Origin of the sequence: Skermanella stibiiresistens SB22, from assembly GCF_000576635.1 — a bacterium.
GTDB lineage: Bacteria > Pseudomonadota > Alphaproteobacteria > Azospirillales > Azospirillaceae > Skermanella > Skermanella stibiiresistens.
In genome coordinates, this window is the sequence record NZ_AVFL01000022.1 from 1 (window position 1) to 114516 (window position 114516).

At 66.2% G+C, this 114516-nt stretch carries 108 protein-coding genes (1 of these 108 only partly in view); 51 read left to right on the plus strand and 57 right to left on the minus strand.

Annotated features, from left to right (window positions below; all coding sequences use genetic code 11):
- The 5 genes from N825_RS24455 to N825_RS24475 all read right to left on the minus strand — a co-directional run.
- Positions 1–2337 (minus strand): PAS domain-containing protein (locus N825_RS24455; RefSeq protein ID WP_157619517.1); only part of this gene is annotated, 2337 nt, incomplete at its 3' end.
- Positions 2338–2814: 477 nt separating this feature from the next.
- Positions 2815–4665, minus strand: a complete 1851-nt coding sequence (locus N825_RS24460) for a sensor histidine kinase (RefSeq protein ID WP_051512930.1) — start codon at positions 4663–4665, stop codon at positions 2815–2817.
- Positions 4666–4708: 43 nt separating this feature from the next.
- Positions 4709–5905 carry a class I SAM-dependent rRNA methyltransferase gene (locus N825_RS24465; RefSeq protein ID WP_037457960.1) on the minus strand — a complete coding sequence of 399 codons (1197 nt, stop codon included), beginning with the start codon at positions 5903–5905 and terminating at the stop codon, positions 4709–4711.
- Between the two features lie 94 nt (positions 5906–5999).
- Positions 6000–6920, minus strand: coding sequence for a DMT family transporter (locus tag N825_RS24470; protein WP_051512934.1), 921 nt, complete (start codon positions 6918–6920; stop codon positions 6000–6002).
- Between the two features lie 150 nt (positions 6921–7070).
- Positions 7071–7622: a hypothetical protein gene (locus N825_RS24475; protein ID WP_051512936.1), complete on the minus strand. Its 552-nt coding sequence runs from the start codon at positions 7620–7622 to the stop codon at positions 7071–7073.
- A gap of 243 nt (positions 7623–7865) precedes the next feature.
- Between N825_RS24475 and ccoN the strand changes: the two genes are divergently transcribed.
- The 8 genes from ccoN (at position 7866) to greA (ending at position 16213) form a co-directional block, all read left to right on the plus strand.
- Positions 7866–9368, plus strand: a complete 1503-nt coding sequence (ccoN, locus tag N825_RS24480; RefSeq protein WP_037457962.1) for a cytochrome-c oxidase, cbb3-type subunit I — start codon at positions 7866–7868, stop codon at positions 9366–9368.
- 12 nt (positions 9369–9380) lie between these two features.
- Entirely contained in the window at positions 9381–10130 is a 750-nt protein-coding gene (gene ccoO / locus N825_RS24485) for a cytochrome-c oxidase, cbb3-type subunit II (protein WP_037457965.1), read from the plus strand.
- Between the two features lie 12 nt (positions 10131–10142).
- The gene (locus N825_RS24490) at positions 10143–10304 is read left to right on the plus strand and encodes a cbb3-type cytochrome oxidase subunit 3 (RefSeq protein WP_037457968.1); all 162 of its coding nucleotides are present in this window, start codon (positions 10143–10145) and stop codon (positions 10302–10304) included.
- 3 nt (positions 10305–10307) lie between these two features.
- Entirely contained in the window at positions 10308–11183 is an 876-nt protein-coding gene (gene ccoP, locus N825_RS24495; protein WP_037457971.1) for a cytochrome-c oxidase, cbb3-type subunit III, read from the plus strand.
- A 254-nt stretch (positions 11184–11437) separates the two neighbouring features.
- Complete coding sequence (locus tag N825_RS39110) at positions 11438–11608, plus strand: hypothetical protein (protein WP_157619518.1); 171 nt, start codon at positions 11438–11440, stop codon at positions 11606–11608.
- 100 nt (positions 11609–11708) lie between these two features.
- Positions 11709–12209: a hypothetical protein gene (locus N825_RS24500; protein WP_157619519.1), complete on the plus strand. Its 501-nt coding sequence runs from the start codon at positions 11709–11711 to the stop codon at positions 12207–12209.
- A 214-nt stretch (positions 12210–12423) separates the two neighbouring features.
- Positions 12424–15669, plus strand: coding sequence for a carbamoyl-phosphate synthase large subunit (carB, locus tag N825_RS24505; protein ID WP_037457976.1), 3246 nt, complete (start codon positions 12424–12426; stop codon positions 15667–15669).
- Positions 15670–15739: 70 nt separating this feature from the next.
- Positions 15740–16213: a transcription elongation factor GreA gene (greA, locus tag N825_RS24510; protein ID WP_084165035.1), complete on the plus strand. Its 474-nt coding sequence runs from the start codon at positions 15740–15742 to the stop codon at positions 16211–16213.
- A 127-nt stretch (positions 16214–16340) separates the two neighbouring features.
- On the opposite strand, the gene N825_RS24515 is transcribed toward greA, so the two are convergent.
- Positions 16341–16859, minus strand: coding sequence for an Lrp/AsnC family transcriptional regulator (locus N825_RS24515; RefSeq protein WP_037457982.1), 519 nt, complete (start codon positions 16857–16859; stop codon positions 16341–16343).
- Positions 16860–17014: 155 nt separating this feature from the next.
- Between N825_RS24515 and N825_RS24520 the strand changes: the two genes are divergently transcribed.
- The 3 genes from N825_RS24520 to N825_RS24530 all read left to right on the plus strand — a co-directional run bounded on the left by N825_RS24520 (position 17015) and on the right by N825_RS24530 (position 20252).
- Positions 17015–18007: a mitochondrial fission ELM1 family protein gene (locus tag N825_RS24520; RefSeq protein WP_245613223.1), complete on the plus strand. Its 993-nt coding sequence runs from the start codon at positions 17015–17017 to the stop codon at positions 18005–18007.
- Between the two features lie 122 nt (positions 18008–18129).
- Positions 18130–19143 (plus strand): thioredoxin-disulfide reductase, encoded by a 1014-nt coding sequence (gene trxB / locus N825_RS24525; RefSeq protein WP_037457985.1) that lies wholly within the window; start codon positions 18130–18132, stop codon positions 19141–19143.
- A gap of 218 nt (positions 19144–19361) precedes the next feature.
- Positions 19362–20252: a LysR family transcriptional regulator gene (locus N825_RS24530; RefSeq protein ID WP_037457988.1), complete on the plus strand. Its 891-nt coding sequence runs from the start codon at positions 19362–19364 to the stop codon at positions 20250–20252.
- Positions 20253–20456: 204 nt separating this feature from the next.
- On the opposite strand, the gene N825_RS24535 is transcribed toward N825_RS24530, so the two are convergent.
- Positions 20457–21071, minus strand: a complete 615-nt coding sequence (locus N825_RS24535) for a TetR/AcrR family transcriptional regulator (RefSeq protein ID WP_063833919.1) — start codon at positions 21069–21071, stop codon at positions 20457–20459.
- A 177-nt stretch (positions 21072–21248) separates the two neighbouring features.
- Between N825_RS24535 and N825_RS24540 the strand changes: the two genes are divergently transcribed.
- Positions 21249–21653, plus strand: coding sequence for a RidA family protein (locus tag N825_RS24540; protein ID WP_037457991.1), 405 nt, complete (start codon positions 21249–21251; stop codon positions 21651–21653).
- A gap of 12 nt (positions 21654–21665) precedes the next feature.
- Here N825_RS24540 and N825_RS24545 read toward each other — a convergent pair whose 3' ends face one another.
- On the minus strand, positions 21666–23186 hold the full coding sequence (locus N825_RS24545; protein ID WP_245613224.1) for a pyruvate kinase: 1521 nt from the start codon (positions 23184–23186) through the stop codon (positions 21666–21668).
- Between the two features lie 273 nt (positions 23187–23459).
- Between N825_RS24545 and N825_RS24550 the strand changes: the two genes are divergently transcribed.
- Entirely contained in the window at positions 23460–23684 is a 225-nt protein-coding gene (locus tag N825_RS24550) for a hypothetical protein (protein WP_037457995.1), read from the plus strand.
- A 107-nt stretch (positions 23685–23791) separates the two neighbouring features.
- Here N825_RS24550 and N825_RS24555 read toward each other — a convergent pair whose 3' ends face one another.
- From N825_RS24555 to N825_RS24570, 4 genes are all read right to left on the minus strand, one after another.
- Positions 23792–29137, minus strand: a complete 5346-nt coding sequence (locus N825_RS24555) for a choice-of-anchor I family protein (RefSeq protein ID WP_051512938.1) — start codon at positions 29135–29137, stop codon at positions 23792–23794.
- 856 nt (positions 29138–29993) lie between these two features.
- Positions 29994–31694: a Na/Pi cotransporter family protein gene (locus N825_RS24560; RefSeq protein ID WP_051512939.1), complete on the minus strand. Its 1701-nt coding sequence runs from the start codon at positions 31692–31694 to the stop codon at positions 29994–29996.
- Between the two features lie 43 nt (positions 31695–31737).
- The gene (gene pstS / locus N825_RS24565) at positions 31738–32832 is read right to left on the minus strand and encodes a phosphate ABC transporter substrate-binding protein PstS (protein WP_342666042.1); all 1095 of its coding nucleotides are present in this window, start codon (positions 32830–32832) and stop codon (positions 31738–31740) included.
- Between the two features lie 233 nt (positions 32833–33065).
- Positions 33066–33548 carry a cache domain-containing protein gene (locus N825_RS24570; protein WP_157619520.1) on the minus strand — a complete coding sequence of 161 codons (483 nt, stop codon included), beginning with the start codon at positions 33546–33548 and terminating at the stop codon, positions 33066–33068.
- 461 nt (positions 33549–34009) lie between these two features.
- On the opposite strand from N825_RS24570, the gene N825_RS24575 reads away from it, so the two are divergent.
- The 6 genes from N825_RS24575 to msrP all read left to right on the plus strand — a co-directional run bounded on the left by N825_RS24575 (position 34010) and on the right by msrP (position 39295).
- Positions 34010–36055, plus strand: coding sequence for an elongation factor G (locus N825_RS24575; RefSeq protein WP_037458000.1), 2046 nt, complete (start codon positions 34010–34012; stop codon positions 36053–36055).
- 135 nt (positions 36056–36190) lie between these two features.
- Positions 36191–36397, plus strand: coding sequence for a TOBE domain-containing protein (locus N825_RS24580; RefSeq protein WP_037458003.1), 207 nt, complete (start codon positions 36191–36193; stop codon positions 36395–36397).
- A 243-nt stretch (positions 36398–36640) separates the two neighbouring features.
- Positions 36641–37147: a Dps family protein gene (locus tag N825_RS24585; RefSeq protein ID WP_245613225.1), complete on the plus strand. Its 507-nt coding sequence runs from the start codon at positions 36641–36643 to the stop codon at positions 37145–37147.
- Between the two features lie 89 nt (positions 37148–37236).
- On the plus strand, positions 37237–37518 hold the full coding sequence (locus tag N825_RS24590) for a hypothetical protein (protein ID WP_037458008.1): 282 nt from the start codon (positions 37237–37239) through the stop codon (positions 37516–37518).
- 149 nt (positions 37519–37667) lie between these two features.
- Positions 37668–38138 carry a Dps family protein gene (locus N825_RS24595; RefSeq protein WP_037458010.1) on the plus strand — a complete coding sequence of 157 codons (471 nt, stop codon included), beginning with the start codon at positions 37668–37670 and terminating at the stop codon, positions 38136–38138.
- A 161-nt stretch (positions 38139–38299) separates the two neighbouring features.
- On the plus strand, positions 38300–39295 hold the full coding sequence (gene msrP, locus N825_RS24600; protein WP_037458012.1) for a protein-methionine-sulfoxide reductase catalytic subunit MsrP: 996 nt from the start codon (positions 38300–38302) through the stop codon (positions 39293–39295).
- 7 nt (positions 39296–39302) lie between these two features.
- Here msrP and N825_RS24605 read toward each other — a convergent pair whose 3' ends face one another.
- From N825_RS24605 to N825_RS36880, 3 genes are read right to left on the minus strand one after another with little or no spacing between them, the layout of a single operon-like run.
- On the minus strand, positions 39303–39701 hold the full coding sequence (locus N825_RS24605; protein WP_037458013.1) for a hypothetical protein: 399 nt from the start codon (positions 39699–39701) through the stop codon (positions 39303–39305).
- Complete coding sequence (locus tag N825_RS24610) at positions 39698–40084, minus strand: response regulator (RefSeq protein WP_037458015.1); 387 nt, start codon at positions 40082–40084, stop codon at positions 39698–39700. The genes N825_RS24605 and N825_RS24610 overlap by 4 nt, the downstream gene beginning before the upstream one ends.
- Entirely contained in the window at positions 40081–43689 is a 3609-nt protein-coding gene (locus N825_RS36880) for an ATP-binding protein (RefSeq protein WP_051512941.1), read from the minus strand. The genes N825_RS24610 and N825_RS36880 overlap by 4 nt, the downstream gene beginning before the upstream one ends.
- Before the next feature lie 198 nt (positions 43690–43887).
- Between N825_RS36880 and N825_RS24620 the strand changes: the two genes are divergently transcribed.
- On the plus strand, positions 43888–44667 hold the full coding sequence (locus N825_RS24620) for an SDR family oxidoreductase (protein ID WP_037458016.1): 780 nt from the start codon (positions 43888–43890) through the stop codon (positions 44665–44667).
- 200 nt (positions 44668–44867) lie between these two features.
- Here the strand turns inward: N825_RS24620 and N825_RS24625 are convergent, their stop codons facing one another.
- The 5 genes from N825_RS24625 to N825_RS24645 form a co-directional block, all read right to left on the minus strand.
- On the minus strand, positions 44868–45887 hold the full coding sequence (locus N825_RS24625; protein ID WP_037458017.1) for an aspartate-semialdehyde dehydrogenase: 1020 nt from the start codon (positions 45885–45887) through the stop codon (positions 44868–44870).
- 283 nt (positions 45888–46170) lie between these two features.
- Positions 46171–46707 carry an RNA 2',3'-cyclic phosphodiesterase gene (gene thpR, locus N825_RS24630; RefSeq protein WP_051512943.1) on the minus strand — a complete coding sequence of 179 codons (537 nt, stop codon included), beginning with the start codon at positions 46705–46707 and terminating at the stop codon, positions 46171–46173.
- A 51-nt stretch (positions 46708–46758) separates the two neighbouring features.
- On the minus strand, positions 46759–47802 hold the full coding sequence (locus N825_RS24635) for an NADP(H)-dependent aldo-keto reductase (protein ID WP_037458019.1): 1044 nt from the start codon (positions 47800–47802) through the stop codon (positions 46759–46761).
- A 46-nt stretch (positions 47803–47848) separates the two neighbouring features.
- A complete protein-coding gene (locus N825_RS24640) occupies positions 47849–49000 on the minus strand; it encodes an FIST signal transduction protein (protein WP_157619521.1) in 1152 nt (383 codons plus the stop codon).
- Positions 48997–49713: an arylesterase gene (locus tag N825_RS24645; RefSeq protein WP_063833920.1), complete on the minus strand. Its 717-nt coding sequence runs from the start codon at positions 49711–49713 to the stop codon at positions 48997–48999. The genes N825_RS24640 and N825_RS24645 overlap by 4 nt, the downstream gene beginning before the upstream one ends.
- Before the next feature lie 40 nt (positions 49714–49753).
- On the opposite strand from N825_RS24645, the gene N825_RS24650 reads away from it, so the two are divergent.
- From N825_RS24650 to N825_RS24680, 7 genes are all read left to right on the plus strand, one after another.
- Positions 49754–50521, plus strand: a complete 768-nt coding sequence (locus N825_RS24650) for an ABC transporter ATP-binding protein (protein ID WP_051512947.1) — start codon at positions 49754–49756, stop codon at positions 50519–50521.
- A 33-nt stretch (positions 50522–50554) separates the two neighbouring features.
- The gene (locus N825_RS24655; RefSeq protein ID WP_037458022.1) at positions 50555–53080 is read left to right on the plus strand and encodes an ABC transporter permease; all 2526 of its coding nucleotides are present in this window, start codon (positions 50555–50557) and stop codon (positions 53078–53080) included.
- Positions 53081–53302: 222 nt separating this feature from the next.
- Positions 53303–54034 carry a Bax inhibitor-1/YccA family protein gene (locus N825_RS24660; protein WP_037458024.1) on the plus strand — a complete coding sequence of 244 codons (732 nt, stop codon included), beginning with the start codon at positions 53303–53305 and terminating at the stop codon, positions 54032–54034.
- A gap of 283 nt (positions 54035–54317) precedes the next feature.
- Complete coding sequence (locus N825_RS36885; RefSeq protein WP_051512949.1) at positions 54318–55703, plus strand: PAS domain-containing sensor histidine kinase; 1386 nt, start codon at positions 54318–54320, stop codon at positions 55701–55703.
- Positions 55704–55769: 66 nt separating this feature from the next.
- Positions 55770–56183: a response regulator gene (locus N825_RS24670; protein ID WP_084165038.1), complete on the plus strand. Its 414-nt coding sequence runs from the start codon at positions 55770–55772 to the stop codon at positions 56181–56183.
- A gap of 81 nt (positions 56184–56264) precedes the next feature.
- Positions 56265–56645, plus strand: a complete 381-nt coding sequence (locus N825_RS24675; RefSeq protein ID WP_037458026.1) for a YciI family protein — start codon at positions 56265–56267, stop codon at positions 56643–56645.
- Position 56646: 1 nt separating this feature from the next.
- Positions 56647–57909 (plus strand): RNA polymerase sigma factor, encoded by a 1263-nt coding sequence (locus N825_RS24680; RefSeq protein ID WP_037458028.1) that lies wholly within the window; start codon positions 56647–56649, stop codon positions 57907–57909.
- Positions 57910–58008: 99 nt separating this feature from the next.
- Here N825_RS24680 and N825_RS39115 read toward each other — a convergent pair whose 3' ends face one another.
- The 3 genes from N825_RS39115 to N825_RS24690 form a co-directional block, all read right to left on the minus strand.
- Positions 58009–58152 (minus strand): hypothetical protein, encoded by a 144-nt coding sequence (locus N825_RS39115; RefSeq protein WP_157619522.1) that lies wholly within the window; start codon positions 58150–58152, stop codon positions 58009–58011.
- A complete protein-coding gene (locus tag N825_RS36890) occupies positions 58149–58580 on the minus strand; it encodes a hypothetical protein (protein WP_051512951.1) in 432 nt (143 codons plus the stop codon). The genes N825_RS39115 and N825_RS36890 overlap by 4 nt, the downstream gene beginning before the upstream one ends.
- Positions 58581–58705: 125 nt before the next feature.
- Positions 58706–59713: a hypothetical protein gene (locus N825_RS24690; protein WP_051512954.1), complete on the minus strand. Its 1008-nt coding sequence runs from the start codon at positions 59711–59713 to the stop codon at positions 58706–58708.
- 226 nt (positions 59714–59939) lie between these two features.
- Here N825_RS24690 and pepN point away from each other — a divergent pair, with 226 nt between their 5' ends.
- The 10 genes from pepN to N825_RS24740 all read left to right on the plus strand — a co-directional run bounded on the left by pepN (position 59940) and on the right by N825_RS24740 (position 70153).
- Complete coding sequence (pepN, locus tag N825_RS24695) at positions 59940–62621, plus strand: aminopeptidase N (protein WP_037458029.1); 2682 nt, start codon at positions 59940–59942, stop codon at positions 62619–62621.
- Positions 62622–62656: 35 nt separating this feature from the next.
- Positions 62657–62974, plus strand: a complete 318-nt coding sequence (locus tag N825_RS24700; protein ID WP_037458030.1) for a HigA family addiction module antitoxin — start codon at positions 62657–62659, stop codon at positions 62972–62974.
- A gap of 409 nt (positions 62975–63383) precedes the next feature.
- Positions 63384–63893: an SUF system Fe-S cluster assembly regulator gene (locus N825_RS24705; RefSeq protein WP_051512957.1), complete on the plus strand. Its 510-nt coding sequence runs from the start codon at positions 63384–63386 to the stop codon at positions 63891–63893.
- Positions 63877–65358, plus strand: coding sequence for a Fe-S cluster assembly protein SufB (gene sufB / locus N825_RS24710; RefSeq protein WP_037458032.1), 1482 nt, complete (start codon positions 63877–63879; stop codon positions 65356–65358). The genes N825_RS24705 and sufB overlap by 17 nt, the downstream gene beginning before the upstream one ends.
- A 103-nt stretch (positions 65359–65461) precedes the next feature.
- Positions 65462–66214, plus strand: coding sequence for a Fe-S cluster assembly ATPase SufC (gene sufC / locus N825_RS24715; protein ID WP_037458034.1), 753 nt, complete (start codon positions 65462–65464; stop codon positions 66212–66214).
- Positions 66214–67578, plus strand: coding sequence for a Fe-S cluster assembly protein SufD (sufD, locus tag N825_RS24720; protein WP_051512959.1), 1365 nt, complete (start codon positions 66214–66216; stop codon positions 67576–67578). The genes sufC and sufD overlap by 1 nt, the downstream gene beginning before the upstream one ends.
- Before the next feature lie 31 nt (positions 67579–67609).
- Complete coding sequence (locus N825_RS24725; protein WP_051512960.1) at positions 67610–68878, plus strand: cysteine desulfurase; 1269 nt, start codon at positions 67610–67612, stop codon at positions 68876–68878.
- 19 nt (positions 68879–68897) lie between these two features.
- Entirely contained in the window at positions 68898–69368 is a 471-nt protein-coding gene (sufU, locus tag N825_RS24730) for a Fe-S cluster assembly sulfur transfer protein SufU (RefSeq protein WP_037458158.1), read from the plus strand.
- A 28-nt stretch (positions 69369–69396) separates the two neighbouring features.
- Positions 69397–69765: an SUF system Fe-S cluster assembly protein gene (locus N825_RS24735; RefSeq protein ID WP_051512961.1), complete on the plus strand. Its 369-nt coding sequence runs from the start codon at positions 69397–69399 to the stop codon at positions 69763–69765.
- 49 nt (positions 69766–69814) lie between these two features.
- Positions 69815–70153, plus strand: coding sequence for a HesB/IscA family protein (locus N825_RS24740; protein ID WP_037458036.1), 339 nt, complete (start codon positions 69815–69817; stop codon positions 70151–70153).
- A gap of 139 nt (positions 70154–70292) precedes the next feature.
- On the opposite strand, the gene N825_RS24745 is transcribed toward N825_RS24740, so the two are convergent.
- From N825_RS24745 to katE, 4 genes are all read right to left on the minus strand, one after another.
- Entirely contained in the window at positions 70293–70568 is a 276-nt protein-coding gene (locus N825_RS24745) for a GNAT family N-acetyltransferase (RefSeq protein ID WP_037458038.1), read from the minus strand.
- An 11-nt stretch (positions 70569–70579) separates the two neighbouring features.
- Positions 70580–71605, minus strand: coding sequence for an alpha/beta fold hydrolase (locus N825_RS24750; protein ID WP_084165039.1), 1026 nt, complete (start codon positions 71603–71605; stop codon positions 70580–70582).
- A gap of 30 nt (positions 71606–71635) precedes the next feature.
- Positions 71636–72772: an alpha/beta hydrolase gene (locus N825_RS24755; RefSeq protein ID WP_198038883.1), complete on the minus strand. Its 1137-nt coding sequence runs from the start codon at positions 72770–72772 to the stop codon at positions 71636–71638.
- A gap of 220 nt (positions 72773–72992) precedes the next feature.
- On the minus strand, positions 72993–75113 hold the full coding sequence (gene katE / locus N825_RS24760; protein WP_037458040.1) for a catalase: 2121 nt from the start codon (positions 75111–75113) through the stop codon (positions 72993–72995).
- Positions 75114–75373: 260 nt separating this feature from the next.
- Here katE and N825_RS24765 point away from each other — a divergent pair, with 260 nt between their 5' ends.
- The 3 genes from N825_RS24765 to N825_RS24775 all read left to right on the plus strand — a co-directional run bounded on the left by N825_RS24765 (position 75374) and on the right by N825_RS24775 (position 78229).
- Positions 75374–76597: an MFS transporter gene (locus N825_RS24765; RefSeq protein ID WP_051512963.1), complete on the plus strand. Its 1224-nt coding sequence runs from the start codon at positions 75374–75376 to the stop codon at positions 76595–76597.
- A gap of 90 nt (positions 76598–76687) precedes the next feature.
- Positions 76688–77731 carry a hypothetical protein gene (locus N825_RS24770; protein ID WP_157619523.1) on the plus strand — a complete coding sequence of 348 codons (1044 nt, stop codon included), beginning with the start codon at positions 76688–76690 and terminating at the stop codon, positions 77729–77731.
- A 15-nt stretch (positions 77732–77746) separates the two neighbouring features.
- On the plus strand, positions 77747–78229 hold the full coding sequence (locus N825_RS24775; protein ID WP_037458042.1) for a hypothetical protein: 483 nt from the start codon (positions 77747–77749) through the stop codon (positions 78227–78229).
- 15 nt (positions 78230–78244) lie between these two features.
- Here the strand turns inward: N825_RS24775 and N825_RS39850 are convergent, their stop codons facing one another.
- From N825_RS39850 to N825_RS24785, 3 genes are all read right to left on the minus strand, one after another.
- The gene (locus tag N825_RS39850) at positions 78245–78409 is read right to left on the minus strand and encodes a hypothetical protein (protein WP_198038884.1); all 165 of its coding nucleotides are present in this window, start codon (positions 78407–78409) and stop codon (positions 78245–78247) included.
- Positions 78410–78491: 82 nt separating this feature from the next.
- Positions 78492–80123, minus strand: a complete 1632-nt coding sequence (locus N825_RS24780; protein WP_051512965.1) for an ArnT family glycosyltransferase — start codon at positions 80121–80123, stop codon at positions 78492–78494.
- Between the two features lie 121 nt (positions 80124–80244).
- Complete coding sequence (locus N825_RS24785) at positions 80245–81384, minus strand: L,D-transpeptidase family protein (protein ID WP_051512966.1); 1140 nt, start codon at positions 81382–81384, stop codon at positions 80245–80247.
- A gap of 212 nt (positions 81385–81596) precedes the next feature.
- Between N825_RS24785 and pyrB the strand changes: the two genes are divergently transcribed.
- Positions 81597–82472 carry an aspartate carbamoyltransferase gene (gene pyrB / locus N825_RS24790; protein ID WP_037458043.1) on the plus strand — a complete coding sequence of 292 codons (876 nt, stop codon included), beginning with the start codon at positions 81597–81599 and terminating at the stop codon, positions 82470–82472.
- Here pyrB and N825_RS24795 read toward each other — a convergent pair.
- From N825_RS24795 to N825_RS24815, 5 genes are all read right to left on the minus strand, one after another.
- Entirely contained in the window at positions 82469–82765 is a 297-nt protein-coding gene (locus tag N825_RS24795) for a PGPGW domain-containing protein (RefSeq protein WP_051512968.1), read from the minus strand. The genes pyrB and N825_RS24795 overlap by 4 nt on opposite strands.
- Before the next feature lie 15 nt (positions 82766–82780).
- Positions 82781–83257 carry a hypothetical protein gene (locus N825_RS24800; RefSeq protein ID WP_063833921.1) on the minus strand — a complete coding sequence of 159 codons (477 nt, stop codon included), beginning with the start codon at positions 83255–83257 and terminating at the stop codon, positions 82781–82783.
- Positions 83258–83308: 51 nt separating this feature from the next.
- Complete coding sequence (locus N825_RS24805; protein ID WP_051512969.1) at positions 83309–83860, minus strand: RbsD/FucU family protein; 552 nt, start codon at positions 83858–83860, stop codon at positions 83309–83311.
- 70 nt (positions 83861–83930) lie between these two features.
- Entirely contained in the window at positions 83931–85664 is a 1734-nt protein-coding gene (locus N825_RS24810) for an AMP-binding protein (RefSeq protein WP_037458045.1), read from the minus strand.
- Between the two features lie 55 nt (positions 85665–85719).
- Entirely contained in the window at positions 85720–86523 is an 804-nt protein-coding gene (locus N825_RS24815) for a MetQ/NlpA family ABC transporter substrate-binding protein (RefSeq protein ID WP_051512971.1), read from the minus strand.
- 219 nt (positions 86524–86742) lie between these two features.
- On the opposite strand from N825_RS24815, the gene N825_RS24820 reads away from it, so the two are divergent.
- The gene (locus N825_RS24820) at positions 86743–87294 is read left to right on the plus strand and encodes an MOSC domain-containing protein (protein WP_198038885.1); all 552 of its coding nucleotides are present in this window, start codon (positions 86743–86745) and stop codon (positions 87292–87294) included.
- A 356-nt stretch (positions 87295–87650) separates the two neighbouring features.
- Positions 87651–88736, plus strand: a complete 1086-nt coding sequence (locus N825_RS36895; protein WP_084165042.1) for a PAS domain-containing protein — start codon at positions 87651–87653, stop codon at positions 88734–88736.
- A gap of 362 nt (positions 88737–89098) precedes the next feature.
- Here the strand turns inward: N825_RS36895 and N825_RS24830 are convergent, their stop codons facing one another.
- From N825_RS24830 to N825_RS24840, 4 genes are all read right to left on the minus strand, one after another.
- Positions 89099–89338 (minus strand): type 2 periplasmic-binding domain-containing protein, encoded by a 240-nt coding sequence (locus N825_RS24830; RefSeq protein WP_037458048.1) that lies wholly within the window; start codon positions 89336–89338, stop codon positions 89099–89101.
- A gap of 120 nt (positions 89339–89458) precedes the next feature.
- Positions 89459–90847, minus strand: a complete 1389-nt coding sequence (locus tag N825_RS24835; RefSeq protein ID WP_084165043.1) for a S8 family peptidase — start codon at positions 90845–90847, stop codon at positions 89459–89461.
- Between the two features lie 38 nt (positions 90848–90885).
- Positions 90886–91287 carry a hypothetical protein gene (locus tag N825_RS40430; protein ID WP_245613226.1) on the minus strand — a complete coding sequence of 134 codons (402 nt, stop codon included), beginning with the start codon at positions 91285–91287 and terminating at the stop codon, positions 90886–90888.
- A gap of 884 nt (positions 91288–92171) precedes the next feature.
- Positions 92172–92798: a TetR/AcrR family transcriptional regulator gene (locus tag N825_RS24840; RefSeq protein ID WP_051512994.1), complete on the minus strand. Its 627-nt coding sequence runs from the start codon at positions 92796–92798 to the stop codon at positions 92172–92174.
- A gap of 145 nt (positions 92799–92943) precedes the next feature.
- Between N825_RS24840 and N825_RS24845 the strand changes: the two genes are divergently transcribed.
- On the plus strand, positions 92944–93858 hold the full coding sequence (locus N825_RS24845; protein WP_037458189.1) for an SDR family oxidoreductase: 915 nt from the start codon (positions 92944–92946) through the stop codon (positions 93856–93858).
- Between the two features lie 63 nt (positions 93859–93921).
- Here N825_RS24845 and N825_RS24850 read toward each other — a convergent pair whose 3' ends face one another.
- Together N825_RS24850 and N825_RS38085 are read right to left on the minus strand one after the other, a co-directional pair.
- The gene (locus tag N825_RS24850; RefSeq protein WP_037458050.1) at positions 93922–94203 is read right to left on the minus strand and encodes an addiction module antidote protein; all 282 of its coding nucleotides are present in this window, start codon (positions 94201–94203) and stop codon (positions 93922–93924) included.
- Positions 94204–94206: 3 nt separating this feature from the next.
- The gene (locus tag N825_RS38085; protein WP_037458052.1) at positions 94207–94506 is read right to left on the minus strand and encodes a type II toxin-antitoxin system RelE/ParE family toxin; all 300 of its coding nucleotides are present in this window, start codon (positions 94504–94506) and stop codon (positions 94207–94209) included.
- Between the two features lie 168 nt (positions 94507–94674).
- On the opposite strand from N825_RS38085, the gene N825_RS24860 reads away from it, so the two are divergent.
- Both N825_RS24860 and N825_RS39125 read left to right on the plus strand, forming a co-directional pair.
- Positions 94675–95079, plus strand: coding sequence for a helix-turn-helix domain-containing protein (locus N825_RS24860; protein WP_051512977.1), 405 nt, complete (start codon positions 94675–94677; stop codon positions 95077–95079).
- Between the two features lie 128 nt (positions 95080–95207).
- Positions 95208–95384: a hypothetical protein gene (locus N825_RS39125; RefSeq protein WP_157619524.1), complete on the plus strand. Its 177-nt coding sequence runs from the start codon at positions 95208–95210 to the stop codon at positions 95382–95384.
- Between the two features lie 250 nt (positions 95385–95634).
- Here N825_RS39125 and ilvD read toward each other — a convergent pair whose 3' ends face one another.
- Positions 95635–97479, minus strand: coding sequence for a dihydroxy-acid dehydratase (ilvD, locus tag N825_RS24865; protein WP_037458055.1), 1845 nt, complete (start codon positions 97477–97479; stop codon positions 95635–95637).
- Between the two features lie 228 nt (positions 97480–97707).
- Here ilvD and N825_RS24870 point away from each other — a divergent pair, with 228 nt between their 5' ends.
- Together N825_RS24870 and rpoH are read left to right on the plus strand one after the other, a co-directional pair.
- A complete protein-coding gene (locus N825_RS24870) occupies positions 97708–98370 on the plus strand; it encodes a TenA family protein (protein ID WP_037458056.1) in 663 nt (220 codons plus the stop codon).
- 458 nt (positions 98371–98828) lie between these two features.
- Positions 98829–99722: an RNA polymerase sigma factor RpoH gene (gene rpoH, locus N825_RS24875; RefSeq protein WP_037458058.1), complete on the plus strand. Its 894-nt coding sequence runs from the start codon at positions 98829–98831 to the stop codon at positions 99720–99722.
- Positions 99723–99737: 15 nt separating this feature from the next.
- Here rpoH and N825_RS40830 read toward each other — a convergent pair whose 3' ends face one another.
- The 3 genes from N825_RS40830 to N825_RS24885 all read right to left on the minus strand — a co-directional run bounded on the left by N825_RS40830 (position 99738) and on the right by N825_RS24885 (position 101764).
- On the minus strand, positions 99738–99863 hold the full coding sequence (locus N825_RS40830) for a hypothetical protein (RefSeq protein WP_281174378.1): 126 nt from the start codon (positions 99861–99863) through the stop codon (positions 99738–99740).
- Positions 99864–99914: 51 nt separating this feature from the next.
- Positions 99915–101078, minus strand: coding sequence for a YbfB/YjiJ family MFS transporter (locus N825_RS24880; RefSeq protein ID WP_157619525.1), 1164 nt, complete (start codon positions 101076–101078; stop codon positions 99915–99917).
- 110 nt (positions 101079–101188) lie between these two features.
- Entirely contained in the window at positions 101189–101764 is a 576-nt protein-coding gene (locus N825_RS24885; protein ID WP_037458061.1) for a type 1 glutamine amidotransferase domain-containing protein, read from the minus strand.
- Between the two features lie 286 nt (positions 101765–102050).
- On the opposite strand from N825_RS24885, the gene modD reads away from it, so the two are divergent.
- Positions 102051–102899, plus strand: coding sequence for a ModD protein (gene modD, locus N825_RS24890; protein ID WP_037458192.1), 849 nt, complete (start codon positions 102051–102053; stop codon positions 102897–102899).
- On the plus strand, positions 102896–103600 hold the full coding sequence (locus N825_RS24895) for an NnrU family protein (protein ID WP_037458063.1): 705 nt from the start codon (positions 102896–102898) through the stop codon (positions 103598–103600). The genes modD and N825_RS24895 overlap by 4 nt, the downstream gene beginning before the upstream one ends.
- A 100-nt stretch (positions 103601–103700) precedes the next feature.
- Here the strand turns inward: N825_RS24895 and N825_RS24900 are convergent, their stop codons facing one another.
- The 4 genes from N825_RS24900 to N825_RS24915 form a co-directional block, all read right to left on the minus strand.
- Positions 103701–103991, minus strand: a complete 291-nt coding sequence (locus tag N825_RS24900) for a HigA family addiction module antitoxin (RefSeq protein ID WP_037458064.1) — start codon at positions 103989–103991, stop codon at positions 103701–103703.
- A 154-nt stretch (positions 103992–104145) separates the two neighbouring features.
- Positions 104146–104289, minus strand: a complete 144-nt coding sequence (locus N825_RS40930; protein ID WP_342666043.1) for a hypothetical protein — start codon at positions 104287–104289, stop codon at positions 104146–104148.
- A 102-nt stretch (positions 104290–104391) separates the two neighbouring features.
- Positions 104392–104766 (minus strand): cupin domain-containing protein, encoded by a 375-nt coding sequence (locus N825_RS24910; RefSeq protein ID WP_037458066.1) that lies wholly within the window; start codon positions 104764–104766, stop codon positions 104392–104394.
- A gap of 244 nt (positions 104767–105010) precedes the next feature.
- Complete coding sequence (locus tag N825_RS24915) at positions 105011–106228, minus strand: argininosuccinate synthase (protein WP_037458068.1); 1218 nt, start codon at positions 106226–106228, stop codon at positions 105011–105013.
- Positions 106229–106402: 174 nt separating this feature from the next.
- Between N825_RS24915 and N825_RS24920 the strand changes: the two genes are divergently transcribed.
- The gene (locus N825_RS24920) at positions 106403–106708 is read left to right on the plus strand and encodes a hypothetical protein (RefSeq protein WP_063833923.1); all 306 of its coding nucleotides are present in this window, start codon (positions 106403–106405) and stop codon (positions 106706–106708) included.
- 8 nt (positions 106709–106716) lie between these two features.
- Here N825_RS24920 and N825_RS24925 read toward each other — a convergent pair whose 3' ends face one another.
- The 8 genes from N825_RS24925 to crtI form a co-directional block, all read right to left on the minus strand.
- Positions 106717–107394, minus strand: coding sequence for a DUF1045 domain-containing protein (locus N825_RS24925; protein ID WP_037458070.1), 678 nt, complete (start codon positions 107392–107394; stop codon positions 106717–106719).
- Positions 107391–108494 carry an NAD(P)/FAD-dependent oxidoreductase gene (locus tag N825_RS24930; RefSeq protein ID WP_037458072.1) on the minus strand — a complete coding sequence of 368 codons (1104 nt, stop codon included), beginning with the start codon at positions 108492–108494 and terminating at the stop codon, positions 107391–107393. The genes N825_RS24925 and N825_RS24930 overlap by 4 nt, the downstream gene beginning before the upstream one ends.
- Positions 108491–109213: a methyltransferase domain-containing protein gene (locus N825_RS24935; RefSeq protein ID WP_037458195.1), complete on the minus strand. Its 723-nt coding sequence runs from the start codon at positions 109211–109213 to the stop codon at positions 108491–108493. The genes N825_RS24930 and N825_RS24935 overlap by 4 nt, the downstream gene beginning before the upstream one ends.
- Before the next feature lie 5 nt (positions 109214–109218).
- Positions 109219–110316 carry a type III polyketide synthase gene (locus tag N825_RS24940; RefSeq protein ID WP_037458073.1) on the minus strand — a complete coding sequence of 366 codons (1098 nt, stop codon included), beginning with the start codon at positions 110314–110316 and terminating at the stop codon, positions 109219–109221.
- Positions 110317–110371: 55 nt separating this feature from the next.
- Entirely contained in the window at positions 110372–111481 is a 1110-nt protein-coding gene (locus N825_RS24945) for a glycosyltransferase family 2 protein (protein WP_037458074.1), read from the minus strand.
- A 112-nt stretch (positions 111482–111593) separates the two neighbouring features.
- Positions 111594–112379 carry a lysophospholipid acyltransferase family protein gene (locus N825_RS24950; protein ID WP_037458077.1) on the minus strand — a complete coding sequence of 262 codons (786 nt, stop codon included), beginning with the start codon at positions 112377–112379 and terminating at the stop codon, positions 111594–111596.
- Entirely contained in the window at positions 112376–114004 is a 1629-nt protein-coding gene (locus tag N825_RS24955; RefSeq protein WP_051512981.1) for a phytoene desaturase family protein, read from the minus strand. The genes N825_RS24950 and N825_RS24955 overlap by 4 nt, the downstream gene beginning before the upstream one ends.
- Positions 114001–114516, minus strand: the end of a protein-coding gene (gene crtI / locus N825_RS24960) for a phytoene desaturase family protein (protein ID WP_037458078.1). The gene runs 1038 nt beyond the window's last position; the window shows 516 of its 1554 coding nt (coding positions 1039–1554); its start codon lies off the right edge, out of view — the gene reads right to left on this strand; its stop codon occupies positions 114001–114003. Before crtI ends, N825_RS24955 begins: the two co-directional genes overlap by 4 nt.

Here is a 114516-nt window from a genome sequence, read left to right on the forward strand (position 1 = left end):
GGCCTGGGCGACGGCCGATCCGGCCTGGGCGACGGCCGATCCGGCCTGGGCTGCGGCCGATCCGGCCTGGGCGCCGGTCATCTGGTTCCTCGCGGTCACGACGAGGTCGCCGCCTTTCGGCATCGCGTCGCGCGCGTTGGCGGCGAGGTTGAGCAGGACGGCGTTCAAGCGCGAGGGGTCGACGATCACGGGCCACAGGTCGGTCGCCAGATCGAACCGGCAGCGCACCAGGGGGCCGGCTGTGTGGCAGATCATCTCCTCGCTTTCCCGGAGTATATCCTTGATGTCGACCACCGTCGGCCGTGACTCCTCGCGCCGGGCGAAGGCCAGCAGATGGTGGATCAGGCCGGTGGCGCGGGTGACGGCCTGCTCCCCCAGGTCGATGATCTTGACCTCCTCGGGAGTGATCGTCCGACGCCTCAGCAGGTTGTAGCTGCTCTGGATCACGGCCAGGATATTGTTGAAATCGTGGGATACGCCGCTGACCAACTGGCCCAGCGCCTCCAGCTTCTGCGATTGCAGCAGCGCCGCCTGCGCCTCCTCGCGGCGGCGGATCTCCGCCGAGAGTTCGAGCGCCGCGTCGGTCAACGCGCGGGTCCGCTCGACGACCCGGGCCTCCAGCATGGCGTTGTCGCCCCGGAGGATGTCCTCCGCCGTCTTGCGTTCGGTCACGTCCGCCGTGACTCCGGTCAGGCGAACCATGCGGCCATCGTCATCGAAGATCGCCGCGGCCGATTCCTCGAGCCAGACGGTGGACCCGTCGCCCCGCTGGTACCGGTAGGCGATCGTATAGTTCGGAGTGCCGGGGTCGAGCGCGATCAGGGTGTCCACGAACCGCTCGCGGTCCTCCGGGTGGACGCGCTCGAAGAAGGCGTGGCTGGTGATCCCGGCGGGATCGGAGGCACCCTCCCGACCGGGTCCCAGGATCGGGGCGGCGCCATCGCTCTGGCGCACCGTGTCGGTCTCCAGGTGCCAGTCGAAGGCGAACATGCGGCCGGCGGCCAGGGCGCGGGTCAGTTGCTCCTCGGCGTCGCGCAGCTGCCGCTCCAGGGCCTTGTTGGCGGTGATGTCGGTGATGGTGCCGACGAAGCCCGAGATGTCGCCCGAGGCGGTTCGTTCCACCAGGGCCTCGCCGAGCACCCAGGTGATCGCGCCGTCCGGCGCGCGGAAACGGTATTCCAGGCGAAACGGTCTGTTCTCCAGGGCGGCGTGGCGCCATTCCTGGAAAACGACGTCATGGTCTTCGGGATGCAGGAATTCGGTCCAGCCATTGCCCAGCGCCTGTTCCGGGCGGGCACCCGCGATCTCGCACCAGCGTCGATTGACGCCGACGCAGCGTCCCTCGGCGTCGGTGCGGAAGATGCCGACCGGAGAACTGGACGCCAGCGTGTGGTATCGCTCCTCGGCCGCGCGCAACGCGGCGGTCCTCTCGTTCAACCGGCTGAAAGCGGTGGTCAGGGCTTGCCCGACCTCGTTGGCCTCGCGCCACGTGGTCCGGATGGGGGGCACCGAGTGGCCGCCCTGGAGGGCGTTGCCGGCCACGGTCAGCACCCGCGCGGCCCGCGCGATCCGCAGGCCGAAGACGTAGGCCAGGGCGGCCGACAGGGCGAGCAGCGCCAGCCCCAGGCCGATCGGGGCCAGCAATTCGCGGGCGACCCGCGCGTCCACCGCGTCCCCCGGCAGGCTGACCAGGGCGGTCCACTCCGTCATCGCTGATCGGCTGGCTCCCGAGATGACGTCGCGCTCGCCGACACCGCCTTCACCCGCCGTGATGACGCCATCCCGCCCGACGGCCTGCTTGATCCAGGCTGGCGGATCGTCGCCACGGCGCGGCGGTCCGTCGCCGGGGATGACGGCCAAGGGGCGTCCGTCGCGGTCCACGACGGCGATGCCGCGGTCGCTGGCGATGCCGGTCTGGACCAGGATATCCCGGAACCTGCCCACCGGCAGGCTGGCCGCCAGGACTTGGGTCGCGGCGCCGTCCGCCGGCACCGGGACGAGGATGCCGACGACCTCGGCGCGGGCGACCGGGCCGAATTCCACGTCCGTGACGTAGGGGGTCTTCGTCTCCATGACGGCGCGGGCGATATCATCGTCGAAGAACGGCGGCAACGGCGTGTTCCAAGGCACCCGCGTGTTGAGCCGCTGGCGCTCGCCGCCGTCGGCCAGGACGATGCCGATGCCATAGCGCTTCGTGATCTGGCTGGCCTGCTGGTGAAACGTGGCGAAATCCCGCCGCTGGAGCGCCGGCATCAAGGCCAGCGTCTCCAGCATCGCCATGACGCCCCGCATGTCGCGCTCGATCATGGCGGTGACCGTCCGTGCTTCCTTCAGCAAATCCTGCTCGATATGGGAGCGCTGTAGCTTGACTTGATGATGCAGCAGGAGGCCGGTGAAAATCAGGACCGGAATGATAAGACCAAGCGCCAGTAAAATCAGATGCGCCCGCGTCGAGATACTGTGTTTCGCGCAGATCGTCAAATTTCGGGACATGATCTGGCGGGCTCCGACTTGACATATATCAATAATCTGTGCCTGTGGCCTAGGACTGTATCCTAAGCAACGTAGCGTCCCAAGATGAGCCAAAGTAAGTTTGCGATTGCGAGAAATACGACTTGGACATCCGGGTTCGTTGGCAATCTTCTAACAGTGTCCAGTCCAGGATGCCAGCGACATGATCTCTTGTGAAAACTCTTTCGCTTTCTCCATTCCAAAAATTAGCGTAGTGTTAATCCTTTATTTCTACATATCCGTCGTCTCGAGCGCCGAAGGCGGTTTTCCCGAGGCGGTGACGGCGCGATCACGGGGGCGGAATCATCGATCCGGCGCGCGGCGCAGGGCGACGGTGAAGACGGCGCCGCCCTCCTCGTGGTTGGCGGCGGCGATGCGTCCGCCGAATCCCTGGACGATGCCGTAGCTGATCGACAGGCCCAGTCCCAGCCCGACGCCGACCTCCTTGGTGGTGAAGAACGGATCGAACAAGCTCGGCAAGTCCTCCTCCGGGATGCCGGGGCCGGTGTCGCGCACCCTCAGCAGGACATAGTCGCCGTCCTGGTCCAGGCTGACCGTGATGAGCCGGTGGTTGCGCGCCGCCACGGCGTCCAGCGCGTTCCGCAGCAGGTTGACGATCACTTGGTCCAGCCGCGCCTCGTCGGCCAGGACCATCGGCGACTGGTCCGGCAACTCCAGCACCATCTCCGCCCCCAGCGCCTGCGTCTGGGCGCCCAGCAGCGCCATCGACCGCTCGACCGAGGCGCGCGGCGACACCGGCACCAGAACCCCGGACGACTTGCGGGCGAAGGTCTTGAGCTGGCGGGTGATCGTCGCGACCCGTTCGGTCAGGCCGGTGATCTCCAGCAGGTTGGCGCGGACCAGATCCAGCTTGCCGCGTTCCAGGAGCAGTCCGGCGTTCTCGGAATAGGAGCGGATCGCGGCGATCGGCTGGTTGACCTCGTGGACGATGCCGGCCGCCATCTGGCCCAGGGCCGCCAGCTTGGCCGCCTGGACCAAGTCCTCGCGCGCGCGCTCGGCCGCCTGTTCCGCCCGCTCGCGCTCGGCGATCTCGGCGGTCAGGCGGGCGTTGGCGGAACTCAGCTCGGCGGTGCGCTCGCCGACCCGGTGCTCCAGCATCAGGTGGGCGCGTCGCTGGTACTCGAGCCGTTCGGACAGCGCCAGGCGGCGTTGCAGGACGACCAGGCCGGCGGCCAGCAGCAGCAGCGTCGCGATGCCGGCGCCAAGCCCGGCCGACCAAGCCCGCACGTTGACCGGCCGGTTGTCCAGCGCCACGTGGACGGTCCAGTCCGTGCCGGGAACCGCCGCCTGATGGACCAGGGAGCTGTCCATCGGGGGCAGCGGCAGCAAGCTGGTGCCCTCGTACTGCATGCTGCGCTCCACCTCGCGCCGGGTCTCCGCGTCGAGCGGCGCCAGCGTGCGGAACCGCCACTCGGGAACGTTGGAGATGAAGACGACGCCGCGCCGGTCGGACACGAACACGCGTTCCCCGGCCATCTGGTGCCACGCCGACTCCAGCGCGTCCATGCCGATCTTGGCGACGACCACGCCCAGCGTCTGGTTCTCCGCCCGGACCGGCGCCCAGACCGGATAGGCGATGTAGTAGCCGGGAATGTTCGAGGTGGTTCCCATGGCGAAATAACGCCCGACACGCCCGGCGATGGCGTCGGTGAAATAGGGCCGGAAGGCGAAGTTGCGGCCGATGAAGCTGCTCTCCTCGGTCCAGTTGCTGGCCGCCAGCGTCATGCCGTCGCGCCCCATCACGTAGAGCGCGGACAGGGCGGCCCCGGCGTTGAGCGCCGCCAGCTTGCGGTCGACCCGGTCGATCAGCGCGATGTCGCGCGGCGCCGCCAGCAGGGCCGCGACATCCGGGTCCCAGGCCAGGGTCAGTGGCAGCACCCGGTATTTCTCGATCTCCGCGGTCAGGGTGGCGGTGTAGAGGGTCAGCCGGGCCCGCGCCGTTTCCGCCAGTTCGTCCAGCGCCTGTCCGCGCGCCCATTCCGAGGCCAGGTAAGACGCCAGCGGCACCAGGACGCAGGCGACCCCGGCCATGGCCGCCGCGAGACCCCGGTAGCCGCGCGGCGGCTTGGGACGCCACGCCATCGCGGCGATCAAGGCGCCCACGATCCTGGAGCCCATGGTCTTGGAGTTCATCGCCGACCCGCTCCTCCGCATGCCCGGCATCATCCGCTTCCCGTCAGTCCAAGCGCAGTATCTGCGCTTTCAGATAGGCTGTCTCGGGTAGATGGGGGTGGACGGGATGATCGGCGGCGGCCCCGCCGGTGCGCAGGATGCGTCCGGTCCGGCGGGCGTCGTCCAAGCCGCGCGCGACCTGTTCGGCGAACAGCGGCACGTCGACATTGTGGCTGCACGAGGCGACCAGCAGGAAGCCGCCCGGTGCCGTGATCGACGCGGCCAGCCGGGTCATCTTGCGATAGGCGCGGCTGCCGGCCTGCAGGTCCTTCTTGGATTTGACGAAGGCGGGCGGGTCGGCGATCACCACGTCGAACCGCTCGCCCGCCGCCGCCAGCCGCTCCATCTCCTCGAAGGCGTCGGCCCTGCGGAACCCGCAGACGGCGGCGACGCCATTGGCTTCCGCCGCGCGGGCGCCATTGGCCAGCGCCGCCTCCGACCGGTCGACCGCCACGACGGAGGCGGCGCCCGCCTTGGCGCATTGCACCGCGAACCCGCCGTTGTAGCTGTAGAAGTCGATGACGCGGCCGCCGGCGGCCAGCGCCGCGATGGCCGCACGGTTGTCGCGCTGGTCGTAGAACCAACCGGTCTTCTGTCCCACCCCGGGATCGGCGAAGAAGACGCAGCCGTTCTCCTCCAGCCGGACCGGACCGTCCAGCGCTCCACGAACCACCTTGACCTCGCCGCCCAGACCTTCCTGCCCCCGCGCCGGGCTGTCGTTGCGCAGCACCACGGCGGAGGGCGCCAGCACTCGGTCGATCGCCTCCAGCAGGTCGGGCGTCAGCCGCTCCATGCCGGCGGAGTTCGCCTGGACCACCACCACGTCTCCGAACCGGTCGACGATCAGCGCCGGCAACCCGTCAGCCTCGGCGTGGATCAGCCGGTAATAGGGCCGGTCGAACAGCCGCTCGCGCAGGTCGAGCGCGCTCCGCAACCGCTCCGCCAGGAAACCCGCGTCGATCGCGGCGTCGGCGTCGCGCGTCAGCATGCGGGCGCAGAACAGGGTGTGGGGATTGAAGGTCGCGGCGCCGAGCGGCGCGCCATCGTGGGTCAGCACCCGGACGACGCTGCCCGGCGGGATCGCCTTGGCCAGGTTGTCCATGTGGATCTCGTTGGAATAGACCCAGGGATGGCCATGCTGGACCCGCTTGTGCCGGCTCGGCTGAAGGCGGATGGTCGGTCGGGATGTGGTTTCGCTCATGGCCGGCAGTCTAGCCGTTGCGGGCGGCCAAGCAACAGCGGGCGTGACGTTGTGCGCCTGGATGGCGTGCCCCAAAACACCTGAATGGTCCGGGCTAATTCACGGGCTCTCCTGGAGCGGTCGAATCCCGCATCCGGTGAAGCAGGAAGATGGCGCCCAGCAACACCGCCGCCCCAAGCCATTGGCTTCGGGCAAGTTGCTCCCCCAGGAAAGCGAACGCGCCCCCCACCCCAAACAGCGGTGTGAGATTCAGGAACTGGCCCGCGAAGCTGGCCGGGAGAGTCTTCAAGGCGATCAGATACAGCCAGAAAGCGAATGCGTACTGGACCAAGCCGGAGAGCATCGCCAGGGACCACAGGGGTGCCGGCAGGTTGCCGAGAATGTCCCACGTGTCGGCCGAGATCTCCAGGGGCCAGATCAGGAGTGCGAACACAAACCCGAAGGACTGCTGGACCGCCAGGAGAACGAGCGGATCGGTATCCACGACCAGACGGCTCGACAACACGACGTACAGGGCCGCGCAGCCGATGCCAAGCAGGATCAGCAGGTTGCCGACCAAGGGATTCGGGCCGAGTTCCATCGCCCCGTCGAGACCGGCGACCATCGCCACGCCGACGAGTGCCACCGCCATCACCCCCATCGTCCGTCCCCCTATCCTTTCTCCAAGGATCAGGGCCGCGAACCCCACGATCATCACCGCCTCGGTCGCTTGCAGGAGGGATGCGGAACTCGCCGACGTCATCGACATTCCGATCAAGCCGATCGAATAGGCCAGCCCTGGTTCCAGGAGTCCGGTCGGGCCGAACTTCAAGGCGACTTGGACAGGTGGGATCGACAACCCCCTCACGAGGGTTACGAGCCATAGGAAGGCGCAACTCGTGAGCAACTGGATCACCAGCAAGGTGATTGGCGGCAATGCGTCAAGCGCGCCCTTCGACATGACGGTGGCCGAACCCCAGCAGGCCGCCGCGCCAATCGCGGAAACAACGCCGAGATCGCGGCCCTGGTTATCCATGGCGCGCCGCCGCGAAGCGAAACAGACAGGGCTTTCCATTGTGCGCCTTGGTTGGTGGACAAGGATTGGAGTGGATCGCGGTATCCTGGATCTCCGGTCCCCAAAGCCGTCCGCGATCACATCCCCCAGACCCGTCGTGAATGATCCGGGCTAGCCATCGTTGGCCGCGTCCCGCGGGGACGTCGGCGTCAGGTCGATCATCTGCTTGCACAGCCTCAGCGTCTCGACCGCGTGCCCCGCTTCCCGAAAGCAGCCGAGCAGCCAGTCGCAGTATTCCGGCAGGCTGGAATAGTCGTCCGGCAGGTTGGTGTGGATGGCGGCGCAACCCAGGTCGTCGGCCACCTTGTCCATGGCGCCCAGCAACGCGTCGGCGGCGCCGTCCAGGTCGAACAGGTCCAGGACGATGAAGTTCTCGACCGACAGCACCCGGCCGTGACGCAGGTGGTCCTCCACCGCGTGGCTGAACAGGCCGTGGATGTAGCCCCGGCTGTTCTGCACGGTCATGATTCCCCGTCCACCCTCCCGAAGGTGGGATCCGACGGAGCGACCCGCGCTGGATTCAAGCTCCGGCGCCGCCAGGATGGCTGCGGCAAATTCGCGCCATCGCTCGATGTCGAGATCGGGTGCGATCGTCTGCACCACCGGGAACGCCTGGTCGATCTGACGGCGGGCTAGGGGTTTCGCAACATAAATGTCGTGCATGGGTGTCTCGACCACGGGTCAGGACAAGACGATGGCAGCCAGGGCGCCCATGGGTCCTTGACGTAGATCAATGTTGCCGGCCCGCGGCATCCCCATAGTCCGCAATCGGCAACAGGATTTGCGCGCGTGCCGCGTGCCGTCGCGGCGGTCCTTATCCGGCACGATCGAATTAAGAGCAACCTTACGGTGGCGCGGAACGACCGGCTTCGCTGGTGTCGATCCCGCCAGACGGGAGATTAGGTAATGACAGCAGCGACCCTGTCCCACGGTTCATCCGTGGGAGGCGAGCGGGCAGGTGAGGAGACCGTCTCGTACAACGAGGCTGTCGTCCGCCTGTTCGTCATCGCCACTATGTTCTGGGGTGTGATCGGCTTCCTCGCCGGTATCTTCATCGCCTTCGAACTGGCGTTTCCGGCGCTGAACCTCGGGCTGGAATGGACCAGCTTCGGCCGTCTGCGGCCGCTGCACACCTCCGCCGTGGTCTTCGCCTTCGGCGGCAACGCCTTGTTCGCCACCTCGCTCTACGTCGTCCAGCGGACCTGCCGCGCGACGCTGTGGGGCGGACCGGCGGTCGCCAACTTCCTCTTCGTCGGCTACCAGATCTTCATCGTGCTGGCGGCTTCCGGCTATGTCCTGGGCATCACCCAAGGCAAGGAATACGCCGAGCCCGAATGGTACGTCGACCTGTGGCTGACCGTCGTCTGGGTCGTGTACCTGCTGGTCTTCGTCGGCACGATCATGCAGCGGCGCGAACCGCACATCTACGTCGCCAACTGGTTCTACCTGGCGATGATCGTGACGATCGCGATGCTCCACCTGGTCAACAACCTGAACGTCCCGGTCTCGTTCTTCGGAACCACCAGCTATTCCTACTTCTCCGGCGTCCAGGGCGCGCTGGTCCAGTGGTGGTACGGCCACAACGCGGTGGGCTTCTTCCTGACCGCCGGCTTCCTGGGCATGATGTATTACTTCATCCCCAAGCAGGCGGGCCGGCCGGTCTATTCCTACCGGCTGTCGATCATCCATTTCTGGTCGCTGATCTTCCTCTACATCTGGGCCGGCCCGCACCACCTGCACTACACGGCGCTGCCGGAATGGGCGCAGACGCTCGGCATGACCTTCTCCATCATGCTGTGGATGCCCTCGTGGGGCGGCATGATCAACGGCATCATGACGCTGTCCGGCGCCTGGGACAAGCTGCGGACCGACCCGGTCCTGCGCTTCCTGGTCACCTCGGTCGCGTTCTACGGCATGAGCACCTTCGAAGGTCCGGTGATGTCGATCAAGGCGGTCAACGCCCTGTCGCACTACACCGACTGGACCGTCGGCCACGTCCACTCCGGGGCGCTCGGCTGGGTCGCCTTCGTCAGCTTCGGCGCGGTCTACTTCCTGGTTCCCAAGCTGTGGAAGGCCGAGCGCCTCTACTCGCTGCGGCTGGTCAGCTATCACTTCTGGACCGCCACGATCGGCATCGTTCTCTACATCACCTCGATGTGGATCTCGGGCATCATGCAGGGCCTGATGTGGCGCGCCTACGACAACCTGGGCTTCCTCCAGTACTCGTTCGTCGAGACCGTCGCGGCGATGCATCCCTTCTACGTGATCCGCGCCCTGGGCGGCGTGCTCTTCCTGATCGGCGCCCTGATCATGGTCTACAACCTGTGGCGCACGACCAAGGGCGACATCCGGGTCGAGAAGCCCTACGTCACCGCTCCGACGCGCAAGTTCGCGCCGGCCGCCGAGTAAGGACTCAGCACGATGGCTAGCACCGACAAGAAGCCCGGGCTTTTCAATCACGGTCTGATCGAAAAGAACGTCACCCTGATGATGGTCCTGATCCTGCTCACCGTGTCGATCGGTGGCCTCGTCGAGATCATCCCCTTGTTCACCATCGAGACCACCATCGAGAAGGTGGAGGGCATCCGCCCCTACACCCCGCTCGAGCAGATGGGCCGCAACATCTACGTGCGCGAAGGCTGCTACAACTGCCATAGCCAGCAGATCCGCCCGTTCCGCGACGAGGCCGAGCGCTATGGCCACTACAGCCTCGCCGCCGAGAGCATGTACGACCATCCGTTCCAGTGGAGCTCCAAGCGCACCGGTCCCGATCTGGCCCGCGTCGGCGGCAAGTACTCCAACCAGTGGCAGGTCGCCCATCTGATCGACCCGCGCGCCGTCGTGCCCGAATCGATCATGCCGGGCTACGCCTTCCTGCAGAACCGGCCGCTCAAATACACCGACGTCAAGGATCACCTGAAGACCCTGCGGATCGTCGGCGTCCCCTACACCGACGAGAGCGTCGATCAGGCGGCCAAGGATCTGGAGGTCCAGCAGCGGCCGGACGGCGACACCGCCGGTCTCCTGGCCCGCTATCCCAAGGCTGTCGTCGCCGATTTCGACGGCAACCCGAAGCTCGTGTCCGAGATGGACGCGCTGGTCGCCTATCTGCAGATGCTCGGCACGCTGGTCGATTTCACGAAGTACCAGCCGGCGGATTTCAAACAGTAGGTGGTGGCACCAGTGGATCTCAACGCAATCGCGTCGTTTTTGCGCTCCTTCTGGACGGTTTGGTTGATGCTGCTGTTCGTCGGCGTCCTGTTCTGGGCCTTGCGGCCCAAGAACAAGGACAAGTTCGACGAGGCCAGCCGCATCCCGTTCGGGGATGAAGGCCAGGAGAAATAGGTCATGCCGACCAAGGTTGAAAAGGACTCCTTCTCGGGGGTCGACACCACTGGACACGAGTGGGACGGTATCCAAGAGCTGAACAACCCACTGCCGAAGTGGTGGCTGTACGTCTTCTACGTCTGCGTCGTCTTCTCGGTGGTCTACTGGGTCCTCTATCCGGCGATCCCGCTGGGCAAGACCCACACCGCCGGGATCCTGGGCTATGCCCAGCGCGAGACGGTGGTGGCCGACATCGCCAAGGCCCGCGCGGCCCAGGGCGCCTATCGGTCGAAGATCGAGAGCGCCTCGCTGGACCAGATCGTCGCCGATCAGGACCTGCTCGGCTTCGCGATCGCCGGCGGCCGCGCCGCCTTCGCCGACAACTGCTCCGCCTGCCATGGCGCCGGTGGCGCCGGTGCCAAGGGCTACCCGACGCTGGCCGACGACGACTGGCTGTGGGGCGGCAAGGCGGATGACATCCACACCACGCTGCTGCACGGCGTCCGCTCGACCAACGACGACGACACCCGCGTCTCGGAAATGCCGAAGTTCGGCGTCGACGACCTGCTCACGGCGGCGCAGATCAACGACACGGCCGAGTACGTGCTGTCCCTCACGGGCCGCGAGTCGGACAAGACGGCCGCCGGCCGCGGCGCTGCGGTGTTCGCCGAGCAATGCGTCGCGTGCCACGGTGAGAAGGGCGAGGGCATGCGCGAGGTCGGCGCCCCCCGCCTGAACGACAACATCTGGCTCTATGGCGGCGACAAGAAGACGGTCGTCGAGACGATCACCTATGCCCGCGCCGGCGTCATGCCGGCCTGGGGCGCCCGTCTCGATCCGGTCACCATCAAGCAGCTGGCCGTCTACGTCCACAGCCTGGGCGGCGGCGAGAAGTAGGCTCCCGTCCCGTCCGGGTCGGCATCCGGCGCGCCGGGGAAGTCAGCTTCCCCGGCGTTCGCTTTTTTCAGGGCAGCGGTTCGACCGCGGTGGGTCAAGAACCGTGGTCAAGAAACGTAGGTCGGATAAAGCGAAGCGGCATCTGACAAAGCAGGCGAGTTGGTGGTGTCGGGTGCCGCTGCGCTCTACCCGACCTACGAATACTTGCTGGTTCGATATCTGTATTGGCATGGTGTCGAAAAAAAGGAAATGTATTGTCCCGGAATATCGCGAGTGAAATCCTTGAGGGATTGCGGGAGGCCGTCGACCACCTGGATGGCAAGGATACAAAAATCCGGGTCACAACCATCGATGTGCCGGATCGTGTTGAGGTGCGGACCATTCGGGAGGGCTTTGGTGGTTTGAACCGCGATGTCGCGGAATAACCAATCGGTCATGTTTTCAGGCTAACGTCCGGGTCTCCTGGATGAATGGCCCGTCGGCACACGGCCTCGCCGCCATGCGGGCTGATGGGACGAGGGCCTCGTGAGCGGAACCTACTTTTCGGCTTTGTTGGTATTGATCCCCCTGGCTTGCCAAATCGGGACCCCGGAAGCCGCCGCCGCCCCGGCCGACCAGCAGGTGATCGACCGCACCGCGCCGGGGCACTTCACGGCGATGCCGGTGTCGCCGTGGCCGCCGGATTGGCGATACCCGTTCCGGGCGACGCCGGTTCGGCCCGAGCGGATCGTGTATCGCCTGAAGGGCCGCATCCGCGACGTGGCCAAGCTTGACGCCGAACTGTCCAAGGCCTGCCGCCGGGGGGCGTTCATCCAGCGGCTCAACTCGATCTTCCGGGTGCGCTCGGCCGATGACAGGCCGATCGGCATCGGCTGGGGTTCCGGGGTCAACCTGCACGACCCGGAAAAACGGAGCCATCTCGACAAGGTCTACCTGTTCGACCGGCAGGACACCGGGCTTTGCGCCGTCTGGGTGGCGCCGCTCGACACCATGATCCGCCATCTCGATCCCAGCCCCGCCCGCTGACCGCGATAGGCGTCGGGGGCATGCGCCGGGGGCATTGCCGCGATCCAGGGGCAACGTCGCGCTTCCCGCCAGTGGTTTGAAGCTCTATATAGGCACGGGCCGTCACTCCGGTGTCTTCAGCGGTCGGATCGGCGTGCCTTTTATCCGAACCCTCTCCCCGATATCCCGGGAGGGGATTTTTGTCGCGCCTGAAGTTACCAGAGCCCCGAGCGCCATGCCCAAACGTACCGACATCAAGTCCATCGCCATAATCGGCGCCGGCCCCATCGTCATCGGACAAGCTTGCGAGTTCGACTATTCCGGTGTTCAGGCCTGCAAGGCGCTCCGCGAGGAGGGTTATCGGGTCATCCTGGTGAACTCCAACCCCGCCACGATCATGACCGACCCGAACCTGGCGGACGCGACCTACATCGAGCCGATCACGCCGGCGACCGTCGCGAAGATCCTGGAGAAGGAGCGGCCGGACGCCCTGCTGCCGACGATGGGCGGGCAGACCGCGCTGAACACCGCGATCGCCTTGGACGATGACGGCACGCTGGCGCGCCTGGGCATCGAGATGATCGGCGCCAACAAGCAGGTGATCGCCAAGGCCGAGGACCGGCTGCTGTTCCGCGACGCCATGGACAAGATCGGGCTGGAGAGCCCGCGCAGCCGCATGGTCCGCACCTTCGACGAGGCGCTGGCGGCCCTGGCCGAGACCGGCCTGCCGTCGATCATCCGCCCCAGCTTCACGCTGGCCGGCACCGGCGGCGGCATCGCCTACAACAGGGCCGAGTTCGAGGACATCGTGCGCGGCGGGCTGCGCGCCTCGCCGACCCACGAGGTGCTGATCGAGGAATCGGTGCTGGGCTGGAAGGAATACGAGATGGAGGTCGTGCGCGACGGCGCCGACAACTGCATCATCGTCTGCGCGATCGAGAACCTGGACCCCATGGGCGTCCATACCGGCGACAGCATCACGGTGGCCCCGGCCCTGACGCTGACCGACAAGGAATACCAGATCATGCGCAACGCCTCGATCGCGGTGCTGCGCGAGATCGGGGTCGACACCGGCGGGTCGAACGTCCAGTTCGCGGTCAACCCGGCCGACGGCCGCATGGTCGTGATCGAGATGAACCCGCGCGTCAGCCGCTCGTCGGCGCTGGCGTCCAAGGCGACCGGCTTCCCGATCGCCAAGATCGCCGCCAAGCTGGCGGTGGGTTACCGGCTGGACGAGCTGGACAACGACATCACCGGCGTCACGCCGGCCTCGTTCGAGCCGACGATCGACTACGTCGTCACCAAGATGCCGCGCTTCACCTTCGAGAAGTTCCCCGGCACCGAGCCGCTGCTGACCACCTCGATGAAGTCGGTCGGCGAGGCGATGTCGATCGGCCGGACCTTCGCCGAGTCGGTGCAGAAGGCGCTGCGGTCGATGGAGACCGGCTTGACCGGCTTCAACGAGATCCTGATCGGCGACGGCAACCCCGATCCGCTGACCGTGCGCGCCGCCTTGAGCCGGCCGACGCCGGACCGGCTGCTGGTGATCGCCCAGGCGTTCCGCCATGGCCTCAGCGTCCCCGAGGTCCATGCCGCCTGCAAGTACGATCCCTGGTTCCTGGAGCAGATCGAGGCGATCGTCGCGGTCGAGACCGGGATCCGGGCCGAGGGCCTGCCGACCGACGCCGCCGGCTGGCTGCGCCTGAAGCAGGGTGGCTTCGGCGACGCCCGCATCGCGGAGCTGACCGGCACCACCGAGGCCGAGGTCGCGGCGGCCCGCCGCGCGCTGGGCGTCACCCCCGTCTACAAGCGGATCGACACCTGCGCCGGCGAGTTCGCCTCGGCCACGCCCTACATGTATTCGACCTATGAAGCCAACGGGTTCGGCGGCGCCGAATGCGAGTCGGAGCCGACCGACCGCAAGAAGGTCGTGATCCTGGGTGGCGGTCCCAACCGGATCGGCCAAGGCATCGAGTTCGACTATTGCTGCGTCCACGCGGTCTACGCGCTGATCGAGGCCGGGTACGAGACCATCATGGTCAACTGCAACCCGGAAACGGTGTCGACCGACTACGACACCTCCGACCGCCTCTATTTCGAGCCGCTGACCGCCGAGGACGTGATCGAGTTGGTCCGGGTCGAGCAGAGCCGCGGCGAGGTGCTGGGCGTGATCGTCCAGTTCGGCGGCCAGACGCCGCTGAAGCTGGCGCGCGACCTGGAGGCGGCGGGCATCCCGATCCTCGGCACCTCGCCCGACGCGATCGATCTGGCGGAGGACCGCGAGCGGTTCCAGCAACTGCTGCACCAGCTCGGCCTGCGCCAGCCGGCCAATGGCCTGGCGCGCAGCCTGGAGGAGGCCGAACAGGTCGCGGCCCGGATCGGCTTCCCGGTGGTGATCCGGCCCAGCTACGTGCTGGGCGGCCGCGCCATGGAGATCGTCCACGACATGGCCGGGCTCAAGCGCTACATGGGCTCGGCGGTCAAGGTGTCGGGCAAGAACCCCGTGCTGATCGACAGCTACCTGCAGGACGCGATCGAGGTCGACGTCGACGCGGTGCGCGACGGTGTCAGCGTCTATGTCGCGGGCATCATGGAGCACATCGAGGAGGCCGGCATCCATTCCGGCGACAGCGCCTGCGCGCTGCCGCCCTATTCGCTGCCGACCGACGTGGTGGCCGACATCTCGCGCCAGTCGACCATGCTGGCCAACGCCCTGGACGTGATCGGCCTGATGAACGTGCAGTTCGCGGTCAAGGGCACCGAGGTCTACATCCTGGAGGTAAATCCGCGGGCCAGCCGCACCGTGCCGTTCGTCGCCAAGGCGACCGGCACGCCGATCGCCAAGATCGCGGCGCGGGTGATGGCCGGCGAGAAGCTGGACGCCTTCACCCTGAACGGCCCGACCCCGCCGCACACGGCGGTCAAGGAGGCGGTCTTCCCCTTCGCCCGCTTCCCTAACGTCGACATCATCCTGGGGCCGGAGATGAAGTCGACCGGCGAGGTGATGGGATTGGACAAGGACTTCAGCCGGGCCTTCGCCAAGGCCCAGCTGGGCGCCGGAATCGTGCTGCCGCCGAGCGGCAAGGTCTTCATCTCGGTCAAGGACCACGACAAGGCGGCGATGGTCGCGGTGGCGTCCAAGCTTCACGAGATGGGCTTCGTGCTGCTCGCCACGGCGGGCACCGCGAAGGCTTTCGGCGAGGCTGGCATCCCGGTGACACGGGTCAACAAGGTGCTTGAAGGGCAACCACATGTGGTGGATGCCATGATCAACGGCGATGTGCAGTTGGTTTTCAACACAACGGACGGCGCACAGGCGATGTCTGACAGCTTCAGCTTGCGCCGGACCGCGCTCGTCAATAACATTCCCTATTATACGACCGTCGCGGGAGCGCGGGCTGCCGTCGAGGCGATCTCGGCGCTTAGGAGTGGTAGCCTTGACGTGGCACCCCTCCAGTCCTACCTGAGCGGGTCGTATTAAAGGGATCGAGGCTACCGGCGCGGCTGATCTGGCCGCGCCGCAGTCTTCTGCAGCGTCGAGTGGACCGGAAATGGAAAAAGTTCCAATGACGGCGGCGGGTTACAACCGCCTCCAAGAGGAGTTACGGCACCTGAAATCGATCGAGCGCCCGGCGGTCATCAAGGCCATCGCGGAGGCGCGGGAACACGGCGATCTTTCCGAGAACGCCGAGTATCACGCGGCCCGCGAGCGGCAGAGCTTCATCGAGGGCAGGGTGCTCGAGCTCGAGGACAAGATCAGCCGCGCCGAGGTGATCGACGTTTCGAAACTTTCAGGTGAGGCCGTCAAGTTCGGCGCGACGATCACGGTCGCCGACGAGGACACCGACGAGGAGACGACGTATCAGATCGTGGGTCAGGACGAGAGCGACATCAAGCAGGGGCTGCTGTCGGTCAGCTCGCCCTTGGCGCGCGCCTTGATCAACAAGACCGTCGGGGACATGGTCGAGGTTCCGACCCCCGGCGGGTCCAAGAGCTATGAGGTGGTGAAGGTCGAGTTCCGCTGAGGAACCGGCTCCGGCCACCGAGCGTCGCTCGGCTGAAAAGCGAGCGTCGCTCGACTGGAAAATGAAAATGCGGGCGAAAGCCCGCATTTTCATATCCACCGTTGGGTTCGCGTGGCGTCCCCGCCGTTTATTCGTCGTCCTCGAGTTCGTCCTCGTCCGGCAGGTCGCCGACCTCGGTGTCGATCGGAACGCCGGGCAGCGCCTTGGATGTCCGGATCGCCAGCGCCGATTTGACGTGGCTGACATTGGGCGCGCTGGTCAGCTTGGTGGTCAGGAAGCGCTGGTACGAATCCCAGTCCTCCGCGACGATCTTCAACAGGAAGTCCGTCTCGCCCGCCAGCATGTTGCACTCGCGCACGAGCGGCCAGCTATTGACCAGCTCCTCGAATTTCTTTAGGTCCGCTTCGGCTTGGCTGGTCAGCCCGACATGGGCGAACACGGTGACGCCGTAACCGAGGGCTTCGGGGTTGATGTCGGCATGATAGCCACGGATGAAACCGGCTTCTTCCAGGGCACGCACGCGCCTGAGGCAGGGGGGCGCCGAAATGCCCGCGCGACGCGCGAGTTCGACGTTGGTCATGCGACCGTCGGCCTGAAGGTCACGCAGAATGCGCCGGTCAATCCGGTCGAGTTTGACTCGCCGCATGGTCTTCTCTTGTAGCCTCTAGGGGTGAATTGGAAAGGATATTACACAGACTACTGGTTTACGCCAAGACAGAGCCGTCTTACAAGTGCGAAACTTTATAATAGGCGGAATGTGCTATCGACGCACCCGGTCAGCAACCACGAAGGCCCGTGATCGTGCAACATCTCACCTGCTGGGTCGTCACAGACGGCAAGGCCGGCATGGAAAACCAGTGCATTGGACTGGCGGAGGCGGTGGGAATCACCCCGGTCGTCAAGCGCGTCACGCTGCGCAGCCCCTGGCGCCAGCTCAGTCCGTTCTTCCGGCTCGGGCCGCGGCATTCGACCGCGCCCGGCAGCGACGCGCTGGAGCCGCCCTGGCCCGACCTGCTGATCACCTCGGGGCGCGCCAGCGTCACGCCGGCGCTTGGTGTCCGCCGCGTCAGCCGGGGCAAGACCTTCGCGGTCCACATCCAGGACCCCCAGATCCCGCCGCGCCTGCTCGACCTCGTGGTGGTGCCGCAGCACGACAAGCTGCGCGGGCCCAACGTGATCACGACGCGCGGCGCCCTTCACCTGATCACCCCGGAGAAGCTGGCCGACGCGGCGGCCAGGCTGGGCCCCGCCTATGAACACCTGCCGCGTCCGCGCATCGCCGTGCTGATCGGCGGCACCAACAAGCTGTTCCGCATGACCCCTGTGATCATGGGCGATGTCGCGGAGAAGCTGGCCAATCTGGCGAAATGCCACGGCGCCGGTTTGCTGGTGACACCGTCGCGCCGAACCGGCGCCGACAACGAGGCGATCCTCCGCGCGCGCATGGCCGACGTGCCGTCCGTCGTCTGGGACGGGCAGGGCGAGAACCCGTATTTCGCGTTCCTGGCGCTGGCCGACGTGATCGTGGTGACCAGCGACAGCGTGTCGATGGTGTCGGAGGCCTGCTCGACCGGCAAGCCGGTCTACATCATCGAGTTGGACGGCGGGTCGCCCAAGTTCCAGACCTTCCACCAAGCCTTGAAAGACGCGGGCGTGATCAGGACGTTCACCGGCGAACTGGATCACTGGAGCTACCGGCCGCTCGACGACACCGCCGTCGTCGGCGCCGAGATCCGGCGCCGACTCGAAGCCCGCACCGGCCAACGCATCGAGGCGCCGCGCCAAGCGGGCTGACGGGAGTTGGCCAAGGGCGGCAGGTTGACGCTCGGGCGGCGCCGGGCCATGTTCAAGGCACCCTATGATGAATTCGCTCTCCATTTCCCGTCCCCGTGACGCATAGCCGAGGCCTCCCGCGCATGTCCGCCCATCATCATTCCAAGGTCCTGATCATCGGCGCCGGCCCCGCCGGCTACACCGCCGCGATCTACGCCGCCCGCGCCAACCTCAAGCCGATGCTGGTCCAGGGGCTCCAGCCGGGCGGCCAGTTGATGATCACGACCGATGTCGAGAATTATCCCGGCTTCGCCGACGTCATCCAGGGGCCTTGGCTGATGGAGCAGATGCAGCGCCAAGCCGAGCATGTCGGGACCGAGATGTTCTTCGACGTGATCACCGAGGTCGATTTCACCAAGCGGCCGTTCGAGGCCAAGGGCGACAGCGGCGATCTCTACACCGGCGACACCGTCATCATCGCGACGGGAGCCCAGGCCCGGTGGCTGGGACTGGAGAGCGAGCGGACCTATGCCGGCGCCGGTGTGTCGGCCTGCGCCACCTGCGACGGCTTCTTCTTCCGCGGCAAGGAGATAGCGTTGGTCGGCGGCGGCAACACCGCGGTCGAGGAGGCGCTGTACCTGACCAACCACGCCTCCAAGGTGACGGTGATCCATCGGCGAGACTCGTTCCGCGCCGAGAAGATCATGCAGGAGCGGCTGTTCCGCAACCCCAAGGTCGAGGTGATCTGGGACAACGTGGTCGACGAGATAACTGGCGAGGGCGGCGACGGCGCGCCGAAGGCGGTGACCGGGCTTCGGCTGCGCAACGTCAAGACCGGCGATGTCTCCACCCTGCCGGTCGAGGGCGTCTTCATCGCCATCGGCCACGACCCGGCGACCAAGATCTTCCAGGGCAAGGTCAAGACCGATCCGGAAGGCTACATCCTGACCGCGCCGGACAGCACCGCCACCAACGTGCCGGGCGTCTTCGCGGCCGGCGACGTCAAGGACCGGGTCTATCGCCAGGCGGTGACGGCGGCCGGCATGGGCTGCATGGCGGCGCTCGAGGCGGAGAAGTTCCTGGCCGAGCACGAGGGCTCGCCGGAGGAGGCCCTGCGCGAGGCCACGACAACCCAGATGATCGGCGCCTGGGACTGAGTCTTTCAATAGGGCATGGCGATGCGGCAAGTTCGGCCGCCGCAGGGGTCGAATTTCGACATTTTTGCGGCGGTCGCCCGCTAAACATGCACTTTCGGTTCTAACGACCGTGGTCTTGATGTGCGTCGCGGTATATCATTCCTGAGTCGGCGTACTGAGCCGGCCAAGATGACGCGACGGACGGACATCATTCCGCCCGCCGACAAACGGGACGTTTCATGGACTGGGATAAGCTACGGGTCTTCCACGCGGTGGCCGAAGCCGGCAGCTTCACGCATGCCGGCGAAAGCCTGAATTTAAGTCAATCGGCCGTCAGCCGTCAGATCAGCGCGCTTGAGGAGAGCCTCAACGTGCCGCTGTTCCACCGGCACGCGCGCGGCCTGATCCTGACCGAGCAGGGCGAACTGCTCTATCACACCGCCCGCGACGTCTTCGCCAAGCTGTCGATGACCGAGGCGATGCTGACGGAGAGCCGGGAGCATCCCAAGGGACCGCTGAAGATAACCACCACGGTCGCCTTCGGGACCACGTGGCTGACGCCGCGCGCCCGCGAGTTCCTGCAGATCTACCCGGATATCCAGCTCTCGCTCCTGCTCGACGACACGGAACTGGACCTCGGCATGCGCGAGGCGGACATCGCGATCCGCATGACCTCGCCGCGCCAGCCCGACCTGATCCAGCGACACCTGATGACGATCCGGTTCCATGTCTACGGTCACGTCAGTTACCTCAAGCGGAAGGGCGTGCCCAAGACGATCCAGGAACTCGACAACCACGACCTGATAGCCTATCCGGCGGACATGCGGGCGCCGATCTCGAACATCAACTGGCTGTTGGAGGCTGGTGACCCGCCGCAGGGGACACGCACGCCCATCATGCGCGTTAACAATGTATATGCGATCTACAAGGCGGTGGAGAGCGGTTTGGGCATGGCGGCCTTGCCGGATTACATGGTCGAGGGCAGCCGCGACATGGTCAGGGTGCTGCCCGAGTTGAGCGGCCCGAAGGTCGAGACGTATTTCGTCTACGCCGAGGAACTGCGTCATTCCAAGCGGATAGCCGTGTTCCGTGACTTCCTGGTGCGCAAGGTTGGCGAGACGACGTTTTAGACAGATGCTTGGATATCAAAGCCATGCGGTTGTCGCATGGGCGGTTCCTCGAATCATGCATGGAATCTGAGCAGCGGATGACCAATTAATTGGCTGGCGTTGCCGCGCTGCGGTAACGCTGTTTCGCTCCGGGTTCGCCCGGGGTTGGGTCTTCGGACCCACGTCTCCCAGACGTGAAGCCTCCCTGTTCAACTCGCCCGCAAGTCATTCGATTTGCGGGCGTTCTTTTTGCCTGGATGGGGGCAGCCGGGTTTCGGTCCGCAGCAATCCCTCCGCGAGGTATTTGAAGGTCTCGACGGCCTTGGGGAAGACGGCGCGGGGATCGTCGGCCGCCGCGATCCACAGCGCGGCGGTGAGCGCCGCGCCATTGAGCAGGCGGGCGGCGGCCTCGGTGTCCACCGGCTTGACCGTGCCCTCGTCGATCAGCGCCTGGATCGTCTGGGCCGTCGCGCGCAGGCACTCGTTCTGATTGGGCCAGCGCGATGGATCGCCCAGCACGGCCGGGCCATCCAGCAGCATGATGCGCTGGATCTCCGGTTCCAGGGCCATCTCGATATAGGCGACGCACTCGGCCAGGAACCCGAGCCAAGCGGTGTCCGCCCGATCCCGCTCGACGCGCATCCGCGCCACCATCTCGGCGTCGATCTGATCGATGACGGCCCGCAGCAAGCCCTTCTTGTCACCGAAGTTGTGGTAAAGCGCGCCTCGCGTCAGGCCGGCCTCGGCGGTCAGGTCGTCCATCGACGCCGCCGCGTAACCCTTGGCGGCGAAGGCCCTCCGGGCGGCCTGGATCAGCTTGACCCTCGTTTCCTCCATCATCCGCGCGCGTCGTCCCGCAACCACTGACATCTCCCAAAATCACGCGTGTCCAGACATCGCCTATTGACATACGGCGCGTATGTGATTTTATATCCACATACGGAGCGTATATCAAGCGCCGCTCCGGATGGCGAGCGCGAATGCGTTCGCGGCTTTCTGTGAACATGGAGTGGACCGATGACCAAACGTGAAGCGATCTTCCCCGCCGGCCGGCAAGCGTTGTACGAGATCCACAAATACTCGGCCGCGATCCGGTCGGGCGACCTGCTGTTCGTCTCGGGTCAGGTCGGCAGCCGCGAGGACGGATCGCCCGAACCCGTGTTCGAACGACAGGTCCAACTCGCCTTCGACAATCTCGCGGCCGTGCTGAAGGCGGGTGGTTGCACCCTCGACGACATCGTCGACATCACAACCTTCCACACCGATCCGGCGACGCAATGGGACGCCATCACCGCGGTCAGAACCAAGGTATTCGGCGAGCAACCCTATCCCAACTGGACGGCGGTCGGCGTCAACTGGCTGGCGGGTTTCGATTTCGAGATCAAGGTCATCGCCCGCCTGCCGGAGCGGCCTGCCCAATAACGGTGGTGGCGATCACCAGCTGCGCAGGGCGCGCAGCATCGGGGTCTTCTTGGTCTGGTTGGCGGCCATCCGGGTCAGCAGGTGATCGAGCGCCGCGACCGCTTCCGCGACATGGGGACCCTTGTTCAGCATGACGCATTCGGCGCGGGCGGACATGGCGGCGTCGGTCATGTCGCCCCGCGTCGGCAAGCCTTTCTTGACCAGGCTCTCCAGCACCTGGGTCGCCCAGATGACCGGAACATGCGCGGCCTCGCACAGCCACAGGATCTCCTCCTGCATCTCCGCCAGCCGCTCGAACCCGATCTCGACGGCCAAGTCGCCCCGGGCGATCATCACCCCGAACGGCTGGCGCGACGCGGCTTGGACGATGATCTCCGGCAGGTTGCGGACGGCGACCGGGGTTTCGATCTTGGCGACCAGACCCAGGCTGTTCCAATCATCCGGTCGGCGCTTCGCCAGTTCGTCCTGGAGCAGGCGCACGTCGGCGCCGCTTCGGACGAAGGAATAGCCGATCAGATCGACCCGGCTGGCGATGAAGTCCAGACTCCGGCGGTCCTCGGCGGTGAGCGGCAGCAGGCCGAGATCGGTCGCGGGAAAGTTCAGTCCCTTTTCCGGCTTCGGCTTGAAGCCTTTGGGTCCCACCTGTTCGACGCGGACGACCACGCCGGCACCGTCCAGCCGCTCGACCACGCCGCCCAGCTTGCCGTCGTCGAGGAACACCGGATCGCCGACACGCAGCCGCCCGACGATCTCCGCCGGTTCGCAGACCACTTGGAACGGATGCCGTTCGATCGGCGCGAAGCCGCCGGCGGTCAGCAGGATCCTGTCGCCGGAAACGATGCGCCGGTGGCCGCATTCGGCGGTCCTGACCTCGCCGGTCCGCACCTTCGGTCCGCCGAGGTCGGCCAGGATGCGGGCGCGCCGGCCCGTCGCCCGCTCCGCCGCGCGCAGGTTGCCGATCATCGCCGCCCAGACCTCCGGATCGTCATGGGCGCAGTTTATCCGGACCACCTCGGTGCCATTGCGCAACAGGGCGGCCAGCAGATCGGTGCCGTCCGCCGCCTCGGTCGGCAGGGTCACCATGATCCGGGTCACGCGTTCCCCCTCTTGGACCGGACCGAACAACTCGTCCGTGCCGGCGCGCAGCATCCGGTCGCCGCGGAAGAAGGCGTGTGGCCGCGGATAGTGGCGCGGCACGCCGCCGGTGATGGCGGTCAGCGCGTTGATCGTGGCGTCCAGGTTCGCCAGCACGCGGCCTTCCGACCGGCCCAGCGAGGAGAGGCCGTAGGGCATCAGGTCGGCCTGGAGCGCGCGCAGGTCGCGGCGCCGCAGCGCCAGGTAATGCGCGAAGTTCAAGGCGCCGACCCGAAAGCGCCGTCGCTGGTCCCCGACCTTCCAGTCCCGCCAGATCGTCCGCCCCTCCGCGGCCACGGCGCGCCGCAGATCGCGGAGCGTGTCCAGGAGATCGGAGGGGGAGGGGATCGTTTCGGGTTCGTGTTTCATCTGGACCGGCGTGGGTTGTTGGTGCGTCACGCTCCCTAGCACGTCTCCTTTACAGGTATGTGTCGCCCAGGCGTTTGAGTGCGGAAGCTAGCCACTCGAGAAGACGCATACCGTCGGATGGGAGCGTGCTGACGGGAGGGGCGACCGCGCCGGCCGGAGCGGTCGCGGACATGAATTTTTGATGACGGTGGCGATGGCGGCGCGGGCGCGGATGTTGGGTCAGGGTGCCCGATGCCGCCGCGCGACAGTGATCCGGGCGACGGCGACCCCTTGGACCAAGCTGAACCCCAGAGGAGGCGAATCATGACCAAGACACCCGATATCACCAGCGGCGCTTTGAACAGCACGCCCCAAAAGAACGCCGAGGACGCCGAACGGCTGTTCGGGGCCGAGGATGGCGCCGAGGAAGGGGTTGAGGAGGGAGATGAGGCGCGGGAGGCGAATCTGGCGTTGCGCAAGCGGCGCGAGGGCGGCGAGAACGCCTTGGGCGGCAGTCCGACCAGCGAACGCTTCGGCAGCCCGGATTGAGGGTGATCCGTCGCTCTTATTCCGATACGGCTTGAACGGATGGGGTGCGGAGCCATGCCAACGGCTCCGCACCCCTGATCAGCCCCCCGCCTGTTTGGCCGATGACCTCAAGCGGCGTGGAGGCCGTCGAACCCGCCCTCGCCACCCCGTACGCCCACCAGCGAGACCGGGTCCCAGTCATGGTGGTCATGACCACCGTGGGGGGACCGTTCCTCCAGGCGGAGGCCGACCACCAGCGGATCGTGATCGCTGGCCTGATCGGCGAACTCCGCGTTGAGGTGGACGATGTCGAAGGAGGTCCCCCGCGCCAGCGCGTCGCTGACCAGGGCTTGGTCCAGTTGCTGGGCGTTGCCATCGAAGACATAGCTGTATCGCTCGTCCTCCGGCAGACGGAAGGTCAGGTTGTGGAGAACCTGATCGTCGCCTTCGCCGGTCGCGGCGGCCAGGGGAGGCAGGAACTGGAACTCGTTGAAATCGCCGAGCACCAGGACATTGGCATCCGGGTCCTCCTCCAGCAGGCCGTCGACGAAGGCGTTGATCGCCTCGCCCTGCGCCACCCGCTGCTCCTCGCCGCCGTTCACCGGCGGCTGGACCGCGCCGAACAACGGGGTACTCCCGCCCTTCGAGGCGTTGTGGACGGTGATCACGTCGACCGTCTCGCCGTTGAACTCGAACTGGGCGTGGAGGGGAATGCGGCTGTCGGTCCAGGCAGCGTCACCCGTTCCGCCGATGGCCTGGACGCTGTCCTCGACCAGATCGACCCGGTCGCCGTCGTACAGCATGCCGACCCGGATGTTGCCGCCAGGTTCGCCGCCCGAGGTGTTGTCCTCGGGAGCGACCTCGACATAGCTGTAGGTCGGTCCGCCCGCGTCCTCGATGGCGTCGATCAGCACCTGGGCAGTCGCCGCCGCGCTGACGGTGCCGTCATCGGCCGAGCCGCTGCCATCCTGCACCTCCTGGAGGGTGATGATGTCCGGCGACCTCAGGTTATCGACGATCTGGGACGCCTGTTCGGTGAACTTGCCGTCGGCGACGTCCGTGTCGCCGTCGTCGTCGTTCGGGTCCAGGTTCTCGACATTGTAGCTGGCGACGGTCAGACGCTCGTGACCGCCCCTGATCGAGGTCGTCTCGCGCTCGATGCCACTGGGCGTGATGTCGCCGATCTCCTGGACCAGGACCTCGTAGTTGCCGAAGGCGTAGCCGACCACGCCGGAGACGTCGCCAAGCCCGGCCCCGGTGTCGACATCGGCGGAAAGGCCGCCGGACACCTCGGCGTCGAATTGGAGCTGCACCCGTTCCGGGTTGAAATCATCCTCGGATATGACGATCGCACCCCGATCGTTGAGCCCGGTGGCTCCCGCACCGCCATCGGCGACAACGAAGATCTCGCCGAAGCCGTTGGTCGGCGACGTCGCCACCGCGTCGGCGACCGTGACCCGCATGCCTTCCAGGCTCTCGAAGAAGGCGATGCCGTCGGGGCTGATCGTCTCGGTCGGCGGTAGCCGGCCCTCGGCCCCGATTATGACGGCGTCGGGTAGGTCCGAGTCCAGATCCAGCACCCGCGTCTCGGTCACGTCGGCGATCTGGGTGGTGGACAGGTTGCCGCTGGAGGCGCCGCCCGGCGTGAACTCGCCGACGGTGCCGGTCACCGCGATCGCCATCCCGGCGGTGACGCCCGGCTGTCCGCCGGTGAAGACGAAGATCCCGTCGGAGGTGGCGTCGTCGCCATCGCCGTCGGGATCCTGGAGATAGTAGCCATTGCCATCGACCGCCGTCACGACGCCGCGGGTGGTGACGGTCTGGCCGGCCAGGGGAGAGGTGTCGCCATCGCCCTGGATGTCGCCGATCGCGGTGAATTCACCCTCGCCTGGACCATTGCCCGGCGCGTCGCCTCGCTCTCCGATCGAGAACAGGCGGGTGCTGCCGCTGACCTCGTTGGTCACCGCCAGCAGCGGGGCGCCGGTTGGGCTGTCCTCGGCGGAGATGAACGCAAGTCCTTCCGGACCCAGGTCGCCACCGCCGCCTTCCTCCGCCGAACCCGCGAAATCGCGCGTGTTGACGTAATCGACGAAGCGGGGGGCGTCGGCGTCGGTGATGTCGTAGGTCATGACGCCGCCGACCCGTTCCAGGCCGACGAAGGCGTAGGTCCGGCCATCGACCTCGCCGATCGCGACACCCTCGGGCTCCGGACCCTTGTTGTCCGAGCGGCTGTCGAAACTGTCGTTGTCGTCGTTGTTGGCGTTGAACCCGACGGTGCCCAGTTCCACTGCGGTGATCCGCTCGAACTGGTCGCCGCTGTCGAAGACCCTTTCACCGGCATCGTTCCAGATCGTGAACGATCGGCCGCCGAAGGTGTGGAGCTGGTCGATGTCGCCGTCGCCGTCGGTATCGCCGTCCACCGCCGAAACCGTCAGCCGGCCCAGCTCGTCGTCCGCCTTCAGAGCGTCGGCGTCGGGAAACGCCTCGGGGTCGAGGTTGGCGTCGGAAACCCGGATCTCCTCGCCGTCGCGGGTGTCGCCCTCGTTGGCGGTGACCCAATAGGTCGAACCGTCGGACCCCGTGTAGCTGGCGATCGCGTCGGGCTGGTACAGGCCGAGCACCGGCACGGGGCGGATCGCGATGGCGCCGTCCTCGTCGCTCGGATCGATGCCGTTGCCCGGCTCCGAATAATCCTTGGTGCCCAGCGGCAGAATGTCGGTGACCGTGGCCGACGTCAGATCGACGCGGGCGACCGCGTTGTTCTCCTGAAGCGTCACCCAGGCGGTGGCGCCATCCGGCGACACGGCGATGTATTCCGGTTCGGCGTCCCGGGAGAAGGTCTTGCCCTCGGCGATCCGGACACCGTCGGCGCGAAGATCGTCCTCCCGGCCGTCGAAGGCGCGGAAGTCCAGCGTGGTCGCCTCGGCGCCGATCAGCCCGCCCGACAGGTCGATGATGGAGATGCTCCCCTCCGGATCGACGCCGTCGGTCGGCTCGCCCTCGTTGGCGACCAGCAGCTTGCCGCCATCCGGCGAGAAGGCCAGCGAGTCCGGCAGCACGCCCGCCTCGATCGTGCCGAGGAAGGCGCCGCCCACCGTGTAAAAAGCGACGAAGCCGTTGGCGGTGCCGTCCTCGTTCTGCACCGCCGCCGCGACCAGTCCATCAGACACCGCGACGCTATTGACACCGCCGGCGCCTTCGATGCTTCCGATATCGCCCTGGCCGACGCGGGCCGGCGCCTCCGGATCGGAGATGTCGATGAAATCGACCGTCAACTCGCCGTCATTGCTGACGAAAAGCCGCTGGGTCAACGGATCGTAGGCGGGGATCTCCTGGGCGCTCTCGTTGAAGATGCCCGTCTCGAAGCTTCCCAGTGGGGTCAGGACGATGCCATCGGTTCCGCCGTCTTCCCCATCGGTCCCGTCGTCCAGGGAGTCCTCGCGGACCGACAGGTTCTGGATGCGGGTGTCCTCGGTCGGCGCGGTCTCGGCTTCGGCGTAGGGTGTCTCCGCGAAGTTGGCGGCGAGGTATTCCGCCAGCGCGTCCTGCTCGGTGCCGGGAGCGGCGAAGGTGGCCACTCCGGCATCGGTCAGCGCCTCCTCCAGGTCGACGCGGTTGGCGAAGACGGGATCGGCCTCGATGAACTCCGGGAACGGATAGCCGTCGCCGCCATCGGCCAGGAAGCTCAGGGTCACCACCCGGATCGCGTCGGGCGCGTCGGCGGCGACGACGCCCTCCGACACGATGACCTGGCCGGGCCCCTGACCGGGATTGCCTTCGTCATCCAGAAGCACCGCCGTTCGGACCCGCTCGCCCGGCGGCAGATCGGGATCGTAGCTGAAGGCGACGCCGCCGACCTGGGCGAACTGGCCGGGTGTGGCGCCCGGACCGACCGCCGCGACGCCATGTTCCAGCACCTGTTTCAACTGATCGGCCGTCACGGTGACGACCGACAGGCTGTTGTTGAAGCGCAGCGCGTTGGTGATGTCGAGCTCGGAGACCTCCCCGGCGGCCTTGCCCGCTTCCGGGTTCCCCTGTGTCGGCAGCAGGCCGCCGTCACCGGCCACCTCGCCGATCGGCGCCCGGATGCCTCCACCGTTCTTGATCGAAACCTGGACCGTCTCGTCGAACTGGCGGGCCGCCGCGATGTTGGCGTCTGACGACAGGTTGCCGAGGTTGGTCTCCTCCGTCCGCACGTTGATCCGGCGGCCTTCCAGGAAGACGGAACTGGACCCGAGGATGTTGCCGTCCTGCTCCGTCACGATGCCTTGGACCGCACCGACGAGATCGCGCACCTCGGCCGCGGCGGTGCCCTCGGCGAAGGGATCGGCACCGTCGTACAGTGCCGCGACCCGCTCATCGGTGGTGGCGATGGGACCGCTCTCGGCGGCGTCAACGCTGTCCGCGACCAGCACGCCGTCCGCGTCGAACTCGACCACCAGCCGGCCGACATAGCTGTATTCGCCATCGGTCGAGACGATGGCGACCGGATTGCCGTCCGCCCCGGTGGCGATGATCGGGTAATCGCCCGCCGCCTCGTCGCCCGGCCGGAGCGTGTCGGTCCCGTCGGCCAGGATGGTGTCGGAACCACCGGCGATGATGACGTCGACCCCGGTCAGCAGCGGCGCCAAGCCCTGCTCGAGCGAGAGTTGCTGAAGATGGCTGACCAGCACGACCTTGGTGACGCCCTGCTCGGCCAGCCGGGCCGCCTCCGCGTTGACGAATTCGGCCAGGGTCGACAGGTCCTCGTCGGAGCCGCTTACGCCGACATCGCCGGGTGACGAAATCTCGGCGAGATCCGGCGTGGTCAGGCCGATGACCCCGATCCGCTCACCGTTCTCCTCGACGATGGCCGAACTGGAGATCTTCGCCGGATCGGCGGTGCCGGCGGCGGCCGCGTCCAGATCGGTCCGGAAGCTGTCGGAGGTCCGCAGCTCGGCTGTGTAAAGCCCCTCCAGGCTGGAGCCCTCGAATTCCAGGTTCGACGACAGATAGGGGAATTGCGCGCCCAGCCAGTCGACGCCGGACAGGGGATCGGCACCCGCCTCCGGAGCCCCGGCGGCGACTCCGATGATCGACGACACCACGTCGGTGCCGAGGTCGAATTCATGGTTGCCGAAGGCCGAGGCGTCGAACCCCATCAGGTTCATGACGGATATGTCGATCCGGCCCTGGGCCGGCACCAGCGTTTCGAAGCTGACATCCGTGGCATCCGCCGGAAGGTCGTAGATGAAGTCGTAGGCATCCGCGAAGGCCGGCCCGAGGGTGGCGTCGGCCGAGGCGTTGAAGAACGGTCCGGAGATGTAGTTGTCGCCAGCCGATAGGGTGATCGAGTTCTCGGCCTCGCCCTCGAGGGCCTGTTCGATGGCCGCGAAGTTCGGCGCCCTCTGGACGGCGTCGATCCCGCCTTCCAGATCCGACGCGTGCAGGATCTGAAGCCGGAAGTTACCGCCGGTGCTGGGTGAGTCGGACATCTTGGTTGGGCCTCCCTGGGGGCGGATTGTCGCCATGCCAGTGCCGAGACGTTGGCAAGGATTTGCCTAGTCTACGTGTGACGTATTGGCGAATATTTCAAATATAAAGTAAACACGCTGATATCGCCGCCGAGCAGATCAGCTGATCGACTGCGGAAAGTCAGGGAGAAAATGTCAGAGTGGTATTGCGTTATTATTACATGAGGAAGAAATTAACGGCGGAGACCTGCCAGTGTTAATACGATTAGATTGATTTTTGGGCTTGTCGTGTTGGCGGAGTTTCTCTTTTGCCGAAAGAGCGGGCTTGCTGCACGAAGGCTGGCAATTATCTTGCGGGACTCGCGCCTGCGGCCGATCGGAGCGGCGGACGCCTTGAAGACTAGGCGGCGGAATCCGGAATCGAGATTGACGTTGCCGCGGTAGCCGAAACTGGGAGAGGGCCGGATCAAGTTCCATTGGCGCTAACCTAGGAAGGTCGATTGATCCACTCATACCAACGGCACTAAACAATGACCGGTCGAATAGTTGTTCGCGTAGGTCGGGTAAAGCGCAGCGGCACCCGACACCAACTCGCCTGCTTGTCGGGTGCCGCTGCGCTTTACCCGACCTACAATTCCGCCAGCTGGTTTCTTCATAACGAAACGGCACCCGACCTACTGTGGGACGTTCGTTAGCAATCGGTCATTGTTTAGTGCCGTTGGTATCAGGGCATCAATCCTCCAATATCGTCAGCCGCGGACTTGCGTGCCGATGGGGTGTTCCGGGCGTTGGGGGCACGGCTTGGCAAACCGCCCAGCCGCGCCGACCCGGATGCCGATCGCCCGTCGCATTCGGCGGGTCGAGGGATGCGACGCGATCAGGCGGTCGCCGGACGCGGATCCAGGCCCGTGACGACTTCGCCGGCGGGTTCGATGACCACATCGCGATCGACCGAGCGCCGCTCGTCGGCGATGCGGTCGATCAGCAGGAAGATCCGTTCGGCGCTGCCCAGGATCGCTAGCAGGGACGCCCTTTCCGTCGGGGCCAGCCCCTCCAGCCTCAGGCATTGGCGCCGTAGGTCCGCCAGCCCGCCGATACGCTGTTCGGCCGTCAAGGACAGCCCGGTTCGGGACGCCGAGGGCAGCACGACCGACATCGCGTCGGACACCTGATCGAGGATGCCCTCGATCAGGTTCTTGCCCGCTGGCGAGAATTCCTCGCTCTTGACGCGCCGGGCGATCTGGTGAAGCGTCTCACCGAGGCTTTCGGCGAAATCGGCCTCCTCGATCAGGCTCGCCACCAGGTCCGCCTGGGAATAGGGCTGGCCCGGCTTCAGCAGCGTCGAGGCGAACACCCCGATGTCCCGGCTGAGATTGCCCAGATTGACATTGTGGGGCTGCGGGTCCTTCGGCGCGTCGGGCAGGCCCCGGGCGATGTCCAGATAGATCTTGCCCGCTCCCAGATGGCGCTCGATCTCGGCGCGAAGGGCGGGAACTCCCCGCGCGAGATCGCCCCGCAGGTTGGCCGCGAGATGCTTCGGCAGGGAGTAATCCTCGATGTCCTCCGACGCGTCGTGCCCGATGCGCGACAGCACGCGTTCGAAGACGCCGACGAAGGGGAACAGCAGCAGGGTGTTGAATATGTTGAAGAAGGTCGAATAGAGCCCGATCGCGACGGGGATCAGCGGAAAGGTCTCCTTACCGTTCACCATCATCGGGACGCCTGGATCGCCGCCGAACCACCCCATGGCGAAGCGCAGGACGTCCATCGAGACGAAGAAGAGCGGGATCGTCACCATGACGCCGATGATGTTGAACGATATGTGGGCGTAGGCCGCCCGCTTCGCGTTCTTCGATAGGTTCAGCGACGCGATCCAGGACGTGATGGTCGTCCCCAGATCGGCGCCGAGGGAGAAGGCCACCGCGGTCTGCCAGTCCAGCACACCGGACGCGCCCAGCCCCATCACGATGCCGATGGTCGCCGACGAGGAGTGGATCATCGCCGTGACCAGCGCCGCCGTCACGACGCAGGTCAGCAGCCCGACATAGTCGTCGGCCCGCAGGGTCGAGATCGCGGACATCACCTCCGGCATGGCGCGGAGCGGCTTCAGGCCGCCGGTCATCAGGTTGAGGCCGTAGAAGATCAGCGAGAAGCCCATGCAGGCCAGCGCGATGTTCTTCGTCCGATCGGATTTGGCGAAGATGTGGATGAGCGCGAAGAAGCCGGCCAGCAGCAGGCCCAGCGGACCGAGCGGCAGAGCGATCAGGCCATTCCCGAGCGTCGTTCCGATGTTCGCTCCCATGATCACGCTGATGGCGGGCCGCAGCCCGACCACGCCGGCGTTGACCATGCCGACGACCATGACGGTCATCGCCGTGGAGGATTGGATGACGCCGGTGATGATGGTACCGGCGAAGACGCCCTTGATCGGTGTGCCCGCCAGTTTGGCCAGCAGGGACCGCATGCGGTTGGCGGCGACGGCTTGGATGCCGTTCGACATGAATTCCAGACCGAGCATGAAGATGCCAAGCCCGCCGATGACGGGTACGATGATCTGGGTGAAGATATCAACCTGCATGGATCGTCCTTCCCTCGGGCCCGCGCGCGGGCACCGGTTTTCATTATCGCTGGGTCGATTTCCAATAGGAACGGATCTGGCCGACGACCTCGTCGGGCAAGGGAACGTAGCCGAGATCGACCGCGTCCCGCCGCCAGTGGGTCAGGGCGTCGTCGAAGAAACGGAGCGTCCTCGCCGAGGTTGGGCCCGTCTCCCGCGGCATCAGGACGTGGACCGTGGCCGCTATGGGATAGGCACGCGGGTCGGTGGCGCCGGTGAGCAGGAGGTCGTGGTGCCGCGAACCCGCCCAATCGGCGCCGGCCGCCGCGGCGGCGATGGAATCGGGAGACGGCGCCCTGAACTCGCCCGCCCGGTTTTCGACCAGGGCTGCGGGCAGCCCATCGCGCCGCGCTTGCCCCACCTCGACATATCCGATGGAATTCCGGTCGGCGGCGACGCTCCGGACGATGCCGCCGCTGCCCTTGACGCCGCGCCCAACCGGCCATTTCAGTTCGGTGTCGACGCCGACCCGCTCCCTCCAGTCGCCGCTGGCATCGGCGAGATAGGCCGCGAAGTTATAGGTGGTGCCGGAGCCATCGCCGCGATGGACGACATCGATCGGCGCGTCCGGTAGCGTGACGTCCGGATTGAGCGCCTTCAAGGCCGGATCGGACCAGGATGTCACCTTGCCCAGATAGATGTCGGCGAGCACCGCCCCGGACAGCCGCAGGGCGCCGTCGGCCACTCCTGGCAGGTTGAAGACCACCGCGACGCCGCCGGTCACGATGGGAAACTGCATGAGCTTGTGGCGATCGACCTCCTCGGCCGGCAGGGGCCGTTCGGAGGCGCCGAAATCCACCGCGCCGGCGATGACGCGCATGATGCCGCCAAGCGATCCCACCGGCTCATAATCGAGACCGCCGGCCCAGGGTGACAAGGGGGAACCCAGACCACCTTCGGGAGCGAGTGGGCCATCGAGCGAGGCGGCGATATCCATGCCGCTCTCTTCCACGGCCTGGAATTTGGCTCCCCACTGGCTCAGCAGGGGGAAGGCGAAAGTCGATCCCGCGCCGCTCAAAGCTTCGGCGCGTACTGGCGTTACCGATGCCAAGCATAACAGTAAAAGAATGGGAAGCAGGCGTGGCATTGAGGCATCCATCTACCTAGGTTCATCGACGGTCATCCTGATCGTCGATCCCGGTAGCGTAGATTTTCAGCGTGACAGTTCAGTGAACCTGCGGATGAAACGACGCGATTCATCACCGGTATACATCCACTGTTCCAAACCACTCCGCAATTTCAGGCGAGTGTGGGCATACCCAGCGGGTCCATGCCTCATTCGGGGTCCGTGGCTGGCAGGGTTCAGGGAACGACAGGCGCGCGGTTACGGGACTATTCGTAGACGCCGATATAGGCGACCAACTCCTTGCCGGCGACCCGCTTGACGAAGGACGATTTCGGCTCGATCCGGTTGGACACGGGGTTGAGCCAGCGGTAGCTGACCCAGCCCTGGCCGCTGGCCTGGGCGACCTTCAGGATGTCCTGGACCATGGACTTGCCGTCGGGATCCTTTAGGTTGACGACCTTGTAACCCACGCTGGCGGGGCGGGGAGGGTAGACCAGCCAGGTTCCGGTGAAGTCGATCACGTTGACGTAGATCTCGCCGAACTTGAACTCACCTTCGGCGTTGAAGACCTCGCGGGCGGCGTCGATGCCCCGGGCCTCGATCACCTCGGCGGCCCTGGCGGTCAGGATCTCGACCTCGGACCGGGTCGGCTTGAGGGTATCGGCGGAAGCGGCACCCGCGACCATCAGGATGCCGATGGCGGCGAGCCCGATCCCCCGGATCATGCCCATGACGGACAGGCGCATCATTCGATCTCCACACCGGTGTGCCGGAGTGACGATGTCCAGCATCGGCGGCTTCGGCGTTCGGCCCTTGGTGATAATACGAAAGACATAGATGTCAAGGCGATTGCGGCTTCGATCGAGGGACGGCACCCATTGGCTGCGGATATTTACTTTGTTGTCCAAACTAATCATCCCGTGCGTTGGACGCTTTCCAAGCATGGCTCCAGCAATTGATATCGTTTGAAAATGAATCCCATGTCGCGGCGCGGTGTCGAACGCCGAAATTGGGTGTCGCCCGTCCGCGCGGGACTGTCGCACCTCTTCCCGGGGCCGGCGCGCCTTTTTTCATGGACACAGGGAAGTGGCGGGAGGACCATCGATTCCACGAACACGGTAGCGGGTCGACGACGTCCACGGCCGTCGCTTCACGAACGGCCGAACCCGCGGACGCCCCGATCCGATACAACGGTAGTGGGAGGTTCCGAATGCCAAGCACCAGAATCGCGGGGCCGCGTAGCGCCGCTCTCGTCGGCCCCTATCTCAGCGGCAAGACCACCCTGATGGAAAGCCTGCTGTTCGCCGCCGGCGCCATCACCCGCAAGGGTAACGTCAAGGACGGCAACACGGTCGGCGACAGCGCGCCCGAGGCGCGCGCCCGCAAGATGAGCGTCGAGGTCGGGCTGGCCAGCGCCGACTATCTCGGCGAGCGCTGGACCTTCCTGGACTGCCCCGGCTCGGTCGAACTGCCGGCCGAGGCGCAGGCGGCGCTGATGGTGGCCGATGTCGCGGTCGTCGTGTGCGAACCCACGCCGGACAAGGCGCCGATGCTGGCCCCGCTGTTCAAGTTCCTGGACGACAACGGCATCCCGCACATGCTGTTCGTCAACAAGGTCGACGCTTTGGGCAATCAGGACATCCGGGTGCGCGACCTGATGCAGGCGCTGCAGGCGTCCTCGGCCCGTCCCCTGGTGCTGCGCCAAGTCCCGATCCGCGAGGGCGACACCGTGACCGGCTGCGTCGATCTGGTCAGCGAGCGGGCCTATCACTACAACCCGCACGCCCCGTCCAACCTCGTCCAGGTGCCCGACACGGTGCGCGAGCGCGAACAGGCCGCCCGCCAGGAATTGCTGGAGGCGCTGGCCGATTTCGACGACGGCCTGCTGGAGCAGCTGCTGGAGGACGTGGCGCCCGACAGGGGGGCGGTTTACCAGCAATTGGCCAAGGATCTGGCGTCGGACCTGATCGTCCCGGTCTTTATCGGCTCGGCCGAGAACGACAACGGCGTGCGCCGCCTGCTGAAGGCGCTGCGCCACGAGACACCCGAGGTCGCCACCACGGCGGCCCGGCTGGGGATCCCGCTGGAAGCGGGTGTGGTGGCGCAGGTCTTCAAGACCTACCACGCGCCGCACGCCGGCAAGCTCAGCTTTTCCAGGGTTTGGAAAGGCGAGGTCACCGACGGCATGACCTTGGGGGGCGAGAGGGTCAGCGGTGTTTACCGCATGCATGGCCACGACCAGCACAAGCTGCCGTCGGCCGGCGCTGGCGAGGTCGTGGCCCTGAGCCGGATGGAACGCGCCGCCACCGGCGAGGTGCTGGACGACCAGGGCGCCCGTGCCAAGGCGCCGCTGTGGCCGGCGGCTCCGGCGCCGGTCTACTCCCTCGCCATCTCGGCCGAGCAGCGCAACGACGAGGTCAAGTTGAGCGGCGCGCTCGCCAAGCTGACCGAGGAGGATCAGGCCCTGTCGGTCCACCAGAACCCCGACACCGGCGAGATCGTGCTGTGGGGCCAGGGCGACATCCATCTCCAGCTCGCGATGGACCGGCTGCGCACCAAGTACAACCTGCCGGTCCGCTCACGGGCGCCGCAGGTCGCCTACAAGGAGACGATCCGCAAGGGGGCGGCGCAGCATTCCCGGTTCAAGCGCCAGACCGGCGGCCACGGGCAGTTCGCCGATGTCCATGTCGAGGTGGCGCCGCTGCCGCGCGGGAGCGGATTCGCCTTCGATGAGAAGGTGGTCGGCGGCGTGGTGCCGCGCCAGTTCATCCCGGCGGTCGAGGCGGGGGTCAAGGAGTACTTGGTCCAGGGGCCGCTGGGTTTTCCCGTGGTCGATGTCGCGGTGACGCTGACCAGCGGCCAGTTCCACGCGGTCGACAGCAGCGAGCAGGCGTTCAAGACCGCCGGGCGGATGGCGATGGGCGAGGCGATGCCGAAATGCGACCCGGTCCTGCTGGAGCCGATCCTGCAGGTGACCATCGCGGCGCCGGCCGAGTTCACGCCCAAGGTGCAGCGCCTGATCACCGGCCGGCGCGGCCAGATCCTGGGCTTCGACGGCCGGGCGGGATGGGACGGCTGGGACGAGGTCAAGGCGCTGATGCCGGAGGCCGAGGCCAGGGACCTGATCGTCGAGCTGCGGTCGCTGACCCTGGGCCTCGGGGTGTTCACCACCCGCTTCGATCATCTGGCGGAACTGACCGGACGGCTGGCCGACCGGGCGGTCGAGATCCGGCAGTCGATGGTGGCGGCGCAGTAGGCGGCCCGCGACAGGATGTGGCGGGGATGGCGCGCGGGATTTCGTCATTTCCACTTGTATATAGCGATTGGGGCGCCGCACTCTCCGGTCAGGCCGGACCCGCATCCGGCCTGACCAAGCAACGGAGGATGTTCCATGAACCTGAGCGCGCGCAATCAACTGAAGGGCACCGTCGTCGAAGTGGCGAAGGGGCCGGTATCGGCCAAGGTCAAGATCGATATCGGCGGCGGCGTCATCGTCACCTCCAGCATCACCACGGAGTCGGCCACCGAGCTTGGCTTGGCGGTCGGCGACGGCGTCGTGGCGATCATCAAGTCCTCTGACGTCATGATCGGCAAATAGCGAAACCCGCTGGGCCGGCCGCTCGCCAAGGCCGGCCCACCCATCCGTGCCGCCCACCATTCTTCGAGCGTACGGCACCTTTTCGCCATTTCCTCGTTGAAACAGGAGAATTCCATCCGAACCCAGTCCAGGACGGCGGCTGCGCGATGGTGAGCCCCCGATGGGGTTGACTTCGCCAGCGCATGGTCAAATTGGGTGGGCAGGGTGGAACAACCAATCCACAGTGTTTCAAGGAGCCAAGTCATGGCATTCGAAAATTCAACCGCACAGTCGCATGAGCCGATGTCCGTCCACACCGGTATCGCCGAGGACCAGCGCAAGGCTTTGTCCGATGGTTTGGCCAAAGTATTGGCCGATACCTACACGTTGCTGGGCAAGACACATGGCTTTCACTGGAACGTGACCGGCGCGCAGTTCCATAGCCTGCACGAGATGTTCGAGACGCAGTATACGGACCTGACCACGGCGGTCGACGAGATCGCCGAACGGATCCGCGCCCTTGGCTATTTCGCGCCGGGCAGCCTGAGCCAGTTCCTCAAGCTCAGCACGATCGAGGACGAGCATGGCGTTCCCGACGCGCGCGGCATGCTGGAGCAACTGGTCCGCGACAACGAGACCGTCACGCAGGCTTGCCGCGCCGTGGTCCAGATCTGTGACGAGGCCAACGACACCGTCACCGAGGACCTGATGAACCACCGCATGGACGCCCACGAGAAGGCGGCCTGGATGTTGCGTTCGTCGATGAGCTGAGTGCGATGGGTTGAGCCCGGTGGCCCGGTGGCCTCGATGCCATCGGGCCACCGGGTTCGCCGCTGTTTGGTCGAGGGAAAATCACCGTCATGCCGTTCTTCGTCCTGGAACCCGTGCTTCCGCTCGCCCGCAAGTGGGAACACTACCGCAAGACCCGCAAGCTGATCGTCCGCGCCCCGGACGAGTCATCGGCTCGGCAAGTCGCCGCCGGTCAGGCGGAGGTGGCGGGTCGCGAGGGCATGCATCTGCTGTTGCCGGAAGCCGACGAGGGCGAGGCCATGGCGAACCCCTGGCTCGATGCCGAATCGGCATCCTGTGTCGAAATGGACCCCGATGGCCCTCCCGAAGTGGTGAGCATGCAAGCCGATTGATCCGGCTGGTCAAGCGTTCCAGGCCGATCGTTCCGCCATGCGTTTGATGCAGATCAAAACTTTGGAACGATTCTAAGGAGATCGTTTGCGCATTGCCTTTTCGAGGCCCATATCTGACTGTGCAGACTGGGTTTTTGAGGGGATATGTCATGCAGATCGATATTGGAATTTCAGAGACCGACCGGCGCGAGATCGCCGAGGGCCTGTCCCGGCTGCTCGCCGACACCTACACGCTCTATTTGAAGACGCACAGCTTCCACTGGAACGTCACCGGCCCCATGTTCAACACGCTGCACCTCATGTTCGAGACGCAGTACAACGAGCTGGCGCTGGCCGTGGACCTGATCGCCGAGCGCATCCGCGCGCTGGGCTTCCCCGCTCCGGGCAGCTACGCCCAGTACGCGGCGCTGACCTCGATCCAGGAAGCGACCGACGTTCCCAAGGCCGACGAGATGATCCGCCAGCTGGTCGCCGGTCAGGAAGCGGTGGTCCGCACCGCCCGCTCCGTCTTCCCGGCGGCCGAGAAGGTCGGTGACGAGCCCACCGCCGATCTGCTGACCCAGCGCATGCAGCTCCATGAGAAGACCGCCTGGATGCTGCGCAGCATGCTGGAAGGCTGAGGCCGACCCGGTTCGGGTGACATGGGTCGCGAGGGAGGGCGTTCCAGGAGCCCCCTCACGACGCCATCACCCGAACTTGATTTGCGCGCGACGCGGTCCAAGGTCAAATCTAGCGGCGGGGACCCAAGAGCCCCGAAGAGGATTGCCTTGGAAGGAACGTCATGCTGATCCGATCCAGACGGGGTTGGGAACTGCCCGAGTCGGCCGCCACGCCGGAAGAGGTTTTCCTGAACCGGCGCGGTTTGTTGAAGAGCTTTCTGGCGGCTCCCGCCATCGCGGCGGCGGGCTCCCTGATCGGTGGCCCCCTCCTGGCCGGGACGGCCTTTGGCCAGACGGAGATCGCGGCGGACGATCCGACCGCCAAGCTCTATCCGATGCCGCGCGACGAGCGCTTCAAGCTGGATCGCGCCATCACCGATCCGTCCGAGTCCACCACCTACACCAACTACTACGAGTTCGGCTCGCAGAAGAACATCTGGCGCGCCGCCCAGAAGCTGAAGCTACGTCCCTGGACGGTGACGTTCGACGGCATGGTCGAGCGGGAGAAGACCGTCGACATCGACACCCTGCTGGCCCAGATGCCGTTGCAGGAGCGGCTCTACCGCCATCGCTGCGTCGAGGCGTGGTCCATGGCCGTGCCGTGGAGCGGCTTTCCCCTGAAAGCGCTGGTCGATTTCGCCCAGCCGCTCGGCTCCGCCAAATACGTCGTGATGAAGACCTTCCAGAACCCCGACATGGCGAGCGGCCAGCGCCAGTTCTGGTACCCCTGGCCCTATGTCGAGGGCCTGACCATGGCCGAGGCGACCAATGAGCTGGCCTTCATGGTGACCGGCATGTACGGCAAGCCGGTGCCCAAGCAGAACGGCGCGCCGCTGCGGCTGGCGGTGCCATGGAAATACGGGTTCAAGTCGATCAAGTCGATCGTCAGCCTCACCTTCACCGATCAGCGTCCCGTCAGTTTCTGGGAGAAGATCCAGGCCAGCGAATACGGCTTCTGGGCCAACGTCAATCCCGAGGTGCCGCACCCGCGCTGGAGCCAAGCCAAGGAGCGCGTGCTGGGGACGGGCGAGACCGTGCCGACGCAGCTCTACAACGGCTATGGCGAGTTCGTCGCCGATCTCTACAAGGGACTGGAGGGCGAGCGGCTTTACCTTTGAGCGGGGATCACTCGCTGCCGATCTTGACGGCGTCCAGGCAGGCGAGGATGGCGTCGCTGTCGGCGACCATGGCCTCGGCGCTCACGATCGCGGACCCCTCGGGATCGAGCCCGTTGTCGGGCGCTCCCTCGATCAGCAGCTGGGCGCCGCCCTTGATCGCGTTGAGGCAGTTGCGGATGGCGTGACGGTGCGGCCGGCTGAGCAGATCGGCCGGCGCGCCGGTGCCGGTCAAGTCCCGGAGCGAGGCGATCGAGACCGAGATGTAGCCGACCATCTTGAGATCGTCCTCGTCGGTGATCCCGTCCTTGGCGGCGATCACACCGGCGGAGTGGGTGTCGATGGAGCCGGTCAGGCGCCTCAGCTCCCGATGGGACGCCTCGAGGGAGATTTGTCCGGCGCCGCTCATGATCCGGCCGCCAGACGGAACCGGTTCAATAGGGTCTCGATCTTCGACAACAGGCGGTCGATATCGACCGGCTTGGTCTCGAACTCGTCGCAGCCGGCCGCCATGGCGCGCTCCCTGTCCTCGGTCATCGCGTGGGCCGTCAGCGCCATCACCGGAATCGCCGATATCGTCGGATCGGCCTTGATCGTCCGGGTCGCCTGCCAGCCATCCATCACCGGCAGGCTCATGTCCATCAGCACGAGATCGGGCCGCTCGCGAATCGCCGTCTCGACACCGGCGGCGCCGTCGACCGCGACGATCACCTGAAACCCCCGTCGGGTCAACCGGCGGGACAGCATGTCGCGGTTCAGGTCATTGTCTTCGACGATCAGGATACGAGTCAATCAACGCCTCCCGTCACGGCCTCTCCAGATCGGATCATCAAACTGGCGAGTTCGCGATCGGCCTGCTCCCCCACGACCAGCCGGCGGACCGTCCTGACCAGATCGTCTCGTTCATATGCACCCTTACGTAACACACGATCAACCAAGCCGTCCATCCGGACGGTGCGCTCGTCGTCGACATCCAGCGCCGTGACCACCACGATCGGGGTATCGTTCAACCGGCGGTCGCCGCGGATCAGATCGAGCACCTGGAAGCCGTCGGGCGCGGGCATGCCCAGATCCAGGACGACCACCAGCGGCCGGTGGGTCCGCATGAGATCGATGGCGCCCAAGCCATCCTCCGCCTCGATCACCTTGAAGCCGGCCCGTTCCAGGGTTCGGCGCAGCAGGTCGCGGGCGGAGGCGTCGTCATCGACCACCAGCACGTCGCAACCGCTCGGCGCTTCAGGCTCGGAGCTGACCATCCCCAAGCTGGAGACGCGGTGGATCGCGTCCGCGATGGCCTCGGCGGAAGCGGGTTTCGCCAGGCACTCCGCCGCGTCGGCCAGGAGGTTGAACGGGATCGGCTCCGACCCCGACGGCACCAGCAGGATCTGGGGCGGGCAGGCCATGTCGAAGTCGGTCAGCAGGCTTTCCGGCAGGGACTGACCGTCGTGGCAGCGTAACTCGGCATCCAGCACCAGCAGGTCGGGCCGCAGGGCCCGCGCCATCCGCAGCCCCTCGCTGCCTCCGAAGGCGTGGAGGATCATCACGGAGACGGCCGAGGCATGGGCTGCCCGGCCGCGCTCCAGGGCGGCGTCGACCGCGTCGTGCAGTCGCGGGTCGTCATCGATCATCAGGACGCGGATCGTCCCGCCGCGGCTGGCCGGTGCCTCGGCTCCGGTGTCGGAGTCCCCGGCCAGGGCCGCGAGAGCGTCGTCGTCCAAGCCCGGACCACGGCTGGCCGAAGACTCTCCCGCCGACGCCCCGGCCGGGCGGGTGGCGGGCAGCGTGAGGGTGAAGGTGCTGCCCTTGCCCGGTTCGCTCGACACGGTGATCCTGCCGCCGAGCATGTCCGCGAAATGACGGCTGATCGCCAGCCCAAGCCCGCTGCCGCCATAGCGCCGGGTGGTGGAGGTGTCGGCCTGGGTGAAGCGGCGGAACAATCGGCTCAGCTGTTCGGGCGTCATGCCGATCCCGGTGTCGCTCACCCTGAACTCGACCGCCGGGCGCGCGCCCGGCAGGCAGCGCGCGGAAAGGCGGACCGTGCCGCCCGAGGTGAACTTGCAGGCGTTGCCGATCAGGTTCAGCAGGACTTGGCGGACCTTGGTCTGATCGGTCAGGAGAATGCCGATGCCATCATCCCCGTTCCCGTCCACGTCCAGTACAAGCCGGTTGCCGTTGGCCTCCGCCAGGGGCGAGGACATGGCGCCGACCTCCTCGATCAACTGGTCCACGTCGAACGGGGTGATGTCGACCGACATCCGGCCCGCCTCGATCTTCGACAGGTCGAGGATGTCGTTGATCAGGGCCAGCAGGTGCTTGCCGCTGCCGCGGATCTTCTCCAAGTCGGGAACGTAGGACTGGTCGCCGCGATCCTCCGCGTCCTCCGCCAGCATTTCGGCGTAGCCGATGATGGCGTTCAGCGGCGTCCGCAGCTCGTGGCTCATGTTGGCCAGGAACTCGGATTTGCTGCGGTCGGCCGCCTCCGCCTGTTCCTTGGCGCGGCGCAGGATGTCGGCGCCGCGCTGCGCCTCGGTCACGTCGAAGAAGGTGCCCACCCGGCCGGCGATGGCGCCATCGGCTCCCCGGAAGACGGCCTCGCCGACCATCACCGTCCGCTCCTCGCCCTCGCCCGCGTTCCGCAGCACCGCCTCGTACTGGAGGATGCCGCCCTGGCCGTTGTCCGCGGCTGGGCCCCCGGCCGGATCGGAAGAACCCAAGGAAGCGTCGCGGGTGAATTGGGCCCAATCCGCGCCGAACAGGTCGGTGGGCGTCATGCCCACCACGCCGTCGCGCGCGACGCCGGCGAATCGGGCGAAGTGACCGTTGCAGACGATGTACCGGCCTGTTGGATCGAGAACGAACAGGGGGACAGGGACGGTGTCCAGCAGCGTCGCCAATAGGCGGTTGCGCTCCTCCAGCGTGTCGGTGGTGGCGGCGATGGCGCGGCGCTGGGTGGCGATCCGCTGTCCCATGTCGATGACCCGGTGGGCCGTTCGCTCCAGTTCCAGGATGTCGAAGCCGGGCGCCCGGTGGATGCCGGCTCCGGTGTCGGGATCCAGGTCGTCGCCGGAGCCGATCCGGTCGGTGAGCCGGTCGATCTCCCGCAAGGGGCGGCTTATCGCGTGGCTCATCGCCTGGGCGCGCCGGTAGAGCAGGGCGAAGAAGCAGGCGTAGAACAGCGTCACCCCCGCGATCAGCATCAGGCCGATCCGGTCGAAACGCTCCTTCAGCGCGGTGGCGTCGGCGAAGATGCTGGATTCCGGCGCCATCACCAGCAATCGCCAGCCGGTCTCGCCGATGGTCGCCCACGACGCCAGCCGGGGATCGCCCAGGGTGATGGTGCCGGTCCCCGCGTCGGAACCGCCGATCAGCGCCGCCAGCGGCCTCAGGTCGGCGCGGCGGAAGATGTTGAAATCGTCGGGCTTGAATGTATCGGCCCTGATCGCCTCGTCGTAGCGGTGCGTCGTCAGTTCGGACAGGGCGAAATCCCGTTCGGCGGCGGGCGGCAGGGCCAGGATCACGCCGTCGCGGTTGAGCAAGACGGCGTAGCCGTTCCAGGGAAGTTCGAGCGCGGCGATCCGGTCCACGAAGCTGCCGACGGTGATATCGACCCCAGCCACCCCTTCCAGGGTCCCGTCGACATATGCTGGCGCTATCGCGGACGCCATCCAGCCGCTCCCGGCGGGATCGACGTAGACATCGGTCCAGACGGTGCCGCGGCCGGGATTATGGCTGGCGTCTGCCTCGTAGTAGAAGTTGAAGCTGGGGATGTCCATCCGCTCGGCGTACTGGGTGGACACGTCGAAATAGGGATAGATCCGGTTGAGGCTGTCGCGCGTGTTCAGGTAGGTCTGAACGATCAGCGGATTGGTCAGCTTGAGGTTCTTGAGGAGCGGATCGAGCTGGGCCAGCCGCAACGCCTTCGCCCGCTCCGCCTCGCCGATCGGAACGATGCCGCTGTAGAAGGCGGCGCCCAGTCCGATGTCGCGCGTCGTGTGCCAGGAACCGCCCGGCCCCCAGGCGTAGCGTTCGGCCTCCTCCGGCGGCGCTCGCCAGGGAGTGCCGAAAGCGACTTCGGCCTGTCGGGCGAGCAGGGCCGCCGACGAGCCGATGCCGACCAGGGTCGCGTTCAGGGTCTCCGCCTCCTGTCGCGCGGTGCGCCCCAGCTGGTCTCGCGCGACGCCGCGCATCGCCGACAGGTTCTCGTCGCGGACCAGCGCGTTGGAATGGAGGAAGAGCGCTATCAGGGCCAATTCGACGAGCACCAGCGGCATCAGGGCCGCGCGCAGGTACGATCCCCAGATCCAGCCGAGCAGGGAGCGCGGCTCCGCCTTGGGCGCGTTCGCCTGAGCGGGGATGGCTTGTGCGGATCTGGCTTGGATCTGGCTCGCGTTCCGCATGTCGGCTGACCCTATACCAGTGTGCTCTAACCTATCGAATTAACACCTATTCTCAATCAAAGCCAATCTGGCCTAAGGGTTAGGACGGAGGGCGGCCATCGCGACCGGTACCGCCCTTGGCAAAGTACGAGCCACCGCCTATGGTTGCCCAGGTCGCGGGGCCCCCGGCGCCGCTCGGAGCCGGTGAAGGAGATTGCCATGACGGAAGAGACGCGGGTCGCCCTGGTGACCGGAGCCAGCCGGGGGATCGGCAAGGCCATCGCGACGGCGCTGGCGGAGGCTGGTTTCGATCTGCTGATCACGTCCAGGACGGCGACCGCGCTGGAAACCGTGGCGCGCCAGATCAGCCGCGAGACGGGTCAGCGGGTCGAGATCCTGCATGGCGACCTGAGCGAACCCGAACTGGCGGAGCGGCTGGTCGAGACGGCGGTGGACACCTTCAATCGGCTGGACTTGCTGGTCAACAACGCCGGGGCGACCAAGCGGGCGCCGTTCCTGGAGTTGAGCGAGGACGACTGGCAGGACGGCTTCGCCCTCAAGTTCTTCGGCGCCGTCCGGCTGTCGCGCGCCGCCTGGCCCCATCTGAAGCGGACCGGCGGTCAGGTGATCAACATCATCGGCGCCGGAGGACGGACGCCGACGGCGGAGTTCACCATCGGCGGTTCGGTCAACGCCGGCCTGATGAACTTCACCAAGGCGCTGGCCGATCTGGGGCTGGCGGACGGGGTTCGGGTCAACGGCGTCAATCCGGGACCGATCCGGACCGAGCGGCTGGATGTCCGCGTCCGCCAGTTCGCCCAATCCCAGGGGATCGATCCGGAGGAGGCGGCCAGCCGCATGGTGCAGGCCCAGAAGGTGATGAGGTTCGGCGAACCGGACGAGATCGCGGCGGTCGTGACCTTCCTGACCAGCGACGGTGGCGACTTCATCCACGGCGCCCTGATCGACGTCGACGGCGGGGCCACCAAGGGGCTGTGAGGAACCGGCGCGCCGGGTGACGGCCATCGGCAGAGTTGCCCCCGGCGCCGGGCGCCGATCCACCGCGACTGAAACCGACTGGCTGGTCATACAACCGTAAGTCGGGTCGAGCGCGGCGGCACCCGACAAGCAGGCGAGTTGGTGTCGGGTGCCGCTGCGCTCTACCCGACCTACGGCTACTTTTTCGCCGGCTGGTTTCCTCAGAGCGTCAGTTCGGCGATTTGCACGGCGTTGAGCGCCGCACCCTTCAGCAACTGATCGCCGCAGACGAAGAAGTCCAAGCCGTTGTCGCCGAACACCGGGTTGGCGCGGATGCGGCCTACCTCGACGTCGTATTCGCCGGTGGCGTTCAGCGGCATCGGGTAGACGCCATTGGCCGGATCGTCGGTCAGCTTGACGCCGGCGGCCTCGGCCAGGACGGCGCGGGCGGCCTCGGCGGTGACGGGGCGGATCGTCTCGACCGTGACGCTTTCCGAATGGGCGCGGTATGTCGGGATGCGGACCGCCGTGCAGCTCGCCAGAAGGTCGGGGATGCCGAGGATCTTGCGGCTCTCCCACGTCACCTTCATCTCCTCCTTGGTGTAGCCGTTCTCCTGGAAGGCGTCGATCTGCGGGATGACGTTGAAGGGGATCGGGTGGCGGAAGACGCTGTTGGTGACGGGACGGCCAGCCAGCTGGTTGCGGGTCTGCTCCTCCAACTCGGCCATGCCCTCGGCGCCGGCGCCACTGGTCGCCTGATAGGTCGACACGATCACGCGCTTCAGGCCGAACGCCCGATGCAGCGGGCCGAGCGCCAGGACCAGGATCGCGGTGGTGCAGTTGGGGTTGGCGATCAGCTTGCTGGAGCCGAGGGCGTCGGCGTTGATCTCCGGCACGATCAGCGGGATCTCGGGGTCGTAGCGGAAGGCCGAGGAGTTGTCGATCACGATGGCGCCGGCTGAAGCCAGCGTGGGCGCGTGCTGCTTGGCGAACTCGCCGGACACCGCCAGCAGGACGATGTCATAGCCCTTGACCACGTCGGCGTCGAAGGCGACCAGCGTCTTCTCGCCGAACGGCGTTTCCAGGACGCGGCCGGCGCTGCGCTCCGAGGCGAACAGGGCCAGTTCGGCGACGGGAAATCCCCGCTGGTGCAGGACGTTGACCATTTCGCGGCCAACGGCGCCGGTGGCGCCGACGATCGCGACGCGGCGGGGGGAGAGGGAAGAGGGAGAGGGGCTCATCTGATCAAGTTCCGTCCTGTTGCATGCCCGCCAGTCGCATACCGGTGGTGAGCGCGGGACGAAACCCCGATACGACGAGGCCCCGTCCGTGTCCGGCGGGGCCTTCGTGGTTGATGAAGCGTCTTTACCCGATCAACGCATTCCACCCACGAACGGCCCGCCGAAGCTGGTCGTTTTGGGAGTGGTGGTGGTGATGGCGCGCGAGCGGTTCATGATGGCCGGTCTGTTACCAAGACCGCCGCGACTTGTAAAGCGTCCGTTTCGTCCCACCCCCGAGCCGGTGTCAACCCAGGGGATAGTCCTTCAGCGGATCGTAGACCGGACCGCCGTTGCCGGTGCGGCTCTCGAACAGGGTGAAGTGGTCGATCGGGATGGGGCCGGCGCGGAACAGGCCGCGATCCTGGATGAAACGGCCGACCCGCTCCGCTGGCGCGGAGCGCAGGCGGGCCAGTGTCACATGGGGGCTGTAGCGCCGCTCCTCGCGGGGCAGGCCGGCGCGGACCAGCGCCGACTCGACCTTCTGGTTCAGGTGGACCAGCGCGTCGTTGCGCTCCACCCCCGCCCACAGCACGCGCGACTTGGCGCCGCTGCCGAACTGGCCGACGCCATCCAGCACCAGTTCGAAGCCGGGGGCGGAAACGGCGGCCAGCGCCGCGTCGATGTCGGGCACCACGCCGTTCTCCACCTCGCCGATGAACCGCACGGTCAGGTGCAGGTTCTCCCGCTCGGTCCAGCGGGCGCCGGGCACCCCACCGCCAAGGCCGATCAGGCGGTCGCGGACGGGTTCCGGCAGTTCAAGGGCGACGAACAGGCGGATCATGGCGGCGTCGTGGGGTGCTTGTTCAGGAATGGGGGACTCGGGTGAAAGTGATCAGGGGCAGGGGTTCGGGAGGCGGGCGTGGACCTCGTCGATCTCCTTCAGCACCTCGTCGGACAGGATGATGTCGAACGAATCGATGTTCGTCCGCAGATGCTCCATCGAGGTGGCGCCGATGATGTTCGAGGTGACGAAGGGCTGACGGGTGACGAAGGCCAGCGCCATCTGGGCCGGGTCCAGCCCATGGCGCTGGGCGATGTCCAGATAGGCCCGGACGGCGGCATCGGCGTTGACGGTGTCGTAGCGCGACTTGCGGTGGTCGAGCGAGCGGCGGGTCCCCGCCGGGATTTGACCGTCCAGGTATTTGCCGGTCAGGGTCGCGCCGGCCAGTGGCGAATAGGCCAGCAAGCCGCACTCCTCCCGCACCGAGACCTCGGCCAGACCATCCTCGTAGGTGCGGTTCACCAGGTTGTAGGGGTTCTGCACACTGACGACGCGCGGCAGGCCCAACTCGTCGGCCAGCCGCAGGAACGTCATGGCGCCCCAGGGCGTCTCGTTGGACAGGCCGACATGGCGGATCTTGCCGGAGGCGATCAGGTCCTGGAGCGCCCGCAGGGTCTCGTCGATCGGGGTCGCCTCGGGATCGTCGGCGATCTTGAAGCCGCGTCCGCCGAAGCGGGTCGTGGTCCGGTCGGGCCAGTGGAGCTGGTAGAGGTCGATGTGGTCGGTCCGCAGCCGCGTCAGGCTGGCCTCCACGGCGGCGACCAGATTGTCGCGGTCGAGCTTGGCCTTGCCGCCCCGGACCCACGGATGGCCCACGGGGGAGTAGCCGATCGCCTTGCTCGCCAGGAACACGCGGTCGCGTCCGCCGCGGCTGGCGAACCATGAGCCGATGATCTTCTCGGTCGAGCCATAGCTCTCCGCGATCGGCGGGATCGCGTACATCTCGGCGGTGTCCCAGAACGTGACGCCGCGCTCCAGCGCGTAGTCCATCTGGGCGTGGCCCTCGGCCTCGGTGTTCTGGCGGCCCCAGGTCATCGTGCCCAGGCAAATGGCGCTGACCTGCACGTCGGTGCGGCCCAAACGGCGGTATTCCATGCGAAACCTTGAGGTTGGCGCCCCCCGGAACGTCGGGAAGGTCGCTTCATAGGAAGAGTGTCAGCACTCCGGTATAGCCATAAAGCCGGTTGTGGGAAATCTCCCCATTGGCGAAAAATCCGACCAGCGGAAAGTCCCCCAGCTCGTCCCGGATCGCCTTCAGCTCTTGGCTGTCGTCGCCGAACAGGGCCGGTCCACGCGCCAGGCACGAGACGTAAACCCCGCCGCGCGGCGGTCCGTTCAGCCGCTTCTTGATCATTCCCAGCATGCGCTCCAGGTCGGCCTGGGCGCTCGCCAGATCGCGGCGCGCGAACATGATGGTGCGGCCGGGTTCGACCATGTCGCCGATCGCGATCAGCCCATGTTCCGGATCGATGCCGACGAGGTTGCGCACGAGGTAGTCGCCGGTGTCGGAGCCTGTGATCGGCAAGGCCGCGAAGATGTAGCCGGCGACCCGGCGCAGGTCGCGCGCCAGCAACTCGCCGATGTCCTCCTTGAAGACCTCCAACGCCGGCCGTCCGTCGATCTCGACGATGATGTTGTTCTGGGCCCGCGTGATCTTGTGGACCGGACCGATCGGCGTGCAGCCCTGCGTCAGGCCGGTCGCGACCTTGACCTCGCTGGAGAACAGCACGCCCGACACGCCGCCCTCGATCACCGGCGCGGTGCCGGGCCTGCCGCCGAACTGGCCGTAATTGGTCCGCGACGAGGTCAGCCCGCCGACCAGGAAACCGCCGAGCGCGTCGGACAGTTCGGGGATGATCTCGTGGGTCTGGGGGTTGCGCGGGTCGCCATGGACCAGCCCCAGCACGGGAGCGTGGGCCTTCAGCCACTCCACCGTCTCGGGCTCGAACCCCTCGATGCTCTCGGTGATCGGCGCCGGCAGGTGGAAGCTGCCCGGCGGCAATTGGGCGGTCATCACGGCGATGGCCGGGCGGTCGAACATCTCCTGGCCGCTGGCGCAGATGCCGATGCCGACGGTGCCGACCCAGTCCTTGACCCCCGTCACGCCCCGCATCAGCGTCACGATGCTGACCGCGTCGGCCGCCAGCGCGTCGGAGATGTAGAGGAAACCCAGATTGCAGCCGTCGACCGGTCCGAGCTTGTCGAGGCAGGCCTTGACCGTCGCGCGCCAGTCCTCGCCCGTCGCCGACGCCGCGGCGAAGCGGGCCCCGGTCGGGGCGTCCATCCCGCTCATCCCTTGATATCCCCGTTCGAGGTGTCGGCGGGGGTGTCGGCGCTGGTGATCTCGTCCAGGAGATCCATCAGATGCGGCAGGATGCCCTTCACGACGATCGCGACACCCTGGGCGTTGGGATGCATGCCATCCTCCTGATTGAGGTTCCGGTCGAGGGCGACGCCTTCGAGAAAGAACGGATAGAGCGGCACATCGTATTTCGCCGCGAGCTCCGGGTAAATCGCGTTGAAGCGATCGCCGTAGTCGCGGCCGAGATTGGGCGGCGCGTACATGCCGGCCAGCAGCGTCGGAACGCCGCGCTCCTTCAAGGTCGCCAGGATGGCGTCCAGGTTCTCGCGGGTCGAGGCCGGGTCGATGCCGCGCAAGCCGTCATTGGCGCCAAGCTCGACGATGGCGGCCTGGGGCTGGTCGGCCAGCGCCCAGTCGAGCCGCGCCCTGCCACCCGCCGTGGTGTCGCCCGACACGCCGGCGTTGATGACCTCGACCTCATAGCCCTTGTCGCGGAGCGCCCGTTGCAGGCGCGGGGTGAACCCATCGGACTCGGCGAGGCCGTAACCGGCGGTGAGGCTGTCGCCCAAGGCCAGGATCTTGACCGCCGCCTTGCCCGGCTCGGCGGCTAGGACGGGGTGCGAAAGCGCCAAAAGCGCCAGCCCCGCCACCGCGCCCATCCGCATGGCGCCTTTCGCACCTGCGTTGAAAAGCCGGCGGCACATGCCATATCCGCATGAGCTGTCACGAATGTCTGGAAGACCCATGGCGAAGTCCGATGCTGCTTTCCGGGATGATCTGATCGTCGAACTCGCCGACGTACACCTAAAGCTGGACAGTGCGGCGGGTCCCGTCAACATCCTGCGAGGCATAGATCTGACCGTCAGGCGTGGCGAGACCGTCAGCGTCGTCGGTCCGTCGGGTTCGGGCAAGTCCACCATGATGATGATCATGGCGGGCCTGGAGCGGCCGACCAGCGGTTTGGTCAGGGTTGCCGGCCATGATCTCGGCGCCTTGAACGAGGACAAGCTGGCGCGGTTCCGGCGCGAGCATGTCGGCATCGTGTTCCAGGCGTTCCACCTGATCCCGACCATGACGGCGCTGGAGAACGTCGCGATCCCGCTGGAGTTCGCGGGGCTGTCCGACGCGTTCGACCGCGCCCGCCAAGGCTTGGAGGCGGTTGGCCTGAAGCATCGCGTGACCCATTATCCCGGCCAGCTTTCCGGCGGCGAGCAACAGCGCGTGGCGCTGGCCCGCGCCTTCGCGTCCGAACCGTCGCTGTTGCTGGCGGACGAGCCGACCGGCAACCTGGACGGCGAGACCGGCTCGCAGGTCATCAAGCTGATGTTCGATCTGGCCGCCCATCGCGGCGCCACCCTGGTCCTGATCACCCACGACACCGGTCTGGCGGCCCGCTGCGACCGAGCGGTCCGCGTCGCGGATGGCCGGATCGAAAGCGTGACCGATCAATCGGCTGGCCCGGATAGGGGTCACGATACCGGCCTTCGCCCCGTCCGCGCCTCCGGTGCCTGACATCCTTATCGCGCCTTCAACCTGGGCCTTTCGATGACCTCCCTGAAAATCGCCTGGACCATCGCGCGGCGCGAGTTGCGCGGCGGCCTCAAGGGGTTCCGGATCTTCCTCGCCTGCCTGACCCTGGGCGTCGCCGCCATCGCGACGGTCCAGTCGCTGTCGGGCGGCATCATCGAAGGCCTGCGGGCCGACGGCAAGGCGATCCTGGGCGGCGACGTGGCGCTCCGCGTGATCTACACGCCGCTGGGTGAACCGCAACGCGCCTGGCTCGATGGCCAGGGCCGCGTCTCGGTCGCGGCGGAGACCCGCGCCATGGCCCGGCGCGACGATGGCGCCCGTTCCACCCTGGTCGAGCTGAAGGCGGTCGACGGGACCTATCCGCTCTACGGCGACTTCACGCTCCGCGCGGGGGGATCCTTGCCCGACGGCATCAGTCGGCGCGACGGCGTTTGGGGCGCCGTGGTCGAGGAGACGGTCAACCAGCGGCTCGACGTCAAGGTCGGCGACAGCGTCAAGGTCGGCGACTCGACGTTCCAGATCCGGGACGTCATCCTGCGCGAGCCGGACCGGGCCGGCGGCGGCGGATTCACGCTGGGACCACGCCTGCTGATCGACCTCAACGCCCTGGACGGCACCGGGCTGATGCAGCCGGGCAGCATGATCTACTGGAACTACCGGATCGGTCTCGATTCCGGCACCAATCTCCAGGCGTGGCTGGCCGACCTTCGGTCGCGTTTCCCCGACGAGAACTGGCGGGTGCGCGACTTCACCAACGCCGCACCGCAGATCGAACGGTTCATCACCCGCCTGACGCTGTTCCTGACGCTGGTCGGGCTGACGGCGCTGCTGGTCGGCGGCGTCGGTGTCGGCAACGCGGTCCGCAGCTATCTCGACGGCAAGGTCGAGACCATCGCGACGCTGAAATGCCTGGGCGCCCCCGGTTCGCTGGTGTTCCAGGCCTATCTGATCCAGATCCTCATCCTCGCCTCGCTCGGGATATTCCTCGGCTTGGTGATCGGCGCCATCGCTCCGCTGGTCGCCGGCGCCGTGCTGGCGAACGTGCTGCCGATCACCGCGCGGATCGGGGTCTACCCCGGCGGCCTCGCCATCGCCGGCGCGTTCGGCCTGCTGACCGCGCTGACGTTTTCGCTGTGGCCCTTGGGACGGGCGCGCGAGGTGCCGGCCGGCGCCTTGTTCCGCGACGTGATCTCGCCGGCGTCGGGCCGTCCGCGCGGCGTCTATCTGGTGGCGGGCGTGCTGTCCGGCGTGGCGCTGGCGGCGCTGGCGATCCTGACCGCGCAGGAGAAGCTGTTCGCCGCGTGGTTCGTCGGGGGAGCCTTCGTCACGCTGCTGGCGTTCCGGGCGGCGGCGCAGGGCGTGGTCTGGGCGGCCTCGCGGGTCGGCCGGCCGCGCCATCCCGGTTTCCGGCTGGCGCTGGCCAATCTCCACCGGCCGGGCAATCCGACCGGCAGCGTCGTGCTGTCGCTGGGATTGGGGCTGACCGTGCTGGTCGCCATCGCCCTGATCGAGGGCAACTTCTCCGCCCGCGTCAACGAGAGCATCCCCCGGGACGCGCCGGCCTATTTCTTCATCGACATCCAGCCGAACCAGCGGGCCGATTTCAACGCCACGGTGCTGGGCATTCCCGGCACCGCCGACCTTCGCGAGGTTCCGATGCTGCGCGGCCGGGTCAGCAAGGCCAAGGGGGTCGAGGCCGAGAAGGCGATCATCAACATGGAGCACGCCTGGGTGCTGCGCGGCGACCGCGGCATCACCTATTCCGCCGCCCCGCCGGTCGACGCGGATATCCTGCAAGGAGAGTGGTGGTCGGAGGACTACAAGGGCAAGCCGCTGGTCTCGATCTATTCAGACATCGCCGAGGCGTTCGGGCTGAAGCTGGGTGACGAGATCACGGTCAACGTGCTGGGCCGCGACATCACGGCCGAGGTCGCCAGCATCCGGGCGATCGACTTCTCGACCATGAACATCAACTTCACCATCATCTTCTCTCCCGGCGTGCTGGACGGGGCGCCCCAGACTTTCCTGGCGACCGTCCGCGCCACGCCGGAGGCCGAACCCCTGATCCAGCGCGCGGTGACCGACCGGTTCGCCAACATCACCTCGGTCAGGGTCAAGGACGCGCTCGATACCGTCAACGAGCTGCTGGGCAACATCGGGACCGCCGTCAGGGTCACGGCGGCGATCACGCTGCTGGCGGGCACCCTGGTGCTGGCGGGTGCCGTCGCCGCCGGGCACCGGCGCCGGGTCTACGACGCCGTCGTGCTGAAGGTGCTGGGCGCCACGCGCGCCGACGTGCTGAAGGCCTTCCTGGTCGAATACGGTTTGCTGGGACTGATCACGGCCGCGATCTCCGGCGTGATCGGCACGGCGACCGCCTGGGCGGTGCTGACCCGCGTGATGGACTGGGAATGGACCTTCCTGCCGTCGGCCGTGCTGGTGACGGCGGCGCTCTGCACCGCGATCACCCTGGCTTTCGGCTTCGTCGGCACGTGGCGGGCCCTGGGCCAGCCGGCGGCACCCCTGTTGAGGAACGACTGACGAACCACGGCGATCCAAATCGGGCCGGAATATTTCCGGGATTAAAACGATGGCTCGCGCGTAGCGGGTGTTTGGCCGGATAAATCGATACCCCTCAAAGGGTTACACGGGTGGGCGGCGATTTCGGGCGAGTCCGATTTTGATTGAATTGCTCGGACATCTCCCCAATATCCTTGATCACGAGGTATCCGAACTTCGGGCAACTTTGGGATTGAGGACCACATGGCAAACGGACTGTTCAATCGGTACGCGACCCCCGGCCGCGCGATCGATCAGGCCCAGTACGACGAAGGCCTGCGTCAGCACATGCTGAGCGTGTATAACTACATGATGGTTGGTCTTGGCGTGACCGGCGTGGTGGCTTTCGCGACGGCCATGCTGGCCATGTCCAACCCGGCTTTCGCGCAGGCGATCTATGGCTCCCCGCTGAAGTGGGTGGTCATGCTGGCGCCGCTGGGTTTCGTCTTCTTCCTGTCGGCCAAGATCCACTCCATGTCGATGTCGACGGCGCAGATGACCTTCTGGGCCTTCGCCGCGGTGATGGGCTTGTCGCTCTCGTCGATCTTCCTGGTCTTCACCGGAGCCAGCATCGCCCGGGTGTTCTTCATCTCGGCCGCGACGTTCGGGGCCATGAGCCTGTGGGGCTACACGACGAAGCGTGACCTGTCGGGCATGGGCTCGTTCCTGATGATGGGCCTGATCGGCATCGTCATCGCCAGCGTGGTCAACATCTTCGTTGGCTCCTCCGCGTTGCAGTTCGCGGTGTCGGTCATCGGCGTCCTGGTCTTCACCGGCCTGACCGCCTTCGACACCCAGCGCATCAAGGAGCAGTACAACGAGGGTTACGGCTCCGAGTCGCTCGGCAAGATGGCCCTGATGGGCGCGCTGTCGCTCTACCTGAACTTCATCAACATGTTCATGATGATGCTCCAGCTGTTCGGCAACCGCGAATAAGCCATCCGACATACGGCCCCAAGCGATTGGGACCGCACGGGAAACCCGGGCCATTGGCCCGGGTTTTTTCGTGCGCGCCGGTGATCGCGGACTGGCGATCGCGGACGAATCCGCGCGGTGGGACTTTCCTCGAACGGGTCGGTATATTAGACTATTGGACAGAAGGACTATCACGAAGGATAGGACGCATGTTTGACGGGCGATGGTCGCGCTAGGCGGTTCTCCCCGCCTCTCCAGGTCGCGGAAGGAACGGTGGATCAGTCGATCCGGCCGAAGCAGGGCATTGCACGCGTCCTGCGCCTACGCGCTGGCGGCGGGGTTCTGGATACTGGCGTCCGACCACCTGCTCGCCCTGATGATCGATGACCCAGGGACGCTGACCCTGGCGCAGACGATCAAGGGCTTCGCCTTCATCCTGATCACGTCCCTGTCGCTGCACGCCCTGATCCGCCACATCGGCGCCGCCACCCATGCCGAGGCGGCGCTGCGCCAGGATCAGGCCCGATTGTTGGTGATGCTGGAGAACATGCCGGTCATGGTCCTGGCGCTGGACGAGGACTCGCGGCTGGCCTTGTGGAACCGCGAGGCCGAGCGGATAACCGGCTACACCGCCGCCGAGGCGATCGGCGATCCGGGGATCCTGGAGCGGTTGTTGCCCGATCCCGACTACCGTCGGGCGACCGCCGAGACCTTCCGGCGATCGAACCTGTGGTGCCGCGATTGGGAACGCCGGATCACCTGCAAGGATGGGGAGGTCCGCACCATCGCCATCTCCTGCATCGCCCGCGACTTCGCCATCGCCGACTATCCCGGCGGGTGGGGCATTGGCGTCGACGTGACGGAGCGGCTGGCGCACGAGCGCGAACTGGCGGAGGCGCGCGACGCGCTGGAGGATGCCCGGGACACGGCGGAGCACGCCCGGGCGGAAGCCGAGACCGCGCGGATCTCGGCGGAGGCCGCGAACCGGGCCAAATCCGACTTCCTGGCCCTGATGAGCCATGAGCTGCGGACGCCCCTGACGGCGGTGATCGGGTTCGCCGATGTGATGCGGGGTGAATATTTCGGCCCCTTGGGATCTCCCCGCTATCATGAGTACTGCCAGGACATCGAGGTCAGCGGACGGCATCTGCTGGGCCTGATCGACGGCATCCTGGAACTGGCGCGGACGGAGAGTGGCCGCTACACCCTGGCCGAACGGGAGATCGACCTGCCGGAACTGGCCGCCGGCGCCGTCCAGCTGCTGGGCGACCGCCCCGCGCGGAAAGGCGTCTCGCTCACCCTCCGGATGGAGCGGCCGCCGCGCGTGCGCGGTGACGAACGGGCATTGAAGCAGGTGCTGGTCAACCTGCTGGGCAACGCCGTCAAATACACGCCGCCCGGCGGCGCCGTGGAGTTGTCGATCGAACGCGACCGCGACGACGGGGTCAGCTTGGTCGTCGCCGATACCGGCATCGGAATCCCGGCGGGTGAGCTGGCGACGGTCCTGGAGCCTTTCAGCCAGGCGAGCAATTGTGGGACGGCGGGTGTCCAAGGATCCGGGCTGGGATTGTCGATCGTCCGCACGCTGGTGGATCTCCATGGCGGTGACCTGTCGGTGGAGAGCGACCTGGACATCGGCACGCGGGTCACCGTCCGTCTGCCCGCCGAACGGGTGCTCCCTTCCCCCTGAGCCGCCGCTAGGGTATGGTCGCGGCCCTGGACCGCCCGACAACCAGCGCAGGCTTCTCCGATCCCCGTGCCGACATCCTCCCAGCCCAGTCCTCCCGACAACCAGCGCGCCGGGCTCCGGAAAACCGCCCGCCGCATCCTCGTGGTCGAGGACGAGACCCTGGTCGCCATGGATCTGGAGGATATGCTCCTGTCCGCCGGCTGCGAGGTGATCGGTCCGGTGGCGAAGGTCGCCCGCGGTCTGGCCCTGGCCCGCTCGGAACCCTTGGATGGCGCCATCCTGGACATCAACGTGGCGGGAGAACTCGTCTATCCCATCGCGGAGGTGCTGAGCGGACGCGGCATCGCCCTGGTCTTCGCCTCCGGCTACGACAGGGGGCTCAGCGTTCCGGCCCACTTGGCGGACTATCCCAGGATCCGCAAGCCCTACACCATCCAGGACATCGAGCGATCGCTGGCGGGATTCGCCGGAACAAGCTGAACGCGGCGGCGCTTTTTTTCAGCCGCCCGTCGGCTCCGGGCATGCCGCCGCGTCCTTGGGGAGAATGGGAAAGGACCACGCATGCTCTATGCCATCCTCTGCTACGATTCCGAAGACGTCGTCTGCTCCTGGTCACCCGAGGAGGAGGCCGCCGCCATGGCCAAGCTGGCGGTCGTCCGCCAGAAGCTGGCCGATCAGGGGAGGCTTGGGCCCGTCGCCCGCCTCCTGCCGACCACGGCGGCCACGACGGTCAGGAAGGGCCGCGAACCGCTGGTGATCGACGGCCCGTTCGCCGAGACCAAGGAACAGCTGCTGGGTTTCTACATCGTCGAGTGCGCCTCCCTGGAGGAGGCGGTCGAGACGGCCAGCGACCTCGCCCGGGCCAGCAGTTCGGCGGGCGCCTACGAGCTTCGTCCGCTGTCCGTGTTCCTCCCCGGGACCGCGACCGGCGAGGGGGCCTGAGGTGACCGACCCCGCCTGGATCGACGCGGCGCTGACCGCCGCGCGGCCCCAGGCGCTCGGCGCCCTGCTCCGCTATTTCCGGGACCTGGATACGGCGGAGGAGGCTTTCCAGGAAGCCTGCCTGCGAGCCTTGGGAAATTGGCCGCGCAATGGGCCGCCGCGCGATCCCACCGCGTGGCTGATCTTCGTCGGGCGGAACGCCGCGATCGACCAGGTCCGGCGCCAGGGCAAACAGCGGCCCCTGCCGCCGGACGAGGCGTTCTCGGACCTGGAGGACGCCGAGGCCGATCTCGCCGAACGGCTGGACGGCTCGCGGTACCGCGACGACATCCTGCGCCTGCTGTTCATCTGCTGCCATCCCGACCTTCCCACGACCCAGCAGGTGGCGCTGGCGCTCCGGGTCGTCAGCGGCCTGCCGGTCAAGCGGATCGCCAGCGCCTTCCTGGTCGGCGAAAGCGCCATGGAGCAGCGCATCACCCGGGCCAAGAGCCGCGTCGCGGGCGCCGGCGTTCCCTTCGAGGCTCCGGGACCGGAGGAGCGGGCCGAGCGTCTGACCGCCGTGTCGACCATGGTCTACCTGATCTTCAACGAGGGATATTCGACCAGCGCCGCCGACACGCCGCGGCGGGCGCCGCTGTGCGACGAGGCGATCCGGCTGGCGCGGCTGCTGCTCCGCCTGTTCCCGGGCGAGCCTGAGATCATGGGCCTGCTGGCGCTGCTGCTGTTGCAGCACGCGCGGGCGCCGGCGCGGTTCGACGCGGGCGGATCGATCGTCACGCTGGAGGATCAGGACCGCTCCCTGTGGAGTTCCGGGATGATCGCGGAGGGGCTGGCGCTGATCGACAAGGCGATCCGCCACCGGCAAGCCGGACCCTATCAGGTGCAGGCGGCGATCGCGGCGCTCCACGCCCGCGCGGTCCGTCCGGAGGAGACGGATTGGACGCAAATCGACCTGCTCTACGCGACGCTTGAAAGGCTTCAACCGTCCCCCGTTGTCACACTCAACCGGGCGGTCGCGGTCGCCAAGACCAAGGGTCCCCAGGCGGCGCTCGACATGATCGAACCGCTGGCGCCCAGGTTGGCCGGTTACTTCCACTTCTTCGGGGTGAGGGGCGCCTTCCTGGCGCGGCTTGGCCGGGCGGAGGAGGCGCGGGTCGCGTTCGACCGGGCGATGGCGTTGGCGAACACCGCGGCGGAGGCCGCGCATATCCGATCCCATCTGGACCAGCTGACCCTGGAAAATCCCGCGACCATTCCGGATTGACGTCCGCCTCATCGTGGAAGCGCGTCACCGGACGGGCTTCCACGATGGCTGGGGACCGGCGTGCCGGCCTCATCCCCGGCGGTGGAGCTTTCCAGGTCCTCAGATCCCGGAGAACAGCACCACGAGCAGGGTCAGGACGCTGAACCCGAGGGCGATCTCCAGGCCCAGCTCCACCCGGTCGAAACCGCGGCGGCAGTCGCTCATGGACGGGAGGAACTCGGACGCGAATTGCTGCGTGGTCATGATGAACCCCTTTCTTTTTGGTTTTTTTTGTCTTCGGCCAGCTTGGATTGTGGGTATCCCGCTTTGCGCATGGCTTTCTTCAGGTCATCCCAGGCGAGCCAGATATCCGCCGCGTGAACGGCGGCCTGCTCATCGCCCGTGGAGCCGGTGGCGTGTTCCCGGAAGTAATCGGCGGCATGGCGCATCCGTTCGGAGAGCGCCCCGGTATCGTCCCGGATTGTTTCGGTCCTCAGCGTGGTTTCCCGCCGTGCCAGCCAGTCCTCGATCTCCGTCAACTCGGCCTGGGTACAGGCCTTGCGCAATTTTTCCGGGACGCCCAGCGCGTCCTTGTCGATCTTCCCCACCACCTCGGACCGGCCGCGCTTGACGGCGGGATCGTAGACGGTGCGGATGACCTGGATGACGCGGCGGCGTTCGCGGAACTGCATGACGGACCCCTTGAGAGTGGCGGGCCGTGCTGTGCGGTCCGAATATGGGCAGTATAGTGCGCCCCTATCGTCCGCATATCAAGCCCAAAAATGGGCCGCATAACACTTTTTCGTGGAGCGGTGGATCAGCGGCCACGCCGGCCTGTCAGCGGCCAGTCGTTGCTGATCGCGAAGTTGCGAGCCAGGAACCGGTAGGTGTCCTTCAGCAGCGCCTCGATCTCGGCCGAGCGTTCGACCGTGATGTTGGACCAGGGGACGATCATCTCGTCCCACAGCATCAGGCGGTGATGCAGTTCGTCGCGCGTCTCGCGGATGAACTTGGTCTGGGCTCCGATGTTGCGCAGCACCGCCAGGATCTCGCCGGTCTGGGCGTCGGCCTGGGTGAACATGGTGTCGAAATCGGCGACCGGTGGGCGGATCAGGATCTGCATGCGGAAGATCTCGTTCCGCACGCCGGGTTCCCGTTTGTACAGCTTCGACAGGATCGCCAGCTGCGCGTTGATGTATTGAACCCTGCCGTACCGGTCGCGCAGCGCCTCGATGTAGGACAGCTCGCGGGCCAGCTTGTCGATCATGTCGACGACTTCCTGCTTGCGGTCCGCGCCGATGCCCAGCTTCTCGGCGGCGCGGGCGAACGCCTCCTGCACGCGGAGCTTGGTCTGCGGGTCGTCGGCCAGCTGCTCCAGCTGCGCCATGTCGACCATCAGGGTCTCGCCGCCGGTCAGCCACGAGACGAGCTGCATGGTCAGGCGATTGCGGGCGATGGTGTGGTGCTTCTCCTCGACAGTCCACGACGCGGTTCCGTCGAGCAACTCGTGGGGGATCGAATCGTTGGGCCGGATCTCCCGCACGAAACGAAGCGACTTCTCGACGATGCCGAGCAGCTTGCCGTCCTTGGTCTCGGGACTGAGATCGAATTCGGAGCGCAGAACCGGTATCGCGATCGACCCCTTCAGGTCGCCGAGGGGGAAGTGGAACGCCGCTTCCTGGGTGTTCTTGACGTAGGAGAAACAACCACCCTCCATCGAGAAGACCTTGTGCTCGAACTTGAAGGTCTGGCTACGGTCATCGGAGTCGGTATCGTCCACCGACGTGACGCCGTTCGCCTGCGGAAGCTGGTCAGCCGCGGTCATGGCCTGAATTCGATCCGTCCGATAGAGGTAACCATAACCTCACTTATACAACGCCATCGGCGTCACGGGAAGCAAGGCTTTAAGGATAAGGCCAAAGCGAGGGCAGGGAATCTGGCTTGCCCGACCAGTCCAGACGGCATGCGACAATCGACCGAACACCCTGTTAGGATGCGGTCATAACCCGTCGGAACCCCCGCCCGACACAGAGCAAGCACGAGACCCGGACATGGACAAGAACGCCCCTCAGGCCATCCATCTGAAGGACTACGCGCCGCCGCCCTATCTGATCGACACGGTCGATCTCGCCTTCGACCTGGGCGAGGATGTCACGCGCGTCCAGTCGAAGCTCGCGATGCGCTCCAATCCCGCCCTTGCCCCCGCCTCCGCCACCGGGGGCGGCCCCCTGGTGCTCGACGGGCAGGACATGCGGCTGGTCTCGGTCGCGCTGGATGGCCGCGCGCTCGATCCGTCGGAATACTCGGTCGGGCCTGACAGCCTGACCCTGCCGAACCCGCCGGCGGACTTCATCCTCGAGATCGTGACGGAGCTGAGGCCCCAGGAGAACACCTCGCTGTCGGGGCTCTACCGGACCAGCGGCAACTTCTGCACCCAGTGCGAGGCGGAGGGTTTCCGCAAGATCACCTATTTCCTGGACCGCCCGGACGTGATGGCGCGCTACCGCACCACCATCACGGCGGACGCGATGAGATATCCGGTGATGCTGTCGAACGGCAACCTCGTCGCGGCGTCCAAGATGGAGGCGGACGGCCGCCACACCGTATCCTGGGAGGATCCCTTCGCCAAGCCCTCATATCTGTTCGCGCTGGTCGCCGGCGTGCTGGTCCATATCGAGGACACCCACGTCACCAAGTCGGGCAGGACCGTGGCGCTGCGCATCTACGTCGAGCCGGGGAACCAGGACAAGTGCGACCACGCCATGGCGTCGCTGAAGAAGTCGATGACCTGGGACGAGGAGGTCTATGGCCTGGAATACGACCTGGACATCTTCATGATCGTCGCGGTCGGCGACTTCAACATGGGGGCGATGGAGAACAAGGGTCTCAACGTCTTCAACACCAAATACGTCCTGGCCAAGCCGGAGACCGCGACCGACACCGATTTCCTCGGCGTCGAGGCGGTTGTGGCGCACGAGTATTTCCACAATTGGACCGGCAACCGGGTGACCTGCCGCGACTGGTTCCAGCTCAGCCTCAAGGAGGGGCTGACGGTGTTCCGCGACCAGGAATTCTCGTCCGACATGCATTCCCGTCCGGTCAAGCGGATCGCCGACGTGCAACGCCTGCGCGCGGCGCAGTTCCCCGAGGACAGCGGGCCGATGGCCCACCCGATCCGGCCGGACAGCTATATCGAGATCAACAACTTCTACACGACGACGGTCTACGAGAAGGGCGCCGAGGTCGTGCGGATGATCCACACGCTGCTGGGCGCCGACGGTTTCCGCAAGGGCATGGACCTGTATTTCCAACGCCACGACGGCCAAGCCGTCACCTGCGACGACTTCGTGGCGGCGATGGCGGACGCGACCTCGGTCGATCTCGGCCAATTCCGCCGCTGGTACTCCCAAGCCGGCACGCCTGAACTGGATGTGACCGGCGCGCATGACGCCGCCGCGCGCACGTATCGCCTGACGGTGCGGCAATCCTGCCCGCCGACGCCGGGCCAGCCGGTCAAGCAGCCGTTCCACATCCCCCTGGCGCTGGGGCTGCTCGACCCGTCGGGGGCGGACATGCCCTTGCGGCTGGCCGGTGAGGCGGCGCCGGCCGGGACCTCCCGCGTGCTCGACGTGATGGAGGCGGAGCAGGTCTTCGACTTCGTCGACGTGGCCGAAGCGCCGGTGCCGTCGCTGCTGCGCGGGTTCTCGGCCCCGGTCAAGCTGCGCTTTCCCCACGGCGTCGACGACCTGACCTTCCTGATGGCGAACGATAGCGACGCCTTCAACCGCTGGGAGGCCGGGCAGACGCTGGCGACCAGGCTGATGCTGGACCTCGTCGCCGACCGGGCGGCGGGCCGACCGCTGGAGCTGTCGCCGGGCTTCATCGCCGCGTTCGGCAAGATCCTGAAGGACCCGACGCTCGACCCAGCCTTCGCGGCGCAGGCTCTGACCCTGCCGTCGGAGGGCTATCTGGGCCAGCAGATGCCGGTGATCGATGTGGACGGCATCCACGAGGTCCGCGCCTTCTGCCGCCGCGCCATCGCCACGGCGCTGCGCGACGACCTGATCGCGACCCACCGCGCGCTGGGCGGCAACGAGCCGTTCGCGATCGACGCGGCGGCGATCGGGCGCCGGAGCCTCAAGAACCTGGCGCTCGGCTACCTGATGGCCCTGGAGGAGTCCGGGAGGGAGGGGACCGAAGCGGTCGAATTGTGCGTCGGCCAGTTCCACAACGCCCACGCCATGACCGACGTGATAGCGGCCCTGGGCTGCCTCGCCGACACCGACCTGCCCCAGCGCGAGGTGGCCCTGCGGCGCTTCTACGATCTGTGGAAGGACGAACCGCTGGTGGTCGACAAGTGGTTCTCGATCCAGGCCATGTCGGAACGGCCCGGGACGCTGGAGGAGGTCAAGGCCCTGCTCGGCCATCCAGCCTTCGAGATCCGCAACCCGAACAAGGTCTACGCCCTGATCGGCGGCTTCGCCGGCGGCAACCCCGTGCGCTTCCACGATATCGGCGGCGGTGGCTACAGGTTCCTGGCCGATCAGGTGCTGACGCTCAACGCCCTCAACCCGCAAGTGGCGTCGCGCATGGTCAAGATGTTCGCCCGCTGGCGCAAATACGACCCCCGGCGCCAAGCCCTGATGCGCGCCGAACTGGAACGCATCGTCCAGACACCCGGCCTGTCCCGCGACGTCTTCGAGATCGCCTCGAAGAGCCTGGAGGGGGCTTGATGCCTGTCATCGATCACTCTTGAGCGAGGCATGACATGAGCTTTCCGGTAACTGACAGGCTCTCCCCAATTCATCCCGGTGAGATCCTACGTGACGATCTTGAGGCCCTTGGATTGAGCGCGCGGCGGTTCGCCGAGCACGTCGGTGTGCCGCCAAACGCGATGGTGGAGATCCTGAGGGGCGAGCGCCGTGTCACGGCTCCGATGGCGCTTCGGTTCGCCAAGGCGTTCGATACCGATCCGAGATACTGGACCAATCTTCAAAGCCTATATGAAATCAAGAAGGCGCAGGAGGAGATTGGTGATTTGATCGCCGCGATACCCTCCTTGACGCTTCATCATCGGGCCGCGTGACGCATCCTTCACCAAATTCGATGAGCGGCTGGCTTGCGGCGAAAGCCGCGATGCTGGACCCACTTGGCCGCCGCGACGATGATGAGCGCCGCCACTCGGAAGGGGCTGTCCGGGCGGTAGGTCAATAACGGTTGTCCTCGCGCATGCCGCGGACGAGGTCACCGGCGCTCTCGGTCCTCGATTACCGCGTTTTCCACTATCGCGAATGGAACTCGACAGCGCCTTCCCAGCCCGCGTTCCCACAGCGGCGGAATGTCGCAGGCTGGAAAGCCCCACGTTTACGCTGGGTCTTTCGCGGACATGGCTGAAAGGCCTATGATGGGGCCTCGAAGCGTCGCCTTCCGCCTTGACTTTCACCGTCCGCTCATCACTTAATCAGTACCAGATTGGTACGGATTGGGGCGCTGAAATGATCAAGCTCAGCAAGTTGACGGATTACGCGGTTGTCGTGATGGCGCGCATGGCGCGTGACGGCGATTGCGTGCAGACCGTTCCCCAATTGGCCGAGCGCACCGGCGTGCCGGCTCCCACCGTCGCCAAGCTCATGAAATTGCTGGCTCCCGCCGGCTTGATGGACAGTCATCGCGGCGCCACCGGCGGCTATCGGCTGACCCGTTCCGCCGAGGGGATCTCGATCGCCGAGATCATCAGCGCGGTGGATGGGCCGATCGCCCTGACGGCCTGCGTCGACGGCGCCGAGGGACATTGCGATGTCGAAAGCCTGTGCCCCATGCGGGGCAATTGGGACAAGGTCAACCGCGCGGTGCGCCACGCCCTGGAAGGGGTGACGCTGGCGGATATGTCGGCGGTGCCGACCTTCATCCCGCCGCCGGATCGAATACCCGAAATGACAATCGATAACCGTCGGACCGGACGGACTACGAGGGAACTAGGAGAGAAGCATGGCTGCGACGCTTGAAACCGCCGAACAGGTCCGGGCCGTTACGGAACAGAAGTACAAGTACGGCTTCTTCACCGATATCGAGTCGGACACCGCCCCCAAGGGCCTGAGCGAGGACACCGTCCGTTTCATCTCGGCGCGGAAGGAAGAGCCGGAATGGCTGCTCGAGTGGCGCCTGAAGGCCTATCGCCACTGGCTGACCATGGAGGAGCCGAACTGGGGCAAGCTGGGCTATCCGCCGATCGACTACCAGGACGCCTATTATTACTCGGCGCCCAAGGTGGCGAACAAGCCGAAGAGTCTGGACGAGGTCGATCCCGAACTGCTGAGGACCTACGCCAAGCTCGGTATCCCGCTGAAGGAGCAGGCGATCCTGGCCGGCGTCGAGGGCGCGGGGGATAGCCCGTCCATCGCGGTCGACGCCGTGTTCGACAGCGTCTCGGTCGCGACCACCTTCAAGAAGAACCTGGAGGAGAAGGGCATCATCTTCTGTCCGATTTCGGAGGCGGTCCAGAACCACCCCGAGCTGGTCAAGAAGTACATGGGCTCGGTCGTGCCCTATTCGGACAACTACTTCGCGACCTTGAACTCCGCCGTCTTCACCGACGGGTCGTTCGTCTACATTCCCAAGGGTGTCCGCTGCCCGATGGAACTGTCGACCTATTTCCGGATCAACGCCAAGAACACCGGCCAGTTCGAGCGGACGCTGATCATCGCCGACGAGGGCAGCTATGTCAGCTACCTGGAAGGCTGCACGGCGCCCCAGCGCGACGAGAACCAGTTGCACGCCGCAGTGGTCGAACTGATCACCCACGACGACGCCCAGATCAAGTACTCGACCGTCCAGAACTGGTATCCGGGCGACGAGAACGGCAAAGGCGGCATCTACAACTTCGTGACCAAGCGCGGCGCCTGCCGCGGCAAGAACTCGAAGATCTCGTGGACGCAGGTCGAGACCGGCTCGGCGATCACCTGGAAATATCCGAGCTGCATCCTGCAGGGCGACAACTCGGTCGGCGAGTTCTACTCGGTCGCGATCACCAACAACCGCCAGCAGGCCGATACCGGCACCAAGATGATCCACATCGGCAAGAACACGAAGTCCACCATCGTGTCGAAGGGCATCTCGGCCGGCAAGGCGCAGAACACCTATCGCGGTCTGGTCAAGATCCTGCCGAAGGCGGATGGCGCCCGCAACTTCACGCAGTGCGACAGCCTGCTGATCGGCGACAAGTGCGGCGCGCACACGGTTCCGTACATCGAGAGCCGGAACCGCAGCGCCCGCGTCGAGCACGAGGCGACCACGGCGAAAATCAGCGAGGACCAGATGTTCTATTGCCAGCAGCGCGGCCTGTCCTCCGAGGACGCCGTGTCGCTGATCGTCAACGGCTTCTGCAAGGAGGTCCTGAAGGAACTCCCGATGGAATTCGCGGTCGAGGCGCAGAAACTGGTCGGCATCAGCCTGGAAGGCAGCGTCGGCTGACCTTCCGGGGATAACGAAACGATTTACGGGACGGACGCGCCCCCCTACCCCCTCCCCATGGAGGCGGCCGCACCGTCCCGCCAACCGATACGGAACCGAATTCATGATCGAGATCAAGAACCTCCACGTCACCGTCGCCGACAAGCCGATCCTCAAGGGCTTGAACCTGTCCATCGGGGCCGGCGAGGTCCACGCCATCATGGGGCCGAACGGCGCCGGCAAGAGCACGCTGGGCTACGCGCTGGCCGGCCGCGACGGCTATGAGGTCACGGAGGGCAGCGTCAGCTACAACGGCAAGGACCTGCTGGACATGGAGCCGGACGAGCGCGCCGCCGCCGGCGTGTTCCTGGCCTTCCAGTATCCGGTCGAGATCCCCGGCGTGTCCAACACGACGTTCCTGAAGTCGGCCGTCAACTCGATCCGCCGGGCGCGGAGCGAGAAGGAACTGGACGCGATGGAGTTCCTCAAGCTGATCCGGGCCAAGACCAAGCAGCTCGGCATGACCGACGAGATGCTGAAGCGCGCGGTCAATGTCGGCTTCTCCGGTGGTGAGAAGAAGCGCAACGAGGTGCTTCAGATGGCCGTGCTCGACCCGGCGTTCTGCGTGCTGGACGAGACCGACAGCGGCTTGGACATCGACGCGCTCCGCATCGTCGCCGATGGCGTCAACGCGCTGCGCGGTCCGGACCGCGCCATCCTGGTGATCACCCACTATCAGCGCCTGCTCGACTACATCGTGCCGGACAAGGTCCACGTGCTGGCCAATGGCCGCATCGTCCGGACCGGCGACAAGGGCTTGGCGCTGGAACTTGAAGAGAAGGGCTACGCCGAGTTCGGCGTGGACGAGGCCGCTTGATGGCCAAGACCGTCACCATCACCGATACGCCCGCTCCCGCGGTCCAGCCCTATCTGGATCACCATGGGCGCGTGGCGTCCTCGCTGCCCGGCGGCGACCTGTCATGGCTGGGCAACCTGCGCGCCGAGGGCATCGCCCGGTTCCGCAAGCAGGGTTTCCCCGGCGCCCGGGTCGAGGCTTGGCGCTACACCAATCTCCGTCCGCTGGAGAAGGTCGCGTTCGAGCCGGCTCCCGCTGGTGGCGGACCATCGGCGGCCGTTTCGGTCGACCTGCTGCCGACGGTGATGCCGGCGGGTCAGCCGTCGCACCGGCTGGTGTTCGTCGACGGCGCGTTCCGGGATGACCTGTCCTCCATCGGAACGCTGCCCGAGGGCGCCGTCGTGACCTCGCTGGGCCATGCGCTCAACAGCCACGCGGACCTGCTGGAACGCCACCTGGGCCGCGTCGGCGTCACCGACAGCAACCCATTCCAGGCGCTCAACACCGCGTTCCTCGCAGATGGCGTCGTGGTCCACCTGCCCAAGGGTGTCGCGGTCGCGGAGCCGATCGAGGTGGTCTTCATCGGTACGGGCGGCGTATCGGAAAAGCCGACCATGCACCACCCGCGCATCCTGGTGGTGGCTGAGGCGAACTCCGAGGCGACGTTGGTCGAGCATCATCTGGGCCAGGGCGTCGGCACCTATTTCGCCAACCACGTGACCGAGATCGTGGCCGGCGAGGGCGCCCGGCTGCATCACTACAAGGTGCAGCGGGAAAGCACGCTGGCCTTCCACATGGCGACGGTGACGGCCGATCTGGCCAAGGACGCCAGCTACGACAACTTCGTGCTGACCATGGGCGGCCGGCTGTCCCGCAACGAGATAAAGCCTGTGTTGAACGGCACGGGTGTCGAATGCCGCCTGTCGGGTGCCTATATGGTCAATGGCCAGCAGCACTGCGATACGACCACCGTGATCGACCACGCCCAGCCCCACTGCACCAGCCGCGAGGTCTACAAGGGCGTCATCGACGGCACCGCCAAGGCGGTGTTCCAGGGCAAGATCATCGTGCGGCCCGACGCGCAGAAGACCGACGGCTACCAGTTGAACCGGGCGCTGCTACTGTCGGATACGGCGGAGATCGATAGCAAGCCCGAGCTGGAGATCTACGCCGACGACGTCAAGTGCAGCCACGGCGCCACCGCCGGCGAGCTGGACGACGACCAGCTTTTCTATCTCCGCGCCCGCGGCATCGATTTGGAGAGCGCCCGGAACCTGCTGATCGCCGCCTTCCTGGCGGACGCCATCGAGGAGGTCCGGATCGACACGGTTCGCGAGGCCTTCCAGGGCATGGTCACCGGCTGGCTCAAGACCCAGCGGGCCTAGGACCAGAGCCGCCAAGGATCAGGAAAACGACATGAACGAGATCACCAAGCCGCCTCAGGGTTTCGACAGCGGAACGACCAGTGGCTATGACGTGGAGGAGGTCCGGAAGGACTTCCCCATCCTGTCGCGCGAGATCTATGGCAAGCCGCTGGTCTATCTGGACAGCGCCGCCAGCGCCCAGAAGCCGCGTCGGGTGATCGACGCCATGGTCACCAGCATGACGGAGGAATACTCCAACGTGCACCGGGGCGTGCATTGGCTGAGCGCCACCGCGACCACGCGGTTCGAGGCGGCGCGGAAGACGGTCCAGCGATTCATCAACGCCCGCGAGGACCGCGAGATCGTCTTCACCCGCAGCGCCACCGAGGCGGTCAACCTGGTGGCGTCCAGCTGGGGCCGGACCAACTTGCGGGAAGGCGACGAGATCGTCATTTCGCAAATGGAACATCACGCCAACATCGTGCCGTGGCAGATGCTGCGGACCGAGAAGGGCATCGTGCTGAAGATCGTGCCGATCGACGAGGCCGGCACCCTGCTGATGGACGAGTACGAGAAGCTGCTGGGTCCCAAGACCAAGCTGGTCGCGCTCAGCCACATGTCCAACGCGCTGGGCACCATCAATCCGGTCAAGGACATCGTCAGGATCGCGCACGACAAGGGCATTCCCGTCCTGATCGACGGCTGCCAGGGCATCACCCATCTGGGCGTCGACGTCCAGGATCTGGGGGCGGATTTCTACGTCTTCTCCGGCCACAAGCTGTACGGTCCGACCGGTATCGGCGTGCTCTATGGCAGGGCGGAGATCCTCGAAGGCATGCCGCCCTACCAGGGCGGCGGCGACATGATCGCCCGCGTCACCTTCGAGGAGACGACCTTCAAGGGCATCCCCCATCGTTTCGAGGCCGGAACGCCGGCGATCGTCGAGGTGATCGGGTTGGGCGCCGCCTTGGAATACCTGATGGAGTTGGGGCTCGACCGGGTCGCGGCGCACGAGCGCGATCTGCTGGCCTATGCGACGGCACAACTTTTGGAGATCCCCGGCTTGAGGATCTACGGCACCTCGCCGGACAAGGCCAGCATCGTGTCGTTCACCCTGGGCGACGCGCATCCCCACGACATCGGCACGATCATCGATCGCGCCGGCATCGCGGTGCGGGCCGGTCACCATTGCGCGCAGCCCCTGATGGACTTCTATAATGTGCCGGCGACGGCACGGGCTTCGTTCGCTCTCTACAACACCTTCGGGGAGGTCGACGCGCTGGTGGCGTCGCTCCACAGGGTGCGCGAGATCTTCGGGTGAGATGGATGGGGCGGCGGCGATGATGGACGAATTGCGGGACCTCTACCAGGAGGTCATCCTGGACCACGGCAAGTCCCCCCGGAACTTCCGCCATCCGGAAGACGCCAATCGGGAGGCCCGTGGCGACAACCCGATGTGCGGCGACAAGGTCACGGTCTTCCTCAAGGTCAGCCCCGGCGGCGTGGTCGAGGACGCGGCCTTCGAGGGACGGGGCTGCGCGATCTCGACGGCGTCGGCCTCGATGATGACCGAGCTGATCGTCGGACGGACGGAAGCCCAGGTGAAATCCCTGTTCGAGAGCTTCCACGAGATGTGCACCAAGGAAGACCACGAGCACGTCCATCACGATGGCTTGGACGACGAGGCGATGGAGAAGCTCCAGGTGCTGGCGGGGGTCCGCCAGTTCCCGATGCGCGTCAAGTGCGCCACGCTGGCGTGGCACACGATGGACGCGGCCTTGGCGGGCGGCACCAGGATTTCGACGGAATGATGAGCGACAGGATTGAGGAGGCTTCGAGATGCCGGACGATGTGAGTGGTGGCCAAGTGCTGGATGAGACGCCGGCGGTGGCGGTGGTCGACAACGAGACCCTGATGGAACAGGTGCTCGACGCGATCAAGACCGTCTACGACCCCGAGATCCCGGTCAACATCTGGGAACTCGGTCTGGTCTACCGGGTCGATGTCGACAGCGAGAAGAACGTCGAGTTGGACATGACCCTGACGGCGCCGTCGTGTCCGGTGGCGGGCGAGATGCCGATGCAGGTCCAGCAGGTGATCGAGAACATCGATGCCGTCAAATCCTGCCGGGTCGAACTTGTCTGGGAACCGCCGTGGCATCCGGGCATGATGTCCGACGAGGCCAAGGTCGCGCTGGACATGTTCTGAGCCAACAAGATTGGTTTTCGAGATTGGTTGAAGTCGGAGTGAGAAGAGAATGGCATTTCCCAAGGCGATGACGATCACGGACGCCGCCGCCGAGCGCGTCAAGCAGATCATGGCGAGATCGGAGAAGCCGGCCCTGGGCCTGCGCGTCGGTGTCAAGTCGCGCGGCTGCTCGGGCCTCAGCTACACCGTCGAATACGCCGACGAGATCAAGAAGTTCGAGGAGGTGGTCGAGGACAAGGGTGTCAAGATCCTGATCGACCCCGCCGCGACCATGTTCCTGATCGGGACCGAGATGGACTATGTCGACGACAAGATCCAGTCCGGCTTCGTCTTCAAGAACCCGAACGAGAAGGCCCGCTGCGGTTGTGGCGAGAGCTTCAGCGTCTGATGGCGCTTGAGGTCGAGGCATGTGGGATTGTAGGTCGGGTAGAGCGCAGCGGCACCCGACACCAACTCGCCTGCTTGTCGGGTGCCGCTTCGCTTTACCCGACCTACGGTTGACTCATAACGTTTGAATTGCAACCTTTTTACGTCAGCAGGTCGTGGAATTCGGGATGGCTCCGGATCCAGTGGGCGGCGTAGCCGCAGATCGGCACCACCTTCATCCCGTCGGCGCGCGCCGTCTCCATGACGCCGCGCATCAGCCGTCCCGCCGCACCCGTGCCGCGCAGGGACGGCGGCGCCTCGACATAGGGGATGTGCAGGGTGGAGCCGACCTTGCGGTAATTGGCGAAGGCGACCTTGCCATCCACGTCCAGTTCGTACCGGCTTCGCGCCGGGTTGTCGGTGATCCGTTCCATCATATCCGTCTCCCTCATTCCCGCGCGCTGACCTGACCCAGGTTCTCCAGCAGGGCGGCGTTGAATTCCTCGGGCGCCTGGACCTGCGGTGAGTGCCCCAGGTTGGGGAACGTCACCAGCCGCGCTCCCGGTATCCGGTTCGCCGTTTCGCGGGCGAGCTCCTTGTAGTTCCCCAGCCGCGCCGCGACGTCCTCGGGCGCCCTGTCCTTGCCGATCGCGGTGTTGTCACGCTCGCCGATCATCAAGAGCGTCGGCACCTGGATGTTCTGGAGTTCGTGGACCACGGGCTGCATGAACACCATGTCCGAGGTCAACGCTTGGTTCCAGGCGACCAGATCGCCGTCATCGCCCTTGTACATCCCCGCCAGCATCTCGACCCACCGGTCATAGTCGGAGCGCCACTCGCCCGCGTAATACGTGTTCAACTGATAGCGCTTGATGCCCTCGGCGTTGGTCTTCAGCTCGCCCTGGTACAGCTGGTCCACCGTGGTGACCGGAACACCCTTGGCCTTCCAGTCCTCGAGCCCGATCGGATTGACCAGCACCAGCGCCGAGGTCTGGTTCGGGTACATCAGGGCGTAGCGCATCGCCAGCATGCCGCCCATGGAATGCCCCATCACGATCGGGTCGCGGACCCCCGCCTGTTCCAGCAGGGCGTGGGTGTTGGCCGCCAACTGGTGCAGGCCAAACTGGTAGGCCGCCGGCTTGGTCGATTTGCAGAAGCCGACCTGATCGGGAACGACGACGCGGTATCCCGCCAGCGTCAGCGGCTGGATCACGCTTTCCCAGGTGGCGCCGCAGAAGTTCTTGCCGTGGAGCAGGACCACGGTGCCGCCATTGCCGGCGCCGGACGGCGGGATGTCCATGTAGGCCATCGCCATCTTCTGGCCCTGCGAGGTGAACTCGAAGGTCCCGACCTCGTGCGGATAGTCGAAATCCGCCAGCATGGCGTCCGCGAAGACGGATCGCACCGGCGTCAGCGGTCCTCCGGTCAGTAGCATTCCCAGGGCCAGTGTCGTCAGTACGGTCCGCTTCATCATGTCACTTCACTTCCTTTACCAGGTCAAACCTCAGGAACCCGAGCCGCCGGACCCCCCGACGAAGGCCTCGCGCAGCCGGCCCGCGACATAGGCCTGGGCCTCCTTCGCCTTCTCGATGACCGAGGCGGCGCCGAAGAACTCGTGGGTGACGCCCTCGTAGTTGTTGGCGGCCACCTCGACACCGGCGTTCCGCAGCCGCTGGGCCAGCAACTGCCCGTCGGAGCGCAGCGGGTCGATCTCGGCCGTCACGATCGTGGTTGGCGGCAGGCCGGCCAGATCGGGCGCGTCCACCACATTGATCAGCGGATCGTTGCCGTCACGCGGGTTCCGCAGATACTTATCGAAGAACCAGCCCATCATCGCTTTGTTCAGCGGCTTGGCGTTTGCGTTCTCCCGATAGGATTCCGTGTTCATGTCGTTGCCGGCGACGGGATAGATCAGGGCTTGGTGGATCGGCGGGCGAAGTCCTTGCTGCCGCGCCATCCGCGACACGCCGATCGCCATGTTGCCGCCGGCGCTCTCGCCGACCACCGCGATGCGGTCGGGATCGCCGCCAAGCTGACGCGCGTTGGCCTGGGTCCAGCGATAGGCCGCCAGCGCGTCCTCGTGGGCGGCGGGGAACTTGGCTTCCGGTCCCTTGCGGTACTCGGCCGAGACGACGATCGCGCCGGCTTGGTTGGCCAGGGCGCGCGCCGAGGCGTCATAGGTATCGAGGTCGGCGATCACCCAGCCGCCGCCATGATAATAGACGATCACCGGCAGGGGCGTGCGCGCGGCGCCGGGCACATAGACGCGGGCCGGCTGTGATCCGCCAGGGCCGGGAATGGTGATGTTCCGGACGGAGGACACCGCTTCGGGCTTGGCGGTCTTGCCGTCGTCGGTCAGAACCTTCTTGACGGCGTCCGTCAAAGTCGGCTGGCGCCGCGCCTCCGGGGCCGACAGCGTCTCGATCGGCTTGGGTCCCAGCGCCTGGAGCGCCAGCAGGACCGATCCCATGTCGGCGTCGGCCGCCGCCAGCGTCGGGGTGCCCTGCGCGGTCGCCAGCGGATCGTTCGAGAGGGCGGTGCCGAGGTTCGACACCTGCTGGCAGGCGCCCAGCGCCAGCACCGCGACGGCGCTCAGGAGGATGGCGTTCAGGGGAGTGCGTTTGGACCGATGCTTCATCATATGCCCTTCGATGGGATACCACGACCGTTGGCGGGTTTGTCAGGCGGCGGGTTTCGGAACTTCCCAACAAGAAGTGGTAGGATTTGGTTCCAGATCATCGATCACATCGGCGTGATCGGAAGTCCGGCGAAGATCCAGGCTCCCGACATGAAAAACGCGCGGCCATCGGTGGCCGCGCGTCATTTCACTGTACTTGACGTTTATTGGTTGGGGTGTGTCGTCAGACCTGCTTGACCTTCGGCTCGCGCTCCCAGAAGCGCAGCTTGCGGCAAGTGGTGATGAAGGTCTTGGCGTCGGCCGCCGACTTCAACTCGGTGAAGCCGCCGTCCATGTCGGCCGCCACGCAGGCCTTCTCCAGCAATGGCATCGCCGCCGCGTTATAGGCGATGAACTTGACGTGGGCGAAGGCGTCGGTGACGAAGTCGCGGGCGGTGGCCTCCTTCGACAGCAGCTTGGCGCCGTCGTCGGACAACAGGACCGCCACCGCGTCGTAGACCACGGAAGGAGCGCCATTGATCTTCTCGTCACCCTCGATCAGGGTGCCGTCGCTCGCCTTGACGCCGCCGACCATGGGGGTGACGAACTCCAGCATGGCGCCCTCGGCGGTGATGGCGTCCTTCAGGCCCTTGACCAAGTCGATGTCGACGCCATCGCTCAGCAGGATGCCGACCTTGCGGCCCTTGAAGGTGTCCGGTGGATTGCCGAGGATGCTGAGCGCCGGGGAGGGCGGCAGGTCCTTGGTCGGCCGGGCGGCGTCGGCCGGCTTCGGCATCGCCTCGAGCCGCAGGCCGGTCGCGACCTTCTGGGCCAAGCCCTGGTCGACGTTCAGCAGGTGCGAGACCATGCGGGCGCGGATCGCCACCGTCTTGACCTTGCTCAGCTCGAAGGTGAAGGCGTCGGCGATGTGGGTCTGTTCGACCGGCGTCTGGCTCTTGTAGAACTGGCGCGCCTGGCTGTAGTGGTCGGCGAAGGATTCCGGACGGATGCGCAGCTTGGGGCCCTGCTCCTCGGCCGGATAGGATTTGAAGCCGACATCCGGCGCCTCGCGCGGACCGCCGGCGGCGCCGCCCCAGGAATTCGGCTCGTAGTTGGCGCGGCCCTTCGGGTTGACCATCGCCATGTGGCCATCCTGCTGGAAGTGGTTGACCGGCCGCTTCGGCGCGTTGATCGGCAGATAGGTGAAGTTGGGGCTGCCCAGCCGCTTCAACTGCGTGTCCAGGTACGAGAAGTTGCGGCCCTGGAGCAGGGGATCGTTGGTGAAGTCGATGCCCGGCACGATGTTCTGGGTGCAGAAGGCGACCTGCTCGGTCTCCGCGAAGAAGTTGTCGACGCAGCGGTCCAGCACCAAGCGGCCGACGACGCGGATCGGCAGGATCTCCTCGGGGATGATCTTGGTCGAGTCCAGCACGTCGAAATCGAACTTCTCGGCGAAGTCCTCGTCGAACAGCTGGAGACCCAGCTCCCATTCCGGGAAATCGCCGGCCTGGATCGAGTTCCACAGGTCGCGGCGGTGGAAGTCGGGATCGGCGCCGTTGATCTTCAACGCCTCGTTCCAGACGACCGACTGCATGCCCAGCTTGGGCTTCCAGTGGAACTTGACGAAGGTCGACTTGCCCTCGGCGTTGACCAGCCGGAAGGTGTGGACGCCAAAGCCCTCCATGAAGCGGAAAGAGCGCGGGATCGTCCGGTCGGACATGGCCCACAGCGACATGTGGATCGCTTCCGGCGACAGCGAGATGAAGTCCCAGAAGTTGTCATGGGCCGTCTGCGCCTGCGGGAAGCCCCGGTCGGGCTCCTGCTTGGCGGCGTGGATCAGGTCGGGGAACTTGATGGCGTCCTGGATGAAGAACACCGGGATGTTGTTGCCGACGAGATCCCAGTTGCCTTCCTGGGTGTAGAACTTGACCGCGAAGCCGCGCACGTCGCGCGCCAGGTCGGCCGAACCCTTGTTGCCGGCCACGGTCGAGAAGCGGACGAAGGCCGGGGTCTTCTCGCCGGCGCGCTGGAACAGGTCGGCGCGGGTGATGTCGGACAGCGACTCGTAGGCCTCGAAGAAGCCATGGGCTCCGAAGCCGCGGGCGTGGACGACGCGCTCGGGGATCCGCTCATGGTCGAAGTGGAAAATCTTCTCGCGGAAATGGAAGTCCTCCAACGCGGTCGGGCCGCGATAGCCGACCTTGAGCGAGTTCTGGTCGTCGGAGACCGGAATCCCCTGCTGGGTGGTCAGAACCGGCACGTCGCCGCCGGCGACCTGATGGGTTTCGCCACCCTCTCCCCGGATGACTTCCTGGTCGGCGAATGTCGCGCTTTCGCGGCTGCTGGTGAGCCTGTTGTCCGGCATGTCTTGTGCCTTCTTCCTGAATTCGGTGTTCGCGCCTTGTCGTGGCGCCGAAAGTGAGGCGGGGGAATCCTCCGTCACGGGAGGCCATGGGCATGGGGGCCCACGGGATGGCTTGTGGCGGGGAGACCGGGTTCCGTTGCTCGCCCTGAGGAAACCCCTGGCAGCTTAGAATGGTTCCAGCGCCGAGACCGGATTGGGTAACCAGCTTCGGCCACTCTTCCGGCTTGCCGGGGCGGGGCTTGCCGGTATGCTGGCGCGCCATGACGACAGACCCGATCCCCGCCGCGACCGATCCCGTCGCGACCCGCCCGGCCCGTTCCCCCTCCCTGGCCCTGCCGGTCGCGGCGCTGGCGGGGGTGCAGGCGCTGGTCTCGTGCAGCCTGTTCGCCGTGCCGACCATGGCGCCGGTGGTGGCGTTGGATGTCGGCGTCGATCCGGCGACGCTGGTCGGTGTCTACATGGCGGTGATCTTCGGCTTGGGCATCGTGTCGTCGCCGGTCGGTGGCGATCTGGTGCTTCGGCTCGGCGCGCTGCGGGTGGCCCAGATTTGCCTGCTCGGCTGCGGCGTCGGCCTCGGCTTGGCGGCGACCGGCATCTGGTGGATGTTCATCCCGGCGGCCCTGGCGATCGGCTGCGCCTTCGCCCCCGAGACACCCGCCAGTTCGCACCTGCTGATGCGGATCTCGCCGCCCCACCGGCGCGGTCTGGTCTTCTCGCTGAAGCAGACCGGCAACCAGATCGGCGGGGTCGCCGGCGCCTTGGCCCTTCCCGCGCTGATCCCCCTGATCGGCTGGCGCGGTGGCTTGCTGGTCGTCGGCTGCCTGTGCGTCGTGGCGGCGATCCTGCTTGGCTCCCTGCGCGCCGTGTGGGAAACGCCGGTCGAGCGGCAGACCGGCACGATCCTCGTCCGCTATCGGCGGTCGATGGCGCTGGTCCGCGCCGACGCCCGGCTGCGGGCGCTGGCCCTGGCGTCCGGCGGCTATACCGTGATGCAGATCAGCCTGAACGCGTTCCTGGTCAGTTACTGCGTCGTGGAACTGGGCATGGGCTTGGCGATGGCGGGGGCGACGCTGGCGGTGGCCCAGATCGGCGGCCTGATCGGGCGCGTGTTCTGGGGGGCGGTGGGCGACCGTATCACCCATAAGCGGCGCGTGCTGGGACTGCTGGGATTCGCCATGGCCGTGGCGGCGGTGCTGACGGTCGGGGTCACCTGGACCTTCTGGCCCTTGACGGTCCTGAGCTTCCTGTTCGGTCTCACCGCCAGCGGCTGGAACGGGCTGTTCCTGGCGGAGGTCGCGCGGTTGGCCCCGGAGGGGCGGGTTGGCGAGGCGACGGGCGGCGTGCTGATCGCGACCTTCGTCGGCTTGGTCGCCGGACCGCCGGTGTTCGGCCTGCTGGTCCAACTGTCGGGAAGCTACGCTCCCGGCTTCATGGTGGCCGCGGCTTTTTGTGTCGCGGGCGGTGTGTTGTTGATGCGGCGCTGACACAAAGTATTAATCCTCCCCGAAGTATTATCGGGACGCGGTGTCGTCGCCGTCGTGGCTTCCGTTGCGTGGCTGGAGGAGGAGAGCGTCTTGAGCTTCAAGTTTATCGCTGTCGCCTACGGCATGCTGGGCGCCACGGCGGCGACCGGATTCTACATGCAAGGTGGTGGTGGTGGTGGCATGGGTGCCGGTGGTGCCGGCCATTCCGCCTCTCCGCCCAAGGTCGAGCGGGTCGCCAAGCTTGAGCTTCCGCCCAAGCTTGAACCCGCGGCACCGGCCGCCCTGCCCACGCCGGCACCCGTCGCGGCCCCCGCGCCGGAGATGAGGCCGGTGCCGGACGCGCCCGTGACCGTCACCGCCTCGGTGATGCCGCTGACCGCTCCACCGACGCCACCACCCCCACCGCCCGAGGTGATTCGGGAAGAGGCTCCGGTTCCGGTTACTATGGCGGCTGACCCGGTTCCGGCTCCTACTCCTGTCGCGAATACCGGTTTCGCGCGGGGTTATGTGCAAATCACCGACGCCATGACCGTCAATCCCTGGACCGGCGCTTGGTTGACCAGCGACGATCGTTCAATGGGCTATCTCACTGGTCCGGCCACGGTGCCGTCGACACCGGTTCCGGCTCCCGTCATGGTCGCCGAGGCTGAAAAGGCGCCAGTCGAACCGCCACCAGTGGAACCGCCGTCGGCCAAGGAGGAGGCGCCTGTCGTGGTCGCCCAAGCTTCGGCCGCGCCGGAATCCGCCGTGCCGCCTGTCGCGGTGCCGGTGACCGTCTCCAGGGTGGCGCCCGCCAAGTCGGAAACGGCACCAGCGACGGTGCCGGTCGCCCGTGCCTCCGTGATCGACCAGACGGCCCACGCCGGCCACAAGGCGGCGTCCGGTCCTTACATGGCGCACTTGGCGTCCTACCGGGACGAGCCGCATGCCTTGGCCGGGTGGAAGACCATTCAAAAAGCCCATCGCGATCTTCTGATCAACCGCTCTCCGGTGACGGTCACGGCGGAAATCCCGGGGCAGGGGACGTTCGTGCGTCTGATGACCGACGGCTTCACCCAATTGGCGGAAGTCTCCGAATTCTGCGGCGGTCTCAAGGCGGCGGGTCTGTACTGCACTCCCATGAAGGGCAAATAGGTCCAGGATCAGGTCATGAGCGGCATGTTTTCTCGCTTCATCATACTTCTACCGCTGGCCGCCCTGATGGCTGGCTGCGCTTCGGCCCCATCGAATTCCCCCCTGGCACAGCAGGTCGGCGCCTCGGTCGCGTGTGTCGACCAGATCGAAAGCCAACCCGCCTTCGCCCCGCTCCGCGCCAAGAGCGCGCCGCTGGGCGAGATGACATCCACGCAGTTGGGCGACACCACCAAGCCGACGGTGGAGGAGCAGGCGTTGGCGCGGGACTATCTCGGCGCCGTGTCGGCGTGCATCCCGCGCACCGACGCCATGCTCAACCCGCGAGACCAGGCGGCGGGCCGGGCGATTTTGACGACGTGGCACGAGCAGGAACAGCTCTATACCGCCCTGGCGTCCGGCCGGCTGACCTGGGGTCAGTTCAACCGCATGACCGAGGCGCTGGGCCGGCGGATGGACCGCCAGCTGCGCACCGCCATGGTGGCGTCCTCCGCTCCTTGAAGCTTGAGGGCCGGTTCAGCCGCCGCCGATGCCCTCGATGATCTTGCCTGTCCCGGAGCAGTTTTGGCAGGTGCCGCCGTTCAGCTTTCCGGTGCCCGAGCAGTCGGGGCAGATATCCTCGCCGGTGCCGGGAGTGCCGGCTGGGGCGTCGTCGCCGGGGGCCATTGGATCCGTCGCCATGTTCGCTTCTCCTGTCAGTGACGACTGCCATAACAGGCGGGGTCGGCGATTCGTCGCCACGGTCCCAGATCATTGGCCCAGATCATTCGTCCGAGGGAGGCACCCGCACGTCGCGGGCGTAGCTGAGCGGCACGCCCATGCGCTCCGTCCGGGCGATCACCGGGCCTTCCGTCTCGCTGTCGCAGGGCGCTCGAAGCTGGGTGATATAGAAGTCCGGGGTGATGCCATCGTCGTCGGCGTCGACCGCCTTCCAAGCCGGCGGCAGGTAATAGGCCGCCGAGAAGGTCGGGCCGCAGATCGCCACGGTGTGTGGTTCCCACAGGGCCGACGGGCCTTCGGAGGCGGTGATCTTGGCGACCATGGCGGTGGTCGTTTCGGCCAGCGAGTTGCTCCAGAAATCCATGTCGAAGCGGTCGGCCGCACCCGGCACGCCACCGACAAAGGCGTTGAAGTAGATGTACTCGTCGGGATGCAGCGCCACCATGACGCCCAGGTGATAGACCAGGAACCCGGCGACCGCCGACCACACGGCGATCCGTTGGGCGCGCGCCGGGATCAGCAGGCGGTCGAAGCGGTCCAACACCAGCCCGGCGATCACCGCCAGCAGGGGGATCAGGAACAGCACGTGCCGGATGTTGTCGTACAGCACGGCGTGCGAGGCGACGATGTAGGTTGGCGGAAACAGCAGCGCGAAGCCGAAGACCAGCCAGGGCAGGCGGGCGCGGCCGAGCCGCCAGACCCCCAGGACCGCGCCGATCACGACCAGCGGCACCATCGGTTCCGGCAGTTTGACCGAGAGGAAGCCGGGGATGTAGTACCAGGGCAGGGTGGTCGTGCCGACCCATGTGCCGAAGAAGGCGAAGTCGAACTCCATCGGGAAGTGGGAGAACTCGGCCAGCGCCTCCAGGGGGTTGGTGATCGGGTTCTGTTGCGCCCATGGCCACCAGACCAGCATGACGGTCACCGCCACCGGCACCACCGGCCAGACCGACCGGACGACGTGGCGCGCCGTCCTCGGCAGGCGGAGACGGTGCGCCGGGACGGCGGCCTCCAGCGCCAGGAACGCCGCCAGCACGAAGGCGAGGTTGATGAAGAGGATGACGCCGCCAACCCGCGTTCCCAACGCCAAGCCGATCGCGACGCCCAGCTTGACCACCAGGGCCAGCGGCGGGGTCGGCAGTCGGTGGGCCAGCCGGACCATGAAGTAGGTCGCCCAGGTCATCGCCGCCGCGAAGGGGATGTCCTTGGGGTTGTTGAACATCTGGCCGTACCAGTCGGGCACCAGCGCCAGCGACGCCGCCGCGAACAGGCCGGCGCGCGGTCCGCCCAGCACCCGCGCCAGTTTCCAGCAGCCGGCGATGCCGATGACGCCAACCCAGCCGTTCAGCAGGTGGCGAGTCTCGTAGACGCCGAACGGCGAGACCTTGTTGGCCAGCGAGGCCAGCGTGTCGAACAAGCCGCCGTACAAGTATAGATTGGAATAGGTCAGGGCGCCGTCGTCGGCGCCGCGGGTGGCGTACCACTGGACGATTAGGTCGCCGTAGGTGTTCTGCACGTCCTCGTCGAAGGTGACGCCGTAGTGCCGAAAGGTCAGGAAGACCGTCGCCGCCAACCCGGTGAAAAGCAGCCAGGCGAGACGGTCCCAGAGGGCCGGGATCGCGAGGGTTGCCGACGGTGCGCCGACAAGGGCGGTGCGGGATTCAAGGGTCGCCATGGATTGCCATGATCCGCGCGTGAGTCACTTGGTCGAAACCGACTGGAGCGTGGGTCGCCCGCGACGGCTTTTACATCATGTTCCAGGAGCGGGAACGTGAAATCCCGTTAATCTTCCCGTTTCAATTGGTCGCGGCGACGATCTCCGCCGAGGGCACGATGCCGTAGATGTCGGGAAGCACCACGACGCGGTCGTTCCGCAGCACCGCCGGCCAATAGACGAACCGGGTCGGCATCGGCTGCGCCAGCTTGATCCACCGCGTCTCGCCCGAGTCCACCCAGTTGGATATCCGTTCCGGGGTGAAGCCCGCCGTACCCAGCAGCGCCTCGGCCAGCGCCTTGGGGTCGGCGAGCCGGACGCAGCCGGAGCTGACGGCGCGGCGGTCGCGGTTGAAGACGCGGCGGTCGTTGGTGCCGTGCAGGTAGATGTCGTCGCCGTTGGTCAGGTTGAAGCGGTACCTGCCCAGCGCGTTGTGGTCGCCGGGGGACTGCGTGATCCTGACGCGCCACGGCGACACCCCCGTCCAATCGACGATGGCGGGATCGACCACTTGGCCGTCGAGCCAGACGGTGGCGTGGTCGATGCCGGGCTGGCCGGTACGCCGCAGGTTCGGCAGCTTGTCCTGCTTCATGACGGTCGGCGGCACCGTCCAGGTCGGGTTGACGATGACGTGGGTGATCGTGTCCGTCAGCAGCGGCGTCGGCCGCGCCGAGCTGCCGACCGCGGTGTCCATGGTCATCACCGTCTCGCCGTTCCGGACCAGATACAGCTCCTGCGCCGGCAGGTTGACCAGGACCAGCGTGCTAGGCGCGTTGGTTGCGAACTCCGTCATGCGCGACAGAGTCTCGCGGATCGAGGCGATCTCCTTGGCCGGGGTCAGGTTGAGCGCCGCCAACGTGGCGCCGCCGACCTTGCCGTCGGGGTTGAGGTCGCGCTCCGTCTGGAAGGTCTGGACCGCGGCCAGGACCAGATCGTCGAGGACGTCGCGCTCCGATCCGGGCTCCAGATAGCCAAGCTCGATCAGGCGGCGCGTCAGGTCGATCACCCGAGGATCCGCCATGCCCGGCTTCAGCACCGGCCCGCGCGGGATCGCAGTCACCGGCATGGCCTCGGCAGGGCTCGACTCGAGCGTCACCAGCCGGGTTTCCAGCGCCGCCGCCCAGCGCGCCAGTTCCTGGTCGAAGCCGCCGGCGCTGGCGGGCGTGGCGAGGAGGAGCATCGCCAGGAGCGCTGCCAGGAACGGAAAACGGCGGGGGATCATGCGGTCCACTCGGAACTGGGGGCTCGAAACATGCGGGTGACAAAGTGTAGCGCACCATGGCAGGTCGGCCATGGCAATGGCGTGACGGATGTCACTTCCTTCGGGGCGCTCGTTCGAGGGGCGGTTTTCCTCCTCCTTTGGAGATCACATCCGGGTTGTGTCGTGGCGCTTTATGCTGCAATACGTGCCGCGCGCGTCCTGTGAGGTCCCCCATGAAGCTTACCCACGTCCTTTCCGTCGATCAGTTCGACAAGGCGCTGATCGAAGAGCTGTTCTATCACGCCAACTGGATCAGCAAGGCGAAGGGGCACAGCATCAGCCACCTGCGCGGCAAGCTGCTGGCGAACCTGTTCTATGAGGCGTCGACCCGCACGTCGTCCAGCTTCTTCGCCGCCATGAGCCGGCTTGGCGGGCGGGTGTTGCCGATCAACGACGTGACGTTCTCCAGCGTGTCCAAGGGCGAGATCCTGGAGGACACGATCCGGACGCTGGCCTGCTACACCGACATCATCGTGCTGCGCCATCCCGAGAAGGGAGCCGCCGCCAGGGCCGCCGCCGTGTCGCCGGTGCCGATCGTCAACGCCGGCGACGGCGTCGGCGAGCACCCGACCCAGGCGCTGCTCGACCTGTTCACCATCCTGGCCGAGCAGGGCCGGATCGACGGGCTGAGCGTCACCATGATGGGCGACCTGAAGCATGGCCGCACGGTGCATAGCCTGTCGCGCCTGCTGGGCATGTACGACGTGACCATCAACTATGTCTCCCCGCCCGAGTTGCGCATGCCGTCCGATCTGGTCCGTCCCAGCGACCGCGAGATCGTGGAACTGGACGAGGTGCTGGCCGGCACCGATGTGCTGTACGTGACCCGCGTCCAGAAGGAGCGGTTCGAGTCGACCGGCGACTATCACTACGCCCTGACCGAGGACCACATGGCGCGGGCCAAACCGACCATGTCGGTGATGCACCCGCTGCCGCGCGTCAACGAGATCCCGCTGTCGCTGGACGCCGATCCGCGCGCCGCCTATTTCCGCCAGATGCAGAACGGTTTGTATGTCCGCATGGCGCTGCTGATGTACCTGCTGGGCTAGCGGGCGTCTGGTTTCGAAGGGCGTTCGCGGCGGCGGATGTGGCGGTCGAACAGCTTGAACCAGTGCGGCTTCCGCCGGCGCAGCCGGACGAACAAGCGCCGTGCGTCTGCCGAGTTGCGCAGCAGCATGACGACGCCGACCAGGGCCACCGGCAAGCCGAAGGGGCCGGGTAGGGGCGCTATCACGACGCCGGCCGCGATGATCGTCCAGCCCATGCCGATCAGCGCAAGTTGGCGCATGCGGGCAACGGACATCGCGGCCGCTTTCGGGGCCGTGTTGGGTCGCTTGGTCATCACGGGTCCGCTTTGTTAGTGGAGCGTGCGGCTCATGGCGAGCAGGCGCTGGCCCAAGCCGTTGGAAACCGGCAAGTCGAAACGGTGCAGCACTTCACTGACGACCGCCGGGTCGGGCCGCCAGCGAAACTCGCGGTTGAGCCGGCCACGAGCCTTGTGGGCGAATACCACCAGAGACTGCGGATCGAGTGGTGGCGCCACTTGTGAGCGCTGGTCGGCGCAGCTTTCGACCATCAGCCTGATCATCAGGTCGCGCTTGGAAACGTCGATGAAACCGTCGTTGTCGAAATAGACCTTGGTGAAGGCGACATCGGACACCACCGGTGTCAGATCCGGCGATTCGACCACCACCACGGACACCATCTCGACACAGCGGCCCGCCAGCCCGGCGATCGGGGCTATCCGGTCGTCGGCGCGGTCGAAATCCCGATGAGACAGCTCGATCAGGTCACCCGTCGATTGCCGTATCAGGTAACGGCGTCCCACCACCATGGCAGTCTCCCCACCCAAAAGAGCCGCCGGCATGGGCTCGGCGGCACGGTTTCAGGATACAGGAATCGGTCGCCGCCGCGAAGATGATTCCGGTTGAAAATTAGGGTTGGAGCCATCCTCCCCGGCGGACGCCTCGGGCGCCGCATGGGGCGGCGCGGCGGGGATCGCCTCCGGCTGGCGGACCAGCCCCTTGGCGAGCAGTAGGCTGCCATTGACCCTGGTCTCGCCGGTGACGACCACGGCGAAGGCCGCCCGCGCCCTGTCGTAGAAGCCGAACCGGTCGATGCGGCCAATCGTCCAGCGCGGCCCCTCGAACCGCTCGACGATCTCGATGAATTGGCGGCAGATCTCCGACTGCTCGACTTCACCGGCCACGTCGACCATCCGGGTGTAGGGCGTGTCGAGCATGTCGTCCAGCGGCATGACCGACAGGATCGCCTCCAGCGCGCGGGGCGCGTCGACGCCGTCCAGCCGGACCACTCGGGCGCCCAGCGACACGGCGGGAAAGTTCTTGTCCACCAGCGCCAACTCGTCGCCATGGCCCATGGCGGCCAGGACATAGAGCAGGTCGGCGTGGAGAAGAGGGTCGAGCCCCTTGAGCATGGTCGGTCCCTTCGCGCGCTGATTTGGTTCGGCGGAGTCAACCCCGCGGACCGGGCCGAGGTTGCACCGGTCAGGTGTTGCCCTTGGCGCCCTCCTGGGTGTCCCCTTTCGCGAGGTCGCGCAGCACGGTCTTCTGGATCTTGCCGGTCGAGGTTTTCGGCAGGCTCTGGAAGACGACGTGGCGCGGCACCTTGAAGTGGGCGAGGTGGTCGCGGCACCAGGCGATGATGGCGGCCTCGTCGACCGGTTCGGCACCCGGGGGAAGATCCGGCTTGAGGGTGACGAAGGCGCAGGGGGTCTCGCCCCATTTGGGGTCGGGCTGGGCCACCACGGCGGCCTCCAGCACGGCGGGATGGCGGTAGAGCGCCTCCTCGACCTCCAGCGAGGAGATGTTCTCGCCACCGGAGATGATGATGTCCTTGGAGCGGTCCTTGACCTCGATGTAGCCGTCGGGATGCTTGACCGCCAAGTCGCCGGTCAGGAACCAGCCGGTGCCGAGCGCGTCCGCCGTGGCCTTGGGGTTCTTCAGGTAGCCCTTCATCACCGTGTTGCCGCGCAGGCCGATCTCGCCGATCGTGGCGCCGTCGGCTGGGACGGGAGCGCCGGTCTCGGTGAACACGTCGACCCGGTCCATGGTTGGCAGCGGCACGCCCTGGCGCGCCTTCAGCCGGGCGCGGTCGCCCTGCGGCAGGTCCGCCCAGTCGATCTGCTCGGCGCAGATGGTCGCCGGACCATAGCACTCGGTCAGGCCATAGAGATGGATGACGTCGAAACCGAGCGACGCCATCGCCTCCAGCACCGCGCTGGGCGGGGCGGCGCCACCCGTGCCGGCGGAGACCCGCGGCCGGGCCGCCGCCTCACGGGCGAATTCGGCGCGGAGGCCGGCGGGGGCGTTGACCAGCATGTTCAGCACGATCGGGGCGCCGCACATGTGGGTGACGCCGTGGCGGACGATGGCGTCGAAGATGGCGGCGGCCTCGACCCGGCGCAGGCAGACATGGGTGCCGCCGGCGGCGGTGACGCCCCAGGTATAGGTCCAGCCGTTGCAGTGGAACATCGGCAGCGTCCAGAGATAGGCGCTCTCCGGCCGCAGGTTCAGGGTCCAGGCGTTGCCCAGCGCGTTGAGATAGGCGCCGCGGTGGTGATAGACGACACCCTTGGGGTTGCCGGTGGTGCCCGACGTGTAGTTGAGCGCGATGGCGTCCCATTCGTCCAGCGGCTCCATCCAGGCCGGTCCGGTCGGGTCGGTGCCGAACGCCGCGTCGGGATCGCCGCCCGCCAGGAAGGTCTCGTACTCGATGGCGCCCCAGCTGTGGGCCAGACTGTGCGGATGCCGGGCGTCGGGGTCTTCGATCTCGATCACCAGGATGTCGCGGCCCAGCCGCTCGATCGCGGCGGCGGCCGTTTCCCCCCATTCCCGGTCGACGATCAGCACGCGGGACTCGCTGTGCTCCAGGATGAAGGTGATGGTCGCCGCGTCCAGCCGCGTGTTGAGCGCGTTGAGCACGGCGCCCGCCATCGGCACCCCGTAATGGGCCTCCAGCAGGGCCGGGATGTTGGGCGCCAGGACCGCCACCGTGTCGCCCCGCCGCACGCCCGCCGCGATCAGCGCCGCCGCGAACCGGCGGGCGCGGTCGTAAAGCTGGGCGTAGCTGGTGCGCCGGTCGCCATGGATCACCGCGACCTTGCCGGGATATATGGCCGCCGCCCGCCGCAGATATCCCAGCGGGCTGAGCGGGACATGGTTGGCGGGGACGCGGCCGAGATCCTGTTCGAAGATCGACGGCGGGGTGGCGTGGCTCATGGCGGGGCGGTTCCTCTGGGTGTTTCTCATGAATCCCGTTTTCGGGACGGCCAGCTTACCACGTTGGCAGGATCGTGCCCTTGAAGCGTTCCAGGACGAACTCGCGGGTTTCGGGCGAGCGGTAGATCTCGATGTAGCGCTTGATCCGGGCGTCCTCGGCGCGGTCGCGGCGGGCGACCCAGACGAGGTTCCATTTGGACTTCTCGTCCTCCAGCACCAGCGACTTCTTCGGGTCCAGGCCGGCCAGGACCGCGTAGTTGAGCGTGATGATGGCGGCTTGCACGTCGTCCAGCGAGCGCGGCAGCTGGGCGGCGTCCAGCTCGATGAACTTGAGCTTGCGCGGGTTGTCGTTGATGTCGGCCAGCGAGGCGTCCAGCCCGACGCCGTCGCGGAGCGTGACCAGCCCGGCCTTCTCGATCAGGAACAGGGCGCGGGCGGCGTTGGTGGGATCGTTGGGGATGGCGACGGTGGCGCCCTGCTTGATGTCGTCGGCGCTGGTGACCTTGCTGGAATAGAGGCCCATGGGGACCACGATGCTGTCCGCCACCGGGACCAGATCGTAGCCGCGCTGCTTGATCTGGTTGTTGAGGTAGGGCACGTGCTGGAAGTTGTTGGCGTCGATGTCGCCATCGGACAGAGCGGCGTTCAACATGTTCCAGTCGGTGAATTCCACGACCTTGACCTCCAGCCCTTCCTTGGCGGCAGTCTTGGCGGCGAATTCCAGGATCTCGCCATAGGGGCCGGAGGAGACGCCGATCTTGAGCGGTTCCGCCGCGGAGGCCGGCGCGACGGCCAGGGCCAGCAGCCCGGCCATGGTCAGCAGCCCGGCGGCGGCGAAGTTCTTGAAAGCCCTGTTCATGATGTTTTCCCCATTTCTCAATTACGCGTTTTGAACTGTGCTTTCTGTCGGCGGTCACGCCGGTCATCGGCTCGGTTGGTGTGGAACTCGTATGATTCACATTGGAGAATGTCAAATACTTTGAAACCATCTTTGTGTCGCGGTGGTTTGACGCGGCTCGGCGGCTTCCGTATTGATCGGGAAGGTGACAGCGGCATCACGGTTGGGAGTAGGCGCGCGATGGGTATGGGTGTGGGTAGGGTTGTGGCCGTCAGCCTCGGCACGGGGCATCATTTCAGCAAGCCGGTCCAGGACAAGGTGACGCTTCTCGCCGGCCTGGGAGTGGAGGGCGATGCCCATATGGGCGCTACCGACCAGCACCTGTTCCACAAGCGGAAGAACCCGGACCAGCCGAACCTGCGCCAAGTCCACCTGATCCACGCCGAACTGCTCGACACGGTGGCGGCGGCCGGCTTCACCGTGGGACCCGGCGAGTTGGGCGAGAACGTCACGACGCGTGGCGTCGATCTGCTGGGGCTGCCGACCGGGACCCGGCTGCGGCTGGGTGGCGAGGCGGTGATCGAGGTGACTGGCCTGCGGAACCCGTGCGTTCAGATCGACCGGTACCAGAAGGGCCTGCAAAAGCAGCTGATGGACAAGGACGCGGAGGGCAGGCTGATCCGCAAGTCGGGCGTGATGGCGATCGTGCTGACCGGCGGTGTCGTCCATCCCGGCGACGTCATCCAGGTCGACCTGCCGCCGGAGCCGCACCGGGCGCTGGAACCGGTCTGACGCCGGGGCGGTGGGCAGGCGCCCCCCCCCACATGCTTACAAAATGTCATCATTCGTCATGATGGCGTGGGGTGGTCCGGCTGGAATGGCGGGGGCGGGGTGGCTTGCCCCAGGGCACGGAGGAGCGTTTCGGCCGGGCGGCCGATCGGGCGAAAGCGGGCATGACGGAGGCTCTTCGGTCGGTTGATCCGTGGAGGTTACGCTTTACTGGCTTGGATTACAATCCTATTGAGGATGAGTAGTCTGAATGGCTGGGGCATGCCAGCATCCCTGATCGAGAAAATCCGGGACATATTTAAACTGAGCGTGTTGCTGACGCTGGGTGACGACAACCCGAGCGGTATGATTGGCAGGCCATGGACAACGAAGCACCCAGAACCGACGATGCTGACGCTGTTCCTCCGAACTTCGCGACTTGGCCTCTGGGCGAAGTGATCCGGCAGTCCCATACGCCGACCGTCCTGACCAACCCAAGTCTGCCCGATAACCCGATCATCCTGGTCAACGAGGCTTTCCTGAGCCTGACCGGTTACGAGCGCGACGAGGTCATGGGGCGCAATTGCCGCTTCCTGGCTGGGGAGGAGACCGATGTGGAGGTCAGCGGCAAAATCCGCTTGGCCGTCCAGGAAAGCCGTCCCATAACCGCGACGCTGCTGAACCATCGCAAGGACGGCTCGCGGTTCTGGAGCGAGTTGCACATCAGTCCCATCCTCGACGAGACCGGCACGCTGGTCTTCTTCGTCGGCTATCAGCGGGACATCACGTGGAAGGTGGAAGCCGACGAGGCCCTGCGCGACGCGCACGCCGAAATCGGAAAGCGCCTGGCCGAACGCGAGGATCTGATCCGGGAGATCCAGCATAGGGTTCGCAACAACCTGCAAACCATCATCAGCCTGCTCCACCTGGAGCGGCGCCGCGGCGATCCGGCGGTGCGCGAGAGGGTCGGCGTCATCGCGCGGCGCGTGGGCGTGCTGGGCAGCATCCACGAACAGTTGGAGGCCTTCGGCAACTGGAACACCATCGACTTCGGGCGGCATCTGCGCGAGACCAGCGCCGCGTTCGCCAACCTGTTCGAGGACACGGTCGCGATCGAGGTCGACGCCGATCCGTTCATCTGCGATGTCCAAACGGCGGTGTCCCTGGGGTTGATCACAAACGAGCTGATCTCCGCCCAGTTGGATCTGGTATCGAGGGGTGACGCGTCGCGGCGGGGCGAGATCCGGGTTGTCTTCAGGCATCGGGAAGACGCGGGAGTGGTCGAACTGACGGTCAAGATCGTGGGTGCCGGAACCATCCCGCGGTTGGTCAGCGATGCCCTTCAGCCAAGCGACATCGTCGACGCGCTGGTTGAGGGGATCGGCGCCGAACTGGTTCTCGATGGTGGCGAGACCCCGACCATGATGCTTGTCGTGCCGGCGCGGAACCTCATGACCGAGCGTTAGGATAAACGCCCTTGCTCCGGCGGGTTTTCCCCTGCGGGGTTTGTCGGGGTGGGGTGGACTGTTGGCGGGCGGGTGGCGGAGAATGCCGACGCGATGGATGACTTTGCCATCATAACCTTGGCTACCGCCGTATGGATCGGAGCGATTCGACGAAGTTGGACCCCCTTGGCGCACGTTCGTAGACGACTTTCGACGCTTCTATCCCTATTATCGTTTTGTTATCTTCAAAGAGTGTGTGTTGTATTTGCGGAACGTGCGAGTTCACCAATATAAGAAGACATCCGAAGTGATTATCAATGCTAAATTAAGTATCCGGTATCGTTTGTTTCCGCGCCAGTGCGATTGGCTTCTTATCTAGGCGGTCACTGAATTTGGTCGATGGGTGGTGGGGTACGGATGTGGCGGGAAACTTCGACGGCGGAGACCCCTTCGATTTCCCTTAAGCTATCGAACACATCGCTTTCGATCAGTCCAGTGACAGTCCCGGTCAAGGGCATCTCCTGCTCAACCTGTAAGCCGGCTCGGCGACACGCACGGATCACTTCGTCAAACTTGTCCATTTTGTCGTCAGCTATCAACACATTCACGGTGATTTTGGGCATGGATAACACTCCCGACTTTTCATGAGTGGAATCAGTGATGCACCGGCAGCAACGTACCCGCGTGGCATCGCCTAAGCAGATGCCACGCGGGAGTTTTCCTGTGGCGGACAGCGACGCGTCTCAGGGCGCTTGTACAAACCCCGCGCCGACATCGCGGCTAGGTAAACCCAGACGGCGCGCCGTCTGTGCCAGTACCTGTAACAACGCCCGTCCGCGAGCGTCCGGGTCCGCCTCAGCGACCAGCGCCGCGATACCAGCTACGTGCGGGGTAGCCATGCTGGTGCCCCGGAGTCGACGATACAGGGTTGGCCGCGGCCATGAAGAGTAAACGTCGACTCCAGGTGCTGCGATGTCGACCTGACCGCCATCTGGATTCAACCCGCCGCACGAGAATGAAGCAACTTGACCCTGGGCGTCGACCGCACCAACCGCCATGATCGATGGACAATTGGCCGGATGCCCGACAGGGGCAATGAATCCCGGCCGTTCGCTTTCATTACCGGCAGCCGCGATAATGACGGTACCGGCAGCCAATGCCCGACTGGCTACCCGCTCGAAAATCCGGGAAAAAGTCTGTCCGGTTCCGACTGGCGCACCAAGCGACATGGAAATCACCGCGCATCGGTTGCGTATTGCCCATTCGATACCTTGCAGGATACCTCCATCCCGGCCACTACCTTGGTTGCTCAGTACCTTGCCCGCATAAATCTCGGCATTGTGGGCGATACCGTAACGGGGCAGTGTGCTGGGCTGGCGTGAGCCGCAGGCCGTGCCAATGCAGTGGGTACCATGGCCGTGACCGTCCTGGGCTTCCTCGCCTTTGATGAAAGACTGGGCCACAATGCGACGGCCTAGAAAGTCAGGATGCTGGAGATCCATGCCGGTATCCAGAACGGCCACCCGGATGCCACGGCCGCTGTACTGCGAAGCGGTCACTTTGGTTGATTGTAGACCCCAAGTGTACTGGGACTCGTCAAGCGCGAGCGCGGCTCCCTGCGAGGTTTCCATTTGGGTATCACCAACTATGCTCGTAACGAGATGGTTGATGGCGTCACGATAACCTAGAAGGTACTCAAGCGATCCAGGCGAGTGTTCCACCGGACCATGCCGCAGCATGGGCGGTGGCAAGTCGGATATCGCATGGTCCTGCAGAGCATAGACAACTCGCTCGGCCTCAATGGCGAGAATGCCCGATCCCTCCTCAGCGGCAGCTAAACTTAGCGATTGTATCTGGTCCGGCGGCGTATTGACCACGGCGACGCCCAATTCCTGCAAAAGGATGGCATCGGCGTCACCGACTTTTTCAGGGTCGATCATGCCTTCGGCAAAATCAGCCGTGCTTGTGACGCGCATCCCTGCGATATTGGTCAATGCCTTGCCGCCCGCCTTGGACTCCTCTGAGCGCAACAGGACGAGGTAGCGGCCTGTCGTCCCTGGAATTGGAACATCCGAGCGGTCTTCTCCCCCCGATGAACCACCATCATCGCCTTCTCGCGTTCGCTTGGGCATGGTAATCCTCCAGTGTATTTTGACGTTCAGTCAGAAATCTAGGGATTTATCACCAAGTAATCGACAGATAGACGAATTGGGGAATTCCAATCGATATCCAGCCAGATACCGACTGAACCATTTGCTGGCGCAACATTGAACAGTGTATATTTAGCTGAGCCGAGAAATTTCCCTCCTCCTGGCGCTCCTTCGCCAATTGAGACAAAAACTCTCGAGTTGGCTGTGATGGCGCCCCAGTTTAATGTAAGTCTTTGTCCATGATTCCGGTCACCCCAATCGTGACGATAGGTGAAGCCTGTTCCGCTGAGATCCGCCGGCCTCACTCCTGTGCCCGCTTCCTTGCCAAAAGAACGGACCTCCTGCTCAATGACCTCATGTGTGTCTTCATACGCAAGTCCTGAGAAAGGAGAAGATGAGTCAGACTGCCTATTCTGGTCCATTTGAGGTATCCTTTGCTGGTTGAGCTTGGTGGATTGATGGATTGCGAATTCGTCACTGAAGCAGACCCGGAAATTTTAGTATCTTGTAACAGTTCGTGTATTTCTATTATGTTTTATGCTTGGGTTGAGATGAGCGCATCTTTCCAAGCAGGCAAGGTGTTTTGATTCTCAGAAGTCTTGATTGGGAGTCTGGTTTCAAAGACAACTCTTCAGCCCGTCTTTGTCATCATTGTTGTAGCATGATATGAAGCCTTGTGAAAGACTTCGATGCATCTACTTAGGTCAATATACTCTCGGTTATCATACAAAAGCGAGATTTGGCATAGACTAGAATTTTAAACTGATTTAGTTTCTATTAATATAAGTCAGTCTAAATTGTGATATCCCTTCTGATGATGGAGATCGTGCAAAGGTTCAGGTGCTGTTTACTCAATTATCAGCTACGGCATTGATCTGGCGGATTGTTTCGTTCAGGATTATAATATTGATAATTCATGAAGAGCGCGACTACACGATCTGTTTGGGCTTTCCTGGTTAGCGACGCGACAATGCACTCGATCGAGAACAAGCCGACGGCCCATCGAGGCAAAAACTAAAGGGTCGGAATAGTTTATCGGCGGGCGGTTTTGAAAGATGCTGGCGAACTGAAAGCGTGATCGACACAGGCGATCCGTTCGATGTTCCCGTCGGCGATGGGCGCCAGGATCATTGACGGCACCATGGTCCCCCGGATCACCAGAAGTTACCAAAACACTCGCAGGCAGCGACTTCAGTCAGGGCAGGCGGGACGGCCTTGGCGGTGCCGGCGCGGCGTGCCAGTCGAGGGTCGAGCCGGAATGGCGGCCGGGATGTTCCGACGGGCCCACGCCGTTCCCAACGCTGGATCAGATTTCGGCCTCCAGCGCGTCGAAGGCTTCGTGCAGCAGGTCGATGATGGGGCGCTTGCCGCCCTCGCGGCTTAGGGTGTCGGACGCAAGGCGCATCGCGCCGACCGCCAGCATGGCGAGCAGCCTCAGTCTGGTTTCGCGCTGCGGGTCGGGCCAGCGTTCGCGTAGGGCCTCGAACAGCGCCTGTTCGTGTTGGACATAGCTCGCTTGCTTGCGGGCTTGGACGGTTGGGCTGGACCGCATCAAGCGGTCGATGACGATCATGTCGTCGGCGGGGATGGTCGCGCAAACTTTCACGATGGCGGCGCGGATCGCGTCGAGCGGGCGCGTGTCCGGCGGCGTCTCCCGCAGGGCCGCGACGATCATGTCGCCCAAGCCGCTTTGCAGGGAGAGCAGGATGTCATCCTTGGACTTGAAATAATAAAAGAAGGTCCGCCGGGAAATGCCGGCCGCCGCCGCGATGTCGTCGAGCGTGGTCGCGTCATGGCCCTTTTCGATGAACAGGCGGATCCCGGCATCGGTGATGCGCCGCAGCGTCTCACGGCGCTTGCGCTCACGCAGACCCTCCCGCGGCGCCCCCTGCGGACCCTCGGGGGGAGCGTCCGGCTTGCCGTTCGCGCTCATCCCACCCGTCGCTCCGCTCCGCTTTTCCAGGCCGCCTCTCCCTTCCGCCACGTCCATCCACCCGCCGGGCAAACCTGCCCCTTGAAAATTACACTGAGTGCGATAATATTTTACACCAAGTGCGGTTTTTTGAAAAGGCGTGATCATGGCCAAATGGACGGCATCCGACATTCCCTCCCAGCAAGGCCGCTCGGCCGTCGTCACGGGCACTGGGGGACTTGGCTTCGAGGATGCGCTGGCTCTGGCGCGGGCGGGCGGCGATGTCATCATCGCGGGACGCGGTTCGGAAAAAGGCGCCGCCGCGGTCGCGCGGATCCGCGAGCGGGTGCCTTCGGCCAAGGTTCGGTTCGAACCGCTCGACCTCGCCAGCCTTAAGTCCATCGCGGCGTTCGGTGACAGGATGCGCGGCCAGCGGGACAGCCTCGATCTCCTGATCAACAACGCCGGTGTGATGGTGCCGCCCCAGCGCCGGGAAACGGCGGATGGATTCGAGTTGCAGCTCGGCACCAACCATCTCGGCCATTTCGCGCTGACCAGTCAGTTGATGCCGCTGCTCCGCAAGGGCAGGGATGCGCGGGTGGTCAGCCTGTCGAGTGTCGCCGCCCGGAGTGGCGCGATCGACTTCGGCGATCTCAACGCCGAAACCCGCTACAAACCCATGGCGTCGTACAGCCAGTCGAAACTCGCCTGCCTGATGTTTGCCCTGGAGTTGCGGCGGCGGAGCGAGGCCGGCGGCTGGGGCGTCACCAGCATCGCCGCCCATCCCGGCATCGCGCGCACCGATCTCCTCCACAACGCCCCAGGCCGCTGGAGCGCTCCCGGCCTGGCGCGGACATTCCTGTGGTTCCTGTTCCAGCCGGCGCCGCGGGGCGCGCTGCCGACGCTGTTCGCCGCCACCTCCCCGGAGGCGATAGCCGGAGCCTATTACGGTCCGGACGGGCTGGGCGAGACGCGCGGATATCCGGCGTTGTCGAAGATTCCGGGCCAAGCTTTGGACGAGGCGGCCGCCGCGCGGCTTTGGGAGGTCTCCGCGAGTTTGACCGGGAGTCGTTTCGGGTAGTGGGGCGAGGCAGGATATTGATTGGCCGTTGCCGCGAATCGTTGGGCTGAAACGAGAGCGGCTTCAGGGGGCCGGCGTGATCGTGATGCGTAGGCCCAGTGCCTCCACCACACGGCGGATCGTGTCGTAGCGAGGTTGGGCGTCATTCGTCAGGGCCTTGTACAGGCTTTCCCGGCCCAGCCCAGTCGCCGCGGAAATCTGCGTCATGCCGCGCGCTTTCGCGACATGTCCAAGAGCTTCCAGAAACGCCCCAGGGGAATCTTCTTCCAATGCGGCGTCAAGGTACTCGGCGATGCTGCTTTCGTCCGTCAGATAGTCGGAAACGTCGAACTCGCGGAACTCCATGGCTCATTCCTCCTTGATTTGACGAGCTATCTGTCGGGCACGGTCGATATCACGCTTCTGCGTGGATTTATCGCCACCGCACAGCAACAGGTATATGGTTTCTCCTCGACGTGTGAAGTAGACCCAGTATCCGGGGCCAGTGTGAACGCGCATTTCGCTCACGCCTTCGCCGACAGGTTCGCAATCTCCGAAATTTCCGGATTGGGCATTGGCCAATCGCCTCAGGATACGGGCGCGTCCCTGACCATCTTTGAGGCTGGTTAGCCAAACGTCGAATTCATCCGAGCGCTTCAGCGTGTTCATTCTGAATATGTATCCAGTAGGATACTAATCTGTCAAGGGATGAAAGCTTTCCGGAGGGGGGAGGATGAGGTCCCTCTACCGCCGGGGCCAAGGTGCCATGTGCGAAATTGATGGGATGACGCTGGTGATTGCCGTGCTTAAAGTTGGGAACCGCAAGGAGATCCACCGATGAACACACTCCCTATTCGTCCCATCGCCCGTCCCATCACCCGTCCCATCGCCGAAACAGCGGATAGTGTCACGTTGAGCAGGCACGACTTCGAAGCTTTGGCCGAGTTGGTCAATGACGCGCGGGACTTGGCGGACGCCGACGCGGTGAAGGTGCTGCTGGAGGCGGGTGAAACGGATACGTTCCCCTTCTCGGTCGCGGAGCGCTTGCCGGATGGGGAACATCCCACGACCGTGATGCGTGGGTATCGAGGGTTGACGTTGCGCGGATTGGCGGAAGCGGCGGGGATATCGCCGTCATACCTGTCGGAAATCGAAGCAGGCAAGAAGCCGGGCAGCTTCGACGCGATGGCGCGTATCGCCGCATCGCTCCGTGTGCCGCTGGACCTTCTCGTGCGGTCGTGATCGATGATTGGGAAGGGTGTCGCTTCGCGTACCCACACCGGGATTGGGCGATCAGCGGCACCATGGCTGCCAAGACCTTGGCGGGTGCTGCATAAGACTGGATCGGAGCGACCCGAGGACATTGGACCATGCCCCAGACCCATCCGCCAAGTCCCTCCTATCCGACATTCGACCAGCTACGGTCCCGCCGTCTGGCCGAGCGGCGCGATGTCGCCATCGCGGCGGCAGTCGTTCCGGCGTTCAACGACGAAATTCGGGAGTTTGGCCGCACCGCGCTGAAATGGGAGGCGGTGAAGATGGTTTGATACCAACGGGCTTTAACATTGACTTGTGGCGGCCCTAGCGTGGACGCGGCCGGGGGCCGCGTCCACGTCAAGCGGTATCACTGGCCACAATCAGGTGCCGTCGGTTTAATTCAACCGTAGGTCGGGTAGAGCGTAGCGGCACCCGACAAAGCAGGCGAGTTGGTGTCGGGTGCCGCTTCGCTCTACCCGACCTACAAATCACGACAAAATGCACTCTGGAGTTGTGGTCCTTCGACATTGGTTCCGCTGGTCAGTCGGGGACGTGGCGGACGGCGCCCTTGGCGGCGCTGGTCGCCATGGCGGCGTAGGCGCGGAGTGCCGTGGTGACCTTGCGGGGGCGCTTCTCGGCGGGCTTCCAGGCGGCTTCGCCGCGCGCTTCCATGGCCTCGCGGCGGCGGGCCAATTCGGCGTCGTCGACCGCCAACCGCATCTTGCGGTTGGGGATGTCGATCTCGATCCGGTCGCCGGTCTCGACCAGCCCGATCAGGCCGCCCTCCGCCGCTTCCGGCGAGACGTGGCCGATCGACAGGCCGGAGCTGCCGCCGGAGAAGCGGCCGTCGGTGACCAGGGCGCAGGCCTTGCCCAGCCCCTTCGACTTCAGATAGCTGGTGGGGTACAGCATCTCCTGCATGCCCGGTCCGCCGCGCGGTCCCTCGTAGCGGATGACGACCACGTCGCCCGGCGTGACCTTGCCGGTCAGGATGCCGCTGACGGCGGCGTCCTGGCTCTCGAACACCACGGCGGGGCCGGAGAAGACCAGGATCGACTCGTCGACGCCCGTCGTCTTGACGATCGAGCCGTCCTCCGCGAGGTTGCCGTAGAGCACCGCCAGCCCGCCATCCTGGGAGAAGGCGTGGTCGGCGGAGCGGATGACGCCCGCCTCGCGGTCGAGGTCGAGGCTGTCGTAGCGGCGTTCCTGGCTGAACGCCTGCTGGGTCGGGACACCGCCGGGGGCGGCGGCGTAGAACTCGCGGACGCCGGTGCTTTCGGCCTGGGCGATGTCCCATTGGGCGATGGCGTGGCCGAGCGTCGGAGCGTGGGTCGAGCCGACCGAGGTGTCGATCAGGCCGGCGCGGTCCAGCTCGCCCAGGATCGCCATGATGCCGCCGGCGCGGTGGACGTCCTCCATGTGGACGTCGGATTTGGATGGGGCCACCTTGCACAGCACGGGCACCCGGCGCGACAGCCGGTCGATGTCGGCCATGGTGAAGTCCATCTCGGCCTCGTGGGCCGCCGCCAGCAGGTGCAGCACCGTGTTGGTCGAGCCGCCCATGGCGATGTCCAGGGTCATGGCGTTCTCGAACGCGGCGAAGCTGGCGATGGCGCGCGGCAGCACGCTGGCGTCGTCCTGCTCGTAGTGGCGGCGGGCCAGATCGACGATCAGGCGGCCGGCCTCGACGAACAGCCGGCGGCGATCGGCGTGGGTCGCCAGCATGGAGCCGTTGCCGGGCAGCGACAGGCCCAGCGCCTCGGTCAGGCAATTCATCGAGTTGGCGGTGAACATGCCGGAGCACGAGCCGCAAGTCGGGCAGGCCGAGCGCTCGATCACCTTCATGTCCTCCTCGGAGACCCTGTCGTCCGCCGCGGCGACCATGGCGTCGACGAGATCGAGCGCCAGTTCCTTGCCCTTCAGCACGACCTTGCCGGCCTCCATCGGGCCGCCGGAGACGAAGACGACCGGGATGTTCAGGCGGAGCGCCGCCATCAGCATGCCGGGCGTGATCTTGTCGCAGTTGGAGATGCAAACCATGGCGTCGGCGCAATGCGCGTTGACCATGTATTCGACCGAATCGGCGATCAGCTCGCGCGACGGCAGCGAATAGAGCATGCCGTCATGCCCCATGGCGATGCCGTCATCCACCGCGATCGTGTTGAATTCCTTGGCGACGCCGCCGGCCGCCTCGATCTCGCGCGCCACCAGCTGGCCGAGGTCCTTCAGGTGCACGTGACCAGGCACGAACTGGGTGAAGGAATTGACCACGGCGATGATCGGCTTGCCGAAATCGGCGTCCTTCATGCCGGTGGCGCGCCATAGGCCGCGGGCTCCGGCCATGTTGCGGCCATGGGTGGTGGTGCGGGAACGATAGGCTGGCATGGATGTAGTCCTGTGACCCTGCTGGAATTCGGCCTCGGAACCCCGGCCCGTCTTGGCTGGCGGGCTTGGGATCCGGAGGGCGCGATTGTGCTCGCTGGGCGGTGCCGGCGCAAGCGCGGGTGAGCTTCGGCAAACCTGTTGGGAGCGGCTGGGCTTCCGCCTAGTATGGCCGCGACGACGGGCCGAAGCCGGGAGAGGGCTCGGATCAAGATTAGGAAAGGGTGTGGGATGGGTTTGACCGAAGGGCGCTTCACCGAGGGACTGCGTGACGGGGCGGAGCCGCATTGGACGCGGATGACGACGCACCGCTTCGCGCGGGAGTTGGGCGACGGCACGCTGGATGACGCGGTGGCGGCGCGCTATCTGGTCCAGGACTACGCCTTCGTCAACAGCTTCGTGGCGCTGCTGGGGAGCGCCATCGCGGCGGCGCCGTCGATGCCGTCGAAGCGGGAGTTCGCCCAGTTCGCCGCGGCGGTCACCGCCGACGAGAACGACTTCTTCCTGCGCTCGTTCGAGGCGCTGGACATCCCCGAGGCGGTGTGGCGGACGCCGGACTTGGGGCCGGTGACGCTGGACTTCATCGACATGCTCGAGGGCGCCGGGCGGAGCCGGAGCTATCCGCATATCCTCAGCGTGCTGGTCGCGGCGGAGTGGAGCTATCTGACCTGGGCAAAGTCCTGCCCGGCGACGCGGCCCGACCGGTTCTGGCTGGCCGAATGGATCGAGCTGCACGCCATTCCGGAGTTCGAGGCGTTCGTGACTTGGCTGAGGGAGGAGACCGACCGGGTGGGCGCCGCGGCGGACCCTGAAACCCAGGCGCTGATGGCCGGCAACTTCCGCCGCATGATGGCGCTGGAGGAGGCCTTCTTCGACGCGGCTTATGGCGGATAGAATCCAGGCGGGGGAGCAAAGGGATCGGCCGGTCGATAAAATGTCGCGGAGAGAGATCGCGGCGTTGCCGGCAGGTATGGGCGCGCTTGTTTTGTTCTCCTCCGCTTCATTTTGTTCAATGCTGCCATGAAATGGAACGAGAGACTGTGTTCGTTGTTAGGGATCTGTTATCAAGATGGGTGGAAGAGACCTGTCGATAAACGTTCCCGGTCGCCGTGGCCGGGGCTAACCACTTGAAAAACGGTCAGGAAATCTTATCTGTAGTCTGTTCGTCGAGGCCGGAGGGGCTGTTTTGAATCGACGAACTTTCCCGGAAATCCCGACCTGAACGTCGTGGCGCGGATCGAACCAGCGAGGTGTGGCTCATTCCAGGGCCACTCCCGGATGGGGCGATATTTTTCGTGCCGGACGGTTTGGGGTCAGGGTGGGACATTTCGACCGAAGAGGAGGCTCGACGAATGACGTTGTTGAATATCGCGCAAGCCGGCGGCATGACCCGCTACCTGGACGAGGCGAAGCGTTTTCCCATGCTCAGTCCGGAGCAGGAACGCGACCTCGCCACGGCTTGGCGCGAGCGGGGCGACGAGGAGGCGCTGCGGTTGCTGACCGGCAGCCATTTGCGGCTGGTCATCAAGATCGCGCGCGGCTTCGCCGGCTATGGGCTCCCGGCTTCCGAACTGATCGCGGAGGGCAATGTCGGCCTGATGCAGGCGGCGCAGAAGTTCGATTCGGAGCGGGGCTTCCGATTCGCGACCTACGCGATCTGGTGGATCCGGGCGGCGATCCAGGAATACATCCTGCACAACTGGTCGATGGTCAAGATCGGCACCACCGCCGCTCAGAAGAAGCTGTTCTTCAACCTGCGCCGCCTGAAGGGCCGGATGGAGGAACTGGAGCAGGGCGACCTGTCGCCGGCCGCCGTCACCACCATCGCGACGGAGCTGGATGTGGCGGAGACCGAGGTGGTCGAGATGAACCGGCGTCTGTCGATGGGCGACAGCTCGTTGAACGCGTCCATTGGGTCGGAGGGCGACACCGACTGGATGGACATGCTGTCGGACGACAGGCCGACCCAGGAGTTCATCGTCGCGGAGGCCGACGAGTTGGCTCTGCGCCGACGCTTGCTGGGCCAGGCGCTGGAGAAGCTGAACGATCGCGAGCGGCAGATCCTGCTGGAGCGCCGTCTGGCCGAGGAGCCGGCGACGCTGGAGGTGCTGGGTGAGCGCTACGCCGTGTCGCGCGAGCGCATCCGGCAGATCGAGGCGCGGGCGTTCGAAAAGCTCCAGAAGGCGGTGCTCAACGCCGCTCAGACGCTGCGGAAGCCCGCCGGCCACGCGATGCTGGCGGTCTGAGCCGACGGTTGACGCTCAGACCCGGACGGACGAGGTGCTGAACGCCTCGATCGCCGGACGTTGGACATAGGTTTGCAGGACGACGGCGGCTCCGGTCGCCAGGACGGCTGCGGTCACGACACCGAGTACGAAGGCTTTCATCGACCGTGGGCTCCCTGTGTGGTTGGGCGGGCGTGATGCCGATGATAAGCCTCAAATGCGCGGGGCGCAATTGGCTGGAGATCGGGTTGGAGAGAGCCCGCTGAGGATCGATCCCAGCAGCAGGGCCAAGGCGCCCGCGATGAACAGCGGGACGTAGGAGTGGGTGACGCTGACCACGGCGGTCATGCCATAGCCGGCTCCGGCTTGCGCCAGGGCGAAGGCGGCCGTCATCAGGCTCCAGACCCGCGACCGCGAGGCGGGATCGACCAGTTCGACGATCCGCCCGGCCGCCAGCACGACCATCCCCGGCGTCAGCGCCCCGACCACGATCGAGGACAGCGCCAGCGTCGGGCCGCTCACCCAGATCACCGGCAGGATCACGGCCGCGGCCTTCAGCGCCAGGGCTCCCGACCACGCCAGCTTGAAGCCGAGCCGGTCGGCCAGCCAGCCGGCGACCAGCGGGCCGAACACCGCGCCAAGCCCGAACAGGCCCCAGTTGAAGCCGCCGACCGGCAGGCCCAACCCCAGTTCCCGCGCCAGGAAATCGACCCAGAACAGGGTGTGCGGCACGAAGCCGATGCCGTCGCAGGCATAGGCCGCCAACAGGGGCACTACGGCCCAACCGATCCGGGGGATCCTGACGGAGGAGTTGGCGGGAGGCGTCGCGTCGGCGGGCCAGCCGGTCCAGGCCACGGCGGTCAGGACGGCGGCGGCCGCACCCAGGCAGAGCCACGCGGTGGACAAGCCGAAACCGACCAGGAAGGGCATCGCGGTGCCCGATACCGCGACGCCTGTCCCGATGCCGGCGTAGATCAGGCCGCCGACGCGGCCGCGCCGCTCGGGCGGCGTGGCGCCCAGGATGGCGGGACCGGCCAGCACCATCAGGGTGGCGCCGGAGAAGCCGGCGAGGAACCGCCAAGGCGTCAGCCACAACAGTCCCGCTGGAATGGCGCAGGCGGCCAGCGAGACGGCGCAAGCCACCATGGCGGCCCGCAAGGCCCGCGGCACGTCGCCGATCAGGGTTGCGAAACCGCGGCCCAGCAGGGCTCCGGCCAGATAGCCCGCGAGGTTGGCCGCTCCCAGATAGGCGGCGGCCGCCGGCGACAGCCAGCCATCCTGGATCAGCGCCGGGATCAGGGGCGTGTAGGCGAACCGGCCGAGGCCGATCCCGATCAGCATGGCGCAGAAGCCGGACAGCGCGGCTCGATTGAACAAGAGGGAGCTCCGGATTGGGGCGCGTCGGCCTGGGCTGTCCGCCTAGACCAACACGCGATCCCCATCCAGGCAAGCGCTTAGCGGGCAATGCCGCTATTCGCGGGGCCGGCTTACTCGGCCGCGGCCTGGGCCTGTCCGCGATGGCGGCCCTCGGCGATCTCCTCGATCAGCTTGGCGCAGAAGGCGGGAAGGTCCTTCGGGGTGCGGCTGGTCACCAGACCCTTGTCGGTGACGACCTCCTGGTCCAGCACGGTGGCGCCGGCGTTGCTCAGGTCCTTCCGGATCGGCGCCACGGCGGTCAGGGTCCTGCCCTTGACCAGATCGGCGCTGATCAGGACCTGCGGGCCGTGGCAGATGGCGCCGACCGGCTTCCCGGCGGTGAAGAAGTCGCGGACGAACTTGAGAGCCGCCTCGTTGGTGCGCAGTTCGTCGGGGTTGAACAGGCCACCGGGGATCACGAGCGCGTCGTAATCATCCGCCTTGGCCTCGGCCAGGACCTTGTCGACGGCGACCTCGTCACCCTTCTCCAGGTGCTGGTAGCCGCGAATCGAGCCCTTTTCCGGCGAGACCACATGGACCGTGGCGCCGGCCCGCTTCAAAGCCTTTTGCGGTTCGGTCAGTTCAGCCTGCTCAAAGCCATGTGTAGCCAGAATGGCGACCTTGCGGCCTTCAATAGACTGAGCCATGTTGTTTCTCCTTGGTAAGTACAGGATCAGCATCACCCCAGGGATCCAGGGGGCTACTTCGGGTGATTTACTGATTGTGGGGTTCGCGCTGTTTCGCGATGCCCTCGACAACAGAGGTGGCGTCCATTGGGTTCCGATCAAGGGGTTGGAAACGGCGAAAATGATGCGCCTCGCCGAAATCCGCTCCCCGCGACGAGAGGAGCGGATGCATAGTCCGGCGCTCGACGGTAAAATCGCGCGTTTCCCGCCGGCCCCCGGTTGGACATTCAGAAAGACGCACGCCACCATGACGCTGCCGATCAGCGATCTCATCCTGGATGCGCTGCTGGCCCAGGACGCGCCGGCCGGCGATCTCACCACCCACGCGCTGGGCATCGGCGCTTGTCCGGGACGGATCACCTTCGCCGCGCGGGCCGACATGGTGCTGTGCTGCGTCGAGGAGGCGGCCCGCATGCTGGAGCGGGTCGGCGTGACGGCCCGCGCGCGGCACCGCGGCGGTGACCGGATCGCGGCCGGGACGATCTTCCTGGAGGGCGAGGGGCCGGCCGCCGGCATCCACTTGGCCTGGAAGGTGGCGCAGACGCTGGTGGAATACGCCTCGGGCATCGCGACGCGGACCCGGCGGATCGTCGATGCCGCGCAAGAAGTGGCGCCGGGGATCGCGGTCGCCTGCACGCGCAAGAACTTCCCCGGCACCAAGGAGATCAGCGTCAAGGCGGTGCGGGCCGGCGGCGCCCAGATGCACCGGCTCGGGCTGTCGGAAACGCTGCTGGTGTTCCCCGAACACACGGTTTTCCTGGAGGGATCGGCTAGTTTCCATGAACTGAAGCGCCGCCATCCCGAGCGGAAGCTGGTGGTGGAGGTGGCCTCGGCCGACGCGGCGGTGGCCGCGGCCGAAGCCGGGGCCGACGTGCTCCAGCTTGAGAAACTATCGCCCGACGTGGTCGGCGAGGTTGTCCGCCGCGTCGCCGGGATGACACCGGTTCCCCTGGTCGCCGCGGCGGGCGGCATCACCGAATCCAACGCCGCCGCCTATGCCGCGACCGGCTGCGCCATCCTGGTGACGTCGGCACCCTATTTCGCCGGGCCGGCGGATGTCCAGATCGTCATCACCAAATCCGGAGACCTCGCATGACCGGCAATCTCGGCTGGCTGTCCCTCGCCGCCGCCTTCCTGCTGGCCAGTCATTTCGGCATCGCCAGCACGGGCGCCCGCGCCGCCCTGGTCGGACGGATCGGCGAGCGCGGCTACCGCGCGCTGTTCTCGATCGTCGCGACCGTCGCCCTGGTCTGGCTGGTGATGGCCTACAACGCGGCACCCTACCAGCCGGTCTGGTTTCCGTCGGCCTGGATGTGGTTCGTCCCGCTGTTCGCGATGCCGCTGGCGTTCCTGCTGCTGGTGGGCGGCTTGAGCTCGCCCAACCCGACGGCGGTAGGCCAAGGCGCCGTGCTGGAGAAGGAACTGGGGCCGCGCGGCGTGCTGCGGATCACGCGCAACCCGGTGATGTGGGGTTTCGGCCTCTGGGCGGTCGCCCACATGGTGCCGAACGGCGACTGGGCGTCGCTGCTGTTCTTCGGCACCCTCGCGGTGTTGGCCCTGCTGGGCGCCATCCTGATCGACGCCAAGAACGCCGTCCGGCGTGGCCTGACCTGGGAACGCTGGACCGAACTCAGCTCCAACGTCCCGTTCGCCGCTATCATCCAAGGCCGCCAGAGCCTGCCCATCGCCATCCGCGAGATCGGCTGGATCCGGCTGGTCGTGGCCCTGGCGCTCTACGCCGGCTTGCTGCACGGCCACGCCTGGCTGTTCGGGGTATCGCCCCTGCCGCCGCTGTGAGGTGAGTTACAGATGCGGTTTCCGGAGCCTAGCGCCGTTCACACGGCAAACGCCTTCTCCTCTTCGTCCCAAAAACCGTCTTGGGCCGACGACGGAGGGATCAAGCGGCGAGCGGTTCGATTTGGGCGATGTCCGGTGCCGCGTTCGCGGCTTGGCTGAGGTCGAACATGATCTGTAGGTTCAGCCAGAATTCCGGGCCGGTGCCGAAGTAGCGCCCGAGACGCAAAGCGGTATCCGCTGTCACGGGAACCTCTTCACGGGCCAGCCGCTCGATCCGGGTGCGCGGCACCTTGCACCGCTGTGCGACGGCGTAGGCGGAGAGACCGAGTGGCACTAGAAACTCCATGCGGAGGATTTCTCCGGGGTGGATGGCCGGGGTCGGGCCGAGCATGGATCGATCTCCTCCACTTCAATGATAATCGACGATCCCGCGTCATGGCCGCACCATCACGCCAGACGAAGCAGATTCGCCACTGGTCGTTGATCCAAATGCTGTGCTGGCCTTCTCGATCGCCTTTGAGGGCTTCAAGCCGCTTTCCCGGCGGTTACCGCAAAGCGATCAGATCGATGGCCGCCGCCAGCATGGCCAGCTCTCGCTGGGTCGGTCGCATTGGATCCGATGGAAATCCTTTAGGTGTCCCGCCATTCCAAACAGCCTCGGCATCCTTGGTCTTGAAGCTGTGGATCATGACGCGCCTTGTCGCCGAGGCTGATATGTATCATGGTGTGATACGTTCGGCAAGCTTGAGATTTCGAGCGCGCTGGCTGGCAGCGGACCACCAGCCCCAAGATCACCGCGATACGGCTTCCGTCGCGAACTCGGCCGGTGAGGTGATTTCCAGCATCTCCAGGTCATCGGAATGCTCGACCTCGCGGTGTTGGATGCCCGCTGGCTGATGGACGCATGAGCCCGTTTGGAGCAGCACCTCGCCAACCCCCTCATACTCGAACCGCACCCAACCCCGCAGCACATAGACCATCTGGAAATCCAGCGCGTGGCGGTGCCATTCACCGGGGCGGCTCTCACCCGGCCGGGCGCGGATGACGTGGGCGTTGAACCGACCCTCGGTACCCTCGTTGATCTTGAGGTCACGGTATTCGAAGAACGCCCTCAAGCCGTCGTGGGTGAAGCCGTTCCCATCGGCGTGGCTCACGGTGAATTTCATCTCGATCCTCCCCTGTTTTCCCATCCTGGTGCCAGATTCTGGCCGATGGCCTATCGTTTTGTTCCTACGGGAATAATGCGTCAACAGAGGGCGGGATAAAACATCCGGATCGAACAGGCGCCCGCACAAACGAACGACCCGCCGGTGGGATGCCGGCGGGTCGGTGCGTGATCGTGGTGTTCAGCGTGCCGGGCGATGGCGCTCATCCGCCGTGGGGCGGACGGCCGTCATCCCGCGCGGCGCCTCAGAGACCCTTGGCCATGGCGCCCAGGCGCAGGCGGAGGGCGTTCAGTTTGATGAAGCCTTCGGCGTCTTTCTGGTTGTAGACGCTGTCGGCTTCGAAGGTCACGTAGTCCATGCGATAGAGCGAGTTCGGCGACTTGCGGCCGACCACCGAGGCTTGGCCCTTGAACAGCTTGAGGCGGACGGTGCCGTTGACCTGTTCCTGGGTGTTGTCGATCAGGGCCTGGATCGCCAGACGCTCGGGGCTGAACCAGAAGCCGTTGTAGATCAGCTCGGCGTAGCGGGGCATCACGTCGTCCTTGAGGTGCATGGCGCCCCGGTCCAGCGTGATGCTCTCGATGCCGCGGTGGGCCGCCAGCAGGATGGTGCCGCCGGGGGTCTCGTAGACGCCGCGGCTCTTCATGCCGACGAAACGGTTCTCCACCAGATCGAGGCGGCCGATGCCGTTCTGGCCACCCAGCTCGTTGAGCTTTGTCAGCACCTGGGCCGGCGACAGCGCCACACCATCGACCGCGACCGCGTCACCATGGCGGAACTCGACCTCGACATAGGTGGGAGTGTCCGGCGCCTTTTCGGGTGCCACCGAGCGGGTGAACATGTCCTCGTCGGGCTCGACCCAGGGATCCTCCAGCGCCTTGCCCTCGTAGGAGATGTGCAGCAGGTTGGCGTCGGTCGAATAGGGCGCCTCGCCGCGCTTGTCCTTGGCGATCGGGATCTGGTGCTGCTCGGCGTAGTCCAGCAGCCGGGTGCGGCTGTTGAGGTCCCAGTGGCGCCACGGGGCGATCACCTTGATGTCGGGCTTGAGGGCGTAGTAGCCCAGCTCGAACCGCACCTGGTCATTGCCTTTGCCGGTGGCGCCATGGGCGACGGCGTCGGCGCCGACCTCCTTGGCGATCTCGATCTGGCGCTTGGCGATCAGCGGCCGGGCGATCGAGGTGCCGAGCAGGTAGGTCCCCTCGTACAGCGTGTTGGCGCGGAACATCGGGAAGACGAAATCGCGGACGAATTCCTCGCGCAGGTCGTCGATATAGATGCTCGACGCCGGGACGCCCATCATCTCGGCCTTCTTGCGGGCGGGCTCCAGCTCCTCGCCCTGGCCGATGTCGGCGGTGAAGGTCACCACCTCGCAGCGATAGGTTTCCTGCAACCAGCGCAGGATCACGGAAGTATCGAGGCCGCCGGAATAGGCCAGCACGATTTTTTTGATGTCGCCGCTCATGAGGGTACCCGTGCAGTCCGAGGGTAATAAAACCGGCGCGACATTAGGGCGAACGGCGGCGGCCCGCAAGCCGCGCGCGGTGGCCGGCCTGGAACAAAGCGTCCTGGGCGCCGGTTGAATTGGTATCGCTGAATAAGCACCGCGCCGTCCTTCGGTATCAGGATCACCATCGCAATGAAGACCGTCCTCGTCATCGTCGTGCTCGTGGCCTTGCTGGGAGCGGCGCTCGTGTTCGGCGTCACGGGCTGGAGCCTCGACGGCGCCGACGTCGACATCAGCTTCCACGGGATGGTGGCGCTGGTGCTGGGCGGGTTGGGCACGCTGGCCCTGGGCGGCGGGCTGATGTTCCTGGTGTTCTACAGCAACCGGCGCGGCTATGACGACGCGGTGGAAGACAGGGCGACGCGGCCAGCGGCGCGGTCGCGCGAAACGCGGACGCCACATGGTTCGTGGACCACGACTGACGATCCGCCGGGCTGAAGCCGACGTCAGCCGGCCAGATCGTACCGGGCGACGATGTGGAAAGGCTGTTCGCGGCTATCCTGCTTGAAGACGGTCAGGTCGTCGATCACCAGAGGCGCCGCGGTGAAGGGTGCCGTGGCGTGCCGCAGATGGTCGAGCGCCATTGCGCGGTCTCGGTCGTCCAAGCTGCCGGTCAAGGTCATGTGGAACCGGAATTCCTCGAAGACATAGGCGTAGCCCCATCGTCCCAGGTATTCGTCCTGGCGTGCGGTCAGGCCGTGGGCGCGGCGCTTTTCCAGTTCGGCTGGCGAGGGCGCCGCCCGGAATGGGTCGAAATCGCGGACGCAGTCGGCGGCGAAGGCGTCCAGGGATTCCGATGGGGCGGAGGGAACCAGGGCGATGAAACTGCCCAGCTCCGCCAGCTTGAGCGGCGGCGCCTCGAACCGGTGGTGGGTTCGGGCGAACTCCGACGCGGCATCCAGCAGTTCCGCCTCGGTACGGCCAGTAGCCAGGACCATGGGCGGCTTCAGGGTGGCGTGGAAGCCGTAGTGTCGGGGCTCGGCGGTCCAGTCCGGAAAGGGTGACTCCACCGTCTCGCCGGTTGCGGCGTCGCGGCCAAGCCAGCGGCTGGTGAACCGCCATAGGAGGCTGTCGGGTTTCGGGGCGTGGTAGAGGGCGTAGCGGGGGGGCGGCGTGACGGTCATGGCTGGACAGGATCGGAAACACGGGTCGCCGACGCAACCGTTTTCAGCAGTCCGGGCGCCAGCCGGCACGCGGCGGCGGCGATGCCTTGCAGGACTGGCTGACGGATCGTCCGCGCCAGCCATGTGGCGGTGCGGATCTGCCCGGCGAAGCGCCTGCCGTCGAGCGCCGGTTGTCCCGCCAGCACCCTGTCCGCCGCGAGGAAAGCCGATTGCAACGCGATCGCCATGCCGTCGCCCGAGAAGGACGGGATCACGGCGAGCTGGTCGCCCAGGCGGTGCAGCCGGCGTGATGGCGCTGGGGCGCGGTGAACGAAGCCATAGGGGATGCCGTAGATGGACAGCGGGCGTTCCCAGCGCGACGTCGCTCCCGTCAGGCGATCGGCGAAGGGCCGGCAGTGATGGGCGATGTGGTCGAGCAGATCGTCCCAGCTCTTGCCGACTTCGGCGTGGACGGTTTTCGACACGACGAGGCACAGGTTGGCCTCGGTCGCGGACACCGGCTGCAATCCGGCGTAGCCGCCTGGGAACAGGAAGACTTCGACGTGTCCCGCCAGCTCGGCCATCCGGTCGGGCGCCAGCGTCAGGTATCGCTTGAACCCGATCATGTCGTTGATGGCGCCGGGAGCCCGGCGGTGGCCGCGCAGGTCGTGCTTGCCGCTCGCCAGCAGGACGGTCTGGGCGGTGACCAACTCGTCCGCATCGAGGGTCACGGCATCTGCCGCCTCGGTCAGCGAGCGGACCGCGACGCCGCGCCGGATCTCGGCGCCCTGGCCGGCCGCCGCTTGGAGCAAGGCCTCGTCCATCACTTGGCGTGACAGGCTGAACGCCGGGAAGGGCAGGCGTGTCGTGGTGGCGGTGCCTCCCTGGATCAGGCGGACGGAATGGATCGGTAAAGCGCCGAGCCCAGCCAGATCAAGGCCGAGGGTCGCCAACTGCGTGGCGGCCTCGCCGCTGACGAACTCGCCGCAGACCTTGTGATGGGGCAGGGCCTCGCGCTCGAACAGCAGGACGGAACGGCCGGCTTTCGTCAGCAGGCAGGCGGCGGCGGCTCCGGCCGGGCCCCCGCCGACGATGGCGATCTCGCGCGTTCCCGCCGTCACTTGACGCGGCCCACGCCGTAGCGGAATGGGGTGAACCACTCGACCGTGACGTCATCGGGAGCGAAACCGGCGGCATCCAGCAGGCGTGTCCAGTCGTCCCGCGTGAAGGCGCGGGCGACGGAGACCGGCGCGTCATGGACCACCAGCCGATTGACCGGCAGGGCCGCCACCATCAGCCGGGCGAAGCCGTGGGAGATGGCATGGCGGTGCAGGTCGTTGCTGAACCAGCCCAGGGTGGCCCGGTCCTCCATCCAGCGGAGGAAGCGGATCAGGTCGGGGTCGGGCAGATGGTGCGTGAACAGGGCGCTGATCACCACGTCCGGGCGGTCGTCGTCGGGCAGGTCGAACAGGTCGCCGACGCGGTAGTCGATCCCGGCGTCGGGCGGCGTGGCGAGGGCAGCGGCCTTTGCCGACCAGGGGTTGAGGTCGACGCCGGACAAGGCGACCTCGATGCCGCGCTTGATCGACCATCGGTGGATTTCCCGCAACGTGTCGCCATAGCCGAATCCGACGTCCAGGATGCTGAGGCGGCGGCGGCCGGTCCGCTCGACCAAGCGGTCCAGCCAAGTCAGCGTCGGGCGATAGGCCACGGTGCAGAAGTTGATGCGGCGCAGGTCGCGCAGGCAGTGCTGGAATTCCTCGAAGCCGACCCGCTCGGTGTCCATCAACTCCGGCTGCTCGCTGCGCCGGGAGAGGTCGCGGGGTGCTGGACCGGTCACGGCGCTCACGCGGCGGCGAGGCGGAACATCATGCTTTCCGCCGTCAGCCCCGGTCCGAACGCCATGGCGCAGCCCAGCGAGTTGCCGCCGATGCCGGTGTTCCGGAAGCGGTCGAGCATCCGCTTCAGCACGAACATGACGGTCGCCGACGACATGTTGCCGTAGTCGCGCAGGATGGCGCGCGAGTCGGTCAGCGGGTCACCGGATGAGCCGCCGCCCGAGCCGGCAATCACGCTGGCCACGGCGTCCAGGATCGAGCGGCCACCGGGATGGACCGCCCACAGCTCCACATCGCGCGGGTCGCGGCCCCGCAGGATCTTGGGCAGGGCTTCGGGAAGGCCTTGGCCGATCGTGCCGGGGACCGTGCCCGCCAGCCGCATGTCGAAGCCGGTTCGCCCGATATGCCAGGTGATCTGGTCGGCGCTGCCGGGAATGACGGTGGCGCGGAAGCTCTCCAACTCGACGCCGTCGGGCTCGGCGCTGACGACGCAGGCGGAACAGCCGTCGGCGAAGATCAGGAAGCTGAGCACCTCCTCGATGTTGGCGGTCTCCTGCAGATGCAGCGTGCAAAGCTCCAGGTTGACGATCGCCACCTTGGAGGCTGGCTCGGACCGGACGATGTGGCGGGCGGCCTTCAGGGCGTTCATCGCGGCGTAGCAGCCCATGAAGCCGATGATGGTGCGCTCGACCGATTGATCCAGCTCGAAGTGGCGGGCCAGTTGCAGGTCCAGGCCGGGGGCGTAGAAGCCGGTGCAGGAGGTCACGATCAGGTGGGTGATCCCCCCGCGGTGCCGCGCGATCCCGGCGGCTTCCAGGCTGGTGACGGCGAGGTCCAGGGCGTGCGTCTCGTAGAACTTCATCCGGGTCGCGGTGTCGGGGAAGGCACCGCGCTTGAAGAAGCCGCCCTGATCGAGCACCTCGGGGTCGGGATCGGGTTCGAAGAAGGAGTAGCGGTGCTCGATCTGGCATCGCTCGGCCATGCGTCGGAACAGCTTCCGCAGGCGCTCGTCGGTCAGGAGCTTGGGCGCGTAGCTGACGAACTTGTCATGGACGTCGTGGGTTGGAACCGCGGTTCCGATCGCGTTGATGTAGGCGGCGGTCATTCGCGGCTCCGGTTTGGGCGGTGATGCCCCGTGAAACAGCGCCGCCGGTCAAACGTCATGACTCGCCGGTCGGATAGGCTCGCCCACGCCAGGTCGAGGGCCGGCCGCGCGACGCCGTCCACAGCGCCGACCATTGTATCGCCAGCATGATGGCGACGCCCAGGGGGTGGAGCAACGCGCTCACGATGCTTTGATCGAAGCGGAAGGCGACGCCGAGACGCGTGCCCAGCGCCACCGCGATCCCGACGCAGGCGGGGAACAGGGCCTCGGGCGGGCCGCCGAGCAGCAGCAGGAACGGCAGGATATGGCCGCCAGCCAGCAATGTGGTCCAGATCGGCAGGCCGATGGGGGTGGCCATGCCCTCGGTCGCGTTCTTGGTGAAGCCTTGCCAGACCTCGACTCCGCTGCGGTACATGCGGCAGGTGGCGATCTGTTCGGCATCGAAAAGTTCGGTGTGGATGCCGGCGCGGCGGAAGGCACGGGGCAGCTTGACGCCGTCGTGCAGCGACTGCTTGATCTCGGCGTGCCCGCCGGCCTTGGCGTAGGCGTCGGCACGGGCGATGAACAGCTGGCCGCAGCCGGCTCCGAATCCTGGATGGTCGGACAGGCGCATGCCAATCACCGGCAGGAAGCCCAGCAGCAGGAAATGGATCATCGGGATCACCAGCCGCTCGGGCCAAGTGCCGGTCTCCTGATGAGGGAAGCCGCTGGCGAGTCCCGCCTCGGGATTCCGGGCCATGAACGCGGCCATGCGGCCGAGACCGTCGGGGGAGAGCCGGACATCGGCGTCGACGAAGACCAGCAGCGGGTGGCGTGCCAGCTTCGACAGGTGCCAGCAGGCGTGCTGCTTGCCCGACCAGCCGGGGGGCAGGGGGGGAGCCAGTTCCACCCGGACGCGAGGGTCGCCGATGGCGCGCACGACATCGGCCGTTCCGTCGGTGGAATGATCGTCGAGCACGACGACCTCCAGATCGACACCGGTGTTCGACAGCGCCGAGCGGACCGAGGCTTCGATCTTGTCCGCCTCGTTGCGGGCGGGGATCAGGACCGAGAGTGAGGCCTGCTCGCCCTGTCGCGGCGGCGGGCGGTAGAGCAGCAGGTTCCAGATCGTCATGACGGCCGGAACGATGGCGAGCCAAGCGCAGACCCAGGCGAAGGTTTCCATCAGGCGGCGATCCGGGGTGCTGTGAGGTGAAGGGGCGGCGTTTTCGTGTGGTGGATCCCCGGATCAAGTCCGGGGATGACGAAAGGGGTGCCGGAACGCCCATCGAAATCCATCATGGATGTTCCCTGCCGTGTTCCGGTTGGAAGCGCTCGCCACGCGCCAGTGACTTGGCGCGGCGCCAGAGGTCGTAGACGCCGCCCACTCCGGCGGCGCCGCTCAGCAGGGGTTCGAAATGGGAGGTGTCGCGGGTCTGGGACAGGGTGGCGAGATCGTCCATGGTGCCGGTCAGCGCCGCCTCCAGGCGGGCGTTCCAATCCTCGACCGAGCCGCCGCCGCTCTCCATCACGGGGCCGAAACGACACAGGGCTTCCGGCGTTCGTTCGTCCCAGAACGGGTATTCCAGGGCCAAGGGCACGATCGAGGCGCCCGTCACCCGGCGCGCCAGATGGGCGAGGCCGGGGCGAAGACTGACGGGGCGCCGGCGTGGGTCGGTGAAACGGCCTTCCGCCGTGATCCACAGCATGGTGGCGGGGTCTTCAAGCAGACCGCCGCAGATCTTGAGGAAGGCCGCCGCACCCCGGGGCCGGTCGGGTTCGATGCCGAAGATCCCGATCTTCCGCATGAACCCGTATTGAGCCAGCGCGTCCTCGTCCATCGGGCCATAGCCCCGCCGCTCGGGAAAGCGGAGCGTCGCGAGAATCATGAACATCGCCGGGTCCCACCACGAGGGGTGGTTGGAGTAGACGATCACGGGACGGTCCGGCGCCAGCACCGGAAGCGTCCCGCGCGCCAGCCGCACGCCGTGGAACCGGCGCGCGGCGTAATGGCGCATGTAGCGGCCGAAGAGTCGGACGACGCGCGGCGACCGGGCCGCGCGCACCGACTCGGCGGGCGTCATGCCGCCCCAACTCTGGATGGAGCGTTCACCGACTGGGGCGCCGGTTCGAACTCCATCGGCGTCGCGGTGGCGCCACCGAGGTCCTGGTCGACCGTGTCGGCCGCGATCCAGCCCGACATCATCACCATCGGCATGCCCGGTCCCGGATGGGCCGCCCCGCCGGCCAGATAGAGCCCCGGCACCTCGCGGCTCCTGTTGCCCGGCTTGAAGGCGCCGAAGAACCTGCCGTGGCTGGCGAGACCGTAGATCGCGCCGTTGAGCACGCGGTAGCGGTCGTGGATGTCCTGGGGTGTCAGCCAGCGTTCCACCCGAATGCGGCTTTCCAGGTCCTTCATCCCGCCGGTCCTGGCCAACTTGTCCAGGATCACCTTGCGATAGCGCGGCAGCATCGTCGACCAGTCATGGTGCGGGCGCAGGTACGGGGTGTGTACGAGCACGTACAGCGCCTCGCCACCGGGCGGGGCGACACCGGGTTCGGTCCGCGCGGGGGCCGCGATGTAGCAGGTCGGATCGGGTGCCGGCTCGCCCTTGTGATAGATCCAGTCGAACTCCTCCTCCGCGTCGCGCGAGAAGACGAAGTCGTGGTGGGCCAAGTGGTCATAGGCGCGGTCGAGGCCGAGATAGAGCACGACGCCGGAGCAGGCCGGCTCCGGCTTCCGCCGCCGCTCGAACTTGGCGCCGATGTCACCGCCGATCAGCTCGCGGTATGTCCGAACCGAATCCATGTTGGACACGACCGCGTCCAGGCCGATCGTTTCGCCCGAGGCGGTCTCCACACCGGTGGCGCGGCCCTGCGCCGTGATGATCTTGGTGATGCCGGTGTTCAGCCGGATCTCGACGCCCAATTCGCGGGCCAGCTTTTCCAGCGCCTTGGGCACGGCGCGGGTGCCGCCCATCGGGTACCAGACTCCCCCATCCGTCTGCATGTGGGCGATAGAGCACAGCACCGCCGGGGCACCATAGGGCGACGAGCCGACATACTGGACGAAGTGGTCGAGCATCTGGGCGATGCGGGCGTCGGGCACGTGCTTCCGCACCGTTCCCGCGACCGTGTGGCCCATCCGCAGGCTGAGCACGTCGGACAGGGTCGACGCGTTCATGTTTTTCTTGAAGTCGAGCGTGTCCTTGATGTCCTCGACCGATTTCCAGAAGAAGAAGCGGTCCGACACGTCATGCAGCCGCTTGGAGCGGTTGATGAAGTCGCGATATCCAGCGCCCGATTTCGTGCCCGGTGCGTAACGGTCCAGCTCGGCGGCCATCGTCTCGACGTTCTCGACCAGGTCAAGGACTGAGCCGTCCTCGAAGAAGCAGCGCCATTGCGGATCGAGCCGGATGAGATCCAACTCCTGGTCCATGTCGCGCCCGGCCTCGGCGAAGATCCGCCGAAGCACGCGGGGCACCGTCAGGATGGTCGGCCCCATGTCGAACCGGAAGCCGCCCTCCTCCAGCACGGCGGCCTTGCCGCCCGCCCAGGAGTTGGCCTCGAACAGCACGACCTTGTGGCCGCGCGCCGCCAGGGTGCAGGCGGCCGCCAAGCCGCCGAGGCCGCCGCCGATGACGCCAACCCTTCCTCCGGTCTGGCCACCGGTCTGGCCGCCCGTTTGGCTACCTGCGGGGCCGCTCAAGACACGCGCTCCTGGATCAGGGCGGTCTGTCCGGCCGCCATGTGGGTCCCGGCCTCCCAATCGTGCGACAGGCCGAGTTGGTCGGCCATCAGGCGGCTGGTGATGCGGGCGCTCTCGAAGATCACGGGCAGGCCACTGCCGGGATGGGTGCCGCCGCCCACGAGGTAGACGCCCTCCAGATCCTCGAACTTGTTGCGCGGACGCAGATGGAGCATCTGGTCCAGCGAATGGGCGAGGTTGAAGGTGGCGCCGCGATAGATCTGCATGTCGTTCTCCCAACCTTCCGGCGTCAGCACTTTCTCGTAGCGGATGCGCTTCTCAATGTCCTTCAGGCCGATCCGTTCCAGGCGCTTCAGCACCAGGGACCGGTAGCGCGCCTTTTCCTTCTGCCAATCGATGCCGCCGGTGCGGTGGGCCACGGGGACCAGCACATAGAGCGCGCTATGGCCCTTGGGCGCCAGCTCCGGGTCGGTGACGCAGGCGTTCTGGACATAGAAGCTGGGCTCGCCCGG

Bases quoted from the DNA above. Each gene is read 5' to 3' on its own strand.
- N825_RS36880 (WP_051512941.1), bottom strand. From the start codon at position 43,689: ATGCGGAACGCGAGCCAGATCCAAGCCAGATCCGCACAAGCCATCCCC.
- N825_RS24810 (WP_037458045.1), bottom strand. From the start codon at position 85,664: ATGAGCCACGCCACCCCGCCGTCGATCTTCGAACAGGATCTCGGCCGC.
- N825_RS24515 (WP_037457982.1), bottom strand. From the start codon at position 16,859: ATGCGGCGAGTCAAACTCGACCGGATTGACCGGCGCATTCTGCGTGAC.
- N825_RS24570 (WP_157619520.1), bottom strand. From the start codon at position 33,548: ATGATGCGCCTGTCCGTCATGGGCATGATCCGGGGGATCGGGCTCGCC.
- N825_RS24460 (WP_051512930.1), bottom strand. From the start codon at position 4,665: ATGAACTCCAAGACCATGGGCTCCAGGATCGTGGGCGCCTTGATCGCC.
- N825_RS24470 (WP_051512934.1), bottom strand. From the start codon at position 6,920: ATGGATAACCAGGGCCGCGATCTCGGCGTTGTTTCCGCGATTGGCGCG.
- N825_RS39850 (WP_198038884.1), bottom strand. From the start codon at position 78,409: ATGGCGACGGATCCAATGGCCCCCGGCGACGACGCCCCAGCCGGCACT.
- N825_RS24925 (WP_037458070.1), bottom strand. From the start codon at position 107,394: ATGACCGTCACGCCGCCCCCCCGCTACGCCCTCTACCACGCCCCGAAA.
- N825_RS24620 (WP_037458016.1), top strand. From the start codon at position 43,888: ATGACGGAAGAGACGCGGGTCGCCCTGGTGACCGGAGCCAGCCGGGGG.
- modD (WP_037458192.1), top strand. From the start codon at position 102,051: ATGACGCTGCCGATCAGCGATCTCATCCTGGATGCGCTGCTGGCCCAG.
- N825_RS24795 (WP_051512968.1), bottom strand. From the start codon at position 82,765: ATGACCAAGCGACCCAACACGGCCCCGAAAGCGGCCGCGATGTCCGTT.
- sufC (WP_037458034.1), top strand. From the start codon at position 65,462: ATGATCGAGATCAAGAACCTCCACGTCACCGTCGCCGACAAGCCGATC.
- N825_RS24860 (WP_051512977.1), top strand. From the start codon at position 94,675: ATGAACACACTCCCTATTCGTCCCATCGCCCGTCCCATCACCCGTCCC.
- N825_RS24950 (WP_037458077.1), bottom strand. From the start codon at position 112,379: ATGACGCCCGCCGAGTCGGTGCGCGCGGCCCGGTCGCCGCGCGTCGTC.
- rpoH (WP_037458058.1), top strand. From the start codon at position 98,829: ATGACGTTGTTGAATATCGCGCAAGCCGGCGGCATGACCCGCTACCTG.
- N825_RS24580 (WP_037458003.1), top strand. From the start codon at position 36,191: ATGAACCTGAGCGCGCGCAATCAACTGAAGGGCACCGTCGTCGAAGTG.
- N825_RS24895 (WP_037458063.1), top strand. From the start codon at position 102,896: ATGACCGGCAATCTCGGCTGGCTGTCCCTCGCCGCCGCCTTCCTGCTG.
- N825_RS24475 (WP_051512936.1), bottom strand. From the start codon at position 7,622: ATGCACGACATTTATGTTGCGAAACCCCTAGCCCGCCGTCAGATCGAC.
- N825_RS24815 (WP_051512971.1), bottom strand. From the start codon at position 86,523: ATGAACAGGGCTTTCAAGAACTTCGCCGCCGCCGGGCTGCTGACCATG.
- N825_RS24735 (WP_051512961.1), top strand. From the start codon at position 69,397: ATGCCGGACGATGTGAGTGGTGGCCAAGTGCTGGATGAGACGCCGGCG.
- N825_RS24765 (WP_051512963.1), top strand. From the start codon at position 75,374: ATGACGACAGACCCGATCCCCGCCGCGACCGATCCCGTCGCGACCCGC.
- N825_RS24920 (WP_063833923.1), top strand. From the start codon at position 106,403: ATGAAGACCGTCCTCGTCATCGTCGTGCTCGTGGCCTTGCTGGGAGCG.
- ccoN (WP_037457962.1), top strand. From the start codon at position 7,866: ATGACAGCAGCGACCCTGTCCCACGGTTCATCCGTGGGAGGCGAGCGG.
- N825_RS39115 (WP_157619522.1), bottom strand. From the start codon at position 58,152: ATGACCACGCAGCAATTCGCGTCCGAGTTCCTCCCGTCCATGAGCGAC.
- N825_RS24725 (WP_051512960.1), top strand. From the start codon at position 67,610: ATGAACGAGATCACCAAGCCGCCTCAGGGTTTCGACAGCGGAACGACC.
- N825_RS24755 (WP_198038883.1), bottom strand. From the start codon at position 72,772: ATGATGAAGCATCGGTCCAAACGCACTCCCCTGAACGCCATCCTCCTG.
- N825_RS24605 (WP_037458013.1), bottom strand. From the start codon at position 39,701: ATGAGCGGCGCCGGACAAATCTCCCTCGAGGCGTCCCATCGGGAGCTG.
- N825_RS24675 (WP_037458026.1), top strand. From the start codon at position 56,265: ATGCTCTATGCCATCCTCTGCTACGATTCCGAAGACGTCGTCTGCTCC.
- N825_RS24820 (WP_198038885.1), top strand. From the start codon at position 86,743: ATGGGTATGGGTGTGGGTAGGGTTGTGGCCGTCAGCCTCGGCACGGGG.
- N825_RS24555 (WP_051512938.1), bottom strand. From the start codon at position 29,137: ATGTCCGACTCACCCAGCACCGGCGGTAACTTCCGGCTTCAGATCCTG.
- N825_RS24595 (WP_037458010.1), top strand. From the start codon at position 37,668: ATGCAGATCGATATTGGAATTTCAGAGACCGACCGGCGCGAGATCGCC.
- N825_RS24750 (WP_084165039.1), bottom strand. From the start codon at position 71,605: ATGATGAAGCGGACCGTACTGACGACACTGGCCCTGGGAATGCTACTG.
- N825_RS39125 (WP_157619524.1), top strand. From the start codon at position 95,208: ATGCCCCAGACCCATCCGCCAAGTCCCTCCTATCCGACATTCGACCAG.
- N825_RS24780 (WP_051512965.1), bottom strand. From the start codon at position 80,123: ATGGCGACCCTTGAATCCCGCACCGCCCTTGTCGGCGCACCGTCGGCA.
- N825_RS24870 (WP_037458056.1), top strand. From the start codon at position 97,708: ATGGGTTTGACCGAAGGGCGCTTCACCGAGGGACTGCGTGACGGGGCG.
- sufB (WP_037458032.1), top strand. From the start codon at position 63,877: ATGGCTGCGACGCTTGAAACCGCCGAACAGGTCCGGGCCGTTACGGAA.
- N825_RS24640 (WP_157619521.1), bottom strand. From the start codon at position 49,000: ATGAGCGGGATGGACGCCCCGACCGGGGCCCGCTTCGCCGCGGCGTCG.
- N825_RS24785 (WP_051512966.1), bottom strand. From the start codon at position 81,384: ATGATCCCCCGCCGTTTTCCGTTCCTGGCAGCGCTCCTGGCGATGCTC.
- N825_RS36890 (WP_051512951.1), bottom strand. From the start codon at position 58,580: ATGCAGTTCCGCGAACGCCGCCGCGTCATCCAGGTCATCCGCACCGTC.
- N825_RS40830 (WP_281174378.1), bottom strand. From the start codon at position 99,863: ATGAAAGCCTTCGTACTCGGTGTCGTGACCGCAGCCGTCCTGGCGACC.
- N825_RS24655 (WP_037458022.1), top strand. From the start codon at position 50,555: ATGACCTCCCTGAAAATCGCCTGGACCATCGCGCGGCGCGAGTTGCGC.
- N825_RS24740 (WP_037458036.1), top strand. From the start codon at position 69,815: ATGGCATTTCCCAAGGCGATGACGATCACGGACGCCGCCGCCGAGCGC.
- sufD (WP_051512959.1), top strand. From the start codon at position 66,214: ATGGCCAAGACCGTCACCATCACCGATACGCCCGCTCCCGCGGTCCAG.
- N825_RS24850 (WP_037458050.1), bottom strand. From the start codon at position 94,203: ATGGAGTTCCGCGAGTTCGACGTTTCCGACTATCTGACGGACGAAAGC.
- thpR (WP_051512943.1), bottom strand. From the start codon at position 46,707: ATGATCCGCCTGTTCGTCGCCCTTGAACTGCCGGAACCCGTCCGCGAC.
- sufU (WP_037458158.1), top strand. From the start codon at position 68,898: ATGATGGACGAATTGCGGGACCTCTACCAGGAGGTCATCCTGGACCAC.
- N825_RS24835 (WP_084165043.1), bottom strand. From the start codon at position 90,847: ATGCCCAAGCGAACGCGAGAAGGCGATGATGGTGGTTCATCGGGGGGA.
- N825_RS24845 (WP_037458189.1), top strand. From the start codon at position 92,944: ATGGCCAAATGGACGGCATCCGACATTCCCTCCCAGCAAGGCCGCTCG.
- N825_RS24700 (WP_037458030.1), top strand. From the start codon at position 62,657: ATGAGCTTTCCGGTAACTGACAGGCTCTCCCCAATTCATCCCGGTGAG.
- N825_RS24805 (WP_051512969.1), bottom strand. From the start codon at position 83,860: ATGCTCAAGGGGCTCGACCCTCTTCTCCACGCCGACCTGCTCTATGTC.
- N825_RS24560 (WP_051512939.1), bottom strand. From the start codon at position 31,694: ATGCAGGTTGATATCTTCACCCAGATCATCGTACCCGTCATCGGCGGG.
- N825_RS24940 (WP_037458073.1), bottom strand. From the start codon at position 110,316: ATGACCGCCGCCTACATCAACGCGATCGGAACCGCGGTTCCAACCCAC.
- N825_RS24530 (WP_037457988.1), top strand. From the start codon at position 19,362: ATGGACTGGGATAAGCTACGGGTCTTCCACGCGGTGGCCGAAGCCGGC.
- N825_RS24830 (WP_037458048.1), bottom strand. From the start codon at position 89,338: ATGCCCAAAATCACCGTGAATGTGTTGATAGCTGACGACAAAATGGAC.
- ilvD (WP_037458055.1), bottom strand. From the start codon at position 97,479: ATGCCAGCCTATCGTTCCCGCACCACCACCCATGGCCGCAACATGGCC.
- N825_RS24540 (WP_037457991.1), top strand. From the start codon at position 21,249: ATGACCAAACGTGAAGCGATCTTCCCCGCCGGCCGGCAAGCGTTGTAC.
- N825_RS24535 (WP_063833919.1), bottom strand. From the start codon at position 21,071: ATGATGGAGGAAACGAGGGTCAAGCTGATCCAGGCCGCCCGGAGGGCC.
- pyrB (WP_037458043.1), top strand. From the start codon at position 81,597: ATGAAGCTTACCCACGTCCTTTCCGTCGATCAGTTCGACAAGGCGCTG.
- greA (WP_084165035.1), top strand. From the start codon at position 15,740: ATGGAAAAAGTTCCAATGACGGCGGCGGGTTACAACCGCCTCCAAGAG.
- pepN (WP_037458029.1), top strand. From the start codon at position 59,940: ATGGACAAGAACGCCCCTCAGGCCATCCATCTGAAGGACTACGCGCCG.
- N825_RS24745 (WP_037458038.1), bottom strand. From the start codon at position 70,568: ATGATGGAACGGATCACCGACAACCCGGCGCGAAGCCGGTACGAACTG.
- N825_RS24585 (WP_245613225.1), top strand. From the start codon at position 36,641: ATGGCATTCGAAAATTCAACCGCACAGTCGCATGAGCCGATGTCCGTC.
- N825_RS24945 (WP_037458074.1), bottom strand. From the start codon at position 111,481: ATGGAAACCTTCGCCTGGGTCTGCGCTTGGCTCGCCATCGTTCCGGCC.
- msrP (WP_037458012.1), top strand. From the start codon at position 38,300: ATGCTGATCCGATCCAGACGGGGTTGGGAACTGCCCGAGTCGGCCGCC.
- N825_RS24690 (WP_051512954.1), bottom strand. From the start codon at position 59,713: ATGACCGCGGCTGACCAGCTTCCGCAGGCGAACGGCGTCACGTCGGTG.
- N825_RS24625 (WP_037458017.1), bottom strand. From the start codon at position 45,887: ATGAGCCCCTCTCCCTCTTCCCTCTCCCCCCGCCGCGTCGCGATCGTC.
- N825_RS40930 (WP_342666043.1), bottom strand. From the start codon at position 104,289: ATGATCCACAGCTTCAAGACCAAGGATGCCGAGGCTGTTTGGAATGGC.
- N825_RS24590 (WP_037458008.1), top strand. From the start codon at position 37,237: ATGCCGTTCTTCGTCCTGGAACCCGTGCTTCCGCTCGCCCGCAAGTGG.
- N825_RS24900 (WP_037458064.1), bottom strand. From the start codon at position 103,991: ATGCTCGGCCCGACCCCGGCCATCCACCCCGGAGAAATCCTCCGCATG.
- N825_RS24775 (WP_037458042.1), top strand. From the start codon at position 77,747: ATGAGCGGCATGTTTTCTCGCTTCATCATACTTCTACCGCTGGCCGCC.
- N825_RS24660 (WP_037458024.1), top strand. From the start codon at position 53,303: ATGGCAAACGGACTGTTCAATCGGTACGCGACCCCCGGCCGCGCGATC.
- N825_RS24800 (WP_063833921.1), bottom strand. From the start codon at position 83,257: ATGGTGGTGGGACGCCGTTACCTGATACGGCAATCGACGGGTGACCTG.
- katE (WP_037458040.1), bottom strand. From the start codon at position 75,113: ATGCCGGACAACAGGCTCACCAGCAGCCGCGAAAGCGCGACATTCGCC.
- trxB (WP_037457985.1), top strand. From the start codon at position 18,130: ATGTCCGCCCATCATCATTCCAAGGTCCTGATCATCGGCGCCGGCCCC.
- N825_RS24550 (WP_037457995.1), top strand. From the start codon at position 23,460: ATGACCAAGACACCCGATATCACCAGCGGCGCTTTGAACAGCACGCCC.
- N825_RS24645 (WP_063833920.1), bottom strand. From the start codon at position 49,713: ATGTGCCGCCGGCTTTTCAACGCAGGTGCGAAAGGCGCCATGCGGATG.
- N825_RS24915 (WP_037458068.1), bottom strand. From the start codon at position 106,228: ATGAGCGGCGACATCAAAAAAATCGTGCTGGCCTATTCCGGCGGCCTC.
- N825_RS36895 (WP_084165042.1), top strand. From the start codon at position 87,651: ATGGACAACGAAGCACCCAGAACCGACGATGCTGACGCTGTTCCTCCG.
- ccoP (WP_037457971.1), top strand. From the start codon at position 10,308: ATGCCGACCAAGGTTGAAAAGGACTCCTTCTCGGGGGTCGACACCACT.
- N825_RS24910 (WP_037458066.1), bottom strand. From the start codon at position 104,766: ATGAAATTCACCGTGAGCCACGCCGATGGGAACGGCTTCACCCACGAC.
- N825_RS24635 (WP_037458019.1), bottom strand. From the start codon at position 47,802: ATGGAATACCGCCGTTTGGGCCGCACCGACGTGCAGGTCAGCGCCATT.
- pstS (WP_342666042.1), bottom strand. From the start codon at position 32,832: ATGGATGCCTCAATGCCACGCCTGCTTCCCATTCTTTTACTGTTATGC.
- carB (WP_037457976.1), top strand. From the start codon at position 12,424: ATGCCCAAACGTACCGACATCAAGTCCATCGCCATAATCGGCGCCGGC.
- N825_RS24650 (WP_051512947.1), top strand. From the start codon at position 49,754: ATGGCGAAGTCCGATGCTGCTTTCCGGGATGATCTGATCGTCGAACTC.
- N825_RS24885 (WP_037458061.1), bottom strand. From the start codon at position 101,764: ATGGCTCAGTCTATTGAAGGCCGCAAGGTCGCCATTCTGGCTACACAT.
- N825_RS24465 (WP_037457960.1), bottom strand. From the start codon at position 5,905: ATGAGCGAAACCACATCCCGACCGACCATCCGCCTTCAGCCGAGCCGG.
- N825_RS24840 (WP_051512994.1), bottom strand. From the start codon at position 92,798: ATGAGCGCGAACGGCAAGCCGGACGCTCCCCCCGAGGGTCCGCAGGGG.
- N825_RS24575 (WP_037458000.1), top strand. From the start codon at position 34,010: ATGCCAAGCACCAGAATCGCGGGGCCGCGTAGCGCCGCTCTCGTCGGC.
- N825_RS40430 (WP_245613226.1), bottom strand. From the start codon at position 91,287: ATGGACCAGAATAGGCAGTCTGACTCATCTTCTCCTTTCTCAGGACTT.
- N825_RS38085 (WP_037458052.1), bottom strand. From the start codon at position 94,506: ATGAACACGCTGAAGCGCTCGGATGAATTCGACGTTTGGCTAACCAGC.
- ccoO (WP_037457965.1), top strand. From the start codon at position 9,381: ATGGCTAGCACCGACAAGAAGCCCGGGCTTTTCAATCACGGTCTGATC.
- N825_RS24705 (WP_051512957.1), top strand. From the start codon at position 63,384: ATGATCAAGCTCAGCAAGTTGACGGATTACGCGGTTGTCGTGATGGCG.